We start from the raw sequence: 112670 nt of genomic DNA on the forward strand, positions 1-112670 counted from the left end.
AGAGGCGGGCGTCCACGAAGATGTCCGTGTCCAGCTCGATGATCCCCTGCAGAACGACGATACGGTGTTCGCGATGGCGCACCGAGACACGAACGGCAACGAGGCGTACGACTTCCCCAGCAGTGACGGCAGCGAGGACGGTCCGTACCTCGACGCGAGTGACGAGATCGTGATGGCCGGTATCGACGCCGAACTCGACGACGAGGCGCGGTCGAGCTTCGACGCCCAGACGTCGGGCGGTAACGCGGTCGTCGTCGACGAGATCTACCTGCCGGAGGGCGGGTTCGTGACGATGCACGACTCCTCGCTCGCGGACGGCGCGGTGTTCGACTCCATCAGCGGCACGAGCGCGTACCTCGAACCGGGGATCCACCGCGATGTCGTCGTCCGGCTCGACGACCCGCTAACCGAAGATGACGCGCTCTTCGCGATGGCGCACCAGGACACGAACGGCAACGAGGCGTACGACTTCCCCAGCAGTGACGGCGCCGAGGACGGTCCGTACACGACCGATTCGTCCGACATCGTGATGGACGACGGGAACGTCACCGTCTCCGCGAGCGTGGCGTTCGAGACGGACGGCTCGGACGGGACGGCGGTCACGGTCGACCGAGTGGACCTGAGCCAAGGCGGATTCGTGACGATTCACGACGCCTCGATCGGCGGAGGCGCCGTGTTCGACTCCGTTCGCGGTACCAGCGCGTACCTGGAGGCTGGCCTCCACGAGGACGTGACGATCGAACTCGACGAGCCGCTGACGGACACGGAGCAGCTGGTCGCGATGCCGCACCGTGACACCAACGACAACGAGGCGTACGACTTCGTCGACAGCGAGGGAGGGGCCGACGGTCCCTTCCTGACCGGTGAGGACGCTCCCGTGACGGCCGGAGCGACCGCGCAGGTGACTGCGTCCGTCGGCGCGATCGCGCAGGACACCGACGGCGAGACCGTCGTCGTCGACTCGGTGACGCTCCACAACGGCGGATTCGTGACGGTTCACGACTCCTCGCTCGCGGACGGCGCGGTGTTCGACTCCATCCGCGGCACCAGCACGTACCTCGGGCCGGGAACGCACACCGACGTCGAGATCGCGCTCGACGACCCGCTGAGCGAAGATGACACGGTGTTCGCGATGGCGCACCGCGACACCAACGCCAACCAGGCGTACGACTTCCCCGCCACAGATGGCGACGAAGACGGTCCGTACACCGCCGCGGGCGCGCCGGTGATGTCCGCCGCCGATCTGACCGTCGAAGCGGGTGGGGACGCCGGCGATAGCATGTCGGACGGCGACGGAGCCGACAGCGGGGAGATGAGCGACGACGGTGCAAGCGACGAGGAAGGAAGCGGCGACGAGGCGCCCGGGTTCGGCGCCGTCCTCACGCTCGTCGCGCTGATCGCGGTCGCGCTCGTCGCGCGCCGTCACACCTGAGATCAAGAGTCGTCGAGGACGAGCCGAAGGCAGTTTGAACCCATTATTTATATGGCTCGAATGTTCCGACTGCGAGAAATACGGAACTCAATAGAAGGACGCTCGATCTTTACATCCGATTATACAGGCCTTACAGCCGATTTCCAATAGTATCGTTGATACGATGGTCGCGTTAAGTTTGGCGTGAATTGTGGTAGACGGCGAAGGCTTCGAGCCAATTTTGAGCTGTCTCAAGCGCGACATTGCTGAAACTATTCGCAAACGATGATGTTCGACGTTCTATTTCCCAAAAGACACGTTCGATAGCATTCCGATTTCCATGCCGAATCACTCGGAATCGATAGCCATCTTCAGCGAGGACTGGTCCAAGATAGTCTGCGTCATCGACGAGAAATTCCACGTCATTGAGCCTGTATCGCTGGTGTAGATCGGTCAGAAACCATCGCGTCGTCTGTTTCGTTGTGGTCGGATAGAGGCTCACATGAAGGATTTCGTTGGTATATGGATCAACCGCGCCGTACAGCCAGAACTGCTGGCCGTGGAGGCGGATCATCTTTTCATCAACCGCGAGTTGATCCGCAGAAACCGTCGAGATCGGTTGTAGATCGGCTTTATGAACCCAGTTGTGAATAGCGACATGACTCCGATCAACCCCAAATCTTTCGAGATGCTTACTTACCTCTCTCAGTGACATACCGGCTAAGTGACAGCGGATCCCTACTTCAATCGCCCAGCGCGGCGTTCGATCTCGCTCCACAAACGACAAGTCAATCCACGCGATACCTTCGCTGAGGCGGTCGAATTCTGCCATAGACACTCAGAACTCGTCCGCCCCATCCTCTAACTTAACGCGACCGATACGATAGTACAAAGGTTTATATACTCTAGTGACTTACTATTGGTTAACTAATCGGCGAACCCGGCTCCAGTATTTCTGTCGGGAGTTCGATCGGTGAGAACACCATGACTGAGACACACATACGCGGCTACAACGGCGAGACGGAGCGAGACCGGAGCACAGAGTCGACTGAATCGACGGCTGAGGAGGCGGAATCGACGGAAGAACGGACTACGACTTGTCCGGAATGCGAGGGCAACCTCATAACCGACACGGAACACGGCGAGACGGTCTGTTCCGAGTGCGGGCTCGTCGTCGAACAGGACTCGGTCGACCGCGGGCCGGAGTGGCGCGCCTTCGACTCCAGCGAGCGCGACAGCAAGTCCCGCGTGGGGGCCCCGACGACGAACATGATGCACGACAAGGGGCTCTCGACGAACATCGGCTGGCAGGACAAAGACGCCTACGGGAAGTCGTTGTCTAGTCGTCAGCGCCAGCGGATGCAACGGCTGCGCACCTGGAACGAGCGGTTCCGCACTCGCGACTCCAAAGAGCGGAACCTCAAGCAGGCACTCGGCGAGATAGACCGGATGGCCAGCGCGCTCGGCCTCCCCGACAACGTCCGCGAGACCGCCTCGGTCATCTATCGTCGCGCACTGAGCGAGAATCTCCTGCCGGGGCGCTCCATTGAGGGCGTTGCAACCGCAGCGCTGTACGCCGCCGCCAGACAGGCGGGGAACCCGCGGAGTCTCGACGAGATATCGGCGGTCTCTCGGGTCGACAAGATGGAGCTCACCCGGACGTACCGATACGTGATCCGCGAGCTCAAACTGGAGATTCAGCCCGCAGACCCCGGAAGCTACGTCCCCCGGTTCGTCTCGCGCCTCGGCCTCTCCGAGGAAACACAGCGGGTCGCCCGCGAACTGCTCGACAGTGCCAAACGCGCCGGGATCACCAGCGGGAAATCGCCGGTCGGACTCGCAGCCTCTGCGGTGTACGCGGCTGCACTCCTCTCGAACGAGAAGGTAACCCAGAGCCAGGTGTCGGAGGTTGCCGACATCTCCGAAGTTACCATCCGGAACCGGTACAAGGAACTCCTCGATGCGAGTGAAGGACTGACCGCCTAATTCGCCCGGTCAACACTTCTTCTCAGCCCTCGTACGGGGGACGAGACGTCGGAACCGCCACGTACGTTTTTAACCTGGTAGCGTGTACCATAGACCATGGTGGATGCGTTTATCAGACTCGTCTGTCCGGAGTGCAACAAGGAGTGGCAGGACAACCCCGCGGAACTACAGAGCCTCCGTTCGAACTTCAGCTGTCCCGACTGTCACGCGACACGCCGACTGACGGAGTTCATGCGGACCGAGCGTGACCTCGAAGCCGTCAAACAGTTCCAGTAGCTAGCGGTCGGTCCGTTTCTTCGTCGATCGGGCACGCGCGGCGGCGACGCAATCAGGAACACATCGACACGTGCAATTTTCCGAGTTCGACGGTCGATTGTCCGGGCGAAATTCAAGAACCTTCCCGATCGATAACGCGAAAAGACCCGTCTCCGCCCCGGAAACGGGGAACTCGGGACTATCCATGGTAACGTGACTCAGGATAGTAATATAAGCCTCCGGTAGCAAAGGACTGGTACTCATGAAGAAGCAGGAGCTTATCCACCTTCACGGCCTCCTCGCGGAAGTACGAAAGCAGTGCGAGTTCTGGGACGAGAACATTGACCTTGACGCATATGAAGAACTCGGCGTCAAACCGACATCGATTCACAAGTCGAAGACCGACCACAAAGCCGCTGTTTTTAAGCTGACTGAGGGAATCACCGAGCCGATGGACGAGTCCGAGTCGGAGCCGCTGGCCCCGACCGCAGACTGAGCCTTCATCGCCGCTTGGCGACCGATCGTTACGTTCCTAGTGGCTACGTCGCCGTTCGGAGACTCTCGCATACAGGGTTTCGCATCTCAAACGCGTGAGAGATGGCCGCTGACCCGGTCGCAAGGGGCAGCCACGGGGAATCAATCGCAGGCGTCAGTTTCGGCGTCGTCTTACTCGTCGGAGTCGCCATCGGAGTCGATCGCGTCTCTGTGTGCCGAGTCGCCATCCTCCGCACTGTCTGTCGACGACTGCTTCGCGGAGTCGCCCTCGATCTCCTCGACGCGAAGCACCTCCAGCGGAATGTTCCGAAGCCGCTGACCGATCTCTTTGCGGGCGACGCGGCTCGCGTGTTCTTCGCGGTCGACGTTGAACACGTCCATCCGGAGCTGGAGCGCGACGAGGGCCTCGTCGGCGGCGACAAACGCCGGCAAAAGCTCCTCGCCGCCGGGCGACGTGCGGTTTCCGGTCTCGATCTCGACGTAGTTGAGGTCCGGGTTGAGCATCTCACCCGTCTTCGAGATGGCGATCCGGATCGCTTCGTCGGCGGTCTCCACGTCATACACCGGAACCGCGGCCTCGACGACGACTCGGCAGTCCATCATGAGCCCCAGTACCACGCCAACCGGCATGAAAGTTCGGCCGAGAGGTCGCGCTGTCGAAATGACGCTGCCCCGGGCAAAACCGACTCGCGCCGGGCTACTCCCCGCCCGCGCGGAGGTGGTAGAAGACGTACGTCTGCGCGTAGCCGGCGAACTCCCCGCCGAACTGTTCCCGGATCGCACGCGACGTGTCAGTGTAGTTCCCGCGCTCGCAGTCCGGGTAGTACTCCTCGATCGTCGTCCGGATCCACGTGTCGAGCGGGACCGCCTCAAGGAAGCCGAGCGAGAACAACAGCACGCAGTCAGCAACCTTGTCGCCGACGCCGACGAACTTCGTCAGCGACTCGCGGGCCTCTTCGTACGGGAGGTTCGCCGCCTCTCGCGGATCCGCCTCACCAGATGCGATCATCTCTGCGGTCCGTTGCACGTAGGGAGCGCGGTACCCGAGCGAGAGGTCGCGAAGCTCCGACTCGGTCCGCGACGCGAGCTGGTCCGGCGTCGGAAATGCGCGGTACTCCTCACCGTCGACCGTTACGGCGTCGCCATACGTCTCCCTCAGACGGCGCTGCATCCCGTGAATCCGCGCGACGCGCATCTGTGCCGAGCAAATAAACGATATCAGACACGGAAAGACCGGGTCGCGCGTGAGGCGCATCCCCTCGTACGCGTCGTACGCCCGCTTGAGGAGGGGAAGATCCGGGGTTGCATCGAGAATCGCATCGAGGTCGTCATCGAGCCGGAATAGGTGTTCCAAGAGGGGGACCGCGTCCACCGACGATTCCCAGTGGAGAGTCCCGTCGCGCACGCCGCCCTCCTGTCGCACCCGTATGAGAGCCCGCTCGTCAACGACGCCCGGTATCGGATCGACGACGGTCTCGTACCACGCGTCGCCGCCGTATGCGTGGAGGTCCTCGTAGGTCCTGCCGTCGGCGCGGTTCCAGAGGTAGCTCTGTCCGCTCTCGACGGTCGCTTGAAGATCGAACGGGCCAGCCAGATTCGCGACGTCGATCGCGCCTCGTTCCATTATCGATCCGGTGGCGCCGAAGCCGTATTCGGGTTTCGGTCGGTGAGATCCGATCACGGCGAGCTCGTGGACCGCCATCGAAGACGGGTTTTTGCCCGTTCACCCCGTAAAAGCGGTATGCCGACGTATCGACGGACGACCCGCGTTCCGGCCCCCATCGACGAGGTGTGGGCGTTTCACTCCACGATTGACGGGCTTCGCGAGCTCACGCCCGATTGGATGCACCTCCAAATTGCGGGCGTCGAAGGGCCAGACGGAGAGCCGGATCCGGATGTGCTCACCGAGGGCTCACAGATCCGGATGTCCATACGACCGTTTGGCGTCGGGCCGCGACAGCGGTGGACCTCCCGGATCACCGAGCGAGACCCTCACGACGAGACCGCGCTCGGCGATCGCGCGCACTTTATCGATGAGATGGTTGGCGGCCCGTTCCGAACGTGGGAGCACACGCACGCGTTCTACGCCGACGTGGAGGAGACGCTCTTGGTCGACACCGTCGCGTACCGACTCCCATTCGGTCCGCTCGGGGACGCAGCCGGCCCGTTTGCGAAGGTCGGGTTCGAAGGGATGTTTCAGGACCGACATCGGCGGACAATCTCCCGGTTCGAGTCGTAGATACGGTGCCGTAGCCCCGGCGCCATAAGCCCGACGCAGGAGCCGACGGTGCCACCGCCCGTTCACACGGGATTCACCGCGGTCTCCGCCTCGAAGGAGACCTCGAACACTGCCCCGCTGTCGTTGTGGACATCGACCTCCCAGCCGTGTGCGTCGACGATGCGGTCGACGATGGCGAGTCCGATACCCGAACTGTCAGCGGTCGAAAACCCAGAGTCGAAAAGCGAACCGCGTACGTCGGAGGGAATGCCTGGCCCGTCGTCAGCGATATACATCCCCCCGCCGTCGGCACCGTCGGTTCGAGGGCCGATCTCGATCGCGACGCTCGGGCCGGCGTGGTCGACGGCGTCGCCGGGCTTCGCCCGGCTGCCAGTGGAGGCGTGCTCCACGCTGTTCCGGAAGAGATTCTCGAGCATCTGCTGGAGCCGGGTGGGATCGGCACGCACCCGACCAATCTCGTCGGTAAGCGTCAGGGTCGCGTCGGGCGCGCGGACCGCCTGCCAAGCCTCCTCGACGACGCCGGCCACCGAGGTTGATTCGGTTTTTCCGATCGTGTCCCCGCGTTTCGCCAACATAAGGAGGTTGTCGATGAGCGCTTCCATCCGCGTCACCGCCCGATCCATCGGCTCATATGTCGATAGCGAGATCTCGTTTTCGACCAGATCTAGATATCCTGAAAGCACGTTGAGTGGATTCCTAAGGTCGTGTGAAACGACCGCGCTGAACTGCTCGAGCTGTTCCGTTCGGCGACGGAGTTCCAGCCGTCGGTCGTTGCGCGCGATGGTGTGCGCGATCAGATCGGCGAACGTTCGGTAGAGATCCACCTCCTCATCGGTCCACGCACGCCACGTATCAGTTTCGAAGGACAACACGCCGACCAAATTCCAGTCGGCGACGAGCGGGACGTGGACAGTCGCCGTCGGATAGCTCTCCTCTTCGCCGGAGGCACCGCTCTCGTCCACAGAGTGGTCCGCCAGTTCCGGCGGAACCGACGGCCGGACCACATTCTCGAACATCGAAAGTCGATCGGCGTCTGGGAATCCATCGAGGGAGTGTGATTCGGTGTCGCACCTTTCGGGACACCAGACGTACGCTGGGTCGAACGTCTCTCCCTCTCGGAGATAACAAACGATTCGGTTGAGTTCGGCGTGTTCACCGACGTTCTCCATGGTCCAACAGATCTTCGTGTCGACCTCGTCTGACCGCGTACTCATCAGCGTCGATCCCGAGTCTAACAGAACCTCGCGGAGCTGTTCGGCGTCGTCCGAGCCGAACTGAATCCGTCTCGGCTCCACCGCGTCGAGTAGTCGCTCGACGAGTGGATCCGTGTCAGAGCCCGGTTCGGTTGTCTCCGAGATCGGCTCGGTGACCACGTCGTCTGCACCGACTCGAAGCGCGATACGAAACGACTCAGCGGTCGCTGTCTCGAGAACGACGATGACGGGGACGGGGACGCTCTTAGGCGTCGCCGCGAGTCGGTCAGCGATCGATATATCTGTTGCCGCCTCGGTAGTTGTGACGATACCACAGGCGTCAGCCAGCGGCTGCAGATCGGTGTCTTCGGTCGCCTCCAGCAGCACGTCCGTAGCGGTCGCGCGGTAGTCCGGAGCCCGCGAACCGCTTCACGCCGTCTCGACCGCGCGTGATACACGCGCCTGCACGTCCGAATCGTCTCCGACGTACATCACGGCTGAACGCCGGTGCATACACCGAAATTTCACCGATCGCATTTGAAGCTTAACCCAAAAATATCGGCTTCGAGAACCTCGCGTTACGGTTCAAGGAGCATCAGTCGAAGATATCACGCTCTGCTTTCGGTTGCGGTGAGACCAATACCACCGAGAACGACGGCGCCACCGGCGAGCGTGAACGCCGTGGGAGCCTCCGCGAGGAACACGAACGCGAGAATCGTTGCCCCGACCGGTTCGCCGAGCAACGACACCGATACGACGCTCGATTTGAGGTGCGCGAGCGCCCAGTTGAGCACGGTGTGACCCAACAGCCCCGGTCCGACGGCGAGGCCGACAAAGATCGCCCATTCGCTCGGCGGATACCCGGTTAATGCGTGCCCCTCCGCGAGAACGATCGCGAGGAGTGAGAGGGTACAGACACCGTACACGACCACCACGTAGGGGATCAGCGCGACCCGCTGGCGAATCGATCGTCCAGCGAGCACGTATCCAGCGGCCATGATGGCGCCGAACAGTGCCAGTCCGTTCCCGTAGATCGGTCGCGGTCCGACCAGCACGCCGCCAAGGAGATCGCCGAGCGACATCGCCATCATTCCGGCGACAGCCACCGCGATGCCCACGGTCATCCGAGACGTCACGCGCTCGCGCAACAGGAGCCACGCCCCGAGCGCCACGAACACCGGCTGCGCCTGAACAAGCGTGACGCTCGCAGCGACGCTCGTCCAGTTGAGGCTCTCGAACCACGCAGCGAAGTGCAGCGCGAGCGCGATCCCTGAGAGCGTCGCGAATATGAGGTCTTGGCGAGTGATGCCGGCGAGCTGTGTCCGATAGCGCCAGAGTGCGACGGGGACCAGCGGGAGCGTTGTAAACAGCACCCGATAGAATGCGGCGACCGAACTCGGCGCGTCACTGAGGCGGACGAGAATCGCCCCCCCGCTCACAGCGGTCACCGCAATCACAAGCCCGACCGCCGGTGAGACGCGCAGATTCGTCGACATCCGTTCAATTCTTCAGTTCTAATCCCTCCCAGTTACCGGTTTCGGGACACTCCAGTACGAAATATTGTGAGACTCGACCGGGCAAAGGAGATGCCGACGCCTCCGCACCGATACGTCCGACGGGCCTTTAGAAACGGGAGCCGAACGACCGCGTATGTGTGCAGACACGTTCGGGGTTGGTATCCGCCTCACCGAAGAGGAGTTCCAGTTCGTCGTCGGCGTTCCGTCAGATGTCGACTCCGGTTGGACCGATCCAGAGGAGTTCCAGTCGCTCGTCGCCGAGGCGGTCTGGGAACGACTCGATCGGCAGTCCGTATTCGAGGCCGTCGCCGACCGCTTCCGATCCGGTGAGACGGCGACACTCGGGACGGTAACACTCGATCCCGACGGCACCGTGATCTCATGCGATCTCAGTATTCCCGCTGGAGGAGTTGACAAGGACGATTCTGACGAGTGACGACACCTGTGCCGGTGTTACTCTCCGAGCGGTGCGTCAATTTCGTCGTTTTTGTCGTCCCCGTCAGTTTCAGTCGCTAGCGTCGCCCCGATCGCCCACATACGTGCCGGCTTGTACGCAGTGAGGTCGTATCGCGTCGGGCCAACGGTCTCACTCCATGTGTCTAAGACACCAAGTGTGACCAGTCCTGACAGGGTCGCGCCAAGCGTCCGCGGCGTCGTCCCCGATTCGGAAAGTATCGCGTGAACCTGCTTCGCCTGCGGATAGTTCCGTTCACACAGTTCGACGCCAGTTCGTGCTTCCGCCCAATGATGGCGGACGTAGCCGAACGTCGTCGGATCGTCTCGCCGGAGTCCGTCGAGGGCCGCGTCAACTGAGTGATCGATCCGCTCGACATTGTCGACAGGATCGAACAGTGACGCGACTGACGGCGCCGTCCGTTCCGCGTACGAACAGCCGATCACAACACTTCCATTACAGTCTTCGAGTCGAGTACGTAACCCGTCGGTAAACTCTACCACTGCATCTCGACCACGCTCGGCTAACAGGGGTTCGAGGTCGTCGACAATCACAGTGAATTCGAGATCACGAGCGTCCACAACGTGACCTGCAACCGCATCAAGGATGCGCTCGACGTCGACTGGTGCGCCAAGTACAGTGTAGGCGAGCCGCCGGTCTGGTACGACCTGAGTGGCCATGGCGGCACCACGCGTGAGATCGCTAGCAGAAACGATAGCCTCTCGCTTCGGGAGCGTACCCGTAATTTGCCGCCACCCTCGCCGCCACTCCTCGATTCCCGTTTCGAACAACACCGAGATCACCTGTTCCGAAGCAGCACCGTCACGGACCGGTGGTTGTCCGCGATCGGACACACGTACCGTGAAATGGCGGCCGGACTGCGTCGGAACAGGCATCGTTACATTCCCTTCATCAACAAACCGCATAAACTTATGGGACCACATCTCAATATTGAGAGCCTCTCTGAATGAAACGCGGTTGCGTGTGAAACACAGCACCGCCGCTCTCTATACGTGAAAAAAGCCCACGGACGTAGTGTCCGTGGGCAAAATTACGAGTGGGAGTATACTCCCGTATGAATGGTAGGCGGCGAACCGCGGTTCCCAGAGGATCGCTCACTCCAGTACTTCCCGGTACGCTGGTGGGCTTAACTTCCGTGTTCGGAATGGGTACGGGTGTTGCTCCACCGCTATGGCCGCCTTTACGCCGACTCTCGGAATTGAACCGAGACTCTCTCCACGCTTTCGCGGAGAGAGACGCCTGTGTCGGTGGTTCTTCCGACCGTGTATATGTGCGATCCAGTTACCGCCTGAACTCATACGACCTGTGGTGTCAGTGCCGTATGACTGTGGCTTCGGTCTGTTAGTGCTCGTGGACTCAACACCTCGTTGCCTCGGTGCGTACATCCCGAGTCTATCGAACTCGTCTTCTACGAGTGACCTCATCGGTACTTCTTTTCCATGTGGGTTTCGAGCTTAGATGCGTTCAGCTCTTACCCCGTGTCGCGTGGCTACCCGGCATTGCGTTCTCACACAACCGGTACACCAGTGGCGACCAAACGTAGTTCCTCTCGTACTATACGTTTGTTCACGTCAAGTACCTTGACACCCCCAATAGATAGCAGCCGACCTGTCTCACGACGGTCTAAACCCAGCTCACGACCTCCTTTAATAGGCGAACAACCTCACCCTTGCCCGCTTCTGCACGGGCAGGATGGAGGGAACCGACATCGAGGTAGCAAGCCACCCGGTCGATATGTGCTCTTGCGGGTGACGACTCTGTTATCCCTAAGGTAGCTTTTCTGTCATCTACGGGCCCCATTCCGGAGCCTCGTAGGTTCGCTAGACCACGCTTTCGCGTCAGCGTCACTCGTTGGGAATGACACTGTCAGACCATCTTGTGCTCTTGCGCTCTTCGCCGGATTCCCGACCCGGCTGAGATGATCTTCGGGCGCGCTCGATATCTTTTCGAGCGCGTACCGCCCCAGTCAAACTGCCCGGCTACCGGTGTACTCCTCCCGGAGTGAGAGTCGCAGTCACCGACGGGTAGTATTTCAATGTTGTCTCGGTGGCCCGCTGGCGCGGGTACCTGTGTAATGACTCCTACCTATGCTGCACATCGGCGACCACGTCTCAGCGACAGCCTGCAGTAAAGCTCTATAGGGTCTTCGCTTCCCCTTGGGGGTCTCCAGACTCCGCACTGGAACGTACAGTTCACCGGGTCCAACGTTGGGACAGTGGCGCTCTCGTTTATCCATTCATGCAAGCCGCTACTGAAGCGGCAAGGTACTACGCTACCTTAAGAGGGTCATAGTTACCCCCGCCGTTGACGGGTCCTTCGTCCTCTTGTACGAGGTGTTCAGATACCCGCACTGGGCAGGATTCAGTGACCGTACGAGTCCTTGCGGATTTGCGGTCACCTGTGTTGTTATTAGACAGTCGGAGCGCCCGAGTCACTGCGACCTGCTCCGTCGAGAGCAGGCATCCCTTCTTCCGAAGGTACGGGACTAACTTGCCGAATTCCCTAACGTCGGTTCTCCCGACAGGCCTTGGCTTGCGCTGCCAGAGCACCTGTGTCGGATCTTGGTACGGACATCGTGCTTGTCTTTTCACGGGCCCTATGTACGGCTGACTTGCGCTATCTCGCGTTTCGCTCGCTTCGTGCCGTGACGGCTTCCACGAGTTTCCACGATTTGACCGGGCGAAAGCCCGGCTCAGCGTTCCACACGGCGTCGACGTTTACTGCACGATGGCACTGGAATCTTAACCAGTTTCCCGTTGATGCAGTCGAGTTACGGTGCATCTTAGGACCGGCTGACCCTCGGCTGAGTGGCAGTGCCGAGGAACCCTTGCTCTTCAGGCCGTCGAGGTTCTCACCCGACTATCGCTGCTACTGTGACCAGGATTGTCGTTTCTGAACGGTCCACACGAGTTCTCACCCGTGCTTCCATCCGAACAGAACGCCAACCTACGCGGTTGCCCCTGTCAAGGGCACGGCCAGGTCTCGGTGGTAGATTTGAGCCCCGATCATTTTGGGCGCCTCAAACCTCGGCCGGTAAGCTGTTACGCTTTTCTTAGAGGGTAGCTGCTTCTAAGCTCACCTCCCGGCTGTTTAGGGCTTGAGACCACCTTCGAATCGCACTTAATCTACACTTTGGGACCTTAACCCGGCTCTGGGTTGTTCCCCTCACGGTGCACAGGCTTACCCCGCGCACCGGACTCCCATCGTCTACAACGCCTGCGGGTTTGGAGTTCGACAGGATGGCCGACTCCTCTCGGAGGCGGGTCATCCAATCGGTAGCTCTACCCCGCGGGCTATCTCGGATGAGGTCATGCTTCGACATGTTTCGGTTGGAACCAGCTGTTGCCAGGCTCGATGGGCCTTTCACCCCTATGCACAGATCACGAGAGGATATTGTAGAATACCAACTCTAACGGGCCTCCACGTGGCTTTCGCCACGCTTCACCCTGCCTGTGTATAGATCGCCTGGTTTCGGGTCGCACCCAATTGACTCCCCGCGCTTGAACACGGTGGCCCTCGCACGAATGTGCTGCGGCCGTATCGGTTTCCCTACGCCTTCCCCGGTTCACGGGTTAGACTCGCCAATCAAGTGCACTCCCTGGGTCGTTTTTCAAAACGCACGACACGACGCCGGCTCGACTCTCTTCCTACTGGAGGATCGCTCCTCGGTCGTTTTGAGAATCGCCTTGTACGCCCTGTCGCTCGATCGCCAACTGATTTCAGGCCCTATTGCACCGCCCTTCTCGGGGTGCTTTTCAGCGTTCGCTCACGCTACTTGTTCGCTATCGGTCTCGAGGAGTGTTTAGCCTTCTCAGGGGATGCCTGAGTCGTTCACAGAGGATATCCGACCCCTGCTACTCTGGTATTGACGCCTTCTGTACTGCCTCATCTTACGGGGTTGTCACCCTGTCTCACGCTCCATTCCAGGAGACTTCAGATGAAATGTCGAGAATTGATTGTCAACCCGAACACCACATTGGTCCGAAGACCTTCGGTTTGGGCTGTGTCGCGTTCACTCGCGGTTACTGACGACATCGCTATTGCGTTCTTTTCCTTCCCTTACTGAGATGTTTCAATTCAGGGAGTTCCCTATTGCGCGTGGCAATTGTAAACGGATTCCGATTCGGATATCTCATGTTCTTCCCCTCCATGCGGGTCCCATGAGCTTTTCGCAGCTTGGCACGTCCTTCATCGGCTCTCGAGCCGAGCCATTCACCAGCTGGCACAGTAGCCAGTAGTGTGTCAGTCGATTCAATAAAGAACCGCTGACGGTGTCAAGTGACTAAATGTCACCCGACTGTATATGGTTCACTGACGTTCCACGAACTCGTATGAGTTCAGTGGACGTCTGGATCGCACGTATACACGGTCGTCATTGGATCACGTCCAGGCAGGAGCGTGTCCATCGAACCCTTCCCATCCGCGGTTTCCCGGGATGGTGCATCGGTCGTCGTCTACTCGATCCGAGTCGCGTCTCCCACTTAAGGGGACGGATTCGGACCGAGGCTGACATGGACTCACTGGGATTCGAACCCAGGGCATCCTCCTTGCAAAGGAGGCACTCTACCGCTGAGCTATGAGCCCACCTTCCCACGCGGGAAGGATGTATCTCCGTTTGTGTGAACCGTGGTAGTTCGTCGGTGTCCAGGCCGGCGGATAGTCGGACACAGACCATGCATGAATAGTGACCGTCTGGTGACGGTCGAAAGGTGAGCTCGCCCAGAAGGCGAGTCTCGGGTCGGTGGAGGTGATCCAGCCGCAGATTCCCCTACGGCTACCTTGTTACGACTTAAGCCCCCTTGCGAAGCCCAGATTCGACTCGTGTAACGAGCCTCATCCGGACCTCACTCGGGTGCTTTGACGGGCGGTGTGTGCAAGGAGCAGGGACGTATTCACCGCGCGCTTATGACACGCGATTACTACCGAATCCAGCTTCATGTGGGCGAGTTGCAGCCCACAATCCGAACTACGATCGAGTTTCTGAGATTACCGTCTCCTTTCGGAGTTGGAACCCTTTGTCTCGACCATTGTAGCCCGCGTGTTGCCCAGCGCATTCGGGGCATACTGACCTACCGTTGCCCGTTCCTTCCTCCGTGTTGGCCACGGCGGTCTCCCTACTGTCCCCAGCCACTTCGCAGTGCTGCTGGCAAGTAAGGATGCGGGTCTCGCTCGTTGCCTGACTTAACAGGACGCCTCACGGTACGAGCTGACGGCGGCCATGCACCTCCTCTCTGAAACTCGGATAAGGTCATCAACCTGATCGTCATTATTACAGTCGACGCTGGTGAGATGTCCGGCGTTGAGTCCAATTAAACCGCAGGCTCCTCCGGTTGTAGTGCTCCCCCGCCAATTCCTTTAAGTTTCATCCTTGCGGACGTACTTCCCAGGCGGTCTGTTTAGCGGCTTCCCTACGGCACAGCACCCACTCGTAGTGGGAGCCACACCTAACAGACATTGTTTACGGCCAGGACTACCCGGGTATCTAATCCGGTTCGAGACCCTGGCTTTCGTCCCTCACTGTCGGATCCGTCCTCGCGACGTGCTTTCGCCATCGGTGGTCCGTCCAGGATTACAGGATTTCACTCCTACCCCGGACGTACCCGTCGCGCCTTCCGGTCCCAAGCCACGCAGTTTCTACCGGACGCCCACCCGTTGAGCGGGTGGATTTTCCGATAGACTTGCGCGGCCAGCTACGGACGCTTTAGGCCCAATAAGATCGGCCATCACTCGGGCTGCCGGTATTACCGCGGCGGCTGGCACCGGTCTTGCCCAGCCCTTATTCGTACACCTCCCTACGGTGTACAAAAGCGTAGGCTCTATGCCTACGCACTTGGGATTCCCTTATCGCACTGGCGTGCAGTGTAAAGGTTTCGCGCCTGCTGCGCCCCGTAGGGCCCGGAATATTGTCTCAGATTCCGTCTCCAGGTTCTCACTCTCATGACCCGTACCGATTATTGGCACGGTGGGCCGTTACCCCACCGTCTACCTAATCGGCCGCAGCCACATCCTTCGGCGCCGGAGCTTTTGGCACAATCCTCATTCCAGGTGGATTGTGGTATGCACTATTAACCTCAGTTTCCCGAGGGTATCGTGCTCCGAAGGGTAGTTTGGCCACGTGTTACTGAGCTATTCGCCACGAGTCTGAACTCGTGCGACTAGCATGGCTAAATCGAATCCCAATAGCAATGGCCTCCGGCAGGATCAACCGGAATGTATAACCTCCGAGCCTGATTCCCGGCTCAGAGGGGTGTTGGCGGGTTTTGACTTGCGATAAGTCAAAACACCATTGCATGGTCTATGTGGTGTCCAGTTCACCCAGCGACCTGGATGACACCGAACTACCACGGCTCACATCAGATTTCCTCTTACGCCGGAGCGCAGGGGGCGAAATCCTCATTCGGGTGAGTCGAGTAAATCGACTCTGCGAAACCGGGACGAATTGAACGTCCCGAGTCCGCGGTGCGTTCTTCGCGTTTTAACCGAACGGACTTATACACTTAAGCACGTCGGAACGCTTCGACCGACCGCAGAGCGGTCGGCCGTTGTCCCCCACGACGAGGGACCTTCGCATTCAACACGAATGCCGGGTTGTACTTAACCCCGTCGAACTATCGTCTCCACGTCATGCGTTTTCATTGAGATCAGTTCGCACGAGGAGGCCGAATTTTCGACACACGAAACAGATAGAAGACCCCCCGGACGGTTTGACCGCCGATCCGAAAACCTCGAGAATTATCAAAATACTATCATAGTCTTCGGCAGGATCGCCGCGCGTATCAAACCGAGACCGTGGTCGGTTCACCGGCCCTATCTGTAGGTGATACTTCTCGATTGTCGGTTGGGTGTGCGTTTGCAGAGAGACACTGCGCGGCCAACGATCGAGAGGTCGTTTATACCACGGGCGTTTATAAGGGAGGGGGACACATATAAAAGCGAACGATGACGAACCCTGCAGATTCGATCGAGATCCAGAACGTAGTTGCATCGACGGGGATCGGCCAAGAGCTCGATTTGGAGGCGCTCGCCGAGGACCTTCCGGGCGCTGATTTCAACCCCGACAACTTCCCGGGGCTCGTCTACCGGACCCAGGAACCGAAGGCGGCCGCGCTCATTTTCCGGTCAGGGAAGATCGTCTGCACGGGTGCGAAAAGCATCGATGACGTTCACGAGGCGCTCGGGATCATCTTCGAGAAACTCCGCGGACTGCAGATTCCCGTCGAAGAGGACCCGGAAATCACCGTTCAGAACATCGTCTCGAGCGCCGACCTCGGGCACAACCTTAACCTCAACGCGCTCGCGATCGGGCTTGGACTCGAAGACGTCGAGTACGAGCCGGAGCAGTTCCCGGGTCTCGTGTACCGGATGGACGAACCGGAAGTCGTGATTCTCCTGTTTGGGAGTGGGAAGATCGTCATCACCGGTGGGAAGCGGACCGACGACGCGGAAGAAGCCGTAGAGGAGATCGTCGAACGGATCGAAGGGCTCGGCCTACTAGGATAGCGAAGCACGATCGGATCGCGATCGAATTGTGGTTGAACGAAGGGCAAAGGGTGAAGGGCGACGGACCACAGGCGGTTGAACCGGCGATCGGGCCGAATCGATTCGATACAGTTGCGAGTGCTTTTCAACCAGTTACTGGGAGGCGTCTTCTGTCAGTACTTCTTTGACAACGCTCGGGTCCTCCAACAGCTGGTGTTTTGTGTAGCTCCCTTCCGCGCTTCCCCCGCTGTGTTTCGACTGTTCGATAATGTCGAGGAAAGCGTGCTCCTTGAGAAGGTCACGGACTCGACGGAGAGAGAGGCTGTCAGAGCCCTCCTGTCGGCAGATGTTTTCGTATATTTCGTACACGCGGCTGGTTCGGAACCCATCCTGACGACCGCTCGAAAGCGAGAGCAGCGCGAGCGCCTGAAGGACGTATCGAGAGTGCGGCGTCGAGCCGCGGATGAGTTCACGGAATCGGTCGGTCTCCGCGCGCTCGCGTGCCTGTGTAACGAACTTCTCTTTAACCGTCGGTTCGCCGTTACTCTGTGCGATCTCACCTGCGTACCGAAGGATGTCAATGGCCTTGCGCGCGTCACCGTGTTCGCGCGCGGCGAGCGCGGCAGCGCGCGGGATCGTCGACGGTTCGAGGACATCGTCGTGAAACGCGTCCGCGCGCGCCTGCATAATTTCACGGAGTTGGTTGGCATCGTACGGAGGGAACACAAACTCGCGCTCACAGAGACTCGATTTGACTCGTTCGTCCATGCGGTCCTTGTACTGGATCTTGTTGCTGATACCCACGACTCCAAGCTTGCAGTCGGTGATCTTGCCGGCCTCGCCGGCTCGCGAAAGCTGCATCAAGATCGCGTCGTCGTCGAGTTTGTCGATCTCGTCGAGGATAATGAGGACAACGTCGTAGCGCTGATCGAGGATCCGCCAGAGCCGCTTGTAATACGTCGAGGTGGAGAGACCCTTATCCGGGACGTTGATCCCGGTGGCGTCCGGATCGTTCACCGCGTCGGCGATTGTCTGAACGGCCTGTGTCTCGGTCGTGTCCTGTGCGCAGTCGACGTACGCGAACGTCGCGTTGACGCCTTCCTCGCCCGCGGTTGAAACGAGGCGCTTTGAGACGTACTTTGCGCAGAGCGACTTCCCGGTTCCCGTCTTTCCGTAGATCAGAACGTTACTCGGGCTCTGACCGAAAATCGCCGGATTGACCGCCGTCGCAAGGTCGGCGATCTCGTCGTCGCGGCCGACGATCCGACCCTCTCCGGGGAGATGGCTGATCTCGAGGAGTTCCTTGTTCGCGAAGATCGGGTCCTCCCTAGTGAAGAGGTCGTCCGCTGCGTCCATAGGATCGACACCGGGTTTCCGGTGAAATGCGTTCCGCTTCGACCGTGACGAAACGGCGTTTGAGACACACACCGTGTTTCCGGTGAAATAGGGCGAATGGGGTGGGGAGGGAGGATCGATGGGAAAATATAAAACGGGCCGGGGAAGACTCGACAGCCAAATTCACCGGAAACCCGGTGTCACTGCTCCAAATCGACCACCAATAAAACGGATGGCGCAGAGAGAACAAATCGGGGGGTACAAACACCACAGTATCAGGAGACGCGTATACGATAGAGCACAAGACGCCAATTAGCGCATAATACACGAGAAAGTGGAGAAATACAAAGGAGTGTAGAGAACGAAGAATACAGATACGAGATACGAACCCGAAACGGGAGACCGAATTTCCGGTGAAAGACTAGCCTTCGGCTCCTAATTATCTTATTTCTTGGCTTGACGGACTATACTCAAAACCTGTTTATAATTCTTTCTATGATATAACAGAGATTGAGGCGACGAGTCCGATATCTAAAATCGGAATCTACCACCACAGCCCACCACAGCCCGCCACCACTAGACGCCCACCATCCACTAACCCCATTTCACCGGAAACATGGTGTGTCTCTCAAACAGATAACTCTCGAACAAGTCACCAACGGTCATTCACAACTGTCGCCTACAACCGTCAACAGGCAGCTGTCGACAAACAGGCAGCTGTCGACAGATAACCGCACGAGATGCAAAAAATCGATCGACGAGCCGCGAGGTACCGTGAGTCTGTTTACCCCACCTACCCCACCTACCCCACCTACCCCACCTACCCCACCTACCCTATCCTACCTACCCTAGCCTACCCTACCTGGCTACTCCTGTGCATCAACGACAGCAACGCTGGCCAAGTTGACGATATCTTTTACCTCATCGCCTCGCTGAAGCACGTGGACGGGCTCGTCCATTCCGACCAGCATCGGACCAATGGCCTCTGCGCCACCGAGCCGCTGGAGCAGCTTGTAGCCGATGTTCCCAGCTTCGAGATTCGGGAACACGAGCACGTTCGCGGCCTCGTCGAGCTCTGAGAACTCGTAGGTGTCGTTGAGGATGTCGTCGACGACTGCGGTGTCGGCCTGCATCTCACCGTCGACGGGGAAGTCGACATCCGCGTCATTGTGAAGGATATCGACGGCTTCGCGCGGTTTTCGAGTTCCCACGTTGTCGACGCTGCCGAAGTTGGAGTACGAGAGCATCGCCGCGCGCGGCTCGACGTTAAATCGGCGGGCGAGTTCGGCCGTGTGGCGAGTAACCTCCGCGAGCGTCTCCGCGTCGGGATCCTGATTCACCGTCGTGTCGGCACAGAAAATGACCCGATTCTTGAACGTGAGCATGTAGACACCGGCGACGGTGTCGGTGTCAGCCGCGGAGCCAACGACCTGTAACGGCGGTCGGAGCGCCGACGGGTAGTGGTGGGTGAGTCCCGTGAGCATCGCGTCGACGTCTCCCGACTTCACCATGACGCTCCCGAGGTAGTTCGTGTCTCTCCGGACCAGTTCGTTCGCCTCCCGGCTGGTGATACCCTTCCGTTTGCGAAGTTGGTAAAGCTGATCGCCGTACGCCGACACATCACGGTTTTCCGGGTCGACTATCTCCGGTTGGAACGAGAGCCCGAGTCGATCGGCGGTCCGGGCGATCTCATCGGCGTCTCCGAGCAGGACCGGCTCGGCGATCCCCTGCTCGGAGAGCTGGTAGGCCGCGCGGATCATCTTCTCGTCCGTCCCCTCCGCGAGCGCGATGCGCTTCGGGTCGCTTTTCGCCTTGTTCAACACGACCCGCATCATCTCGCGGGACTTTCCGAGGCGTGCCTCCAGCCGCTCTCGGTACTGTTCGAGATCGATCTCGGTCCGTGCCGACTCAGAATCCATCGCCGCCTTCGCGACGCTCGGAGCGACCTCGAAGAGCACGCGCGGGTCGAGGGGCTTCGGGATTACGTAGTCCGCCCCGAACTGGAGCGGATCGTCGCCGTACGCTTTCACGACAGCGTCCGGTACGTCCTTGCGAGCCAGCTCCGCGAGCGCCTCCGCGGCGGCCCGCTTCATCTCCTCGTTAATCTCCGTCGCGCGCACGTCGAGCGCCCCGCGGAACAGGAACGGGAACCCGAGCACGTTGTTCACCATGTTCGGGTAGTCGGACCGGCCCGTCGCCATGATCACCGTGTCGTCGCGGGCGTCTTTCGCGTCCTCGTAGGTGATCTCCGGATCGGGGTTCGCCATCGCGAAGATGATCGGATCCGACGCCATCGATCGGACCATCTCCTGCGAGACGATTCCGCCGACGGAGAGCCCGACAAACACGTCTGCGTCCTCCATCGCGTCGGCGAGGTCACCCCCCTCCACGTCGCTGGCGAACTGACTCTTGTACTCGTTGACCCCACCGTTCTCGACGCGTTCCTCGGTGATGATGCCGGAGGAGTCGCACATCGTGATGTTCTCCTTCTTTGCACCGAGGGAGACGTAGAACCGGGCCGACGCGATCGCGGACGCGCCCGCACCCGAGAACACGATGTCGATCTCGGAGAGGTCCTTCCCGGAGATCTCCGTCGCGTTCATCAGCGCCGCGCCGGAGATAATTGCGGTCCCGTGCTGGTCGTCGTGGAACACGGGTACGTCCATCTCCTCGCGGAGTCGCTCCTCGATCTTGAAGCACTCGGGCGCCTTGATGTCCTCGAGGTTTACGCCGCCGAAGGTCGGTTCCATCGCCTTCACCGCCTCACAGAACGGGTCGACCTCCTCGATATCGAGCTCGATGTCGAACACGTCGATGTCGGCGAAGCGCTTGAACAGCACACCCTTCCCCTCCATGACGGGCTTCGACGCCGACGCGCCGATGTCGCCGAGACCGAGGACGGCAGACCCGTTCGAGACGACCGCGACGAGGTTTCCCTTCGCCGTGTACTCGAACACCGATTCTGGCTCTGCGGCGATGTCGCGACACGGCGCCGCGACCCCGGGTGAATACGCGAGCGAGAGGTCTCGCTGGGTGTTCGTCGGCTTCGTGGTCTCGATCGCGATCTTCCCCGGCGGCTCCCGTCGGTGATACTCTCTCGCGTCGTCGTCTAGTCCCATGTCTCCTCCAATTCGGTAACGGAGTAAAAAGGTATGTGAACCCGTCGAATACTGATTCGACATTCAACGATCCTAGGTAACTCCCGAGGATTCTTTCGGCGGCCGGATCTGTCGCGGCCGGATGAAATCGGAGCGAGAATCAATCGCGGTCGGTGAATTTCGGATGGATATCCGGATGCAGCAGCGCTAATCCCGAATCAATCCCGCCGAGCGTGGCGACTTCGTACGAAATCAGGTACGACCTGGTAACGAGGCTGATGGGGAGCGTCACCGCCAGCAGCGTTACCACGGCGACGAGCACGACCAACACAACCGTCACAGTTCCGGCGGTCGTGCTCACTAACGCGCCGAGACCACCGAGGAGAACGGCCGCAAGTAGAAGTGCGATCCCGGCGATCCCGGCGACGGCCGAGCCGGCGATCACGAACGCGATCCCCTCGACGATCGCGGTTCCGAGACGGACGAAGAAGTGAACCGCGAGGTAGACGAGTACCTGCGGCCACTCTCCGCTCACCGCGTCCCAGGTCCGGCGCCAGCCAGCGAGCACGCCGATATCCTCGACGATCATCGCCGGGACAACGAACTCGTAGGTGAGCCGGAGCGCGAGCGTCGCGAACAGGACGACCGCGCTCCCGAGGAGCCCTACGACGATTGCGGGGCCGAGCGAAAGCGATCCGACCGCCGCCGCCAACGAGTCGATCGGTTCCCATCCGAGCGGCGCCTCTGCCGCGACGCCGACGAGCGCGGCCAACGCGATCGGTCCGACGGCGATCGACCAGAGGGCCGCGGAGGCGACGAACAGCCCGGCCGCCTGCCGGAGGTGACCGAGGAACGGCCGCCACAGCCGGACCTCGTTCGTCCGGAGCGCGTCGTAAAAGACCAGCCGAAGCGACAGCGAGACCACCGAGAACGCGACCGCGGCGACGACGGTCGCGATCGCGACGGCGACGATCAGCCGATCGGCCGGCATACCGGGGACGAGGTCCGAAACGACGGCGTCGACGGCCTCAGACGGAGTCATCGCTCCCGTATCAGATTCCCAGACCTCAGAGACCCCCGCGAATCCCGCAATTCGGGCGTCGGGAGCGGCGGGAATCGACACGCCGGCGTTCGCGCTTCCGCCCATCAGGAGGACGAGGAAAGCGAGCTTTGCCCAGCGAACCAGGCTAAACGGGAACAGGAATCGACGAGTGGCCTCGACGGCGTCGTCTACCGCGTCGACGGCGTGCCAACTCATAGCTCCCGATTCACCGCGAACCCATATATACTGTGTCAAGGTGATCGATCGGCCTACGGATCGTTCTCCCGATCGTTTTACCGATCGTTCTCCCCGACCAGATCTTCTATCCGGCACGACCCACAGCCCTTTACGCCGAACGCGACGAAGGGCTCGCATGAAGGTCCGCGGCGAACGGGAGTGCCGAGAGTGCGGCGTGCGCTGGTCGTACTATAAGACGGGATCCGTCGAGTGTCCCGACTGTGGATCGCTCAGAAGTGTCGGCGTCGACGACAGGACCGCTCACACCGACGCACCGGCGACTCTCGACCTCAGCGCGCACCGCGCCCGGTTCGGCGACGCACGCGGAACGCTTCCCGAGGAGGGCGTCGACGACCTCAAGGACGACCTCCGCGAGTACGCCCGCAGGCGAGGGTTCATCCGCGGCGGCGAACTGCTTCCGCTTGACGACACATACCTCGCCGCCCGCGAGCTGCTGGAGGCGGTCGATCTGTACGACCGGCTGCGCGACCCCACTGATCGCGACCGAGAGTACCTCCTCGCGCTGCTCGCCGGCGCCGACGACGGCGACCGTCCCGCGACCAAGGCGGTCCCCGACTCCCTCCGCGAGGCGCGCGGGATGGCGGCGGTCCGAGCGGTCGACGAGTACCGGACCGATCTCCTCGCGTTCCTCGACGAGCTTGCTGGGGTCGATACGGTCGAGGCGGTCGGCGAGAGCGAAACCGCGTCCGTCTCCGTCACCGGTGACGATCTACTCGCCCGGATCGACCCCGCTCGGGCGCTCCTCGAACGCCTTCGCGATCGGACAAAACGCGTCGAAGCGCTCACGGGTGACGTCCCCCCGCACGATGCCGATGCCCTCGTCGACGCCGCGAACTCTCTCGGCGAGTACGTTAGAACCGGCGACAAGACCGCGCTTAACCGCGCTCGCGATCGTCTCTCAGATACCTCAGATACTGAGACTAACCATCACTGACATCTCGTCGGAATCACCGCTGATACTCGCGGAGTCACGTTCAACTGCCGGCCCGCAAATCTCGATGCATGCCCTGTTTCGACGTGCACGACCACCGCCACGCGCTGAAACAGCTCAAGGATACGGGTGCGACGAGTCTTTGGGAGAACCGAAAGGACGTGGCCTGTCCGGTGTGTGACGCCCCGTTCGACCGGCTGTTCACCACTCGAGAGACGGGAACCACGTTCCCAGAGAATGACGGCGCGCGCCTCTGTCTCCTCCGTGACGAGGGCGCAGTTCACCTGTTCCGTCACTGATTCTCCTGTCGATTCGTCCTCCGGGTTCCAATCCAGATTCAGTCGTCGACCGCGGGATCCACGCCCGGTGCCGGATCGTCGATATATCGTTCCGTCCACGTCCCGCGCGCGAACCACGCAACGGCGACGGTCGCGCCCAAGATGTTCCCGAGTGCCATCCCCACCCAGATCCCCGTCTCGCCCCAGCCAGCGACGAAGACGAGGTAGGCCACGCTGGCGACTCGTCCGACCCAGAGTGTAAGAATCGAGATCATCATCGCGGTCTTGGTGTTGCCGGCCCCGCGGAACGCCCCGAGGATCACCTGCGAGACCCCGATGAAGGCGAACTCGACGGACCGAATCTGCACGTACTCGACCGCGGACGCGATGGTCGCGGGCGCGTCGGGCACGTCGCCAAGGAAGACGCCGACGATCGGCTCCGTGAACGTCACAGCGACGATCGCGACGAGGAACATCACTCCGGCTCCGGTCGACGCCGCGAGCTTGACCGAGCGCGCAGCGCGGTCTGCCCGGTTCGCACCGAGGTTCTGTCCCACCATCGTGTCGATCGCGCGTCCGAGCCCCATCGCGGGGAGGAAGACGAGCGAGATGAGCCGGTTTCCGAGGCCGTAGGCAGCTACTACCGGGGGTGAGAACGTGACCACCATCGCCGTGAGGGTGATCATCGCGAGCGCGCTGGTCGTCTGCTCGACGCTGGAGGGAAGCCCCAGCCGGAAGATGTCCTCAATGAACCCGCGATCCGGGCGGAGATGGCTCAGGGAGACAGCCGGCCCGAGCCCCGTGGCGAACAGCAGCCAGAGGCCGATCGCGGTGGCGACCCCCCGAGAGAATATCGTCGCCATTGCGGCACCCTCAATTCCGAATCCGGTGAACCCGGTGGCCGCGAACAGGGCCTCCTGAAGGCCGACGGGATCGAGCGCCGCGACGAGCGGCACCGCCGCCAGCCAGCCGAACAAGGGGTTCGCCGAAAACCCGAAGATGAGGAACGGGTCGAGCAGCACGTTCAGGAACACCGAGACGACCATCACCGCCATCGGCGTTCGAGTGTCACCGTACCCGCGCATCAGCGCGGAGAAGACGAAGAACCCGAACATCAGCGGGATGCCGGCGAAGATGACCTCCATGTAATCGGCCGCGAGCGGGATCACCGTCGCCGCCGTATCGGGGTCGCTCGGCAGGATCTCGAGCGCCGGGCGCGTGTAGAAGTATCCGCCGACCCCGATGAGTACCGAGAGTACGGCGACACTGAAGATAGTCTGGCCGGCGACGAGCCCCGCGGACCCGTCCCCGTCGGCGCCGGTGTACTGCGCGACGAGGATCGCGCCCGCGGTCGTGAAGCCACCGGCAACCGCGATGAGCAGGAAGATCAGGGGGAATGCGAGGCTGATCGCGCCGACCGCCTCGGCCGACAGTCGCCCGAGGTACAGCGTGTCGACGACGTTGTACATCACCTGTAACAGTTGGATGACGACGATCGGCCACGCGAGATGGAACAGCGGTCGGATCAGGCTGCCCTCGGTGATCGACTTGTCCGACACTCGGTCGTCGGAAGCGTCTCCGGCGACGCCACTGTTCGTCTCGTCGATCGGTCCGCTGTCATTGTCGCCACCGCCGTCACCGGCATCATCGTCGGCGGAACCGGGGCCGGTACCGCCGAATTCCGAAGGCGACTCCGGCGGGTCCTCGGAGGGCTCGTCGCTCACTGATTTATAAGCGGGCGCCTCGGTCCATCAGGCTTCCGGTTCCTTGGAAGCGCGCGCCACGGGGTGACACGCCCGAAGCGCCCGAGTCACCGATTATCGCCCGACTCGTCTCCGCCGCTAAGGTCGGTCTGGGCAGCGGCGTCCGCTCCCGTCGATGGCTCACTGTCGGTCAGTGTTGCTTCCGCGGCTCCGTCCGGAGATCCATTTCCGCCACGGCCCTCCGAGCCGGGCTTGTCGCCGGCGCGCTCGCCTGCCGGACGACCCGATTCTGGGCCGCCCACACGCGCGATCCCGGAGGTGTCGTCGAAGACGAGGTGTCGGTGCGGATACGCCATCTCAACGTCGGCGTCCGTGACCCGCTCACGGATTCGGGTGTTCACGTCAGACTGCACCTTCGCGAGCTTGTACGGCTTCTTCACCCAGTACCGGAGGCGAAGGAGCACGCCATCGTCCCCGAACTCGTGGAGCCGGCAGTCCGGGCTGGCGACGTAGCGCGCGACCCCGACCCGGATGTCGGGCCCGCCGTCGATCACCGCGTCGCAGTCGCGGGCCGCCCGCTCGATGAGCCGTCGGGCCTCGGAGACGTCGCTCTCGTAGGTGACGAGCACCTCGATCGTCCGCCGGGTCCGCTCGTCCTCGGCGGAGTAGTTGGTCACGTCGCGCTCGCGCATCGTCCCGTTCGGCACGACGAGGAAGGTATTGTCGAGCGTGAATATCTTCGTGTACCGGATCGTGATGTCCTCGACGAACCCGGTTGTCCCGTTCTCTAACTCGATCATGTCGCCGATTTCGAACGGCTGGTCCGCGAGGATGAACACGCCGTTGATGAAGTTCCCGACGAGCGGCGCGAGGATGATCCCGATCACGGCGGAGAAGACGGCGGTCCCCACGAGGAGGTCGGTAAAGCGGAACCCGATCGCCCAGAGACCGACGAGCAGCGAGAGCGTGATCGTCCCGACGCGGACCCCCCTGACGATCGTCTGCGCGACGCTTTGTCTCGACACCCGCCGGGCGACGGGTCGGCCGATGAGCCGCACGAGGAACTTCGAGACGAGGACGCCGACCGCGACCGACAAGCCCACGAGCAGCACTCCCCCGAGGGCGGAGCCCGCGATCCCCCCGAGTACGTCTGCGAAACGCGTGAGCCGCCCCCCGATCGAGACGAGGGCCTCGGGCCGTGCCATAGCCAACCCGCTGTCCCCCATCCGAAAAAACGTTTCTCCCGGCGTCCGAGAGCGCGGTGTTCGCCGGCGATCGACGCCGCGGTGTCCGGGACCGAGAGTCGAACGTTTGGCAAAGCGTTTCGGCAGGAAAGACGCATGTTGGGGTAACCACTAACACACATCCCAGCGAAGTGAGAGTATGTCGGAACATCCACGCGATCGTCCGTCGTTCAGTGTCACACACGATCCCACCCCGAGTGACACGCTCGTCGCCGGGTTCTCGTCGTTCGGGCTCGCCGGACTGACCGCCGTCGACTACCTCGTCAGGAACCTCGATCTCGAACAGACGGGATTCGTCCGAGCCGAAGGACTCCCATCGATCACGCCCTTCATGAAGGGACAACCGCGGCACCCGATCCGGCTGTACTCCGCGGACGACCTCGACATCACCGTGCTCGTGGCTGAGCAGTTCGTCCCGCCCGTCCTCGGCGAGCTGCTCGCGGCGGCGATCCTCGACTGGACGGAGTCGGCGGAGGTCTCGGAGATCGCGGTGCTCTCTGGGGTTCCGATCCCGCACGGACCGGACGCCCACCGCACCTTCTACGTCGCGACGGACGACTACCGCGAGCGACGCCTCGATGACGAGCAAGTCCCGCCGATGGAGTCGGGGTTCCTCGACGGGACGAACGCGTCGCTGCTCGAACAGGGGATCGACTCTCCGCTTGGCGTCGGCGTATTCATCACGCCGGTTCACGCACAGGCACCGGACGCCGACGCCGCGGTGCGGCTCGTAGATACGATCGACGAGACGTACGATCTAGGCGTCGATTCGGAGCCGCTGGCGTCGTTTGCGGCCGACGTCCGCCGACACTACGAGGACCTCGCCGAGCGAATCGAAGAGCGCGAGCCAGACGGGACCTACGATCGGATGTACATGTAGGATCCGGCTCCGAAAACGCGTGCAACTCGACTCATAGTAAAAACCTATATCGGAGGACCGTCTCGTCACGGTCATGACCGACGACCTCCGCGGCACGCTCGATCGCGTCGGGGACCGCTTCAACCTCGGCGAGTACGAGATCGATGCGTACCTCGCCGTGCTGGAACACGGTGAGTTGACGGCGAGCGACATCGCCGACCGAACCGATATCCCGCAGCCGCGCGTGTACGACACCGTTCGGAGTCTTTCGGACCGAGGGCTCGTCGAGCTCCGCGAATCGCGGCCGATGAAGATCGTCGCCGTCGATCCGGACGACGCGTTCGGTGACCTCCAGTCGTCGTTCACGGAGATGGTCGACGAGCTGGAAGCCCGCTACACCGCACCTACCCGCGAGACTGAGGCGGTGTCGCTGGTGAAATCGCGGTCGACGATCCTCCGGTACCTCGAAGAAGTCATCGCGGGCGCCGAGTACGAGCTGGCGCTCTCGCTCACGCCGGGCCTGCTCCGCCGCTTCCGAGACGAACTCGCGGCGAAGGTCCAAGCGGGTGTCAGCGTCGAACTCCTCGTCACGCCGGCGTCTCGGGCGCCGAACCCGGATGAGTTCGATTACCTGGAGGTCTCGACCATCGCCCGCGCGCGCCGGGGGATCACCACGCCGATCCTCGCCGTCGGCGACGGCGAGTACTCGGTGTACGCCACGCAGGACGCGCTCCGCGACGACCGCGAGCGGTACGGCGTCATCTTCAACCGCTCCGCGCTCGGGTTCCTCGTCTCCGGCTTCTTCGGCACCGTGTTGTGGACGACCGCCGAGACGCTCGCCGCCGACGGGGACGCCCGACCGTTCCCGCGCCGCTACGCCTCGATCCGTCGCGCAGTCAAGGACATTCGCGAGTTCGAGGGCGAGACGTTCTACGCGACTGTCGAGGGGCGCGACATCGAGACGGGCGACTCGGTGACGGTGCAGGGGCGCGTCGTCGACCTCGCGTTCGAGGACACCGAAGAGGTGGCGTCGCTGACCGTCGAGACCGCGACCGGTCGGATCGCCATCGGCGGCCGCGTCGCCGCCCTCGAAGACGTCGAGGGCCAGGAGATAGTCATCGGCCGCGACGAACCCCCAGCGCTATAAGCAAATGGCACCGTCGAGGTGGACCGCCGGCGCTGTGATTTTTTAAGTCCCGAGGCTCCCCGACCCGTATGGAGTACACGACGCTGGGCGATACGGGCGCGACCGTCAGCCGACTCGCCCTCGGCTGTATGAGCTTCGGGAGCGAACACGAGTGGATGCTCGACGAGGAGGAGGGCCGGGAGCTGATCGAGCGCGCGATCGATCTGGGTATCACGTTCTTCGACACCGCGAACGTCTACTCGAACGGCGAGAGCGAGGCGATCCTCGGCGACGTGCTCGCCGAGTACGACCGCGACCGGTTCACCGTCGCCACCAAGGTGTACGGCGAGATGGACGAGTCGAACCCGAACTCGGGCGGGCTCTCGCGGAAGGCGATCGAACAGGAGCTGGAGAACAGCCTCGATCGGCTCGGGATGGACACGGTCGACCTGTATCAGATCCACCGGTGGGACTACGACACGCCGATCGAGGAGACGCTGTCCGCGCTCGACGACGCCGTGCGGCGCGGGAAGGTACGGTACCTCGGCGCCTCCTCGATGTGGGCCCACCAGTTCGCCGAGGCGCTGCACACGAGCGACCGGGAGGGATACGAGCGGTTCGTCACCATGCAGAACCTCTACAACCTCGCGTACCGCGAGGAAGAGCGCGAGATGGTTCCCCTCTGTCAGCGGGAGGGAATCGGGATGCTCCCGTGGAGCCCGCTCGGCGCGGGGTACCTCACGCGCCCCTACGAGCAGGACGACGCGACGACCCGCGGGGAACACGAGACGGCGCTCGGGCGTCCGTACCGCGAGGGCGGCGGCGAGGAGATCAACCGCCGGATCGAAGAGTTGGCCGACGAGAAGGACGTGAAGATGGCCCAGATCGCGCTCCGCTGGGTGGCCGGCAAGGAAGTCGTCGACGCGCCTATCGTCGGCACCTCCAGCGTCGAGCACCTCGAAGACGCCGTCGAGGCGCTCGACGTCGATCTCTCGGACTCGGACGTGGAGTGGCTGGAGGAGCCGTACGAGGCGGTCCGCGTCTCCGGTCACGAGTGAGACCCTAGAGAGCCCGGTCACGAGTGAGGAAACGGAGAGTTTCGGCCGCGAGAAACGCTTATAACGCTAGTCACGGGACCGCCTGACCGCACCCCTGTGTCGCCGTAACACACTTAAGAGACCGCTCTGTACCAACACCTAGTGGCATCCCGACAGGGCGGGCCGGGGGACACGGAGTCATCTCGCCCCGGATCGACGGAGCGTCGGACCGCATCCACGACTGCGCCGGCAGAGTCTCGTCAACGGTCCGCGACGAGATCGGACTCTCTCCCGCACGGGACCGACCCCGACGCCCCCCGAAGCCGGTCTCCGACAGCAGGGAAACGCTCCTCGACCCGCCGAACGGCCGAGGATCCCCCTGTCCGCGATCCCGGGCTTTACGCCCTCACCGATCACTTCCGCGAGCGGTTGGAACAGCCCGGACGATACGTCTCGACCCGGACCGTCAGCAACGCGATCCGTCACGGACAGCTCCGCTGGAACCGGACAGACGGCTGGCGCTTCGCCCTCGTCGACGGCGGGATCCGGTTCGTCGTCGTGGTGAGCGACACCGAGACGAACTCCCCGGTTGTCGTCACCGGCTGGACCGAGGTGGCCAACCGCGAGGCGGCCCTCGAAGCCCCCCGCTGGGACCCCGTCGACGTCGACACCATCGCCGTGCGAACGGCGCTAAGCGAATCTGCCTCGACGCCGATCCCCGACCGGATCCGTCCCCGTACCGTGACGCGCCCCTTCGTCGTCGGCGACCACCGACTCGAAACGGAGCCCGGTGAGCCGTTCGTCCGCTGTACGGCCTGTGGTTGCCGGTTCCGGTCGAAGGACGCGATCACTGGCCGCGACTGTCACGGTCGCTCCGGTCAATAGCCGAGGTCGTTCCGGTCTGCACCACCCGGTCGCGGACGCTATCCATTTCCCCCTCGCGGACGCTATCCATTTCCCCCTCGCGGACGCTATCCATTTCCCCCTCGCGACCGAACCAGAGGTAATGACCGACGACTCCGGCGATCCCGCCGCCGGCGATGCTTCCGATTCTGACACCGGCGACGCCCCCGATTCCGCTGCTGGCAACGACTCCAGAGCGGACCCCGATTCTCAGGATAACGACGCCGCCGAAGAGCTCTCGCTCGACCGCTTCCACGAGGCGTTAGAGGCCGAGGAACGACCCGTCGCGACCGCGAGCGAGGTCGCGAGACGGCTCGGTACCACGCAGGCGGCCGCGCGCGACGCCCTCGCTGCGCTCGTCGACCGCGGCGACGTGGACCGGCTTGACGTCGAGAGCGATCCCATCGTCTTCTACCCGACCGACTGGGGCCGGCTGGCGACCCGCGAGCGCGTCGTCGCGTTTCCGAGCCGCCGAGAGATCGTGGTCGACCGCCCGACGCAGTTCACCCGGGCGCGGCTCTCGCAGTTCGCGCACCTCGTCGACACCACCGGCACCGAGCCCGGCACGCGCGGGTACCTTTATCGGATCCGCCAGGAGGACGTGTGGGCCGCGCCGTTCGAGGACGCCGACGGCCTGATCGCGAGCCTCCGCTCGGTGCTTCCTCGCCGGTTCGACCACCTCGAAGACTGGATCCGCGACCAGTGGCGCCGGGCGCACCGCTTCCGGTTATATACCCACGAGGACGGCTACGTCGTCCTGCAGGCCGCCTCCGAGAGCCTGATGGGCAACGTCGCGGACCAGCACCTCGACGACGATCACCTCCGGGCACCCATCTCCGAGACGGAGGCGTGGGTCAACGAGGACGCCGTCGCCGCGGTGAAACGCGCCCTCTACGACGCCGGCTACCCGGTCGAGGACGACCGCGACCTCGACGTGGGCGACCCGGTCGATATCGACCTGACAACCGATCTCCGGTCGTATCAGGAGACGTGGGTCGAGACCTTCCTCGACGCGCGCTCCGGAGTGTACGTCGGCCCGCCGGGGTCCGGCAAGACCGTCGCCGCCATCGCGACCATCGCGGCGATCGGCGGCGAGACGCTGATTCTCGTCCCCTCCCGCGAACTCGCCGGCCAGTGGCGCGAGGAACTGCTCGAACACTCCACGGTCGACCCGGCCGACATCGGACTGTACCACGGCGGCCAAAAGGAGATCCGACCGGTCACGATCGCGACCTACCAGATCGCCGGGATGGACCGCCACAGGGCCTTGTTCGACTCCCGGAAGTGGGGGTTGATCTGCTTCGACGAGGCTCATCATATCACCGCCCCCATATTTTCACGGTCTGCAGAGCTGCAAGCAAAACACCGCCTTGGCCTCTCGGCCACGCCGGTCCGTGAGACCGGCAGCGAAGAGGAGATATACACCCTGATCGGTCGGCCGATCGGTGCCGACTGGGACGAGCTGTTCGAGGCCGGCTTCGTTCAGGAGCCGGAGGTCGAGATTCGGTACGTCCCGTGGCGCGACGAGATGGCCCGCAACGAGTACGCCAGCGCCGACGGGCGGGAGCGACGACGCCTCGCCGCAGAGAACCCCGCGAAGATCGAGGAGATCCGGTACCTGCTCGCCGCTCACCGCGACAAGAAGGCGCTCGTGTTCATCGAATACCTCGATCAGGGCGAGGCGATCGCCGATGCGCTCGGCGTCCCGTTTATAAGCGGCGAGACGCCCCACCACGAGCGGGCGGAGCTGTTCCGGCGATTCCGCGAGGAGGGCACGGAGGGCGGAGAACGCGAGGGAATCGGTGCAGACGGAGACGACGTCGACACCCTCGTCGTCTCCCGTGTCGGTGACGAGGGAATCGATCTCCCGAACGCCGAACTCGCGATCGTCGCCAGCGGGCTCGGCGGCTCGCGCCGGCAGGGCTCTCAACGGGCGGGCCGCACCATGCGACCGACCGGCTCCGCGCTCGTGTACGTCCTCGCGACCCGCGGATCGAGCGAGGAGGAGTTCGCCCAGCGACAGATGCGCCACCTCGCGCGCAAGGGGATCCGGGTTCGGGAGACGAACGTCGCGGAGTGACATCCTCCCCGGCGTGAACGCCGGAACCGCCGCTCCAAGCGTCGAAGGTTTCAACACCCGGTCCGTCGACCTCGCGGTATGGACACGGACGAGTCCCAGAGCGGTACGGATCCGAGCGCGGTCGACGCTCCGACCGTCGCCGAGGCGGTCGTCGACTGCATGCTCGACCGCGGGATCGACGTCGCCTTCGGGATCCCCGGCAAGCAGACGCTCCCGCTGAATCGGGCGCTCGGCGAGCGCGACGCCCGGTTTGTCGTCGCGCGCCACGAGACGGCCGTGACTCATCAGGCGTGGGGATACGCTGAGACGAGCGATCCCGGAGCGATGGCGGCGTCGATCGTCGTCCCCGGCCCCGGCGATATGAACGCGATGAACGGGCTGAAAAACGCCCTGAACGACTGCGTCCCTCTCCTCCACCTCGCGGTCGAGACCGAACGAGAGGTCCGCGGCGGCGACGGGATCCACGAGACGCCGCCCGAGACGTACGACACGGTCGTCAAGGAGAACGTCCTCGTCGACTCGCCGGCCGGTGCGGTCCCCGCCGTCGCCGAGGCGATCCGGGTCGCCCGCGAGCACCCGCAGGGACCCGTCCGCGTCGGGATCCCAAAAGATGTACTCGCGAGCCGGACGCCCCAGCCGGCGATCGGGGACCGAGAGCCGGCCGCGCCGCCGGACCCGCCCGCGGACGCGGTCGATCGCGCGGCCGACCTCCTCGCTGGAGCCGGTTCGCCGGTGATTCTCGCGGGCGGCGGCGTCCGGCGCGCGGGCGCGAGCGACTCGCTCCGCGCGATCGCCGAGCGCCTCGACGCCCCGGTCGTCACGACTTATAAAGGAAAGGGGACGCTTCCCGAGACGCACCCCCTCTCCGCGGGCGTGCTCTGTGGCGGATCGAGCACGGAGCTCCGCGATCTCCTCGCCGACGCGGACCGCGGGCTCGTCGTCGGCTCCGACCTCGACGCGGTCGCGACCGCCTCCTGGTCGGTGTCGCTGCCTGATTCCCTGATTCACGTCACGCTCGACGGCGACGATATCGGCTTCGGCTACGAGGCAGATCTCGGGATCGTCGCGGACGCTGACCGATTCCTGCAGGCGCTCGGGGACCGGCTGGGAGACGAGGAGGAGGAGATGTTGGCCAGTGAGCCGGCGGGCTCGGCTTCGCATCCTGAGTCGCCCGGCGCCGCCCGTGCCGACGCGGTCCGGTCCGCAGACCGAGAGCGATTCGCCGCGCTCGCTGACGAGCGCAGCGCCAACGATCCCCTCCGTTCCGTCGAGGTCCTCCGCGAGGTCCGCGAAGCGCTCCCAGCAGAGGCGGTCGTCACCGCGGACGCCGGCGGGTTCCGGCTGTGGACGCTCGTCTCGTTCCCCGCGGCTGGCCCCTCGCGGTACGTGAATCCGGGATCGTGGGCGACGATGGGGACCGGGCTCCCGTCGGCGATCGGCGCCAAACTCGCGAACCCCGACCGCGACGTGGTCGCCCTCACCGGTGACGGCGGCCTCATGATGTGCGTTCACGAGTTGCACACGCTGGCCGCGGAGGGGATCGACGTGACCGTCGTCGCGTTCACCAACGACGACTACGCGATTATCAGCGAGGAGGCGTCGCGGTCGTACGACCTCCCGGCGGGCGCGTACGGCTGGGCGGAGACCGCGATCGACCTCGTCGCCGTCGCATCCGGGATGGGCGTCCGCGCCGAGCGGGTGACCGATCGAGACGCGGTCGGCGAGGCCCTCACATCGGCGCTGGCCCACGACGGACCGGCTCTGATCGAGGTCGCCACCGATCCGGACGAGCCACAGGCGAGCGAGTGGATGACGCGGGAACGCTGAGTCCGATCTCGCCTCTGTTCACCGACTCGGTTCCTCGCTGCCGATCGGAGCGTGAACCTTAACAACATTCGTTGTGAATTCGGCCCATGACTCACGCGAACGACGTGGCCGTCGGTATCGTCGGTCTCGGCGGGATCGGTCACCACCACGCCGCGAAGCTTGTCGACCGCGGCGCGACCCTCGTCGGCGGGATGGACATCGACGCCGACGCGCGCCGACGGTTCCACGAGGAGTTCGACGTTCACGCCTACGAGGACGAGTCGGACCTCTACGAGGACTGCGACGCCGTCCTGATCACGACGCCGAACCGATTCCACGAGCAGTACGCGGTCTCGGCCCTCGAAGCCGGCCTCGACGTGCTCTTGGAGAAGCCGCTGGCGCACACCGTCGAAAGCGCGGAGCGCATCGCCGAGGCCGCCCGCGACGCTGAGGGGTTCTGCATGATCGGGTTCAACAACCGCTTCGCGGAGCCGGTGCAGGTTCTTAAAGGGTATCAGGAAGAGGGCCGGTTCGGCGAGACGACCCACGTCGAGGCCAACTACGTCCGGCGACGCGGCGTCCCCGGTCGCGGGTCGTGGTTCACGTCTGAGGCCGTCGCCGGCGGCGGCGCGCTCATCGACATCGGCGTCCACGCGATCGATCTCGCGCTCTACTTCCTCGATCACCCCGAGGTCGTCGAGGTGTCCGGCGAGACGCGCTCGGAGTTCGGCGGCCGCGACGACTACACGTTCGTCCACATGTGGGGCGACGACGACGGGCCCGAGGGGTTCGACGTCGAGGACTCCGCGTCGGCATTCATCCGCGGCGCTGACGGCAACACCGTCTCGCTGGAGGTCGCGTGGGCGACGAACCGCCCGACGAACGACGAGTTCGTGATCCGCGGCACGGAGGCGGGCGCGACGTTCGACCGCGGGAGCGACGAGCTCACCCTCCACGAGTCGACCGCCTTCGACGACGACCACCACCACTTCTCGGACGCCGAGATCGAGACGCGCGAGAGCGACAGTCACGCCGCCGAGCAGGTGGCGTTCCTCGACGCGGTCGCCGCGGGCGAGGCGCCCGACATCAACACGATCGACGAGGCGCTGTCGGTCCAGCGCGTCATCGACGCGATCTACCGGTCCTCGGAGCGCGGGGAGGCCGTCCGGCTGGACTGATCGATTCGCGGCGACCGCGATTCGGGCGGCCGCCCGCTATCCGAACCTATTCGGTCCTGCGTTCCCTTTTGCGAGCCAACTCGTGACCCGCGACGCCGGCCCGACGCCGCCCTCCGAACGCATCGTCGCCCTCGACGCCCTCCGCGGGGTCGCCCTGCTCGGCATCCTCCTGATCAACGTCTGGGCGTTCGCGATGCCCGAGACGACGCTGTTTAATCCGACGGTGTACGCCGACACCACCGTTTACGGCGACTTCACGGGGGCGAACTACTGGGCGTGGGCGTTCAGCCACGTGTTCGCACAGAACAAGTTCATCACGCTGTTCTCGGCGCTGTTCGGTGCGGGAATCCTACTGTTCATCGAGAGCAAAGAGGAGAAGGGGCAAGACGCGGTGCGGCTCCACTATCGCCGGACCGCGATTCTCATCGCGATCGGGCTCATGCACGCGTATCTGCTGTGGTACGGCGACATCCTCGTCGCGTACGGGGTGACCGCGCTGGTCGTCGTCGCGTTCCGGAATCTCGAAGCCCGGAAGCTCGCTGGGGTCGGCGTGGTCTTCCTGCTGTTCCTCCCCGTGGTCGAACTGTTCGCCGCGATCACTCTCGGCGGCGACGCGATCGCATCGCAGTGGGCACCGGCGGAAGCCGCGATCGAACAGCAGGTCGCGACGTACCGCGGCGGCTGGCTCGAACAGCTCGACCACCGGGTCCCATCCTCGTTCAGCCGACAGACGACCGGCTACATCAACGGGCCATTCTGGCAGGTCGGTGGCACCATGCTCCTCGGGATGGCGCTGTACCGCTGGGGCGTGTTGACCGGCGAGCGGTCGTCGGCCCTGTACCGCCGGCTCGTTGCGCTCGGTGTTGTCGGCCTCGCGATCACCGTCGCCGGCGTCGTCTACATCGAGGCCAACGACTGGAGCGCCGGCGCCGCGCTGTACTGGCGGCAGTTCATCTACGTCGGCAGCTTCCCCCTCGCCGGCGGCTACCTCGGGATCGTGATGCTGTACGCCCGCCGGCGCCCGGACGGCCCCGTGACTCGCGGCCTCGCCGCGGTCGGGCGGACCGCGTTCACGAACTACCTCCTGCAGACGGTGATCGCGACCACCGTCTTCTACGGCCACGGCCTCGGGCTGTTCGGCTCCGTTACCCGCGTCGAGCAGCTCGGGTTCGTTCTCGTCGTTTGGGTGGTGCAGATCGTTTTGTCAGTCCTGTGGCTGCGATCTTTCCGGTTCGGTCCCGTCGAGTGGATCTGGCGGACGCTTACGTACGGGGAGCGACAGCCGATACGAAACCCGGAGTAGGTGGACGAAAGACGTGTTGGCGAGTTTGACTGGAGTTCTGACGTGACTTCTTACTGAACCCCAGCCGCTCGCTTATAGGTTGTTGACTGAAGATCGACGGTGAACTCCTCCAAAGCCCCAGCCGCGAGGACTCGCGCACCTCGCTGCGGTCCTCAGTCACTCGCGTTGCTCGCTTCCTGCGGTCCTTGCGTCGGTGTGCTTCGTCCTCGCGGCAGGGCGAGAGCAAAGCTCTCGCTTGCAACCGGCGCATAGCGCCGGTAACAGCGAGGCGCTTCGCGCCTCTGGCAGCCGGCGGCAAAGCCACCGGCGACTGCCCCTTTGAGTCCCACCCTGCACCGCAACCGCACCCCATACCTCCCCAGCCTCGCGGCTCGCGCTCTCCGAGCGCTCACCGCGTTCCTCGCACGCGCTCCTCACGCCCGTCGGGCGTTCGCAGGCGCGCGCCACCGCACATGTTTTAAAAAGCGTTCTCGGTTACTCTCCCTCGACGATCGGGTTCGACAGCGTTCCGACGCCCTCGTAGGTGATTTCGACGCGTTCGCCGGGCTCGACGAGCCCCGGGTTCGCCGGGCTCCCGAAGGCGATGCAGTCGCCGGGCTCGAAGGTGAACCGCTTCGAGAGGTACGAGACGATCTCGTGCGGGCCGAACAGCATCAGTTTGGTGTTGGCGTCCTGCCGCTGCTCCCCGCCGACGGTCGTCGAGATATCGAGGCTCGTCGGGTCCACGTCGGTCTCGATCCACGGACCGAGCGGACCGGAGCCGTCGAATGCCTTACGCGCGGTCCGGCCCTGCTGGTCGAGCGCGTCCATGTCGTTCATAATGGTGTACCCGCGGACAATCTCGGGTACGTCCGCGGGCTCGACATCGCGACACCGCTCGTCGATGACGGCGACCAGCTCGCCGGCGTAGGTCAGCTCGTCAGTCCACTCGGGATACCGAATCGGCTCGCCGTGCGCGAGCAGACTCGCAGGCGGCTTGATAAAGAAGTCCGGCTCCTCGGGGCGCTCGTACTCCATCTGATCGAGCGTCTCCGCGTAGTTCCGGCCGACGCAGTAGAGCGCGCCCGGATCGCAGGGCGGCAGGAGCCGTCCGTCGCGGCCGACCTCGTACCGGCCGTCGTCGGCGACGATGACTCCGTCCTCGTAGCGTCCCGAAACCGGTCCGTCCGGCGTGAGCAGGCGAGCGAGTCGCATGTCGACACCTCCCGCGCGGGGCGCCGAAAAGGCGTCGGTGGCCGCAACGGTTCGTCACTCCTCGTTGCGATTGTCCGGCACGCCGATCACGACGCCGGACCGGATCTCCAGTGCGGTCTCGAACTCCGCCCGTTGGTCGCTGCCGCCGGCGCGCTCGACGGCGGCCTCGTGGGCGCGGGCGGCGGCGTCGCGCTCGCGGTCCGAGAGACCGAGTCGGTCTGCGACCCCCTCCCAGTGGTCGGACTCGACGAGGAACGTCTCGCGGTCCGGCTCCGCCGCAATACGCTCGTACCGCCGGCGGTACTCGTCGAGCCGCGGACCGAGGTCGGCCTGCACCCGCGCGAGCAGTTCGGGGAGGCGCTCGGCGGGAACGCTCGCGAGCGCCGCCGTCTTCACGAGAGCCGTTCCTTCGATCGGATACGGACCGGGGGATCCGGAGTCGCCGTCGGTGGAATCGCCGTCGGAGCGATCGTCGCTCGGCGTCTCGTCGTCGGCCATCACCCGCCCGCGCGCATCGCCTTCTGCCGGTACTTCGGGAGCAACTCCGCGAGCGCCTCGGGCTCGCCCGCGAACTCCGCGGTCACCTCCGTGAGCGAGATGGAGCCGGCGGCCTTCACCGTCTCGGCGCTGAGCCCGACTCGCCACCCGTCGCCGTCCACGCGGGTCGCCTCCGCGGGGTCGTCGGTCCCGATGAGTTCGCCGCCGAGATTGACGAGGTAGTGGGCCGCGAGTCGTCGCGAGATCCCCCGGTACGCGACCTCCTCGCGCTCCCAGCCCGCCTCGGCGGGCGGCTGGGTTTCGGACGCGCCATCGACTGACCCGTCGTTCCCGTCCCCGGCGTCGCTCATACTTCGCACCCGCCCGCGACAGGCGGGAACACCGAGAGCCGGTCGCCGTCGTCGAGGGACGTATCGAGCCCGTCGAGGTGGAGCACCTCGCGGCCGTTCTTCAGCACGTTGATCTGCGGGGCGAGGCCGCCGTCGACGATCAGACGACCGTTCATCCCCTCGTACCCCGCCTCAAGCTCTCGTAACACGTCGCCGACGCTCGACCCGTCGGCGAACTCCGCCTCGACGATCTTCCCGCCAGCAGCTTCGCGAAACGTCGCGAAGAACCGCAGTTCCAGTTCCATATGCGTTTATCGGACCGCGGTGGCTTAAAAACGGGCGCCACGTACGCGGGCGGTCCTGGTGTCGTCGCTTATAAATCCGACAGGCGAATCCCGTCCTCAACGAGCCGGAAGTTGCGCTCACGGCCGAGTTCGTCCCCCAGCCACTCGTGTTCGTACAGCTGGCCGATAAGCTCCACGTAGAGGTTCCGCCACGCGATGGCGTAGATCGGCGACTGTCCCCACGCGCGCAGTTCCGGGACGAACTCGTGGTACGTGCTCGCCTGCGCTTCCATGCGCTCGACGGCGTCGGCGACGACCTCGGCCGCCTCGGCGGGCTCCGCACCCGCGATCTCGTCGTTCAGTCGCGACTGAATCCCGGCTATCGCGCGTCGCATGTCCTGCTCGGCGGTGCCGTCCTCCTCGGGCAGCGACTCGACGACGCCCTTCGGCACGCCGAGTTCGATCTCTGGCATACCGATCCGTCCGCCGGCGACGCCCAAAAAACCCGCTTACCCGGCGAGCCACGCACCGGTGGCGTTGCCGACACGCTCGCGCATCGCGGCCGGTTCGGTGGCCACCGGCCGGTCGCCGCGCTGTGGCCCGTACGCGCCGAACCCCGCGTGGTTGACCCCGTCGAGTTCGACGACCCGCGTCTCCGGTGGGAGGTTCGCACGGCTCTCTCGCTCCCGCTCGGCGTCAAGCACCCCGTCGGCCGCGCCAAGCACGGAGAGGACCCGGAGCCCGCTCTCTGAGACGTCGCGGTCGCAGTACGAGGCGTGAAGCACGAGCCCGTTCAGCTCGTCGGCGTTGTCGGCGGCGTACCGACAGGCCATCGCGCCGCCCAGCGAGTGGCCGCCGACCGCCCACGACTCGATCGCTGGGAACGCCTCCCGGGCGCCGTCAGCGCGGTTCGGTCCTAGAACGGCCAGGTTCAGCGGCATGTCGACGATCACGACCGCAACGTCCCGTCCCGCGACCATCTCCGCGGCGGTCGGGACGTAGCTCTCGTGGTTCACCCGGCCACCGGGGTAGTAGACCAGTCCCGTCGTCTCCGCGGTCACCGGGCCGCTCCGGACCACAGTCGCGCCGTCGAGCCGTTCGACGGTCACGTCCTCGGAGGACTCGACCGCGCTGACCGCGGCCTCATCAGGGCCGAGCCCGACCGCGAAGTAGAGCCCCGCACCGCCGGCGACGACCGCGACGACGAGAAGCAGCGCCGCGAGCACGACGCCGACGGTTCGGCGGTCGGGCAACGTCTCGCGACCGAGACTCACGGCGTCGGCGCGGCCTTCTGGAGCGCCGTCTCCGCGACGTTACCGCCGTAGTCGGCCGACCGAAGCACGGAGTCGACGACCAGCCCGAGCAGTTGCGCGCGGGTGGGATCTAGGTCGCGGAGCAGTTCGTCGATGGCGCGCACTCGCTCGTCGATCGCCCGGACACCGGTGCGTGCCTCGTTCGCGAGGCGAGTCGCCTCCTCGCTGTCGTCCGCGAACAGCGCGTCCATCGCGGTGTCGATCACCTCGACCGCGTCGCCATGGAGCTCGTTGACCGCCTCGACAACGTCGTCGGGAAGCGGCTCGTCGATGTTGAGCGTCAGGTGAGCTATCTTGGTCGCGTGGTCCCCGATCCGCTCCAGCTGGCGGGCGCTGGAGTGGTAGTCGAAACACTCCTCGCGGGGGAGGCCGAGTTCCTCGGCCGCCTTCGGCGTCCGGAGGGTCGCCCGGAAGATCCGCGAGACAACGAGCCAGAGGCGGTCGAGGTCGTCGTCCCTCCCGATCACGTCGCGTGCGAGGTCGTGGTCGCGCTCGGAGAGCGCGGCGATGGCGTCTTCGAGCATCGACAGCGAGATCAGGCGCATCCGCGTGACCGCGTTGTGGATCGACAGCTCCGAGGAGTCGAGCAGGTCTTGGACGACCACCCGGTTGCGAGTCTCCTCTAACACCTCCAGCCCGACGAGACCCTGAACCGCTTCGCGAACCGTCGATCGCTGCTCGGTGGTGATCTCGGTGCCTTCGAGTTCGATCACGTCGAATCCGCTGACGTACATCGTCGTCACCGCGCGGGTGAGTGCCTGTCCCGACAGATCGGTGATGTCGATCGTCCCCCGAGTGCGCTCCTCCTCGGAGCGGGGCGTGAGGAACAGCGAGTCGCCGTCGGGGTGGAACTCAATCTCCGTTCCCGCCTCAACGTCATTTTCGGTCGCCCACGTCTTGGGAATCGAGACCGTGTACGTCGAACCGCCGGTGACTTGCACCTTCCTCGTCTCCATGCCTCGATATCTTATTCCATCTCCCTTAAGATTGTCCGAAATATATACACTAGTACAACCGCTCCTCTGGCCCATATGCCCACTTTCAAAGGATCTACTGACTCTGGCACGCTACAGTCAGGGTGTTATATCCTCAATATAAATAATTTATATAGAACTATATAGTCCACTGCGAACAGGTGGCGAAGATCGGATGAAACTGCACGCCTCGGACACACAGCCTTCTACGGCTCGGACACGCAATCTCCTCCAACCCGGACACGCGGTTCGTTCGATGAGGCAACGACACTTGGTGCCGGATCGAATCGGGAGACGCAACCCTGCCGACGCCTCCCACAGTGCCGCGACTTGAGAAGAGTTAAATTGGATGCGGCACAAGCCGAAATTGCGCTCGGTTGGTGTAGTCCGGCCAATCATGTTGGCCTTTCGACAAACGCGGCGCGACGACGCGCCGGTTTGGAAGACAGCCGACGACCAGGGTTCAAATCCCTGACCGAGCACTTCTCACTTCTACGTCGCTAGCGGCCGTACTCGCGACACACTCTCGGCCCACTCTCGACACATCCTTCGACCGTCTCAGAAGGGGAAGAATCACCTCCCTCGGCGACGATCGTCGGGTATGAGCGATCGATCCGACTCCCACGAGGGCGACGCCGACGACGAGGGCGACGCCGACGACCGCCGCTTCGAGACCCGCGCGATCCACGCCGGACAGGAACCCGACCCGGAGACCGGCGCGCTGATGACACCAATTCACGCAAACTCCACGTATAAACAGGACGCGCCGGGCGAGCACCGCGGCTACGAGTACAGTCGAACCGGAAACCCGACTCGAACCGACCTCGAAGCCAACCTCGCCTCGCTGGAATCGGGGAGTCACGCGCGCTGCTTCTCCTCCGGGATGGGCGCAATAAACACCGTCCTCAACCTGCTTGAGGCGGGTGACCACGTCGTCGCCGGCGACGACGTGTACGGCGGGACCCACCGCATCCTCACGCAGGTGTACGAGCAGTACGACTTGGAGACCACCTTCGTCGACACGACCGACCACGACGCGGTCCGGGATGCGATGCGTGAGGAGACGGAGTTAGTGTGGGTCGAGACGCCGACGAACCCCCTGTTGAACGTCAACGACATCGGCGCACTTGCCGATATCGCCCACGAGGCAGATGCGCTCTGCGCGGTCGACAACACGTTTGCGACCCCGTATCTCCAGCGCCCGCTCGAACACGGCGCCGACATCGTCTGCCAGTCGCTGACGAAGTACCTCGGCGGTCACTCCGACACCATCGGCGGGGCGCTCGTCGTCGACGACGCAGAACTGGACGAGCGGCTCGGCTTCTACCAGAACTCGGTGGGCGCGACGCCCGGCCCGTTCGACTCCTTCCTCGTGTTACGCGGGACGAAGACGCTCCCGGTCCGGATGGACCGCCACTGCGAGAACGCGATGGAACTGGCTCAGTGGTTAGAGGACCACGACGACGTGAGCCGCGTCTACTACCCCGGACTAGAGAGCCACCCGGACCACGACCTCGCGGCCGAGCAGATGGACGCCTTCGGCGGGATGCTCTCCTTCGAGTTCGACGGCACCCTCGAACAGGGCTCGACAGTCGTCAGTGAGACGGAAGTGTTCACCCTCGCGGAGTCGCTCGGCGGCGTCGAGAGCCTGATCGAGCAGCCGGCAGCGATGACCCACGCCGCGATCCCCCGCGAGGAGCGGCTCGCAGCCGGGCTCACGGACGGCCTCATTCGAGTGTCGGTGGGGATCGAGCACGTGGACGACATGAAGGCCGACTTCCAGCAGGCGTTCGACGCGGCGCTGGAGTAGTAGACACACACGCCCGACGGACGAATCCGGCACCGGTCGCCGGACGGACATCCTTTATATATGTCGCGCCGAGTCTCCTCGCCATGAGCGACCCAGATATCGTCGTGTTGCGACAGACGATCCACGGCTCGGGCGGCGCGGAGCTGGCCGCGGCGATCCGCGAGCGACTCTCCGACCGATCTGTTGCGCTGGCGCGGACGCCAGCCGAGGAGCGCGAGCTGCTCGAAACAGCCCGGATCGCCGTCGGGCTCGATATCGACGAGGGGCAGTTGGCCGCCGCCGAGAACCTAGAGCTGTTCGCGTGCGTATTCGCCGGGACCGGCCACCTCCCCCGAGACGCGCTCGCGGACCACGGCGTCGCCCTGACGAACGCCTCCGGGGTCCACGGACCGAACATCGCCGAACACGTTCTTGGGTCGATGATCACGCACGCCCGGCAGTGGGCGCGCGCGCACCGCCAGCAGGAGCGCCGGGAGTGGCGGAGCTACGAGACGACCGAGATGTACGGCTCGACCGTCGCCGTTGTCGGGCTCGGCGCGATCGGCTCGGCCATCGTCGACCGGCTGGAGCCGTTCGACGTGGACACGGTCGGCGTCCGGTACTCGCCCGAGAAGGGCGGCCCGACCGACGAGGTGTACGGGTTCGACGCGTTCCACGACGCGATCGCGGACGCCGAGTACGTGGTGCTCGCGTGCCCGCTCACGGAGACGACCCGCGGGCTCGTCGACGCCGAGGCGCTCCGGACGATGCGGGCCGATGCGATCCTCATCAACATCGCGCGCGGACCGATCGTCGACACCGACGCACTCGTCTCCGAACTCCGGAACAACCGCATCCGCGGGGCCGCACTCGACGTGACCGACCCCGAACCACTGCCCGAAGACCACCCGCTGTGGGGGCTCGGTAACGTCACGATCACCCCGCACAACGCCGGCCACACGCCCCACTACTACGAGCGCGTCGCCGACATCCTCGCGGAGAACGTCGGTCGGCTCGACGACGGCGACGACCTGAAAAACCGGGTCCTGTGAGCGGACGGCCGGTGGCGTCGTGATCACTTATAAATGACTGTGCGGTGGCGTCGCCGGCGGTGAGGCTGAGGAGGTGTTCGCCGTCGATCAGCCGTCGCCCATTTATAAGTGAACGGCCGGGCTGTGGCGGCAATAGCGACCGATCCGTCGTCGATCACTTATAAAGAGAAACGACGCACAAAAAGGTCTCTGAGAGACTCAACGAGTACCAAAACCACAGCCTTCCCGTTTAAAAACTGCACCGCGAAAAGCGTGATCGACCGACTGATCGACCTCTAGAGGTCGAACCGGTCGAGCGTCATGACCTTGCTCCACGCGTCGGCGAAGTCATCAACGAACTTCTCCTCGCCGTCGGCGGCACCGTAGACCTCGGAGACGGCACGGAGACGGGAGTTCGAACCGAAGATCAGGTCGAACCGGGTCGCCGTCCAGTCGACCTCACCGGTCTCGTGGTCGCGAAGCTCGAAGACCTCCTCGTCCTCGTCGACGGGCTCCCAATCTCGGTCGAAGTCGAGCAGGTTGACGAAGAAGTCGTTCGTCAGCGTCTCCGGCTCGTTGGTGAACACGCCGTGATCGGAGTTGTCGTAGTTCGCGTCGAGGACGCGCATGCCGCCGACGAGCACCGCCATCTCGGGGACGCTCAGTCGCAGCAGTTCGGCCTTGTCGACCATCTCGTGCTCCGGCTCGTGCGGAAGGTTCTCACCAAGGTAGTTGCGGAAGCCGTCCGCGTCCGGTTCGAGCGCCTCGAAGGACTCCTCGTCGGTCTGGTCCTGTGCGGCGTCGACGCGTCCCGGCTCGAACGGTACCTCGACGTCGTGGCCGGCGTCCGCGGCGGCCTGCTCGACGGCGAGGGTGCCACCGAGAACGATGAGGTCGGCGAGCGACACTCGCGTGTCGTCGTCGCGCAACTCGTTGAACTCGGCCTGAATCTCCTCGTAGGTCTCCAGTACGGACTCCAGCTCCTCGGGATGGTTGACCTCCCAGCTACGCTGGGGTTCGAGGCGGATCCGCGCGCCGTTCGCGCCGCCGCGCTTGTCGCTGTGGCGGAACGTGGACGCGGACGCCCACGCGGTCTTGACCCGGTCGGCGATCGAGAGGTCGAACTCGGTGATTAGCCCTTCGAGCTCGGCGATCTCCGCCTCGCCGATGATATCGTAGTCGGCGTCGGGGAGCGGATCCTGCCAGAGCATGGTCTCCTCGGGGACCTCGGGACCGAGGAACCGCTCCGGCGGGCCCATGTCGCGGTGGATGAGCTTGTACCACGCCTTCGCGAACGACTGCTGGAACTCGTCGGGGTCGTCGCGGAACTCCTCTAAGACCGCTCGGAAGTCGTCGTCGTGTTTCAGCGCCACGTCCGTCGTGAGCATCATCACGTCCTCTTTGTCCGAGGGGTCCTGCACGCCGGGGGCGGCGTCGTCGAGCTCGTCGTTCTTCGTGGTCCACTGCCACGCTCCGCCGGGGCCCCTCTCTGCCTCCCAGTCGTAGCTAAGCAGGTTGTTGACGTAGCTCAGGTCCCATGCGGTCGGCGTGGCGTTCCACGGCCCTTCGATCCCGCTGGTGATCGTGTCGGGGCCTTTCCCCTCGCCGTGTTCGTTGTCCCAGCCGAGCCCCTGCAGATCGATCGGGGCGTCCTCGGGATCCGGTCCGAGGTTGTCGCCGGAGTCGGCGCCGTGGACCTTGCCGAAGGTGTGACCGCCGGCGATGAGTGCGACCGTCTCCTTGTCGTTCATCGCCATGTGGCTGAACGTGTCGCGGATGTTCGCCGCGGACCCTTCCAGATCCGGCTCGCCGTTCGGGCCCTCCGGATTCACGTAGATGAGGCCCATGACGGTGTTGCCGAGTTCCTCGTCGAGGCTCCCTCCCTCGTCGAAACGCTCCGCCGAGCTCGACTCCCATTCGTCTTCGGGGCCCCAGTCGACGGCGTCGTCGGGCTTGAACTCGTCCTCGCGGCCGCCCGCGAAGCCGAACGTCTCGAAGCCCATCGACTCGAGGGCGACGTTCCCAGTGAGAACGATTAGATCCGCCCACGAGAGCTTGCGACCGTACTTCTGTTTGACCGGCCAGAGCAGTCGTCGCGCCTTGTCGAGGTTGACGTTGTCCGGCCAGCTGTTAAGCGGTGGGAGCCGCTGTCGTCCGCCGGCCGCGCCGCCGCGTCCGTCGTGCGTCCGGTACGTACCGGCGCTGTGCCACGCCATCCGGATGAAAAGCGGCCCGTAGGTGCCGTAGTCGGCCGGCCACCAGTCCTGCGATGTCGTCATTACGTCCTCGATATCCGCTTTCACCGCATCGAGGTCGAGCTCCTCGAACGCCGCGGCGTAGTCGAACTCCTCGTCCATCGGCCCGGCGTTGCGGGCGTTCTCGTCGAGGATGTCCAGGTTCAACTGGTTCGGCCACCAATCGGTGTTTCCTTGCATTATTGTGGATGTTGTGGGACTGCGTCGTTCGTAACCGCACCGAAAGCGTCTGCACTGCGGCTCCACCCATCGAAAACGGAAGTTCCGGGGTCAGCCGACGTCGCGGAAATGACCGGCACGACGAGACCGGCAGCACCCGTCTTGGAAGTGGAGTCGTCACGCATTCGGCGTCATCGGCACTTTATCCACCTCGAATAAAAAGCTGGTCACTGTCCGTCGAGGCATTTATTAGTCAAAACATTAGTTTCGAATTCAAAAATATAGTTTAGAAAAACTGAACTCTCTTCGAATCGCTCCGTGTTCGCGGTCTGTCGGCGCCGCTACTCCGCGTCGGTCCGCGAATCGAACTCCCCGCGTCGGATTCCCTCCCGAACCGGGTCGTGTTCGGCGTCCGTCGGCTGCGGCGCGGTGACGAGTGTCGCTTCAAGTCGCTCCTCGTCGCTCGCCCGCACGCCACGCGCGGTTCCGGCGGGCACGACGACGACATCACCGGGTCCGACCGACCGATCCGTCTCGCCCTCTCGAACGACGCCGGAGCCGGAGCGAACGATGATCGCCACGTCGCTGTCGGGCGCGTGAACGGGAATGAACTGTCCCGGCTCGAAGTAGCCACAGACGATCTTCATCCGATCGCTGTGAAACACCTCGCTGGTCGAGAACCGCTCGTCGTCGTAGCTCCGCTCGGCGTCGAAGTCGGTTGCAGGCACGTCACTCACCTCTGTGGGGTGTTTCGGTCGGGAGTCGGTCCACGCCATTCTTCCGGTGTGCAGTCGGGTCGATCACGCTCGGGACTTCTCCTCCCGACAGCGAGTGCGTGTCCCCGAACGTGTTCGGCTCAACACGGATTCAGTTGTGTTCCCACTCTCCGATCGCATGCCCAGACTCGACGTTCGCGAAATTTCGCCGGTGAACCGCCACGAGAAGATACACGAGGAGTTCGAGGGGATGGACCCGGGCGAGACGCTCACGATCGTCAACGACCACGAGCCGAAGCCGCTGTACTACGAGATGGCAGCCGAGGTCCCCACCTTCGACGAGGAGGCCTACGAAGTCCGTCAGGACGCACCCGACGAGTTCGTCGCGGAGTTCCCGAAAAGCGAGGAGTGAGGCGGCGGTAGGACGACGGCGACGGTGCTCCGGATCGAAGCTACGACTCGTCGAGATCGAAGAGCCGACGGATCGCTCGTGTCCGAGCCCGTGCTCGCGTTTTCCCGCTTTGAGGTGCCCGCTCTAGCGCTCGCTCCGGGGCGCCGATCAGTTCCTCGACAAGGGAGGCTCCGAGTTCCCGAACGGTTTCGCGCTGCTCGTCGGTAAGATCGCCGCGCGCTTCGAGCTTCGAGACGGCCGCCTCAAGCTCTTCTCGCTTGATCTTCGCGCTCCGACATCGGAGCCGTTTTTGGAGAGACTCCGGATCGGGGGCCGATTCGGACCGGTCGAGAAGGGATTCGGACCCGTCGGTGCTCATACCCGAGGGTCGGTCGGGGCCGGGGTGCGTGTTCTCCCGAACGTATTCGGGGGTTGAACGGGTGCTACGGACCCTCCCGAACATGTTCTTTCGGAGGCGTCTTCCGTTGGAACCGAGTCGCTCGACGTGATGTCCGATTCCCAGTCGATCTACGCGACCATCGGCGGTCAAGAGGCCGTCGAGGCCGTCGTGTCTGACTTCTACGACCGCGTCTTCGACGATCCCGTCCTCGAACCGTACTTCGAGGGCGTCGACCGCGAGGCGCTGTACGCCCATCAGGTCCAGTTCATCAGCGCGGTCGCCGGCGGGCCGGTCTCGTACGACGGAGCCGACATGCGGGCCGCCCACGAGGGGATGGGGGTTACCGAGGAGGCCTTCGGTCGCGTCGCGACCTATCTCGCTGAGGCGCTCAGAGAGAACGGCGTCGCCGAGGCGAACGTCGAGACGATTCTCGACGAAGTCGGCGCGCTCGAACCCGACGTGGTCGGACAGTAATCGGAACGCCGCCGATCGTCGATCGGCGACGATTCCGACCGGCACGCACACTCAAGTCCCCGCCGCGAGACATGTCGCCATGGACACTGAGCGCTTCCTGTTCGTCTCTGCGGACACCGCGCTGATCACCGACCTCGCGTGGCAGGTCCACCGCGAAGGTCACGACGTGAAGTACTACATCGAGGCCGAAAGCGACCGAGAGATCGGTGAGGGGTTCGTCCCGAAGACGGACGACTGGCGCGCGGAGGTCGAGTGGGCCGACGTCATCATTTTCGACGACATCTGGGTCGGCTCCGACATCGGGACGGGTGCGCTCGCCGAGGAACTCCGCGAGCAGGGGAAAGCCGTCGTGGGCGGGACGCCGAACACCGATCACCTCGAAGAGGATCGGGGCTACGCGATGGAGATTCTCGAAGACCACGGCGTCAACACCGTCGAACACCACATCTTCCACGACTTCGACGCCGGGATCCGACACGTCCAGGAGAACCCCGCCCCGTACGTCATCAAACCGCTCGGCGAGGTCCAAAACGTCAAGCGGCTCCTCTACGTCGGCAACGAGGACGACGGCAGCGACGTCGTCGACGTGCTGAACGCCTACAAGAAGGCGTGGGGCCACCGGATGAAGGGGTTCCAGCTTCAGCGAAAAGTCGAGGGCGTCGAAGTCGCTATCTGCGGCTTTTTCAACGGCAACGAGTTCATTGACCAAGTCAACTTCAACTTCGAGCACAAGAAATTGTTCCCGGGCAACATCGGTCCGTCGACCGGTGAGATGGGAACGTCGATGTTCTGGGCGGGCCAGAACAAGCTGTTCAAAGAGACCTTCGGCAAGCTCGAAGGCTGGCTCGCCAACGAGGGATACGTGGGCAGTATCGATCTGAACTGCATCGTGAACGAGACCGGGATCTACCCGCTAGAGTTCACGCCGCGGTTCGGGTACCCGACGATCGCCTTACAGGAGGAGTCGATCGAGTCGTCGACCGGCGCATTCTTCGCCGATCTCGCGCGCGGTAACGAACCTGAAGTCGACGTTCACAACGGCTACCAGATCGCGGTTCGGATCGTCCTCCCGCCGTTCCCGTTCGACGACGAGAAGACGTACGACGAGAACTCCCGGAACGCGGCCGTGGTCTTCGAGACGGAGAGCCGGGACGGCATCCACCTCGAAGACGCGAAGCGGGTCGACGGCCAGTGGCGCGTCGCCGGCAACAACGGGATGCCCATCGTCGTGACCGGCAAGGGCGACACGATGCAGGCCGCGCGCGAGCAGGCGTACGACCGGATCGACGACATCGTGATGCCCAACATGTACTACCGCGACGATATCGGCGAGCGCTGGATCGACGGCGACGGCGACCGGTTACAGGCGTGGGGGTATCTCGGGCCGTAAACACCGCCAAAGCCCCACCCGGTACCGATCAGATCGCTCCGAGCGACCGGACAAAGGGCACTCCGACCGCGTCGGTGACGCCCCCGAACGGGAGCACCGCCAGCACGAGCACCGCCGACGCCCACGCGATGAATCCGATTACCCCCGCGTGAACCCACGAGGCCCCGTAGCGCGCCCGGATGACCCAGACCCACGCGAGAAGCGGGAGGAAGTCGCCGATCAGCGGGACCCACGAGAGGAAGAGGGCGGTGAGTCCCCAGACGATCGCGCCGACGAGCGCCGTGAACACGGCGTGTCCGTAGTCGCGCGTGCCGGTGACGACCGCGGCGGCGATGAAGATGGCCAGTCCGCCGACGAGCAGGCTGACAGCGAAGGTTATAGCCGATCCGATAAGACTCATGGCGCCCGGTTTCGGGGCGAGGCACTTGGAGCCGTCGCCGTCGCGGCGTCGGGTGATTACCGCTCTCAACGCTCAGAGCCGTTCCCGCACGTCGTCGGCGACCGCCGACAGCGCCGCCTCCGCGGCGGCGACGCGGTCGGAGAGACTACAGAACCCGTGCGCCATCGCGGGGTAGTGACGGTGATCTACCGGGGTCCCCTCGCGCTCGAACCGCTCCGCGAGGGCGACGCCGTCGTCTCGGAGCGGATCGAAGCCGGCGGTGACGACCGTCGCGGGCGGGAGGTCACCCAAATCGTCGGCGCGAAGCGGCACTGCGAAGGGGTTGTACGCGTCGGCCGGACTCCGGAGGTACTGCTCGAAGAACCACCGCATGTCCGCGCAGGTGAGAAGGGGACCGTCGGCGTTCTCGCGGTAGGAATCGGTCTCGAAGTCGTGGCCCGCGATCGGGTACAGCAGGAACTGGCCGGCTGGCTCTACGAACTCGCCGAACTCGCGGGCGTGCAGCGCCGCCGCGAGCGCGAGCGTCCCGCCCGCACTGGTGCCGGAGACGCCGAGCCGGTCGGGGTCGCCGCCGAACGTCGCCGCGTTGCGCGCGACCCACGAGACGGCCGTGGCCGCCTCGTCGACCGCAACGGGGAAAGGGTGCTCTGGGGCGAGCCGGTAGTCAACGGAGACGACGACTGCGTCCGCGCGGGTCGCGAGCTCGCGACACGGACCGTCGATCGAGTCGAGCGTCCCGAGGGTCCACCCGCCGCCGTGGAAGTGGACGAGGGTCCGGGCGGACGGCGTCGATTCGTCGAGGGCTGCCTCCGGCCGGTACACCCGCACTGGCACCTCGCCGTGCGGCCCGTCAAATGCGAGGTCCCGCACCTCGGCGACGGGCGGTTCGGAGTCGCCGGAGAACACCTCGTCTTCGACGCGCCTCGCGGCGTCGACCGAAAGCTCGTGCCACTCCGGGAGCCCGAGCGCCGCGATCTCGTCGACGACGGCGGCGATCTCGGGGTCGAGTTCGTCCGCGCGCATGGCGGACGGAGGCGGTGGCCCTTTGTAAGTCGGTCGGCAACGTTCGCCGATGGACGTCCGGCTGACCTACGAGGACGGGACGATCCGGGTCGTCGCTGGCGACGCCACTGGCAACGGTGCGAACGATGCCGACGGCGACGCTCTGGAGTCGCTCCCGCCGCTCCCCGGCGTCGAGAGCGACCCGCGATCGGGGACCGGGCGCGCCCCGGCCTACCGCTACGCCGCGATCCGACGAGCCTTGGAGGTCGCCGGCGTGAGCGTCGAGGATCACGTGCTGGACGCGAGCGACCGCGCGGGAGCGGCAGCCGGGCTCGACACCGGCCTTTCGACCGACTACGATCTCCGGGAGTACCAGCGTGAGGCGCTCGACGCGTGGCGCGACGCCGGCGACCGCGGCGTGCTCGAACTCCCGACCGGGGCCGGCAAGACCGTGATCGCAATACGCGCGATGGTCGAGCTAGGCGTGCCGACCCTCGTCGTAGTGCCCACGGTCGATCTCCTCAATCAGTGGCAGCGGGAGCTAGAAGCGGAGTTCGACGTACCAATCGGGCGGTTCGGCGGCGGCGAACAGCGCCAAGAGGCGATCACGGTGTCGACGTACGACTCTGCGTACCTGAAAGCCGAGGATATCGGCGACGCCTTCGAGTTCGTCGTCTTCGACGAGGTCCACCACCTCGGCGGCGAGGGGTATCGTGACGTGGCGCGGCTGCTCGCGGCGCCCGCCCGGCTCGGGCTCACCGCCACCTTCGAGCGCCCCGACGACGCGCACGAGACCGTCGCAGAGCTGATCGGCGACCGCGTGTACGCGCTCGACGTGGACGACCTCGCGGGCGACCACCTCGCCTCCTACGACATCCGACGGATCGAGGTGGAGCTGACGCCCGACGAGCGCGAGCGCTACGACGCGAAGCAGGGCACCTTCGTCGAGTACGTCCGGGACGCGGGGATCACGTTCACGAGCGGGAGCGACTATCAGGAACTCGTCAAGCGCTCCGGCAACGACCCGGCCGCGAGGGAGGCGCTCCTCGCGAAACAGGACGCCCGCGAGATCATGATGAACGCGCGCCGGAAGATCGACCGCTTGGAGTCGATCCTCGACCGCCACCGCGACGACCGCGTGATCGTGTTCACCGCCCACACCGACCTCGTCTACCGGCTTTCCGAGCGATTCCTGCTGCCCGCGATCACCGCCGAGACGGGCGCGAAGGAGCGCCGCGAGATTCTGGAGCGCTTCCGCGAGGGGACCTACGGTCGGGTCGTCGCCGCCAACGTCCTCGACGAGGGCGTCGACGTGCCCGACGCGAACGTCGCGGTCGTGCTCTCCGGCTCGGGGAGTGAACGAGAGTTCACCCAGCGGCTCGGGCGGGTGCTCCGTCCCAAAGACGACGGTGGGCGGGCGATCCTCTACGAGGTCGTCAGCACGGAGACCGCGGAGGAGCGGGTGGCGAGCCGGCGGCGGTGAGCAGTGTTACTGGGTGACAATGTCGAACTCGTGGCTGTTTGTCGACAGGAACTGTCAGATATATGTTGAGAGTACGCGATTCGGGTTGACTGAGAGTTTGTTTATAAATCGGAGCGAGGTGTCGCTGTTTGCCATTTATAAACTATTGACGAGTCTGAGGTGACGATCTCTAAAGCCAGCCGGGAGGACGGCGCACGCTCGCTGTGCTCCTCGTTCAGTCGCTGCCGCTCCTTCGCTGCGGTGCTTACATCGCCTGCGCCGTCCTCCCGGCTGCCCCTTTAACTCCCACCCCACCCCGCACAGCACCGCCGGAAGACGATCCTGCTCGCTTCGCTGCGCGGGCTGCGACTTCCGTTCTCCCGCTCGTTGCATCGCCGGCGCTTCGCGCCGGCTGCAAGAGGGACCGCCGGTCCCTCACTGCTCGCGGGACCGCAGCCTCACGCCTCCCCAGCCTCGTCGGCCGGCGCTTTTAAGCGCCGGCCGACTCCCTCGCGCGTGCAACTCGCAGCCTGACGGCTGCTCGTCGGCACGCGCCACCACACCGCTCATTTATAAGCGATCATCAATACTGACCTGCAAGAAGCACTCCTACAATCGATTACCGCTGTTCCGGTGTTGGCCACATACGCGCCGGAACGCGGCAGTCGTCGACTCCCTCGATGGGTCCGGTCCGTTCAGTCGTCGTCCATGTCGAGCGAGCGCTTCTCGCCGAGTTCCTCCTCCAAACTGCCGCGCTCCCAGCTCCGGACGGCGTCGCCCTCGACCTCGGCACGGAGCTTCTCCTCTAAGAGGTTCACCGCGACGCTGTTGGCGCCCTCCGGGATGATCACGTCGGCGTGTTTCTTCGAGGGTTCGATGAACTGCTCGTGCATCGGCTTCACCGTCGAGAGGTACTGGTCGATGACGCCCTCCAAGTCGCGGCCGCGGTCGATCACGTCTCGGCGGATCCGGCGTAAAATTCGGACGTCGGCGTCGGTCTCGACGAACAGTCGGAGGTCCATCATGGCGTTTATTTCCTCGTCGTACAGCGCTAGGATTCCTTCGAGCACGATGACGTCGGTCGGCTCGACCAGGATACGCTCCTCCTTCCGGTTGTGGATCTCGAAGTCGTACTGCGGCATCTGCACCGACTGGCCTTCGAGCAGGGCTTCGAGGTGCTCTCTGAGCAGTTCCCACTCGAACGCCGAGGGGTGGTCGTAGTTGACCGATTGGCGCTCTTCGAAGTCGAGGTGCGAGAGGTCCTCGTAGTAGTTGTCGAGCGGGATGCGGGTGACGCTGTCGCCGAGGTCGCGGGTGACGAGCCGGGAGACGGTCGTCTTCCCCGCGCCACTTCCCCCCGCGATCCCGATCACGAACGAGGGAATGGTCATATCCTTCGCTCGGGCGCCGGAGGGTTTGAAGGCTCCTTTTCGTCGCCGTCGGCGGTGCGGGGCAGTCGCTGAGGAAGCCACCCTCTCGATAACGGTTCCCTACCGCCTGCGTCTCCCCTCCCACCTGCGTCTCCCGTCCCGCCTGCGTCTCCCATCGTTATCACACCGATCGGCAATCTACGCGAGGAACCCGTATAACGATACCGGGGGCACCTTTTAGCCGATCGGGACGGAATCACGTTTCATGCGAACAGACACCACGGCTCGTGACGTGATGCATCGCGAGTTCCTCGGCGTGAGCGAGTCGGACCCGTTACGCGACGCGGCAGCACTTCTGGTCGACGAGGGAACGAACTGCCTCGTCGTCCTCCGGGGTGGCGAACCAGTCGGTCGATTGAGCTGGCGTGACGCCCTCGGTGCGCTCCTTGACGCGGGGGCCGGCGACGAACACGACCTCACAGTCGAGTCGGTCATGGGTCCACCGCTCCCGACGGTGACGCCCGACGACGCGCTGGCCGTGGTCGAGGAGCGGCTCATCGCGGAAGGGGTCGACCGCGTCGTCGCCGTCGAAGACGGCGAGGCGCTTGGCGTCGTCACCGCGAGCGACGTGCTCGCAGTGGGGGCGCCCCGGACCGGAAACGGCGCCCACGACCCCCTCAGCGACGAGGGAGCGACCGGAGATCCCCGGCGCGGAGACGCAGCGATGATGGGATCGGACGGCGGCGTCGACCCTGCCGTGGAGGCGTCCTCAACCGACACGTCCGGCTCGCGGACTCAGGGCGTCTGCGAGAGCTGCGGAGCGCTCGTGCCCGACCTCGTGACCGCGAACGGGCAGGCGGTTTGTCCGGAGTGCCGCGAAGTGTGACTCGGCGGCATCTCGGTATCGCACGCCCGGCTCCGCATCTCCCGGCTCCGAACCCCCCACCGACTCGCCGGTAGGCTCAAACAGCTAGCACGTCGAACACCGAACGAATGGCCGACAGCGACCGCGTGCACGTCACGCCCGCCACCGTCGACGATGTCGACCCAGTCACCGACCTGTGGATCGCGCTCGCCGAGGGGCAGCGGGCGCACGGGTCGACGCTGCTCGCTGAGGAGAACCGCGGATCGGTCCGCGAGTGGGTCGCGCGTTCGGTGGTCACCGCCGAACTACTCGTCGCGCGCGACGGCGCCGATGACCTGATCGGGTTCGTCGGGTTCGCACTCGATCGCGGCGGCTACGAGCGCGACCGGACCCGTGGAGTCGTGAGCAATCTGTTCGTCGTCCCCGAGCGTCGCGACGAGGGAGTCGGCGCCGACCTGCTGGACGCAGCCGAGCGAGCCCTCCGCGAGGCGGGTGCCGAAGCCGTCGCACTGGAGGCACTCGCGGCTAACGATCGCGCCCGCGAGTTCTACGCGGAACAGGGGTACGAGCCACACCGGGTGGAGCTGACGAAGTCGCCGACGGCGGGTGGCCAGGAAGGTGCCGGAAAGAACAGTGGAGACGGCGACGACGACGATCGGGGCACCTGAGCGCGGCACCCCCGGCATCGCGTCACCTTCGCGGAAAGCGACACGCACTCATAGGAGGACCGAGTACGCCCGCCTGCGCCAGGGGAGCATGGGCGGTTCATGCACTCGACTTGTAATCGAGACTTCCGGGGTTCAAATCCCTGCCCTGGCTCTTCTGACGGAACGACCTGGAGTCGAAGAGCCGCGGGAGAGATATAAACCGGTTTCCCACCGGATCGACGCGGTTCGGCACCGGTCGACCTCGGTAACGGCCGGAGTCGCCGGAGTTATGATCCAGCCGCGCGTCGACCGGACGGTATGGAGACCGCTTTCGCGGACTACCTCGACGACTTCACGCGCCGGGACTGGGAGCATCTCGATCCGAAAGCCGTGACGGACCCCGTTCGGGTCGCCATCGTGGGGCTCGGGTGGTTCGCCCGCGAATGGGCGCTCCCGGGGATCGCACGCTCGGCGTTCACCGAGGCCACCGTCGTCACCGACGTTGATGCCGACGCGGTCGAAGCGGTCGCCGCCGAACACGACGTGACCGGCGTGACGCCGGCGGAATTCCGCGCGGGCGCCGTCGTCGATGAGTACGACGCGGTGTACGTTGCGACGCCGAACGCGACCCACTTGGAGTACGTGGCGGCCGCCGCCGAGCAGGGGAAGGCGGTCTTATGCGAGAAGCCTTTGGAGGCGACGCTGGACCGCTCCCGGCGACTCGTCGCGGCGTGTCGAGACGCCGGAGTGCCACTGATGGCCGGATACCGCATGCAGACCGATCCGGCGGTTAGACGCCTTCGAGACCTGCTTGAGGCGGGCGTCGCCGGCGACGTGATCCACGTCCACGCGACGATGTCACAGACGATGCTCGGTGAGCTCGGGAGCGACCACGACCAGTGGCGCCTCGACTCGGAGCTGTCCGGCGGCTGTGCGCTCATGGATCTGGGCGTGTACCCGCTCAACACGATTCGGTTCGTGCTCGGCGCCGACCCCGTGCGCGTGTCGGGACGGACCCGCACGAACCACGAGGCGTTCGCCGATGTCGACGAACACGCCACGTACCGGCTGGAGTTCCCCGGTGGCGTCGACGCGCTGTGTTCGGTGAGCCAGAACGCCCAGCACGCGAGCCGGCTCGAAGTCACCGGAACGGACGCCAGACTGATCCTCGATCCGGCGTTCTACGAGCGGGAGGACCGAGGGTTCGCGGTCGTCCGCGACGGAACCCGCGTCGACGTCGACTTCGACCAAGTTCACCAGATCGAAGAGGAATTCGCGTACTTCGGCCACCAGCTGCTGGCGGAGGAGCCGTTCCATCCGAACGGGACACACGCGCTGGCGGACGTGCGGACGCTCGCCGCCATCTACGAATCCGCCGAGACCGGCCGACCGATCGCCCTCACCGACGACGCGGAGTGAAGGCTCGCCTCACTGCTCGATGCCGTACACCGGATCCGTCCAGTCACGGGCCGGAGTGTCGTACACCGGCCGGTCGCGGTCGCGCTCATCGAGCCGCTGGCGGTCGGCTGCGTCGAGCTCCCAGTCGAGGTCGGCGTTGGCTCGAACGTGTTCCGGCGTCGACGAGCGCGGCAGCGCGACCACGTCGCGGTCGAGCGCCCATCGGAGAATGACCTGAGCGGGGCTTTTGTCGTAGCTCTCGGCGAGTTCGGCAACGACCTCGTCGTCGAACACTTCTGTTCGCGCGAGCGGCGCCGCCGCCTCGATCACGGTGTCGGACTCGTGACAGTAGTCGACGAGGTTCGGGCGCTGGAACCACGGATGGAACTCGATCTGATTGACTGCGATCGGGACCTCGGAGATGTGATTGGCACAGCTCAGTTGATAGGCGCTGAAGTTCGAGACGCCAACGTTGCGAACCAGTCCGCGGTCGTGGAGTTCCGCCATCGCCTGGAGCGACTCTCGCAGCGAGATCGCGGGGTTGGGCCAGTGGATGAGGTACAGATCGAGATAGTCGGTCTCGAGCCGTTCGAGGGACGCTTCACAAGACTGGATCAGCGACTCGTAGCCGAGGTTCTTCGCGAGCACTTTCGAGGTGAGGAACACGTCGTCGCGGTCGTACTCGGCGAGCACCTCGCCGATGGCCTCCTCGTTGTGGTATCCCTCGGCAGTATCGATGTGTGTGTACCCGGACGAAAGCGCCGCACGGACGCTGTCGGCGATTTGGTCGTCGTCGAGCGCGTACGTGCCCAGTCCGAGCGCCGGTAGGGTGTCACCGCTCGGGAGCGTCTGTGTTGGAATGGTCACACGAGGTGGGTTCAACGGTTCACTGATTGAAACTACCGCTTCCGACACCCGTTTTCCGTCGCGCTCGTCGCGGTCACCGTCCCAGAGCGGCACCCGGTCGTCGTCACAGATCGGCGATCGTCCCGTCTGCGCGCGCTTATGAAGAGACCACAAAACGGAGATCCGTTTATATACATCCCCCGCGGATCCGGGGTATGGACCGGACCGACGCCGTACTCCTCGGCGTTTCCGGCGTCGTCGCCGCGCTCGTGCTCGCGGGCGCGCTGTCGGCGGCGGCGCTGTTCGGCTTCGACGAGTCAGTGGCCCGTCCGATCCGGCTGCTCGCCGCCGAGCCGCTCGCGTGGATCGTCATCGCCGCGCTGCTCGTCGCGGTCGTCGGGCACGCGTTCATCGAGTGAGCGGGCAGCGCGGCCGCCCCGGCGATCGAGTCACCCAGATTGCCTCACTCCTCGGCGTCGACCTCGCGGATCGTCCGGACGAGCGCGTCCAGCGCTGTGTCGACCGCCTTCCGTTTCACGGCGCCGCGGTCGCCGTTGAGGACGACCCGCTCCGTGCGAACGAACGACGCCTCGGTCCCCCACGGCGCGGCGTAAGCCACCCCGACGTACACGAGTCCGACCGGCTTCTCCGCGGTGCCGCCGTCCGGCCCGGCGATTCCGGTCGTGGCGACAGCCCACGTCGTGTCGGCGTGGTCGCGCGCACCCGCCGCCATCTGCTCGGCGACCGCCGCGCTCACGGCGCCCTCGGCGTCGAGCGACTCGCGAGACACTCCGAGCAGTTCGCGTTTGGCGTCGTACGCGTAGGTCACGAACCCGCGGTCGAAGTAGGCGCTCGCGCCCGGCACTTCGGTCACACGCGACCCGACGAGTCCCCCTGTCAGCGACTCCGCGGTCGCGAGGGTCTCCCCGCGTTCGGTCAGCAGGTCGCCGAGCGTCTTCTCGATCGGCTCCGACTCGTCGGTCCCGGCGATCTCGTCGGCGCTTCCGGTTCCCTCCTCACTCTCGGTCCCCTTCCCGCTCCCGCTCTCGTCCATGCCCTCGCTGAGTCGTCCACGCCCGTGGGGTTTACGCTCGCCGCGGCGCAAGCGCCGGCATGACCGACTGGGACGACCGCTTCGTGTCCGGGGAGTACCCGCGTGCGCCGGAGCCATCCGCCGTCCTGCGCTCGTACGAGCCCGCGATCCCCGACGGCCGCGCGCTCGACGTGGCCGCCGGTACCGGCCGCAACGCCGTCTACCTCGCGGAGGCTGGCTACGCGGTTGACGCCCTCGACGCCTCCCGCGAGGGGCTCGCCATCGTCCGCGAACGCGCCGCCGAGCGCGATGTCGCTGATCGGGTCGAAACGATTCAGGCCGACGCCTCGACGTACGGCTTCCCGGATGAGACGTACGAGCTGATCACGATGAGCTTTTTCCACACGCTCGACCGGTTCGCCGACCTGATCGAGTCGCTCACTCCCGGTGGGTACCTGTTTGTCGAAGGACACCTGCGGTCGGCCGACGCGACTCCGTCCGGTCCGAGCGACGACCGCTACCGGTTCGCCGCCAACGAACTCCTGCGCGCCGGGCTCGGGCTGACCGTGCTGTACTATGACGAGACGACGGAGGAGCGCCCGGGCGACCACCGACGCGCGACCGCCCGCCTGCTCGCGCGACGGTCGAGCGGCGGGCGACAGACGTACCCACCGAGACCGGACGAGGGTGACGAGAGAGACGAGGCGGGCGCGGAGCGAACGGATGGCTGACGCCGACTCGCCCGGAGCGGTCCTCCGGCGGCTGGTCGCGGAGGCGGTCGGCGTCGACAGCGTCGCCCTCCTCGCCGACGATGTCGATCTCGTCGAGCGTGGGGACGACCCGGGGACGGCGGCCCGGCTCTCCGGAATCGTCGACACGGGCGATACCGTTGTCGGGGTCGTGCCTCGCGCCGATCCCGCCCTTGCACGACGGCTGACGGGTGACAGTGACGGGGACGACGACGGATCGATCGTCGGTGTCGACGACGACAACGTCGACGGCCGAACGCTCCGACTCGTGTTTACTGGACGGGCCGCAGATAGGCTCACCGGCCCCTCGGGGACCGTAATACGGTCGGTCCTCGCCGAGCGAGGGATCGAGGCGTACCGCCACGACGGCGATTCCCCGATCGGACTGCTCCTCGTCGACGACCGAGCCGTGGTCGGCCTCTTTGACGAGAGCGGGCTCGCCGCGCTACTGTGGTCGGACGCCCCCGCAGTCCGGGAGTGGGCGGCGGCGACTTGCCGGCGCTACCTCTCGGCGGCCGAACCGGCGTGAGACGCGCCGCATCGTTTTTGCACGCGCCCCGCGAAGAGGAAGTATGAAGGCGTTACTACTGTTGGTCGCCGGAATCGGCGGACTGATCGAGACGCTCGTTCCGCGGGCGGTCGTCCGCGCGTGGACGAAGGCGCTGTACCGGAACGCCGGGGAAGCCGAGCCCCGCGAGTGGGTGTACGCCGCCACGCGCGCCGAGGGCGCAGTCGTCGTGCTCGCCGCGCTCGTCGGCTTGTACGGTGTCGCGACCGCCGAGGAGGACGAGCCGGAGCGCGTCAAATCGGATCGTGTCGAAACGGATCGTGTCGAAACGGATCGCGTCAACACCAACGACTGAACGGTCGAAACAGTCGACGACCGAACGGCAGACATCGGGATTCCGGAGGGGCCGATGCCCCGAACTCGGTCAGTCGTCGGTCGCGCCGGAGTCTATCGGCTCTTCTTGCTTTTCGGAGCCATTCTCGGCGACTCTTTCACCGTTCAGATACGCTCGATCGGCCTCCGAGCGCTCGCCGGTCCGCAACACGTGGCAGTCACGACACCGCGCCTCGTAGGACTCCTCGGCGCCGACGAGGATCGTCGGATCGTCGACGTGGGCCGGCTCCCCCTCGATGAGGCGCTGGTTCCGGGAGGCGGGCTCGCCGCACTGCGAGCAGATCGCTTGTAGCTTGTCGACGTACTCGGCGGTCGCCATCAGCTCCGGCAGGGGTTCGAACGGCTCGCCGCGGAACGTCTGATCGGTGCCGGAGACGATCACGCGGGTGCCGTTGTCCGCTAAGGCGTTACACACCTCCACCAGCGCGTCCGAGAAGAAATTCGCCTCGTCGATCGCGACGACCTCGGGGAACGGCTCGTCGTCGAGGATTGCAAGCGGGCCGCCACCCTCGTTGTCGACGACGGTCGCCTCCCACTGCCGGCCGTTATGGCTCCCGATCGTCGTCTCGCCGTAGCGGTCGTCAACGGCCGGCTTGTACACCGCGACGGATTGGCCGGCGATCTCAGAGCGCCGGAGCCGCCGGAGCAGCTCCTCTGTTTTCCCCGAGAACATCGATCCAGAAATGACCTCGATCCAGCCGGATCGAGTGATCGCGTGCATGCTCTGACGGGCACGAGCCAGCGACTAAACCGTTTCTCTCCCGGCCGGCTCGCCGCCGATTACGACCCGAGACACGTCGGCCGCGCCGGCGCGCCTGACGATCGCGCGAACGAGGTCGTGCGCGCCGGCAAGGTTGTCGGAGTCGCCGTCGAGCACCAACAGATCGGCATCCGCGCCCAGCTCGATCACGCCGCGGTTCAGCCCCGCGATCGCCGCGCCGTTCACCGTCGCCATCCGCAGGATCTCTCGGGCCGGGAGATCGGAGAGCTTCGCGGCGAACTCCATCTCGCGGAACATCGACGGCGAGTCGAGCATGACGTTGTCGGTGCCGAGCGCGACCGTCGTCCGCTCGGCGAGGTCGCGGATCGGCGGCACGCCGACGTTCGTCACGAGATTCGACCGGGGGCAGACGGCCACGGGCGTCCCGCGGTCGGCGAGCCGCTCGAGGTGGATCGGCTCGGCGTGGACCATGTGGACGAGAAAGTCGGGGTCGAGATCCATCGCGGCGTTGATGTCGTCGGCGTCGCGCTCGCCGGCGTGGATCCCGAACAGCTTGCCCGCCTCGCGAGTCTCCGAGCGCACCGCGTCGAAGTCGGCGTCGCGGGCACCGGAGGCGCCGTACCCGTCAGCGACCGAGAGCACGTCGGGGTCGTCACGACCGAACACGACCGGATCGATCGCGCGCTCGCCGAAGTCGACGCCCTCGCCCGCGACCGCGTCCCGGAGCGCGGCCACGCCCTTGACGCCGCCCTCGCGGAACTCCAGGAACGTGCCGGTCCCGGTCGACTCCATGTACCGGAGGCTCCGCGCCATCGCGGCGACTTTCGCCTCGTGGCTCGCCTCCCGCAGGAGGCGGTGTTTGAGCCCGTCCGGCGGTGCGACCAGCTCGTCGAGCGAGAGGCCCTCGCCGGCCTCCTTGGCGATGGAGTCACCGATGTGGGTGTGGGCGTTGACGAACGCCGGGAGGATCACGTCGTCGGAGTCGACGCTCGTCTCCTCGATCCGGACGATCTCGTCGTCGGCGACGATGACCCGGCCTTCGACCGGCTCGAACTCCGGACCGACCAGAACGGTCCCTTCAAGGTGCATACTCGGCGGTCGCCGGCGCGGGAGTAAAAGGTCACGACAGGGGATCGACTCGGCCGATCACGCCCCGTCTCGGAACTCGTCGAGCGTCGTCGGCATCGCGCCGCGCACCTCCGCGACGAGCCCGTCGGGGTCGAGTCCGAGCACGTCGGCGGCGGCGCGGCCGACGCGATCGGTCGCGGGGTGAGGGGCGTAGACACCGAGGCGCCACTGGTTGCGCTGGGCGGTCCGGAGCGTGGAGACGAGGGGTGACTGCCGCTCTAACCGACGCACCTCGCCGTTGACGGTGACCCGCGCTGTCGACTCCCGCATCGACGGCTCCGGGGGGACATCGAGGATCACGTGCTGACGGGCGACGCCCGCCTCCTCGGCGATCTCGCGTTCCAGCGCACTCTCAGTGTCGTGGTCGGCCTCATGGACACGCTCGGCCACGTCGTCGTACTCGGCCCACACCGCCCGCTTGTACAGGTCGCGCTCGTCGTACCGCCGGGAGAGCTCGGCGGTCTCCGAGCAGCTTCGGATCGCCGCGAGGAAGTCGTGGTCGTCCATCCGGCGAAGCTGGGCCGGGGTCGTCGTGGTCGCGTCGAGTAAGTCGCTCGCCGCCCGCCGAAGCATTGCCTTCGAAATGCGCGCGACGTGGTGGGTGTACACGACCGGGTTCATCAGTGCGCGCGCCAGAAGGAGGCTCTCGGCCGTCTGGACGTTCCCCTCGTCCAAGACGAGTTCGTTGGTGCCGGTGCCCACGTCGACGAACGTCAGCTCCCGGACGAACCGCTCGGTGTCGATGGTGCCGTACGGCACCCCGGTGTGGTAGGCGTCGCGCACGAGGTAGTCCATGCGATCAACGTCGAGCTCGCCCGAGACGAGCCCGCCGTACGGTCCCTCGCCGGCGACGAGCCCGGCGATCTTCTCCGGGTCGAGGTCGTGATCGCGGAGCACCTCGCCGACCGCGCCGGTCGCGAGCACCTCGTCGACGTCGTCGTGGTACTTCCCCGTGCGGCGGTGGGTGAGCGACTCCAGATTGTGGCTGAACGGGCCGTGACCCACGTCGTGGAGCATGGCCGCGGCTTCGATCCGGTCTGCGCGCTTTCCCCCAATCCCGAGGTGGCCGAGCGCGCGGCTGGCGAGGTGGTAGACGCCGAGCGAGTGCTCGAAGCGGGTGTGGTTCGCGGAGGGGTAGACGAGCTGGACCGTGCCGAGCTGTTTGACGTGTCTGAGCCGCTGGACTGCGGGGGTGTCGAGGAGGTCCGCCGCGACACCGTCGATCTCGATGTGGTCGTGGACGGTGTCCTTGACCGTGATCATGCGTCGACGTTCGGCGGCATGGGATAAAAGCGGCGTGCGTCCCCGGAGACGCCCCGACCAACCGGAATTCGCTCTGTTGCCGAAATCTGGAACGGCCGGCACGATTTATACGTGCGGTATCCGAACGGTCGACCATGTACGATGTACTCATCGGGATCGACAACGCGGAGGATAGCCGTGCGATCGCGCAGGCGGAGGCGATCGTGGATCTCCCGACGGTGGATGGCGCGGTGACCGCTCACCTGTGTCACGTGTTCCAGGAGAACCCCGAGGGGGCCTCAGTCCACCAGATATCGGCGGTCCGACGCGCCCGCGAGACCCTCGAAGAAGCCGGCATCAACTGCGTCCACTACGAGGCAAGCGGCGACCCCACAGACGAACTGCTCGCGGCCGCGGACGACATCGACGCGGACGCAATCTGCGTCTCCGGCCGCAAGCGACGCCCGACCGGGAAGGCCGTCTTCGGGAGCGTGACGCAGGACGTGATCTTGGGTGCCGATCGTCCGATCTTCGCGGTCCCGGCGCCGCGAAGCGACTGAGCCGCTACGTCCGCGCGCCGACGCCGCGGAGCCCGAGCACGTCGCGCGCCGCCTCGCCGACCGCGTCGACGTGTTCGGCCGGACAGTAGACGCCGAGCGTCCAGCGGCGGCGCTCGGCGCTGCGCAGGCCCGCCACCAGCTCCGAGGCGTCCTCCAGTCGCTGGGGAACACCGTCGACGACGACGGTCGAGCCGGATTCTTTTAACCCGGGACGGGAGGGCACGTCCACGACGACCTCGTCGCGATCGAGCCCGACCGTCTCGGCGATCTCGCGTTCGGCCGCGCGCTCCTCGGCGTGGCCGGCGTCGACGGTGCCCGCCGGCACATCCGCTAACCCGACCCACACCGCCCGCTTGTAGAGGTCGCGGCGCTCGATCCGTTCTCCGAGCGCGGGGACCGCTTCCCGGAGCGCGACGAGGAGGTCGTGGTCGGCCATCCGGCGGAACGCCCTCACGTCGGTGTCGGTCCGGTCGAGGTAGCGCTCGCAGGCGCGCTCCAACATCGCGCCGGCGACCCGCGAGACGTGGTGGCGGTAGACGACGGCGTTCATCAGCGATCGGGCGACGAGCAGGCTCTCGGCGGTGGGAACGTTCCCCTCGGCGAGCACCAGCGCCGCGTCCTCGGGGTCGCCCGAGCCGGAGCCATTTGCTCCGTCGCCCGCGAGCCGGAGTTCGTTGACGAGCCGGCCGGTGTCGACCGTGCCGTACGGGACCCCGGTGTGGTGGGCGTCGCGCACGAGGTAGTCCATCCGGTCCACGTCGAGTTCGCCCGACACGAGGGCGCCGAGCGCGCCCTCGCCCGCGATCAGGGAGGCGACGCGCTTCGGGTCCAGCCCGCTGCGTTCGAGGACCCGACACACCTCGCGGTCGGTGTCGGTCAGGAGCTACGCGATGTCGTCGTGGTCGCGTCCCGTCGCTCGCCGGATGATCCCCTCGTCTGGTGCCCGTAGGGGGCATGTCCGATGTCGTGGAGGAGCGCCGCCGCGCGGACGTGAGCGGCGGTGTCGTCGTCGATCCCCAACCCGTCTACCGCGCCGCGCGCGAGGTGGTAGACGCCCAGCGAGTGCTCGAAGCGGGTGTGGTTCGCGGAGGGGTACACCAGCCGGACGGTGGACAGCTGTTTGATGTGACGCAGCCGCTGAAAGGCGGGCGTGTCGACCAACTCGGCGGCGAGGTCGCCGAGCCGGACGTGACCGTGGACGCTGTCCTTGATCGCCTTCATCGGTTCACGCGCTCACTCGTCGACGATATCGACGCCGAGCCGCTCTTCGAGCGCGCGGACGACGGAGCCGCCGACGCCGGCGGTCGCGGCCCGACCGTCCTCGACAGCGAACAGGTCGTCCTCGTCGACGTCGAGCTCCTCGGCCAGCTCCTCGACCGTGAGTCCGGCGTCTTGCCGGGCCGCCGCCACGTCGTCGCCGTAGCCGGAGACGAGGTACGGGAGCCGGTCCGACTCGTAGTTGGTGCCGCCTTCCTCCCAGTGTTTGGAGTCGCCGGTCGCGGAGTCGTACATCTTCGCCTGCTTGCGGGCGATTTCCTTCTTCCGGCTCTCCGTCCCGGTTCCGGTCGACTCGGAGCTGGCGCCGCCGGGGCTTCCGCCGGAACTTCCGCCCCGACTCCCACCGGATCCGCCGCGCCCGCCGGGCGCGTTGCCGGCGTCGTCGTGGGGGCGGCAGTCCGAGCAGACGAGGAGCTTCGCCCCGGCGACCGTGGCCCGCTGGAGGTCTGTGGTCTCGCGCCCGCAGAGCTCGCAGGCGTCGCCGTCGTCGCCGCCGCCGCCACCGCCCGTCGAGTACTTCGCCATACCGCGAGTAGTGGACCCCGATCGTTAAAAGGCCGTGGAGGGACACCCGCCGGTCGGGAAGCGGCGACCGTCGTTGCTCACTCCGAAACCGTCGTCTTCACGATGCTCACTGGCGCGGTCGACTGTCGGGAGACGCGCTCGGTGACGGAGCCGAGCATCCGCCGGTAGTTCCCCGATCGGGTCTTCGATCCCATCACCGTGAGGTCGATATCCTCGTCGTTGATGTAGCCGAGAATCTCCTCGTGGGGGACGCCGTACACCAGCTCGGTCACCACGTCGACGCCCGCGTCCGCGGCGTGCGAGGCCACCTCGTCGAGCGCCTCGCGGCCGCGCTCTTCCAGCGTCTCGGAGGCGCCTTCCGATCCGTCAACGAACTCGTCGCCAGAATACGCGTTGACCACGTCGCTGTCGACGACGTACAGCACGTGAAGGGTCGCGCCGTAGCGCTCGGCGGCGTCGATCGCGTGGTCGATGGCTCGGTCGACGCCCTTGCTGCCATCCGTGGGGAGTAGTATCTGATCGTACATGCACGGAGATCCGTCCCATCATCGAATAAATCGGTCGCCGTTTCCCGAACGATTAACATGCTGCCAGCCCCGGACTCGGCCATGACCGACGCCGCGGACCGGCTGTTCGTGAACGGGGAGATACACACGCTTGCGACTCCCGACGAGACCCACGAGGCCGTCGCCGTGCGGGACGGCGCGGTCGTCCGCCTCGGTCGGAGCCACGAGGTGCGGTTCCTCGAAGGCGTCGACACCGAGGTGATCGATCTCGACGGTTGCGTGCTCCTCCCCGGCTTCGTCGACGCGCACACCCACCTGACGACGGTCGGGCGCTACCTTGTCCACGCCGACCTCTCGGTCGCGGACTCGCCGATGGAGGCGGTCGATCTGCTTGCGGAACGGGCGGCAGCGGTCGAGGATGGGAACTCGGACGCGTCGGACGGCGGGTCCGACGACCCCGCAACCGACTGGGTGCTCGGCTACGGCTACGACGAGTCGACGTGGGACGACGACCGCTACCTGACCCGCGAGGACCTCGACCGCGTCTCGACGGAACGTCCCGTCGCGGCCGTCCGCGAGGACATGCACGTCGCCGCGGTCAACGGGGTCGTCCTCGACCGGTTCGCGGACGCTCTCGACTCGGTCCCCGACGAGACGGTGCCGACCGACGACGCGGGCGAGCCGACGGGCGTCCTCCTAGAGAGCGCGATCGATCCGATCTACGAGGCGGTCGAACCGGGGCCGGCGGCGACTCGCGACCTCGTCACCGCTGCGCTCGACGACTGCGCCGCCAAGGGGATCACGGGCTTTCACGACATGGTGCGAAACTCGCACGCTCCGCGCGTCTACCGCGACCTCGACGCCGCCGACGAGCTGACCGCACGTGTCCGGATCAACTACTGGAGCGACCACCTCGACGCGCTGCGGGAGGTCGGCCTGACGACGAACGCCGGAAGCGACATGGCCGAGACGGGCGCGATCAAGTCGTACACCGACGGGAGCTTCGGCGGGCGGACCGCGAGGCTCTCCGAACCGTACGCGGACGCACCGGGCGAGACCGGGCAGTGGGTCGTCGACCCGGACGAACTGGCAGAGACGGTCGCGGACGCGACCGGGGCGGGCTACCAGTTCACCGCCCACGCGATCGGCGACGAGGCGATCGACGCCGTCCTCGACGCCTACGAGGAGGAGTCGCACACCGACCCCGGCGCGGCGCGTCACCGGATCGAACACGTCGAACTCGCAGACGACGCGGCGATCGAGCGGCTCGCGGAGACGGGCGTGGTCGCCAGCGTCCAGCCGAACTTCCTCAAGTGGGCGGGCGCAGACGGGCTTTACGAGGGGCGTCTCGGGCCGGAACGCACCGCCGAGACGAACCGCTACCGCGACATGCTCGACGCGGGAGTTCACCTCGCGTTTGGCTCCGACGGAATGCCGATGGACCCCTTACTCGGCGTCCACCACGCCGTCAACGCGCCGGCCCCTGCCCAGCGGCTCACGGTGACCGAGGCCCTGCGCGCGTACACCCGGGGCGCGGCGTACGCGGGCTTCGACGAGGACCGGCTCGGCACGGTCGAGCCCGGCAAGTGCGCCGATTTCGCCGTCCTCGACGCGTCGCCGTGGGAGGAGTCGGACGCGATCCGCGGGGTCGACGTGGCGATGACGGTCGTCGACGGCGAGGTCGTATACGACGGGCGGTAAGGCGGCTTCCGACCGACCTCCGGGCCGAAACCTCGCAAGCACTGCCAGAAGACAGTAGTTATTAATAATGTAGGTTATATACGGGTATGGCAGAGATCGCCATCGAGTACGCCGCCGGCAGTCGCCTCCGATCGGAAGCGGAGACGGCTCGACGCCTGATCGACTCCTACCTCGGCGACCGCTCCGATGTCGACCGCGTTACGCTCTCGCCCTCCAGCGAGTCCGTGTTCTGCGTCAGCGTCGAGGGCGACCGCATCTGGTGTACGGACCCCCGCGAGTGGATCGACGCCGTGGAGGCGGTGACCGCGGCCCGGAAACGACTATCGGAGCTATCCTAACCGAAGCGATCAGCACAATTCAAGAGAGCGTGTCATAGAATCCGTGTCATACCCTGAGCATCTCACGTCCCGGGTTGTCTCCTCGTTCGCAATTGGTGATTGCGACGATAAGACGGAGGTAGAGTGAGAGATACACCTCCGTTCGTTCGTGGACGCGGCCTCGGGCACGGCCGTGCCCGAGGCCACAGTCCTTGACCGCAGCGTTCGCTGGAGGCGAACACATCGTACCCCAGCAGGAACTCGAAGGACAGGTATTCAAACAGCGGTATTGTCTCGGTTGCCGCGACGTTCAGGAAATTGTCGACCGAAACTGCATCTTGTAGGGCTTGGTTTTTGCTGGACATTATTCCCAGGTACACGAGCTCGTACGTGATGCTTCGTATGGAACGCTCGTAGAGAGAAGCCCTGCGACTCGTTAGAGGATCTCTACCCCGGGTTATCAACTGTATTATCAAAAAAACCCATCCGATATGCTTCGATATGCAGACCGGTACTGAAGATGACGGTATTGAACAAGTAGATGGGGAAAATTCGGTGAATCGGCGGACGTTCGTGCAAGGGGTGGGGATGCTACCGCTCTCCACGTCGCTTCTCGACAATGAGGAGGCTCGACAGCAGTTAGATCTTGGGAATAGCGCGCACGGTAGCGGGCGCACTCGGCGGTTCACGATTCACGCTATCGAGGTCGACATCGTCTACAATCGATTCGGGCTCCACCAGCCCAACGGTGTGATGTACGTGCTGGACGAGAACCTCGACGCAGTGCGCGAGGCGTCCGGCGAAACACCCGACGACGCCTTCTCGCTGGTCGAAAACGAGACAGCGAGCGCGGAACAGCGTGGCAATCCGAACGAAGACGACGGCGAGGTCGACACCTCGCTCATCGAGCCGCTGGTCATTCGGGCGAACGAAGGCGACACGATCCAGATCAGGTTCGTCAATCACCTCGACCGGCAGGCGTCAATCCACCAGACCGCCCTGCCGTACAACGTCCAGACATCCGACGGTATGGCCGTCGGGCTCAACCCCGACACGACTGCAAAACCGGGGGGAACGGTCCAGTACCGCTGGGAGGCCACACATACGGGCACCCACTTCTTTTACGACGGGGCGAATCAGGCGGTCGACAGTGCCAACGAGCCGCCAGAGGAGGCGAACCTGCTATCCCGGGGACTGTTCGGGGCTATCGCGGTCGAACCGCCGGGAGCGACGTGGAGCGACCCTGAGACCGGCGGCGAACTCCACAGTGGTACCAAGGCCGTCATCGACGACCCGAACGGACTCGGAACGACGTATCGCGAGTTCGTTCCCTTCTATCACACGCCTGAGGGAATAGAACCCGAAGTACAGTGGCCGAGCACTGGAGAGGAACAGACGATTCACGCCATCAACTACCGGGCCGACCCTCTGGGACAGCGCGACGACGAGTTCTACAACTCGTGGACGAACGGGGACCCAGGTGGCGGCGACAACGTCTTCCCGGCGTATAAGGGCGATCCCATCAAGTACACATTCGTCGGAGCCTCTCTGGAAGAGAATCACGTCCACCACCTACACCAGCATCGCTGGAAGGAAGTACCGCGCACGGCAGCCGACACCATCGATTCACAGACCATCGGTCTCGGTGATACCTTCGACGCCTATCTCGTCGCCGGACACGGTCCCCAGACGAATCGGCCAGGCCTGAGCTTCTCCGAGGCCTTCGAGGTCGGGGCCGGCTATAACCACGGGTCGGCTGGTGACGTACTCTTCCACTGTCACCTTTTCCCCCATTACGCCGAAGGGATGTGGGCTATCATGCGTATACTCGACAAGGTGCAACCGGGCCTCCAGCCGCTGGCGAACTCCAGCGGACTCATCCAAGAGGGATCCGACGCACCCGGGTATCCCGAGCTCGTCGCCGACGCGATAAAGGAGGTCGAAGGCGTCGACGACCCGATAGGACATCTGGCTCCGAAGCCGCCGCTCTCGTCGGTAAACAACCCGCGCGAACCGACCGACGTGGAGCGCCAAGCGTTCGGTGACGACATCGTCCCCGGAGCACCGTACGCAGATCCCTGCACCGACCCCGAGCCGGAACGGATTCTCGAATACACCATCGCGGTGATGAAGCCCGGGAATCCCAACGGTATCGTCTACAACGACGTCGGGGACCACGACCCTGAGGGTCTGGCGTACGTTCTCGATCGGGTCAGGGTCAAAGCTCCTGACGGTACCGTGCAGAAAGATGTCGACGTTGACGACGCGGAATTGCTCCGAGAAGGCAAATTGAATCCAGAACCGTTGTTCATCCGCGCCAACGTCGGCGACTGTGTGGAGGTCCGCCTTCAGAACGAACTCGTCGAGGAGGAGTTCCATACTTCCGTCCATCCGCACTTCGTCGGCTTCGATCAGTTAGGTTCCGAATCGGTCACGACGGGCTTCAACTACGAGCAGTCAACCGACCCCGGCGATACGATGCAGTACCGCTGGTACGCGGACGAGGAGGGTGCGATCTTCTTCCACGACCACATCGTCGGCGTTTCAGAGGGTATGCACGGGCTGTTTTGTGGCCTCCTCGTCGAGCCCGAGAGGTCGGAGTGGACCGACCCATACTCGGGAGAGCGCATCTTCAGCGGCGCCCAGGCCGTCATCGACCCGCCCGAGGCTGACGCCTTCCGTGAGCAGGCGCTTCACTACCATGACTTCGCCCAGTTGAGAGACCCGGATACCGGTGAGTTCGTCAATCCCGATCGCGAGCACAACCAGAACGCCGGGACAAACGCCATCAACTACCGGAATTCGCCGTTCTACCACCGCGACGACGAAGACCCAGCTTACGTCCACAGTTCGCAGGTCCACGGCGACCCCGAGACGCCGATCCTCGAGGCCTACGAGGGCGACAAGATCCGGTTCCGGCTCTTCCAGGGGTCCTGGGAGGAACAGCACAACTTCGATCTCAGCGGCCTCCGGTTCGACCCGGAAGGGTTCGCCGATCAGGACATGGTCTCGCAGGTCATCGGTACGTCCGAGGCGTTCACATTCACGGTCCGACCCGAAGAGAGCCAGCAGGACTTCAAGCACATCACGAATCCCGACGACCTGCCGGTCCGCGATTACCGCTACGGCTCGAACGTGATCGACGACATGTGGACGGGGATGTGGGGGCTGTCGCGTATCTGGGGGGCCGAGGTCAACCACCTCCAAACACTCCCCGGCCAGGCCGCGCCGAGCGAGTCCATCGCCGAGGCCCAACTCGAGGCGATGGGTCATCCGGCACCCTTCTCCAACTTCGACTGGACCGAGGAAGGCCAGCGAGCGAAACTCCGCTATGCAGAGGGCGAGGACCTGACGCGGCCACCGGACAAGGACGCCCGGCAGAACGGCAACGTCGGGGAGATCCCACCACAGGCACCTGACCCGGGCGACCCGTGCCCAGACGATGCCCCGGTGCGGTCGTTCGACGTGACGGCGTTCCAGGTCGACATCCCGTACAACGACTACGGTGACCACGACGAACACGGCGTCGTCTTCGCACTCGACCGCTACGTCGACGAGATCAAGAACGGCGACCGACCGGTCGAACCCCTGACGCTCCACGCGAACAAGGGTGACTGTATCGAGATCAATCTTACGAACAACCTGCCCAGCGGCCTCGACAACGACCACGCCCACCCAAAGATGCGTATCTCCCAGGAGTGGGACCGGTCGGATCGGATCTCGCTCCATCCGGTGCAGGTAATCAACGACGTGAACGGATCCAACGGGTCGACGGTCGGGTTCAACTACGACACGACCGTCGATCGTGGCGAGACGATTACCTACCGCTGGTACGCTGACGTCGAGGTAGGGACCTCACTCCTATGGGACATGGCGGACGTTCGCAGCACCCGTCATCACGGCGCCTTCGGTCAGCTGGTTATCGAGCCACAGGATTCGGTGACGCTCGATAACCGAACTGGCGAAGTCAGCGTCACGAGTGTGGCATCGATGATCAAGACGGGGAACGGAGACCCCGACTTCCGCGAGAACGCATTGATATTCGCGGACGGACAGTTCGTATTGAATCGAGACGACCCTACGGACTGCGTCGTCCCGCCCGGACCCGACATCGAGAACCCGAACGATCCCTGCAACCAGCTCGGTGACAGCGAAGACCAGGGGTACGGCGGCATCAACTACCGCTCGGAACCGTTCTCGCGCCGTTTCGAACAGAACGACGCCCAACATCTCGTATACAGTTCGCGGGTTCACGGCGATCCCAACACGCCAATCTGGAAGGCAGCCACCGACGACCCCGTCAAGTTCCGGGTGGCCTCGGGGGCTGATAAGGCCCGGGCGGTCGCGTTCCACCTCGCCGAACATCAGTGGCAGCGCTACCAGGGCGTAAACGAGTCACCCGTTATCGGCGTCGACGGGCAACTCAGCCCTGGGAAGGCCCAGACGTTCGACCTGCTCGGTGGGGCTGGCGGGCTGACGGGCGGTAGCGGGAGCGGTGACTACATCTACCAGGAGACGAAGCAGCGCCGCCGGCTCGAAGCGGGGCTGTGGGGCATCTTCCGGGTCCGTCGACAGCCGGATCGGTTTCCCGACGAGGCTATCCAACCGCTGCCTGACAGAGCGGGCGCTGTTCCGCTCGCTGGGCGACCCGGATACGTCGTCCGGACGGGAGACGTGACGGGAAACGGCCAGCGGGATGTCGTCATCGGCGTCACTGGAAGCGATATCGGTGCTACGCAGGCTGGTGCCGTGTACGTATTCACGGACACGAACCCGAGCCAGGTCACCGACCTCTCGGCCGCCGACCTCCAGGTGCCGAGTGAGACCGTTGGAGAGCAGGCTGGCACCGACATCCGTCTTGTTTCGAGGGAGGGCAGTACCCAGAATATCGTCGTGGGTACCGCTAGCGGCGACCAACGGGTTATCGAGGGCGGGCAGCCGTTGCTCGACCTCATCGAATCTCCGCCACCGTCGGAAGTAGCCGAGTTCGTCCGAGGAACGACCAACACGAGAGTGCTGTCGATCGTTCCGTTCGAAATGGCGTCGACGCCGATGGACGGAAACGGTAACAGGAACTGAACCCGTACGGACGGGTCTTACTCGCCCTGCGCTGCTGCGTGCGACTGCACGAACTCCCGGAGAAGTTTGCCCGCTAGCGCCGCCGCCTGCCCGTCGTCGCGGTCGTTCACCTCGACCACGTCGAACCCGTCGGCGGCGGGTGCGACCGCGCGAACGAGGTCGCGAGCCTCTCGCGGGGCGAGTCCGAACGGCTCCATCGTCCCTGTCCCCGGTGCGAATCCGGGGTCGAGGCCGTCGATGTCGACCGAGCAGTACACCGACTCCTTTTCAAACGTGTCCGCGTCGATGCCGTCGATCCACTGCCCGGCATCTTCGGGGGGAACGACCGTCACGTCGGCGTCGGCGGCGCGGTCCCACTCCGCCTCGGAGCCGGTGCGCGCGCCGACGATCACCGCGCGGTCGACGCCGAGGTCGTCGAGGGCGCGCCGAGTGACGCAGGCGTGGCTCAGTGGGTTCCCGTCGTAGGCGTCGCGCAGGTCGAGGTGGGCGTCGCAGACGACGAGCGTGTCGGGGCCGACCGCTTCGACGCCGGCGTGCGTGACGGTGTGCTCGCCGCCGACGAGGAGGGGGACGGCGTCGTCGTAGGTGACGCTTCGCAGTTCGGCAGCGAGGTGGTCAAGATATTCTTTTACGTCGTCCCACGACCGCACGTCGCCGGCGTCGCAGACGCCGAGCGCGGAGAAGTCGCTGTCCGTTCTGCGGTCGTAGTCGTCGTAGGTCTCGGCGAAGCGCCGGATCCGGTCCGGTCCGAATCGGGTGCCCGGCTGAAAAGTGGTCGTGGCGTCTAAGGGAGCGCCGACGACCACGTAGGAAGCAGCGTCGCGGTCTGTCGTCGCTCCGGGGAACATCGGCCTCGATTACCCGACGACCTTGCGCTGGCCCTCGTATTCCAGGTACTCGATGTTGTCGTCGGAGGTGAAGTCCTCACCTTCGGGGATACGCATGGTGAACGTCTCGTAGGTGTCAAGATCCATGACCTGCGCGTCGTCGCCGGAGACGGAGACGACCTGACCCTGCTTCCGCTGGATGATCGGGACCCAAACCTTCGCGTCGACCGGCTGCGAGAGCGAGCGCTTCTTCTCGTCGAAGACACCCTTGCCCTCGACGCGCGCCTTGGCGCTCCCGTGTTTTCCGGGTTTTGCTGTGCTGTAGTGGTTGATCTTGCAGGGAGAGCTGTCCATCATGACGTAACTGCCCTCCTGTAGTTCGCGAACCTGCTTCTGCTCTCGCGGCATGCCCGCTACTTCCGGAGGCGCGGGTATAAACGGTTTGGAACGCCGTCGCGGAGGCTGGGATCGACAGGCCGAGATCGACAGGCCAAGATCGACAGGACGGGATCGACAGGCCGAGATCGGTAGGCGGGAATCGACCGATCGGCGAGCCGATTAAGGGTCCATCTCGTCGACGTACTCCTCGCGCTTGTCGTCGTCAGCGTCCTCGTCCGGGGGAACGAACTGCCCGGTGAGGAGGTAGCTGGCGATGAAGAGGCCGATGAAGCCGACGCCGACCGCGGCGGTCGTCCGGACCACGAACGGGAAGTCGATCCACCAGAGCGCACGGTCGGCGATCATCATCACGACAACCGCGACGAACAGCGCCTTCTGCTCGTCGGTCGGGTCGCGAATGAAGCCGACCACGTCGTCTTTGATATCACTGAAAAACCCCATTTTTAAGCACCTCCTTCCGCGTCGACCTCGCTCGCGCTCTCTCCCTCGATGACGCGACTCACCCGCTGCAGGCCCTCCTCCAACTCTGCGGTCGGGAGCCCGAACCCGATCCGGAAGCGGTCCGGGAAGCCGAACAGCCCGCCGGGCGCGAGCACGACGCTCTCCGTCTCGACGACGGCCCGGCAGAACGCCTCGGCGTCGTCGAACCCATCGGGCACCGTGACGAACCCGTTGACGCCGACCGGGTCGTACCAGTCGAGGTCGTGGCGATCGAGCCAGTCGGCGACGATAGCGCGGTTCGTTTCCGCCAGCTCGCGGTTCTCCTCTAAGATGCGCGGCTCGCGCCGACCGAGGGCCTGCTTCGCGACGTGCTGGCCGAACAGGCTCGGCGAGATGGTGGTGTAGTCCTTCCACCGCCGCGCGCGCTCGACGACCGCCTCGGGGCCGGCGATCCAGCCGAATCGGAGCCCGGCGAGCCCGTACGCTTTGGTGAGACTCGTCGTCGAAATTCCGTGGGCCCCGAAGCTCGCGACCGGCGGCTGCGGCTCCTCGGCGAGCAGGCGGTACACCTCGTCCGAGAGGAGGTACGCGTCGTGGTCGACGGCCACGTCGTAGACCGCCCGCATCGCCGCCTCGTCGTGGTACCGACCGGTGGGGTTGTTCGGGTTGTTCACGACGATCACGGCGGTGTCGTCGCGGGCGGCGTCGGCTATCGTGTCGGGGTCGAGCTCCCACTCCGGCGGCTCTAGTTCGACGCGGGTCACGTCGCCGAACGCCTCGGGGACCGCGTGGAGCGCTTGGTACGTGGGCGTGACGACGACGGCGTGGCTGCCGGAGCCGACCGTCGAGTCGGTCGACGAGTCGACTTCGAGTCCCTCGGCGTCCCCGAGCAGCGAGAGGAACGTAAGGAAGTTCGCCTCCTGCGTCCCGCAGGTGAACAGCACCTCGTCGGCGCTCCGGCCGTACCGCTTGCCGACCGAGTCACGGAAGTCGGGGTCGCCGTTCGTCGGGATGACGTAGTCGAGCCGGCCCGGATCGAGGTCGAACCGGCTCGCGTCCAGTGACCGGATCCCGCTTTCGGCCAACATGATGTCGGCCTCGTGTTCGTACTCGGCGAACCAGCGTTCGAGGCCGAACGGGTCGATGCGCATACCGGACGTGGGAGTGGCGCGAGGTTATGTGCTGCGGTCCCTCGTGGCGGTCTCTGGAGAGGAGCGTCTCCGAAGTAGTGACGAGTACCGACGCCGAGACGCCGCAGACACCGCCATCGCAACGATTTTTGCCGGCGGATGTGACCCCGAATCATGATTCTCAACCGGCGGCGACTGCTGGCTACACTGCTCGTCGCGGTGGCCGCGCTCGCGGCGGTCGTGTTGGCGGAAGTGCTGCGAACCGTCGTCTTCGCGGTCACGGTCGCGTACGTCCTGTACCCGATCTGCCAGTGGCTCGTCGGACGAGGATTGTCCCGCCGGATCGCGTGCGTCGGCACCACCGTCATCGCCTTCGTTGCCGCCGCGATTCTCGTGGTTCCGTTGCTCTACGTGCTGTATCGGCGGCGGGCGGAGCTGATCGAGATCCTCGAGCAGATCCCCGATGTCGTCCCGATCAGCGTGGGTGGGTTCGAGCTGGTCATCGAGATGGTGCCGTACGTGGCGGCCGCCGAGGTGTGGGTTCGACAGGTCGCGCTCGCGCTCGCGGCGGCGGCGCCGCGGCTCGTACTCGAACTCGTCGTGTTCACGTTCCTCGTGTACGGGCTCCTCTATCGACCGGGTTCGGTCGAAGCCGCCGTCTTCGGTGTGGTCCCGGCGGAGTACCACGACATCCCGACGCGGCTCCACGAGCGGACGCGAGAGACGCTGTACTCGATCTACGTCCTGCAGGCGGCGACGGCCGCGGGGACGTCCGTGCTCGCATTCGTGGTGTTTTGGGCCTTAGGGTACGGGTCACCGGTCTTGCTTGCCGTCATCGCCGGCGTCCTCCAGTTCATCCCCATTATCGGCCCGAGCGTGCTCGTCGTCGCACTGGCCGTGGGAGACCTCCTCGTCGAGGAGACCGGGCGGGCGATTGCCGTGCTAGTACTCGGTCTCGTCCTCGTCTCCTTCGTCCCCGACGCGGTGATCCGGACGCAGCTCGCCGACTGGACCGGAAGGATCTCTCCGGGACTGTACTTCGTCGGATTCGTCGGCGGTATCCTCACTCTCGGCGCGGTCGGACTCATCGTCGGTCCCCTCGTCGTGTCGCTGTTGCTCGAAGTGATCGACATGCTCTCCGAGCGCGACGTGCCGCCCGACCGGATCGGGAAAGAAGAGAGGGCGGAGTCGACGGACTGACCGCTCTCGTCGCCCGTTCCACCCGATCCACCGGCACGGCTTTCCCCTGTCCGACCGTGCGTCGCGTATCCGATGTCCTCGACGAATTCTCCCACCGCGCTCGACGACGCTCCGAGTCTCGCGGCGCGGCGGCTCGACGATCTCGCTGATCGCGTGGCGCGTTCGAGTTCCGCGGACGCCGACGGCGACGCGGACGGGCCGGCCGCCGGGACTGACGCGATCGACGTGTTCGCTCCGGCGACCACCGAGCGAATCGGCTCGGTGCCAGCCTGCGAGGCGAGCGACGTCGACGCCGCGGTCGAGCGCGCCCGGGAGGCGCAGGCGGAGTGGGCGGCGACGCCCGCGAGGGAGCGCGCGGCGGTCCTCGACCGGTTCGGCGACCTCGTGCTCGACCGCCATGCAGAGCTGCTCGACCTCCTCCAGCTGGAGACCGGGAAGTCGCGCCGAACCGCGGTCGAAGAGTTGTTCGACGTACCGATGGGATGCGGCTACCTCGCCGAGACAGCGCCCGGCGTCCTCGCCGACGAGCGGCGCGCGGGCGTCGCACCGGGGATGACCACTGCGACCGTCACCTACGATCCGGTCGGCGTCGTCGGCGTGATCTCGCCGTGGAACTACCCGCTGACGCTGTCGATGGCGGACGCGCTCCCCGCGCTGGTCGCGGGCAACGCGGTCGTGCTTAAACCCGACGAGAAGACGCCGTACGGCGCGCTCGCGCTCGGCGAGCTGCTGGAGGTCGCGGGTCTCCCGGACGACCTGTTCCAAGTTGTCACAGGTGACGGACCGACCGTCGGTCCCGCGCTCATCGACGCGGTCGACTACGTCGCGTTCACCGGGAGCACCGAGACCGGCCGGATCGTGGCCGAGCGCGCGGGACGGAACCTCATCGACTGCTCGCTGGAGCTCGGCGGCAACAACCCCCTCATCGTCCTCGACGACACCGACGTCGACGAGGCGGCCCGCGGCGCGGTACAGGCCTGCTTCTCGAACGCTGGGCAGCTCTGTCTGTCGGCGGAGCGAATCTATGTCGTTGAGTCGGCCTACGACGAGTTCGTCGACGCGTTCGTCCGCGAGACGGAACGGCTCACGCTGGGGACCGGTTACGACTACGACGCCGAGGTCGGCTCGCTCATCGACGCCGCCCAGCTCGATCGGGTCCAGAACCACGTCGACGACGCGCGGGAGCGCGGCGCGACCGTGCTGACGGGCGGCCGCGCCCGTCCCAACGTGGCGCCGTACTGCTACGAGCCGACGATCCTGACCGACGTGGAGCCGGATGCGACCGTCGCGTGCGAGGAGACGTTCGGTCCAGTGGTCTCCGTGGCACCCGTTCCAGACGCCGACGCCGCGGTCGCAGCCGCCAACGACTCCCCGTACGGGCTCAACGCGAGCGTGTGGACGCGGGACCGGGATCGGGGCGCCGAAATCGCCCGCGATATCGACTGCGGCACCGTCAACGTCAACGACGCCTTCCTCGCGACGTGGGGCGCCGTCGACGCGCCAATGGGTGGTTTCGGCGACTCCGGGATGGGCCGCCGCCACGGGCCCGAGGGGATCCGGCGGTACGTCGAGTCCCGGACGATCGGGGTCTCGCGCGTCGGTCCCCTCACCTTCCCGGACCGAATCCCGATCGGCTGGTTCGTCCGCGGCGCGTTCGCGGCGCTCTCGCTCGGGCGGCGGGCGAGCCGCGGCGTGCGGCGGCTGAAAGAGCGGATTCGGCTGCGATAGCTCATAAATAATTCTCCGACTGCATATATCTAGAAAGATATTTATACGATAAATTAAACAATTTCGGGACGGGTGTTACCAGTATGCACAGAAGGCGGTTCCTTCGGAGCAGTATCGCCGCGGTCGGCCTCGCAGGGTTCGGATCCACGGTGAGCGCACAGTCGGGCGGCGACTACCGTCCCGGCGGGCCGTGGGCGCCGAACGAGCGCGCGGTCAACTACGAGGCGTATCTCGACAACCAACAGCTCGGCGAGCGCCTCAAGCAGATCGACCGGCGGAGCGACCGGGTCGAACTTGAACAGATCGGCGCCTCGGCCGGCCGTGAGGACCCGATCTGGGAGGTCACGATCGGCGACGGCAACGAGAGCCTCCACCTCATCAACCAGATCCACGGCGACGAGCCCTCCGGCGCCGAGGCCGTCGTGAAGATCCTCAACCGGCTGGCGACCGGCGGCTCCCGGCGGGTCGAGACGATCTTGGACAACCTCACGATCACGATCGTCCCGCGGGTCAACCCGGACGGGGCGAACTTCGTCGGTGACGACGGGCTCGAAACGGATGGGGAGCTCCGGCAGCGCCGGTACAACACCAACACGTGGGAGGAGGGCGACTCCCGGTACATCAACCGCAACTCGTACTTCGCCGGCGACGTGCCGGGATACGACATGAACCGGGGGTTCAGTATCCTCCCCGACTTCGAGCCGGGCGACGAGGACGAAGACTGGTGGGATGTCGTCGAGGAAGCCCCGCAGTTCGGATACCTCAATATCCCGGTCGAGGACGTCCCGGTCGATGTCCGCGACCCGACGGTCGCCGCCGGCGAGAATCCGTACGACGAGCTGTGGTCGATGGGACTCAATCTCAACCCGGAGAACCGGGCAGTGACGGAGTCGTTCCTCGACGCCGACCCCGACTGGGCGATCACTCATCACCACCAAGGCGCGGTCGTGGATCCGGACTCCCCCGATCGGGGGAACGGACCCAAACAGCAGTCGATCATGAGCGTGATGGCGCCGTTCGGTCCCAGATACATCGACCACGATAGGTTCGACTACGCCAGCTACGTCGGCAACGGGAACCCGTACCTCTCTGAGGACGCCCAGACGCGCTCGCTGCAGCTCAATCAGCTGGTCAACGAGCAGGCCCAGCAGTTCGGCAAGGGGAAGTTCAACACGCTCACCCGGTACGGATACGGTCCGCTCTGGGGGTCGTACCTCGACGCGCTGTGTCCGCGGACGGACGCCGCCGGGATGCTCTACGAGGTGTCCCACCAGAGCGACGAGCGCGGCCACAAGGCGATCGGCACGACGGTCAAGATCACCGTCGAGGGGTTCATGGCGACGTTCGAGCGGATCGCCGACGGCTCGATCAGCGAGGTCGACGAACTGGACTACTTCGACATGCCGCTGGCCGAGGGCATCGAGAGTCCGTTCGGCCGATAGACCGGCCTCGATACCACGGTCTCCGAGTGCGAGCGGCCCGTCGGACCTGCGGATTCAAGGCCCGTGCCCACCATGTGACACCATGGCAGGACCGGATCCCGCCGAACTGTGGCGGGTCGTCGACGCGTTCCCCGCAGCGCCCGACGGCGACGACGCCGACCGCATCAACGACGCCGACCGCATCAACGACGCCGACCGCGTCGACGACCTCCTCGACGGCACGTACAGCAGGCTGACCCGCGAGTGGTACCCCGATCTCGTGGAACTGACCGAGACGTTTGCCGACGACGACATCCTCCGGGAGGACGTGCTCGAACACGTCGAAGCGGCGCCGTCGTTCCGGCTTTCCGACGGGGCCGCGCCGCTCCCGGAGAAGCGCCGCGCGCTCGCGGCGGCCGACGAGGCGGCCGACGAGGTGACCGAGATCGCGGGCTGGTACGCGACGCTGCGGTCGATGCTCGACGACGACCCCGACGACCTGACTCGCGTCGAGCGACTGCTCCACGGCTTCGGCTACGTCCTCGCACACGGGCTCTTCCTCGGCGCGTCGTCGCCCGAGCGCGTCGTTCGGCGGCTCCGGCTGGCGTACCGGTCGGTCGGCGTCAGCATCGACGACACCGCCAGCGAGGCCGGCGCCGAGCGGACGACGTTCACCTGTCCGTATCGCGACGTGGGCGCGCGGATCTACGGCGAGAAGTGGGTGTGTCACGAGAAGCTCGATCGCGTCGACGACGGCTACGTGACGTACCTCGCGAAGCGGGGTATCGACTACCAGCGACCCCGGGGCTGCGACGGGAGCGAGGTGTGTTACTCCACCGTCGTGCGCGACGGGCCTGAGCTGTGGTGGCCGAAGACCGCCCCCGCGGCGGTCCGCGCCCACTCGTGACCCGAGATCGTCGAGGGTCGCGGTCGACACCGTCGCGACCGCACTCCGGGGACGAGTCGCCACCGGCGGCCGGCGACGAGCCCGCGGCACACCGGATCCAGCGCGCGTACGCCGTGCGGGCGCGGGTCTATGACTGGTTCGCGCGAGCGACCGCCTCGGTCGGGGGCGTGCGGGCGGGCTGCGTGCGAGCGCTCGACCTCGATCCGGGCGACACGGTCGTCGAATTCGGCTGCGGTCCGGGGGTCAACGTTCCCGCACTACGCGAGGCCGTGGGCCCGACGGGGCACGTCGTCGGCGTCGACATCACCGGCGCGATGCTCGATCGGGCGCGGGGTATGACCGAGCGCCGCGGCTGGGAGAACGTCTCGTTCGTGCAGGCCGACGCCACCGACCCGCCGATCCGCTCGGCAGACGCCGTCCTCGCGACGTTCGTCACCTCCCTGTTCCCGGACCCGTACGCGGCCGTGAGCGGCTGGTGTGAGCTGGCCGATAGCGTCGTCATCGCGGCGTTCGCGCCGCGAGGGAGCCGCCCCGCGAACGCCGCCCTCTCCGCGTTTGCCAGATTGAACGGCCGGCTGTTCGACGCGGGCGGGGGCGACCCGCTCGACCAGCTCGACGCACGGACGGCGGCGGCGCAACGGGCGCTCGCTGACACCGCGGAGACGGTGACGGAGGAGCGGTACCTGTTCGGGACGATCACGATGTGTGCCGGGTACGGGTGCGCGGGTGACCGTTGCGGGTGACGGGCGGATCCCGAGCGGAACGCAACGTTTAGCGCGCCCCCGGACGCAGTGACGGCCATGAGCTTCTTCGAGACACTCGCGGACCGGATCGAAGCGACCGACAGCGTCGTCTCGGTCGGACTCGACCCGGACCCGAATCGCCTCCCCGAATTCCTCGCCAACGCCGACCTACCGCGGTGGGCGTTCAACCGCCGGATCATCGACGCGACCCACGAGCACGCCGCCTGCTACAAGCCGAATGCGGCCTTCTACGAGGACGCCGACGGCTGGCGCGCGTTAGAGGAGACGATCGCGTACGCCCACGGGAAGGACGTGCCGGTCCTCTTAGACGCCAAGCGCGCCGACATCGGCAACACGACCCGGCAGTACGCCGCCGCGCTCGACCGCGCCGACGCGATCACTGTGAACCCGTACCTCGGTCGCGACTCCCTCCAACCGTTCCTCGACCGGGAGGAGAAGGGCGTGTTCGTCCTCTGTCGCACCTCGAACCCGGGCGGGAGCGACCTGCAGGACCTCGAACTCGCCTCCGGCGAGCCCCTCTACGAGCGCGTCGCGGCGCTCGCGGACGTGTGGAACGGCAACGACAACGTCGGTCTGGTCGTGGGTGCGACCGCGCCCGAGGAGCTGGCCGAGGTCCGCGAGATCGTCCCCGAGATTCCCTTCCTCGTTCCCGGCGTCGGCGCGCAGGGCGGCGACGCGGAGGCCGCGGTCGAACACGGGCTCGCCGACCGCCCGGACGCCGCCGTCGACGTGGGGCTCGTCAACTCCTCGCGCGGGATCATCTTCGCCGGGGAAGAGTCGAGCCGCCCGGACGACGAGGCGACGTACTTCGGCGCCGCCGGCGACGCGGCGAAGCGACTCAAAAAGCGGCTGAATCAGTACCGGTAGCGAATCCGACTCACTGCGTCTGCCCCTGCGCGCACGCCGTGCAGATATCGGCGTCGTCGTCCCAGTGGTCCTCACAGACGGCGCGGCCGCATCGCGGACACGTGTGGCTCGCCGGCGCCGCCTCGCAGACGTGACAGAGTCCGGTGACGCTCATGGACCCGCTTGGGTCGGGTCGCTTATGAGTGTCGGGGGCGACCCCCGCGTATGCGCCAGTTCGTCGTCATCGGCCACGACGTGCCCACCGATCCGGACGCGATCTCGCTGTCGGACATCCCCGGTGCGGGCCGGCTCGACCTCCTCTGCCGGTGTGTCGCCGCCGGCGTGTTCCTCTCGCACGGGATCCGCGAGCGCGTCCGAGTCCACCTCGTCGTCGCCGACGAGTTTACGGTCACCTTCGACGCCGACAGCCTCCGGCACCTCCACCCCGACGAGCGCAACGTCGCCGCGCGGATCCGGGACGCGCTCGACGCGCAGGACGACGCCATCGGGCACATGCCCGCCGACGTTTCGCCCGGCGTCGAACTCCGGCGGATGGGACTGGAAGCGACCCTCGACCGGGTGCTCGACACTCCCGGTACCTCCAGCGCGTCTGCCGACCCAACCCTTGTCCAGCTTCACGAGGACGGCGATCCCCTCGTCGACGCCGCGCCGCCGACCGACCCCGTGTTCGTGCTCTCCGACCACAACGATTTCGCCCCCGCCGAGCGCGACCTGCTCGCGGACCGTGCGGAGCGCCGCGTACGCGTCGGTCCCGAGCTACTCCATGCCGACCACACCGTCTCTGTCGTCCACAACTGGCTCGACACCGATGGCTACGAGTCCTACTGACGACCGGCGCACGACGACCGCGCCCGCGACTGACGACCGGTTCGCGGTCCCGCTCCGGGGCGTCGCCGTCGACCCCGAGACGCGCTGTGCCCACTGGGACGACCCCGTCGACGTGGTCGCGCTCCGGTTCGGTTGCTGTGAGGCGTATTACCCCTGTGACGCGTGCCACGACGCCGCGACCGACCACGAGGCCGAGCCGTGGCCCCGTGACCGGTTCGACGAGCCGGCGGTGCTGTGCGGCGTTTGCGGGGCGACGCTCACCGCCCGCGAGTACCTCGACGGCGACGGAAAGGCGCAACGTGCCTCTGGCAGCGAGGGACAGAGTCCCTCGGGCAACCGGGCTTCGCCCGGTGACAGCCAGGGGAAGCCCGACGACGACGCCTGTCCCCGGTGTGACGCCGCGTTCAACCCCGGCTGCCGGGCGCATCGCGACCGGTACTTCGAGGCGTGAGGCGGGGGATCGGGGCCGGTTCTCGTTGGGATCGATCCCCGATCGCCCCCGACTTTCGGAAAGGTTAAAAGAACGAACGGCCTTCCTGAAAATGCGGGCCGGTGGGGTAGCTTGGTATCCTTCGGCCTTCGGGTGGCCGTAACCACGATTCAAATTCGTGCCGGCCCACTTCTCCCGCATCCGTTTTCAATCTGAGCAGCGACGTCCTTCGGGTGGCCGTAACCACGTCCCCGCGAGCGAAGCGAGCGGGGGACGACGAGTCGCACGCCCGGGAAGCGACCGCAGGGAGCGACCCGGAACGTCTCGTCTGTATTCAAATTCGTGCCGGCCCACTTCTCCCGCACTTTCAACCGGTTAGCGACAGCCCTCGTCAGCTTCAATCGGTGTTCGAGAACGACTGATCGCGAAGAGATCGGCGTCTTCGCGACCTCTGCGAGATGGCGACGAAGACGAACTCGCTCGTCGGCCGGCTGACGGCGATCGAACTGCCGGCCGTGGACGACGTGGCTGACGGCTTGGAGAACCACCTCCGGACGGTCGAAAGTGTCGAGAAGCTCAACGAGGAACTGGTGATCAGCTACGCGATCGTCAACGACGGCGATGCGAAGCACAAGCGAGAGCAGATCGAGACCGACCTGATCGGGGCGCACTGGCTGGTGACTGAAGCAGCGCCGTGGGACCAGTTCTAAACGGTTTTGACGGCTAAGCAGTTTGACGAACTTCCTATATAGAAATCATAGAGACGAACCTAGCCTACCAAAACAATCTGAAAGAGGAGCTGTCTATACTTGCGACTGCTCCGTCTCTTCTTTCGCCTCCTGGATAACCTCGTCTCCGACGATATCTGAGCCTGGGCGATCCTTGTCAGATTCTGCAATCCCCAAGATGGTCTGAATCCGTGGCTTGAAACCCGGGTCTAGTTTACTCAATCCGCGTTTGAGTCCGCCTGCGACCTCTTTCCCGCCTTCTGTTAACCAGAATATGTGAATTCGATCATCCTTGTCCAGTTCGGTGAGATCTAGATCATCCAGTGACTGCATAATCTCCGTGAAGCCCGGATCAGTCGGGCCCCACCGCTCCCTCGTGAATCCCCAGTCTTCCTCTTCAAGTGCGTTTACTCGATACTTGTAGAGGACTTTTTGGTACTTTAGTTCCCCATCTATCTCCCCATCAAACTCATCAAGCATGAGCAGATGGGGATGGTTCTTCGCTTCTTCGTCTTTCATTATGTATACCTCCCGAGAGATGCTTGGATTCGGTGACGAGTCAGCTGCCCCGTCTTGGGGAACTCATCCAATAAACTCTTATCAGATGACGTACAAATTATCTGCTCGTCACACGATTCGATGAACTCCAGTAGATTCACTCTACCTTCGGCATCGAGATTCGAGAACGGTTCGTCGCAAACGATAGTTGACCATTCAGTCGTATCTGACTCCCGCACAAAACGGTTGTACGCAACCGCAAAGGAGATATTCATAAATGTGATTTCTGCGTCACTCAAGTCTCCTGCTCGGTCATACTTTCTGGGTCCTTCAGCTCCAGGGATCTCGATATCGCCATCCTGCATCATCTGGATCTCCAGTCCGATTTCGCCAGCCATTTTCTCGAAGATCTCCTGCCACTCCTCTGAGAACTCCTCAATCTCTGCATTGATGCTGTCTTCTCGCATTTCTTCCACCTCGTCTTTAGCCTCCTCCAGCCGTTCTTCAGAGGACTCTAGTTCGGCTTCTAACTCCTCAATCTTATTTTCTTGCTCCGAGATCACTTCCTCGATTTCGTCAATACTCGACTGATAGCGTTCCAGTTCCTCCTCGATTTCCTCAACGATAGCGGAGAAGTCGTAGTCATTATTCCGAATGACCCTTTCAATTCGGCCGTCGACATCACTCAGTGCCGGTTGTTCCTCACGGATCTCTGCGATCTCTTTGTCGACACTTTCTAACTCTGAGTCAATCTCCTCCAGTTCCTCTTCAATCTCCTCTAACTCTTCTTCCGACCGGCTGATCTTCTCATCGATGTCTGCCTTGATTTCGTCACTGCGATCTTTCACAGCACAGAACGGGCAGCGAGACCGACTCAGTCGATTCTCGGCTAACTCCGTATCGACGTGTCCACTACAGGCGGGACAGACGAAGTCATTTACAGCTTCGGCGATTATCCCGTTCCTCTCTGACTCCCGATACCGTTCCCATTGTCTCTTTTCTTTTCTCTTACTCCTCTGTTTGCGTTGTAAGAAATCCTGCTTCTGGGAAGCTTCCGAGAGATCTTGTTGGAGTTCTTCGTTCGTCTCAATTGTCTCGATGATTTCCTCAAGTTCTCCAGACTCGGCAAGAGACTGAATCCGCTCGTATTTTTCCAGTTGGTTTTCGTCGCTACGGAGATTACTATCTCGCTCCTGTTTATCCTCCTCTCTTCGACGTAGAGTCTGCTTGATCTCTGCAATCCTCTCTTCAAGCTGATCAATCTCTTGATCGGTCTCTTCTATGCTCTCCTGAGTGCCTTGATCGACTGCCGACCTAATGTGATCCAGTCGGGCGTCTTCCGACAGTCGCGAAATCGGCATTTGTTCGATGTGCGAGTGTACGAAGTGGTTTTTGATAACTTGTGAACTGGAGACCTCAGTGGATGGATCTTCAGCTAACCAGTCCGCGAGTGCTTCTTGTGCTTCCTCCTCACTTTTCTCGATATCACCCCTTCTAAACTGAGCGCCCAGCTTACCTCGGCGGAATTCCGTTCCGTCACTGAAGTGTAGGGATACGTTGTTGTTCCGACCGGTGGACAGCTCAATGGTTTCCCTCGAACCAAGGAGATTGTACAGAATCGCGTTGAAAGTGAGCGTTTTTCCTGTTCGGTTGCCCCCCTGTATTAGTAGGTTCTCACCTTCGATGTTTGTGTGTTCAAACCCCCCGTACTCTTCTTTTGCAAATTCGCGAGAATGAATTTTCGTGATAGTCATCTATTCTAACATCACTGGAGCCATTTGAATAGTCCTTTTGATTTTCATAAAAGAAGAGAGACATAATATGAGGATGGATAGTAGAGAGAGGGCAAAAAGCCCGAGACTCATTAGTCGACCAGTTATCAGATACGCGTGAATTCCGAAGACTACGGAAGCAAGCAATCCAGAATAGAATAGACAAGTATATCGAAATACTTGACCATCAAACTTGTCAAGATCTTCTCTGTTTCCTTTATATTTATCAATAAAATTCTCTTGACTGTTCTTTTTCTCCATATCTCTTTTCACCTGAAGAATAATAGGAAACGAGAGAAAGGAAATCGCTGGCTTGCTAAGCAGTTCCAGAATGAGCATAAATAGAAATCCGGTAACTGCTGCGCTAAACACTAGCTCACTTCTAGCTAGGTCAGGAAGCCAGTAGCTCGCAGTGCCATATGTAAGAATAGTTGTAATGACCCCTCCTGGTCCAGTTTGAGTAATTATCCGAATTAAAGACATATTACGAGATTCTATGCCAATCAACTTATGCTTGATTATGGAACCGACTCCTGTAATCACTATTCTTTCACAGTGGTTCGTACTAGAAAACCACCTGCGGAAGAAGGAGCGCGCCGAGGAATTCGATGCCAATGTCGAGCAGACGGACCGGCTTATCGACGAGATCGTCTACGAACTCTACAGGCTGATCGAGGAAGTCTGATTACGTATCGTCTTCAGATTTCTGTTCTCGCGGGAAGCGGGCGGATGAGGTTACGTCGACGTAGCCGGCGAGGTAGCCGACGACGCGGATCGTGATCGACCAGTGGTCGTCGAGGTCGCCGCGATCGTCAGTAGCGACCCAGCCGGCCTTCGCGAGGACGCGGAGGCGAGTCCAGACGAGACGACCACCGAGGTGGAGGTCATGAACGGTCTGCCACCACGACGAGATCGACACCTCACAACTACGACTTTGACAAGCTTCAAGTCCACCGCTGGCCGGGTGTAACACGAATGCAACTCTTCGCCTCGGCGTCGGATCGGCGGCGGGGGATCCTCGCCGTCGTCGCCGTCGGGCTCGCGTTCGTCGCCCTCTACCTCTTCGTCCGCGAGTACGCGAGTTTCATCACGGACACCGAGGCCTTGCGGCTGTGGCTCCAGCAGTTCGGCGTCCTCGCTCCGCTCGTGTTCATCGCCATTCAGGCGCTTCAGGTCATCGTCGCGCCGATCCCCGGACAGGTCGTCGCGCTCGTTGCGGGCTACCTCTTCGGTCCGTTCTGGGGCACCGTCTACAGTATCACGGGCGTCCTCATCGGGAGCGCGATCGCGTTCTCGCTCGCGAAGCGGTACGGCCGGTCGTTCGTCGAAGACATCCTCCACGAGGACGTGGTCACCCGCTTCGACGAATTCGTCGACACCGTCGGCGTTCCGGGATTGTTCGCGTTCGTTATCATCCCCGGCCTCCCCGACGACGCGATCTGCTTTTTAAGTGGACTCACGAAGTGGAAGCTCCCCACCTTCATCGCCGTGATCAGCGTCGGTCGACTGCCGGCGTACGTGTTCACGGTCTACGCCGGCGGCAGGATCGCCGACGGACGGTTCCTCTCCGGACTCGCGATCATCCTCCTCATCGTCCTCGCGTCGGTGGTCGGCTACTACAAACAGGAGACGGTTAGGGACCTCGTCGCCCGCATCGAGCCGCGACTCCCTTTTAAATAGCTCGACGCGTCATGGCGGCCCCCGACGGGTCATCCCCACGTCCACTGTCGGTCGAGGACGAAGCGGTAGAGCCCGCTGAGGAAGATGGCTATCGCGTTGGCGACGAGGTACATGATCTCTCCCCACTCCACGAGCGCGTAGAGGACGCCGAGCTGGATCGGGATCGCCGTCCCGCGGACCAAGTTGGTCTTGAGTAGGCCGCGGAGGTACTCGGTCGTGCCGGTGTTCTGACTCGCTTGGAACGTCCACGCGTTGTTGAGCACGTACGAGAGGACGATCGTGATCTCGATCGCGATCGTCGCACCGAGCAGGTAGTTCACCCCGGCCATATCGACGAACAGCCACAACAGACTCATCTGTATCCCCGCGGTGAACGCGCCGACGATGACGAACCGGCGCATCTGGACGGCGAACGGTCCGCTAACGAGGTTGCGGAGGGCCGACCGGATCATCACCGATAGCCGAGCGCTTCGAGGCGGGCCTCGAGGTGCTCGTCGACCTCCTCGTCCTCGCCGTCGTCGGCCGCCTCCGCGTCCGTCTGTCTGTCGCGAAGTTCGGCGACGTGGTCCGCGACGATCGGCGCGAACCGCTCGACGACCGCGAGCGCCTCGTCGGACGGGTCCGCCGACAGATCCTCCTGCTGAGTCGGGTCCGAGGGTCGGTGGTACAGCTCCGTCTCCGCCGTGTCCGCGTTCTCGATGTACGTCCACTCGGCGTCGCGGACGCTCACGAGGAGGTCGCCGTCGGAAAGCGATCGCGGGATCGGCTGTTCGGTCACCTCCTCTCCCCGAACGGTGACCGAGACGACGGGCTCCTGATCCGGCGACTCGCCGCCACTGACCGCCGGTTCGAGGGATTCGCCGCGCCACTCCGGCGGCGATTCGACGTCGAGCAGGTCGGCGACGGTCGGCGGAATCGCGTCGAGCCCGACGTGTTCGGACACGCGGCGACCGCCGTCCTCGCCGGGGACGTTCACGATGAGCGGCACGTGGATCAGCTCGTCGTACAGCTTCGGGTAGTGCGCGAGGTGGCCGTGTTCCTGGAACTCCTCGCCGTGGTCGCCGGCGACGACGATCGCGGTCTCGTCGGCGATCCCGGCCGCCTCAAGCGTGTCGAGCAGGCGCCCGACGCTGGCGTCGACCTGTCGCACCGTGGCCTGGTAGAGGGTTCGGAGGTCGCCGAGGGTCCGCTCGCCGACCTCCCAGCCGAGGCTCGTGCGCGTGTGGGCGTGGAGCATCCGGTGGGTGCCGATCAGCCCGTCGGAGACCTCGCGGATGTACCGCGGGGCGGGGACGTACGGGGTGTGGGTGTCCATGTAGTGGACCCACAGGAAGAACGGCTCGTCGGTGTCGTCGACAAACTCGGTCGCGGAGTCCTCGACGTCGAACATCCGCGAGGCGTCGAGGAAGGGACGATCGTCGCTCTCGCCCCGGAGCTTGGAGCCGAGACGGCGGAACGGCGACGTGGCGAGTTGGATCCACGCCTCGACCGTCGGGTGGGCCGCGAGGTACCGACTGTACCGGCTCGATCCCACGCTCGTGACGAACGGCTCGAACTCGTCGAACCCCTCGGGATACCCCCAGTGAGAGGTGAGGAAGCCGTTGGCGGCGTTGAAGCCGCCGGTCGCGATTCCGGCCTCGGAGAGCACCGACGCGAGCGTGCGAGCGCCCGTCACACCGATGTCGCCGTTTCGGGCGAAGACGGGCTCGGAGGCGAGGATCGAGGGGAACGAGAAGGGCGTCCAGTTGCCGGTCGCGAACGACCGATCGAAGACGGTTCCGTCGGCGGCGAGATCCGAGAGCACCGGGGAATATCGATCGTTGTCGTAGGGACCGATCGCGTCCGCCCGGAGCGAATCGATCGTGACGAGGAGGACGTTTGATACCGCTCCGTCCGATGTTGAGGTCGAGTCCGTCGAATCCGAACCGGTTGAATCTGAATCGGTTGAATCTGAATCGGTTGAATCCGACGACGTTGGGTTCGATACCGCTGTGTCCGAGGTCGACGTGTCCGATACCATATTATGCGAGAGCAGGTTCTGACGCCGCCGAATCGCGAGTCGGGCCGACCGATCGAGCCGGATCCCGGTCCCGGAGGGAACGGAGCGCAAACGTCCCTCGAGTCAAGGTGCCAGCGAGGACTCCCCGGCTCGTCGGGTCGACCGTCAGAATCACTAGTATACCTGACAGCGGTCTGCCAGCGGCTTGAGGATTTCGGTTCAGGAGACGACGCCGAACGCACGGACGCTCTCGACGGAACGTAGCTATTTGGCGCTCGCGGACCGATAGGGACGTATGAGCGACGCGTCGAGCGAGACGAGCCGCGGAGAAGAGCCGGCCGGCGCCCGATTCCTCGGGGTCGAGGCGCTCGACGAGACCGTGCCACCGGACGAGATTCCCGAGGAGGTGCCGGGGAAATCGCGGGTGGTCGATGTCGGCGACGTCCGGCTCCACGTCGTCGAGGCCGGACCCGAAGACGGGAAGCTGCTGGTGTTGCTCCACGGCTTCCCGGAGTTCTGGTACGGCTGGCACGAGACGATCGTGTCACTTGCCAACGCGGGCTACCGCGTCGTCGTCCCCGACCAGCGTGGCTACAACCTCTCCGAGAAACCGTCCGCAGTGAGCGACTACCGTATCGACGCGCTGGCGCGAGACGTGGTCGGCCTGATCGACGCGTACGACCGCGAGACCGCCGCCGTGGCCGGCCACGACTGGGGCGCGGCGGTGGGGTGGTGGCTCGCGCTTCACCACGCCGACCGCGTCTCGGAGTTCGTCGCGGTCAACGTGCCGCATCCGACCGTCTTCGAGCGCGCGCTCCGGACTTCGTGGGACCAGCGGCTCAAGAGCTGGTACGTGCTCGCGTTCCAGCTCCCGAAGCTCCCCGAGGCGGTCGCTAGCGCCGGGAACTGGCGCCTCGCCGTGCGGGGGCTTCGGGAGTCGAGCGATCCGGGGACGTTCAGCGGCGAAGACTTCAGACGCTACCGTCGCGCGTGGAACCGCGAGGGCGCGTTCGAGGCGATGGTGAACTGGTACCGGGCGATCGTCCGCGACCGTCCGACGCCGGCGACGGAGACGGTCGAGGTCCCGACGCTCGTGATCTGGGGCGCGAAGGACCGCTTCCTTTCCACGCGACTGGCCGGCGAGAGCGTCGACCGCTGCGCTGACGGCCGACTCCTCATCCTCGACACGGCGACCCACTGGGTCGTCCACGAGGAGCCGCACCGGGTCGCCAAGGCGATCGCCGACCACGCCGACCCGCTTCCCCCGGGCGCGCGGGAGTAGTCCGCCAAACGACTTTTATATCGACGCCGGCGACGACAGGGTATGACGATCGATCGATACGCGGACGCCGTCGACGGGCTCGCACCCGACGCCGGGGAGGTCGAGACGGCGGAACTGGCCGTCACCGACGACGTGCTCGTCAAGGCGTTCGCGCTCGGGCCGGGCGCAACCGTCGAGCCGCACGAGCACGGCGACGCCACCAACGTTTTCCACGTCCTCGAAGGCGAGCCGACCCTCATTCGCGGGGACAACGAGGAGTCGCTCGCGGCGCCCGCGGTCGTGTTGAACGAGCGCGGAACCGTCCACGGCGCTCGGAACGACACCGACGAGCGCGCCGTCATCACCGCCAGCCTCTGCCCGCTCCCCTGATGGACGGCGAGATCGACCCCGACGAGCTGGCGGCGCTGCTCGACGACGAGGAGACCGAGACCGTCGACGCAGACGACACCGACCTCCGGATCGTCGACATCCGCGATCGCCGCGCGTTCGACCGCGGGCACATTCCCGACAGCGAGTGCATTCCCTTCCCGGAGCTGACGACCCGTATCGCGGAACTGGAGGGCGCCGCTCGGATCGTCACCGTCTGCCCCCACGGGGTCGCCAGCCGGCAGGCGGCCCAGCTCATCGGAAGCTACGCAGGGACCCAAAATGTGCGCGTCGACAGCCTCCGCGGCGGCATCGAGGCGTGGGAGCGTGACGTGGGCGCGTTGGTCCCGACAGCGGCAGACGGAGCCGACGGCGGAACGGACCCGACCCCAGACGCCGACGAAGGCCCGGACGCCCCCTTTTAAATTCCCTCTCTCACCCAGTTACGTCCCCCGCCGACCGCGACGCGCGAGCGCCGCACTGGCGACGATTACCGAGACGAGGGCGACCGCAGGACCGAACCCGGGCGCGCCGTCGGCCGAGAGCGGCCTCTCGCTTTCGACGGCCACCGTCGTCGACGCCTCGTCGACGGGGCCGACGACGCGTACGGTCACATTCTTGGATCTGCCGACGCCGAGCGGTCCCGCGCCGCCGTCAAACGTGACCTCGCGTTCGATCGTCGTCTCCGTGCCGGCGTCCAGCCGCACCGGTACGGTCGCGACCGTCCCACTGCCGACTCGGAACTCGATCTCCCCGCCCGCGGGAACGCTCGCGTCGTTGCCGACGGTCGCGGTCGCGACGACCGACTCGCCGGCGGGCACGCGGTCGCGGTCGGTCGAGACCCCCCGGACGAGCGGCCGCGCGGGCTCGGAGACGGTGACAGTCAGGCGCTCGCTGCCGATCCGGACCTCGTACTCCCCCGTGGATCCGAAGCGGTGCTCGAAGCGCTCGATCGTCTCGGCGCCGGCGTCGAGCGCCCCGGACCGGTTCGCGACCGGCTCGCCGTCGACCGAGAGCGACAGGTCGTAGCTCCCGGTCGCGCCGCCCGTGTTGGACGCGACGACCGCCGCTTCGAGCGACTCGCCGACGACAAGCTCGACGGGGTCGCGGGCGACGGTCCGGTTCCGGTACTCGCCGGTCGCTCTGACTCCGTCGTCTGCGAGTCCGTACCCCACCTGTGCGGGAGTCTCGCCGAACGCTGCCGCGTGGGTGTCCCGATCCCACGTCTCAGTGGTCGCCCGCGTCGTCGTGAGGCGCTCGGCTTCGTCGCGGATCTCGGCCGCGGTCGCGTCGTCGGCGCCCTCGGCGGCCGCCGCCTCGACCGTGTCGAGGAGACGGTCGTTGGTGACCGGTTCGTCGGCCTCGTTCAACTCGCGGAGGACCGTCGCGAGCGACGCGGCACCGTCGGTCGCGGCCCGGAGCCGGCGGTCGATCTCGCCGGCGACGAGCGCACCCTTCGTGTAGTCGGCGTGTCCGTCCCACGTGGTCGGGTTGGAAAGCACCGCCGAGGCGTCGGGCTCGCGCTCGCCGCGAGCCAGCGTGCGCTCGAACGCGTCGAAGTCGGCAGCGCCGCGGTCGAGCGCGAACAGCGCGGCGTAGTGGGTCGCGCTCGCCTCCGTGATCCACTGGCCGCTCGCCTCGGTGCGGTACGCCTGCCGGGTGTGTACGTACTCGTGGGTCCAGACGTCCGCGGCCGTGCCGGCGGGTTCCCCGTCCCGAACCCACAGGTCCGCGTCGCCGGTCTGGAGCCCGCGAACGGCCCACGACACTTCACCCGTGGGGGCGACGAACGCGACCACCGTTTCGTCGCGGGCGCCGACCTGCAGCGCGGTCGACGCGTTCTCGAAGGCACCGAACACCTCGTCGGGCGAGGCGACCGGATCCGCTGCATCGGGGACGATCAGCCGGTACTGTTGGCCTGCGGCCTCTCGAACGTGCTCCTCGTGTGGCCCGAGGAACGCCATCGACTGCGAGGCGACGCCCTCGCCCGCGGCGACCGTCTCACGGTCGAGCCGGACCTGCCCCCTCGTACTGCCCGGTGTACGACCACGCGGCGCCGACGCGGGGGGTTCTGACGAGCGCCCACTCGCCCGCGTCGACGAAGCGGTAGGCGCCGTCGGCCGCAAGCGGTCCCTCTTCCTCAATCGTGTCGTTCGCGTCGATGGCGTAGGTAAGCGAGGGGTCGGCGGTATCGCCGTCCCACTCCCAGACCGATTCGTCGGGCCCGGCGTCGTCGGCCGGAACGAACCCGTCGGCCTCGATGTCGGCGTCACCGTCGGCGGCACTGAGCAGCGTCACTTCGAGCTCCGTGACGCGGTCGGGGATCTCCGCCCGGGTCGTAACGCCGACCGTCCCGCGCTCGTCGGTCTGGGCCAGTTCGTTTCGCAGCCGGATCACGTCGGCGTCGTCTCCGGCGGTCTGTGCCGCCGGCCCCGGATCGCCCTGAGAGTGCCCCGAGAACGACTCGACGGCGGGGTTCGTCTCGCCGTCGACGACCGCGCTGTCGACGTGGTCCACGTGCTCCGCGCCGACCGCAACCGGTGCGATCAGGGTGGCCGCCAACGCGACGATCAGGAGCGCGACGACGGCTCGAACGCCCGGGGACGATTCCGCCCGTGTCATGCGTGTCGTAGTGTGCGCGGCGGATTAAGGGCTGTTAGTGAGTTTGTTGACACGAATTGCCAGCTGACGAGACGAGTCGGCGCGTTGAGGACAGAAGCAGGACGGCCGCCTCAGATCGCGCGGATCCGCGTCATCCAGAAGTCATGGAACGCGTCGTCGAGCGCGTTTCGCGGCTTCCCGGTCGCGTCGGAGACATCGGTGATGTCGGCGTGCTCTCTGACCTCGCCCAGCACGCTTCGCTCACCGACGACGATCGTCCGATCGATCGGGGCATTGGCGTCGAGATCCGCCAGCGCTGCGGTCGCCTTCTTCAGGTGCTCGTCGATCTGTCCCTCGCGGCGGCGCTCGAACCGGCCCTGCGAGAAGCCGCCCTTCGAGTGCGCCTCCTTCACGTCGGAGGTGAACCCCTCGAACGCGACCCGCTCGTCGCCCTCGTAAACACCGAGCGCGAAGGTGTCCGACCGGACGAGCGCGAAGGCGAATCGTCCGGTCGGGCGGAACCACGACTCGTCGAGTCGGAACCGGTCGCTCCACCGGTCGAACGGTGCCGGCTCGATCGGGGGCGTTAGCGCCGCGCTCACGGCGCCGGTGTCGTCGGCGATGACGACTGCGGGAGCGGCTCGTCGGACGAGACGGGTTCGGTCGCCGAACCACTCCGCGACGCTCGACGGTACCGCGTCGTCGTCCGGAACGAAGGCGGTGAGAAGCCCTTCGGGGTCGTCGCTCTCGACGGCGCGGAAACGCCCGAGTGCATCGGCCAGTCGTGGATCGTGAAGATCGCTGACGCGCCGAAACTCGACCGATTCCTCCGCGCCTTCGGTGCGGTCGAGGCGCTCCTCCAGCGACTCGATCCGGTGTTCGAGTTCGTTGACGCGCTCCTCGGCGCGCTGGCGGTCGGCGACCGCGTCGGACCGGCGCTGCTCTTCGGCCTCGGCGCGGCGTTCGAGGTGGCGTTTCTCCTCTTCCAACTCCTCGATCCGCTCTTTCAGCCCGGCGCGTCCGAGCAGCCTGTCGATCATACCGAATCCGCGACCCCCGGCGACCTAAAAGGTGCGTCTACGGCGGCGGCGTGAGCGCTATCGCTTATAAATGACGAGCGGTGGCGCGCGCCTGCGAGCGGCCGCCCTTGGCGGCCGCGAGGAGCGCGTGCGAGGGAGTCGGCCACTCGAAGCGAAGCGGAGAGTGGCCGACGAGGCTGGGGAGGCGTGAGGTGCGGTGCATTGCGGTCGGGTGGGACTCAAAGGGGCAGCCGTGAGGAGCGCGGAGGCGTTCACGAGAGCAGAGCTCTCGTGAGCCAATCAGAACGCTTCGCGTTCTGATGACGACGCAAGCACCGAAGGAACGAGCAACGCGAGTGACGAGGAGCACAGCGAGCGTGCGCGCTCCTCACGGCAGCGAGGCGCGAAGCGCCTCTGGCAGCCGGCGGCGAAGCCGCCGGCGACTGGGGCTTTGGAGGTGTTCACCGTCGATCCGTCGGCAACCGCTTATAAGCGATCGGCTGAGGCTTTGGAGGTGTTCGCCGAGTTAGCAGCCGCGTATAAGCGATCGTCAAGAACGTCGACTCCGAACATACCCAAGTCAACACCCGAGTATTACGGAGAATCGAGGAGAAAGCCTCGCGCTTTAGCGCGGGGATGAATCCGACATTACCCTCCACAGTCCACCATTCGATGGCACGACTGGATATTCCACGCTGCGCCAATACACACCTTCAAGTAATTTTGTCTACATAGGTTACGTATGGCGAAACAGGTCGTTACCCGCACCTACACTGCTTCCATACGGAACCAGTCTCGGGTGCAAGACGACCTTGATTCGCTCGGGTTCGCCGCCTCAAAACTCTGGAACGTCGGACGGTGGACGTGCAGTCGGATCTGGGATAAAATCGATCACATTCCCACCCACAACGAACTCACCACGTACCTCAAAAACCACGAACGCTATGATGACCTGCATTCTCAGTCAAGTCAGCGAGTCCTTCAAGAACTCGCTGAAGCGTTCAACGGCTGGTACGGCAACCGACAAAACGGAGATACGAAAGCGAACCCGCCCGGCTACCGCAAACACGGCGACGAGCACCCGCGCTCAACAGTCACCTTCAAGCAGAAAGGCTTCAAACTCGACACTCAGTACGACCGAGTTCGACTCTCAAAAGGATCGAACCTGAAAGAGTATTGGTCGGACTTCGTACTGTGCAAGTACCAAACTCGCCCCGATGTTGACCTCTCCACCGTGGAGAACGTCCAACAAGTCAAGATTGTATGGACGGGTGACGAGTGGGAACTACACTTCGTCTGTAAGGTCGAAATAGACGTGGATGAAGCCCCCGGTGAGAAGACGGTGGGTGTTGATCTCGGTATCAACAACTTCGCCGCACTCGCCTACGAAGACGGTCACAGCGAGCTGTACCCGCTTAACTGCTTGAAACAGGACGACTACTACTTCAGCAAGCTGATTGCTCGGTGTGACAACTCGGACTCCGAGCAGGCCACCCGGCTGAACCAGAAGAAGTCGGCCCGCCGAACCCACTACTTCCACACCCTCTCCAAGCATATCGTCCAGCGGTGTGTTGACGAGGAAATTGGAACTATCGTGGTGGGCGATCTCTCCGGCATCCGTGAGGATGAGGAGAACGGCGAGTCAAAGAACTGGGGCAAGCACGGTAATCTTGATTTGCACTCGTGGGCGTTCGACCGGTTCACCGGCCTCCTCGAATACAAAGCCGAGATGGAAGGCATCACGTTCGAGCAAGTGTCTGAGCGGGATACCTCGAAGTCGTGTTCGTGCTGTGGCCGGAAGCATGAAGCCAACCGTGTTGAACGCGGGCTGTATGTCTGCGATGAGTGCGGCACAGTGGCGAACGCAGATGTGAACGGCGCTGAGAACATTCGGCAGAAAGTATCTCCGAGTTCACCGAATCTCTCGGTGAATAGGAGTAACGGCTGGTTGGCACAGCCATCGACGTTGTTGTTTGACAAGGAAACTGGTGCGTTCGCACCGCAAGAACAGGTAACGTCGTAAACCACAATATCCCAACTCAGCGGTGCAGTGCCGTGGGAATCCTCGCGCTTCAGCGCGGGGAGGATGTCAAGCGTTCGCGAACGGCTCCCAGCCCTCCCACCGCAACAGGGTCTCGGCACGATCTGCGTCCGCCAACAGCACGTTCCGCCGGTCCGGGAGGGTGTCGTCCGCGATTTCGTGGGGAATCGCGAGCGTCCCGCTCGGCACGTCATCATCGCCGCTGACCGGGATGTGGCCGCCGCCAACCTTCATCACGAGAGGGGCGTCGAGTCGCTCAACTCCCTCGCCGTCAGCGTATAGCTGCTCGTTGACGTGCTCGTGGTCGACCCGCTGGATGACGGCCCGCTCGCCGCCGTGGGGTTCCACGTACAGTTCCCCTAGGTAGTAGCCGCTGGAGAATCGCTCGAACATACTGTGCATGGTAATATCTGTCATGGACACGCATAAGTGTTTCTCGGAGGTGATCGGTCGTGGTAATCACGCGAGATGGTGACCGTCGACCTCACTCCGAAAATGCGCTCTCACCTGCGACAGTTCGCCTCGCCGCCCGGTCTCACTCCTCGTCCGAGCGCCGCGCGACCTCGTGGCGCCCGAATCCGTACCGTAGCCGGTTCGCGAGCCGCCGCGAGAAGCGCCCCTCGTTCCGGGAGTCGAACCGCTCCGCGAGCGCCTGATAGATGATCGGGACCGGGACCTCCTGTTCGAGCGCCTCCCGAACCGTCCACGTCCCGGTGGACCCGCCGGCGACGTGGTCGGCGACGTCGCCCAGATCCGACCCTTCCTCGTGGAACGCCTCCTCGCACAGTTCGAGGAGCCACGACCGGATCACGGCACCGTTGTTCCACGTGCGCGCGACCGACTCCATATCGAGGTCGTAGCGCCCCTCGGTGAGCAGCTCGAACCCCTCGCCGTACGCCTGCATCAGCGCGTACTCGACGCCGTTGTGGACCATCTTCACGTAGTGGCCCGACCCCGACTCACCCATGCGGTCGTGGCCGGCCGGCCCGGTCGCCACCGCGTCGAAGATCGGTACGAGCGCCTCGTAGGCCCACTCAGGGCCGCCGATCATGAGCGAGAAGCCCTCCTCGGCGCTGGCGGGACCGCCCGACGTGCCGCAGTCGAGGTAGGCGGCGTCCGTCTCCTCGGCGCGCCGGACCGACTCCTGAAACTTCGAGTTCCCGCCGTCGACGACCACGTCGTCGGCGTCGAGGTGGGGCTCCAGATCCGCGAGCGTGGCGTCGACCGGCTCGCCGGCGGGCACCATGAGCCAGATGCGCTTGCCGTCTTCGTCGCTGTCGTCCAGCCGATCGCAGAGGTCCGCGACCGAGTCCGCGGCGGTCGCACCCGCCTCCGCTGCGGTCGCCGTCGCCTCCGCCGAGAGGTCGAACGCGACCACGTCATGGCCCGCGTCGAGCGAGCGATTCACCACGATCTGCCCCATCCGGCCGAGTCCGATGACGCCGAGTTCCATGCGCGAGGGGTGGCGACCGGCCGCCGTAGTGGTTCCGGTTCGGGGCTCGCTCCGGCGCTCCACCGCTTCGGCACTCTGGCGCTGGCGCCTGACGAAGGACGCCCCAACGACTTTGCTCGCGGCGTACGTGTGGTACCCATGATCGGTACTTCCCAAGCAGCGTAATCAGCTGAATTGAATCGCTAAATTAACCACAAGAAAGTGTCTGGATCTGGATGTGTTCACCATACCTGATCCAGACGAGTACCTTTCGGCGTCGGATGTCAAAGACGTAGCGGAAGAGGTCATTACGCCACTCCCGTTGCCGGGTGTCGAGGGGAGCCCCCTCGACCCCGGCGACATCTGGCTCGTCGTCATCCTAGCCTGCACTAACCAGAACTCGATTTGGGACACCTGCAACGATACCGAGGGAACGCCGTGTGACGACACTGTCTTGAGGTGGCTCCACACACTCAACCGTCAGTGGCTTGAGGTCGTTGCCAACCTTCTGCTCGCACGGCTCGCCATGACGATTTTCGACCCTGACCGGTCGAGAACCGTCTCCATCGACTTCATCGACAATCCCTACCACGGCGAGCACCATGCTGAGAAAGGCGAACTCTGTTCGATGGCTCCTAAGGACGGGACTACGACCTGCCACCGCTACTGCACGGCGTACGTCGTCTCGAACGGGAAGCCGGTGACGCTGGCGATGACTTACGTCCGCAGTGACGAAGATGAGGCTGACGCGGTCGAGCGCGTGCTCGCCCGCGTCGAAAACTATCCCTTCGAGATCGATCTCTTGCTTGCCGACAGCGGATTCTACAACGAGCGCGTCATCCGCCGCGCTCGTGATATCGCCCCAACGGTCGTTCACGTGCCCAAGAAGGGCGAGCGCATGAAGGACAAACTCGAAACTCACAAGTCGTACATGACGACCTATCGCATGTACAAGGACAGCGAGCGGGAACTGCGCTTCCCGCTCGCGGTCGCTGTCTCCTACCAGAACGGAGATCGAGGCAAGCACGGCGAGGTCGTTCGTGGCTACGTGGCGTGTGGCGTTACTGATCGCTCAGCGAAGCAGGTCGAACACCGCTACAGGAAGCGTTCAGGCATCGAAACGACCTATCGCTTACTTCGGCAAGCACGCGGGATCACGACGACGCGTGATCCCGTCGTGCGGTTTGCCATCATGTTGGTCGCGGCATTGCTGGAGAACCTGTGGCTGGTGCTACGGTGGGCGGTCGTCGCCCGCCCACGGCGGGGCGGGCGCGACCTGCCCGAGGAGTTCACGTTCAAGACGTTCTGTGACTGGATTCGTCATGAGCTGGAAGAGGAGTTACGCCGCCGGTGGAAGATCAAAGCGAACGGGGTTGGAGTGCCAGCATCACAGGCAACGGCCGCGGGCTGACCGGGGTCAGCCCACGGCCTGTCAGTTGGCGGTGAGCGACAGCTTTCGGCAGATACCGTCGAAATCCGGGTAACATCGTCTGTCCAAAGCGGTGAATTGGAACTTCCTCGATCTACTTCGTGGGAGCAGCCGAGACTGACCGTCAAATTATACAGAAAGTGACTATTTTGTGGCGTTCAGGCAGCACCCTCTCGACTCGTTCGGGAAGTAACGATGATACGTGTTACCGAGAGCGACCTCGACTGGACTGACACGGAGCGCGGGGAGACCCGGTTTCGCCGAAAGCAACTCGCGGAGGCCGCCGACGGCGACCGCATCGGGTGCAGCCTCTACGAGCTTCCGGCCGGCGCGAAATCGTGGCCGTACCACTATCACACCGCCAACGAGGAGGCGATATACGTGCTGTCAGGAAGCGCTACCCTGCGACACGACGGAGAGACGGTCCGGATCGAAGCCGGAGACTACGTCGCGTTCCCGGCGGACGAGTCCGGCGCCCACCGCGTCGTCAACGAGGGTGACGATTCGGTCAGATACCTCGCGATGTCGACGATGACCGAGCCGGACGTGACGGTGTATCCCGACTCGGAGACGTTCGGCGTGTTCGTCGGATCGCCGCCGGGCGGTCGCGAGGAGCGATCGCTGTCGGGATACTATCAGATCGACGACACCGTCGACTACTGGGAGCTGTAGCCGGCCGACCGAATCCTCACGGAGCGCCGCCGTCGTTCGTCGCCTCGGCCTCAACCTCCCGCTCGCCGAGGTGCGCCCGAAGCGCGTCGACGTCTTTGTTTCCCGCGCCGGTGTTCAAGAGGACGACCGTGTCGTCGGGACCGAACTCCCCCGACTCCGCCAGCGCGAACGCCCCCGAGACGCAGGCCGCGCAGGTCGCGCCGACCTCCAGCCCCTCCGCCCGAGCGACTTCGATCGCGGCGTCGAGGATCTCGCGGTCGGTCGTCGCCACCGCGCCACCCTCAGACTCCCGGATCGCGTCGAGGATGAGCGGGCTCGCTCCCGGGTCCGGGATCGCGATCCCGTTGCAGGCCGTGTCGACCTCGTCGTCGGGAACCGGCTCGTGGCGGTCGGCTCCCGCCTCGTATGCGTCGACGACGGGTGCACAGCCCGCCGCCTGCGCGGCGTACATCGGGACGAGTTCGTCGGTCCATCCCAACTCCCGAACCTCGTGGGCGGCCTTGTGCATCCCCACGAGGCCGACGCCCCCGCCGGTGGGGTAGACGACGCCGTCGGGCGCCTCCCAGTCGAGCTGTTCGAGCAGCTCTAACGCCATCGTCTTCTTTCCCTCGTGGCGGTACGGCGTCACGAACGTCTTTGCCGAGTACCAGTCGGGGTGTGCGTCCATCGCGTCGGCGTACGCCCGCCCGGCGTCGCCGATCTGCGAGTTGCCGTCGATCGGATCCGTCACGGTGAGATCGGCGCCGTGGACCTCGGTCATCGCCTTTTGGGTGAACCCCGCCCGCGACGGGAGGTACACGTGCGCGTCCAGATCCGCACGGGCCGCGTACGCGGCCGCTGCCTGTCCCGCGTTGCCGGCGCTGTTCAGCGCGATGTCGGCGGCGCCGTGCTGGCGCGCGGCCGTCATCGCGAGCGACTGCCCTCGGTCTTTGAACGTTCCCGTCGGGTTCGCGCCCTCGTCTTTTAGGAGGACCCGTCCCACACCCATCGCGTCCGCGAGCGCCGGACACTCGACGAGCGGTGTCGCGCCCTCACCGAGCGACACCGCCGCCTCCGGCGCGAACGGCAGCAGCTCCCCGTACCGCCACATCGACTCGAACGGGCGTTCCGCGAGGTCCTCGGGTGAGAGGTCGACTCGATCGAGGTCGTACGCCGGGTCGAGGATCCCGCCGCAGTCGGGACACTGATGCGTCGCGGTCTCCGGATCGAACGTCCCGCCGCAGCCGACACACGAGAGCCCTGTGAACGCGTCTGTCGTTTCCATGAGTCTCGATCACACGCCCCCAACTTCGGTCCATCGGTACCGGGACCCGATTCCGGCTTTGGGATCGGATCCCGGGATCGAGTTCCGGTTCTGGCGACTGGCTACTCCACCGACCGCGAACATCGATCGACCGCCGCGGTCCTTTATAAACCCGAAACGAATGAAGGGGCAACGAGAGGGTCCGGCGGGTCCTCTCTCCACGTATGACCCGACTAACGTTGCGGCTCGACTTCCCGAGCGGCTCGTGGCTCGGTGACGTGTCTCGGGCTCGACCCGACGCGACCCTCCGCACGACCGAGACCGTCGCCGCCGTCGAGGGAGACGTGACCGCGCTTACCGTCACCGGCACCGACCGCGCGGAGACGGTGGAGGCGCTGCGCGCCCACGACCGCGTGGATCGGATCGACATCGTCGATCGGACCGGTCCCGCGACGAGGGTCCGAGTCGTCGCACCCGCGCCGCCGCCGCACGTCGCGGCCGCGCGAGAGGTCGGGATACCGATCGAGGATCCGGTTGCGGTGACGGACGGGCGCGCGACGCTCGACATCGTCGATGACCGCTCCCGGCTCACCGCCTTCGGGCGACGGCTCACGGCCGAGGGCGTCACTGTGGGGATCGAGGCGAGCGACGCCGACGAGGAGCCGATCCTCACCGACGCCCAGCGCGACCTCGTTCTCGCCGCCGTCGCCGCCGGGTACTACGACACTCCGCGAGAGTGTACGCTCACGGACCTCGCCAAGGCGCGCGGCCTCGCGAAGTCGACGTGCAGCGAGACGCTCCACCGGGCAGAGGGCCGGGTGTTGCGACGGTTCGTGGCGGGCGAGTTCGACGACGAGGACAGCGAGACAAGCGTCGGGAAAGGGATCGGTGACGAGTCAGAGCGGGAGCCCGACCGGGATGGCCACCACAGAACCGTGACGGCGCTTGGCACTTAAAAAGGCGTGCGTGTTTCTGGCTCAAATATCCGTAGCGACAGCGACGATCACTTATAAATAATCGACTCTCCGCACCGATTCACGAACTTCCGTTATCGATCAAGAGACAGTCTTCAGCGATCCGCTGTTTCGGACAAAACGAAGTCGGCGAGAAGCGAACCAGCTACTCCCCGTCCAGCGCCTGCCACGAGAGCCGCGGGTCTCGCGCGGCGCTCACCTGATCGATCCGGCTCGCAGCCGTGCGGTTCGGGGCCGCACCGAGCGCCTCGTCCGAGTCAGCGTACGCGAGGTTAAACGCCTCCGCGAGGTCGTCGAGCGACGACTGCCCCTCGATCTCGGTCGGCTCGGTCAACATCGCTTCCGGCACCATCTCCGGCCACTTCGTCGTCGGCGGATGGACGCCGAAGTCGAGCATGCGCTTGGCGACGTCGGCGGCGTCGCGGTCGCCGGCGGTCGCCGCGAACTCGTGGTGGAAGGGGCCGTACGGCACGTCGAGGTCGATCCGCTCGGCGAGGTAGTTCGCGTTGAGTACCGCCTTCGCGGCCGCGTCCGCGAGCCCCTCGTCGCCGAGGCGAGCGATGTACGCGTACGTCTTTATCAGGACGAGCCAGTTGCCCGTGAATCCGTGAACCTTCCCGATCGTGTTGTCCGGCTCGAACGGCTCGTAGCCGCTCCCTTCGTCCGCCTCCCGGACTCGCGGGGAGGGGAGGAACTCGGCCAGCTCGTCGACGACGCCGACCGGGCCAGCGCCCGGACCGCCGCCGCCGTGCGGGGTCGCGAACGTCTTGTGGACGTTGTAGTGCATCACGTCGAACCCCATGTCGCCGGGGCGACCGCGGCCGAGCAGGGCGTTGAGGTTCGCGCCGTCGTAGTAGAGGAGTCCGCCCGCGTCGTGCACGATGTCGGCGATCTCCGCGATGTCGCGCTCGAAGAGCCCGACCGTGTTCGGGTTGGTCAGCATGAGCGCGGCGGTGTCGTCGCCGACGGCCGCCTCAAGCGCCTCGACGTCGACTCGCCCGTCGTCGCCGGATGGGAGTTCGACCACGTCGTAGCCCGCCAACGCGGCGGTCGCGAAGTTCGTCCCGTGCGCGGAGGCGGGGATCACGACCTCGGACCGGTCGTTGCCGTGGTGCTCGTGGTACGCCTTCGCGACCGCGATACCGGTGAACTCGCCGGCGGCGCCCGCGGGCGGCTGGAGCGTGACGGCGTCCATCCCGCCGATCTCGCCGAGGTACTCCTGGAGCCGGTACTGCAGTTCGAGGTTCCCCTGCGCGGCCCGCGCCGAGCGGTCCGGGTGGATCGCCGCGTTCGGGTCGACAGCCACGTCCTCGGTGAACTTCGGGTTGTACTTCATCGTACAGCTCCCGAGCGGGTACGGTCCCGAGTCGATCGCCCAGGTCATCTGCGAGAGCCGGGTGTAGTGACGGGCGATCTCCGGCTCGGAGGGGGCCGGCAGGGTGAGTTCCTCGCGCGTCAGCTCGTCGGGAAGCGGCGACGACTCACGTACGTCGACGGTCGTCTCATCCTTCTCCGAGAGCAGCGGCTCGTGAACGTCCTCGTCCGAGCGCGCGTAGTCAGCCTGATCGTGGATCACTCAGATCACCTCCTCGAAAGCGGCGACGAGACCGTCGGTTCGATCCGCGTTCAGGTCGGTGACACACACCTGCAGCAGGTGTTCGTCGATCGCGTGGACCGCGAACCCCTCGGTCTCTAAGTCTCCCGCGATAGCTGCCGCGGGCTGGTCGACGCGCACGGCGAACTCCCGGACGTGGTGGCGGTCGTGGACCGGTGCGGCCGCGCCGCTGAGATCGTCGATCCGGTCGGCGAGCGCGGCCGCCTCCCCCACGCAGTCGTTCGCGAGGTCGACGAGCCCGTCGGGGCCGAGCGTCGCCGCGTGGATCGCGGCGCGGAGCGCGACCCACGCCTGATTCGTGCAGATGTTCGAGGTCGCACGCTCCTTCCGGATGTGCTGTTCACGCGTCTGGAGCGTGAGCGTGAACGCGCGGTCGCCCGCGGCGTCCTCGCCGGCGCCGACGAGCCGCCCCGGCACCTGCCGGAGGAACTCGTCGCTGCAGGCGAAGATTCCGAGCCCCATCCCGTAGGCGGTCGGGAGCCCGAGCGCGCCCGCCTCACCGACGACCACGTCGGCGCCGACGCTCGCCGGCTCTTGGAGCACCGACAGCGAAACCGGGTCCGACCCGAGCGTGAACAGCGCGTCGGCGTCGGCCGCGAGGCCACCGATCGTGGCCAGTCGCTCCTCAATACAACCGCGAACGGTGGGGTTCTCGGCGTACACCATGACCACGTCGTCGCCGGCGCGGTCGGCGAGCGCGTCGACATCGGCGTTCCCGTCGGCCATCGGGTACGACTCGACGGTCAGGTCAGCACCCGCACAGTAGTTTTCGAGCACCGCGCGCTTCCCCTCGCGGAGGTGTTCGGGGACGAGGACCGCGTCGCCGGACGTTGAGCGGACGCGATCGGCCAGTGTTGCCGCCTCACCGAGCGCAGTGGCGGCGTCGTACATCGAGCAGTTCGCGATCGGGAGCCCGGTGAGCTCCACGAGCATCGACTGGTACTCGAACAGCGCCTGCAAGAATCCCTGTGAGATCTCCGGCTGGTACTGGGTGTAGCTCGTGAGGAACTCGGCGCGGTCCGCGAGGTGGTCGACGACGCTCGGCACGTAGTGGCCGTAGTGGCCCCGCCCGAGGAACTCGACGATGTCGTCGTTGCGCGCGAATATTTGCGAACACTCCGCGCGGATCTCGCGCTCCGAGCGCGACTCGATCCCGAAATCACCGTCGAACGCGACGGCGTTCGGGATGTCGAACAGCGCCTCCTCGTCGTCGACACCGATCGCCGAGAGCATCGCCGATGTCTCGGCATCGGTATGGGGCGCGTACGGCGTGCCGCTAGTCCCGCTCATCGGTGTGTTCCGCCCTGTTCGTGGTCGTTCTCGCGTTCGTTCACGGGTCGTTGATCGAACGGTGACGTGGGGTCGAAAGGTGACGTGGTCATGGTCGTGTGTCTGCTGTGGAGATCCGTCCGGGGTCGCTGTCGGGAGTTTCGGCCTCCCGCCAATTCGGGGGTAGTCAAGCGATCTGGTCGTCGTACTCGTCGGCGTCGAGCAGCCCCTCGGCGTCGCCGCCCTCGACGGGCTCGACTTCGAGCAGCCACCCGTCCCCGTACGGATCCTCGTTGACGAGCTCCGGGCGATCGAACAGCTCCTCGTTGACGGCGACGACCTCGCCGGACACCGGTGCGTACAGGTCCGAAACGGCCTTGATCGACTCGACGACGCCGAACGCCTCGCCGGCGGTGATCTCGTCGCCGGCCTCGGGCAGTTCGACGAACACCACGTCGCCGAGCTCGTCTTGCGCGAAGTCAGAGACGCCGATCCGAACGGTGTCGCCGCCGGTCGTCACCCACTCGTGCGATTCCAGGTACCGTCTGTCGTCGGGAACTTCGAAGCTCATTGGTCAGGGTCGTCGCGGTCTGTTCGCTCTCCGGCGTGCGAGCGCTTCACGCCGCCGGTGTCGGATCCGACCCGTCGGCTGGTTACGGGCGGGATCCGAGGTCGAAGCGCGGTCCACGACACGTGTACGTCACCCTTCTGACGACGAGGAAATAAAAGGTATGTTCGCGGCGGTCTTCCGGCCGTCTCACGTCCACCGGTCGAGCCCGGTCTGAACCTGCGACTCCGCGATGCGTTCGAACCCGCGTTCGACCTCGTCGGCGGCGACGCCCCACTCGTCGACGACGTACTCGCGGGCGGCGTCCACGTCGGGGTTCACCGCCGTGTCCACGTCCACGTCCGTCGCTGGCGGGTCCATGAACAGCTCGCGGATCGCCTCGGCGTTCGGGATCTCGACGCCCCGCGCGTCGAGGACGCCCCACAGGTCGCCGTGCTCTCGCACCGCTTTTACCGCCGTCTTCGGCCCGATCCCGCGGACGCCCTCGTTGAAGTCGGTGCCACAGAGCATCGCGGCGTCGACGAGCCCCTGTCGGTCGAAGCCGAGGTCGTCGAGCGTCGCCGCCAGATCCATCAGCTCCGGATCGCCCTTGCTCGTGAGCTGGCGGAGCGTCGTCGGCGCACCGAAAAGCAGCGTGTCGTAGTCCTCGCTGCCGGCGTGGTCGACGGTTCCGGTCGCCGCCATGTGCGCGCACTGCGCCTCGCCTTCGGCCGGCGCCTCGACGATCGGCACGTCGAGCAGCCGGAGCAGCTCCCGAGTCGTCTCCTGAATCGTGTCGGTGAGCCGCTGCGTGCGGGCCTCCAGTCGCGCGGCCTCGACCGCATCGCCGCGCTCCTTGGCGGCCACCCGGCGCTCTTCCGCCTGTTCGCGCTTCTCGCGGCGGTCGGCGACCTCGTCGGCTTTTAGCTCGGTCACCGCCCCGTCGAACACCATCACGGGAATGAGGTCATGTTCGAAGAACTTCGGGAGCCCCTGGACGATCCCAATCAGGTTGGCAACCTCGACGCCGTCGGTGGTGGTGTACGTCTCGTCAGCCGTCCACTTCACCGTCGTCGTGAGGTACCGGTACAGCCAGTTGTGCGCGTCGACGGCGACGACGCTTCCCTCGATCTCCGCAAAGGAGATGTCGCGAATCGCTGCGAGGTCGCGCAAGTCCGCGTTTCCCATTACCCGTCCGATCGCCTCCCGGTGTATTAAACGGTTGAGACGGCTCGCGGGTCAGTCGGTCGATTCCTCGCCGCCGTCGGGCTGGCCCATCGGGGTCGATTCCGGATCAGGCGCTCTTCCGGGGAGCCAGTCACCGATATTGGTGGCGACGTAGTCTCGGCCGCCGAGACCGAATGCGATACCGATGGCGAGAGCAATACCGGCGGCCAGCCCCCACGCCGCGGCCTGTGCAAACGTATTGAGGATCTGAACATCGACACCCATCGTACCCAGTCCGATGACGGTTACAACGAAGTAGAGGAAGACGCGCAACCCATCGGCGAACACGTCGGTGTAGCTAGTCTCCGTGACCGTCTCCGTGTGTGCGGCGATATCGGCAACGAAGTCCGCGAGAACGAAGCCGATAACGATGATGAGCACGCCGGCGATGAACGCCGGAAGGTACGACACGGCGGCTGCGATCCACTCCGACAGGAGTTCGACGTCGAGCGCGTCCGCCGCCGTGAGTATCGCCAGCGCGTACACGAAGTACCCCGCGGCGCGACCGAGACTCCGTGATATCGCCCTTTCGCTCCCACCGAGAGCCCCGCCAAGCGGCGTGTTCATCACGAGCCGATCCACTTCGGTCCGGTCAACAATGCGTCGGACGGCTCCCGCGACGAGGCGACCGATGATCCATCCGACGAGCAGGATGACTACTGCGCCGATGAGTCGGGGCAGGAAGGCGATGATATCCGCTATGCTCTCTTGTAGATACCTCGGTTCGCCTGGAACGTCGATCTGAAGCATGAGTGGGTCTGTGAATCCCATGATATCCATTATTGAAATGTGGACTAATTGTTATTATCGTCTTATTTTGCAAGCCTCGATGCCTACTCTCACACATCAGGATAAATATTATATTTCATTGAAGTATGACCGGCGTACCATCTCGTTCGCGTCAGACGATTGTTCAAGTACGTCGGTCTCTGTTGAGATTTCGATGGACCCGTCAAGACACGGCGCGTATCGTCCGAACTTTGGCACGGTCCTCGCCGTCGATGCACCGTCGATGTTCCTCGTCCCACGGCGGACTCCGTCCGCCCCGATACCGGTGATGTGGGACCGTAGTGTGGTGTTTATCTGTCTCGGCCGATTACGACAGACATCGAATGGTTTCCCCGTTCGACGTGCTCGGATTAGACGACGACGCGGACGAGGCCGACGTCGAGCGGGCCTACCGCGAGCGGGTGAAAGAGGCCCACCCGGACCAGGGCGGGACCGTCGAAGAGTTCCAGCTCGTCAGGCGCGCCTATCGCGAACTCGGCGAGCGGGACCGAAACGGCGACGCCGACGACGAGACCGATCCCGCCGACATCGATCTGACCGACGAGGCTGGCGAGGTCGACGCGGTGCAGCCGGTCCGTGTCGAGTTTCTCGACTACGAGGCGATCGACGACTACGGGTGGTCGCTCGACGACGACGACCTATTTCGGAAGGCGTCGCACGCCGACCTCGACCCCGCGGCCCACGGTCGTCTGCTCGTCCACCCCGACGAGAGCCTGCTAGAGGCGGCCGAGCGGAGCGGCTTCGGCTGGCCGTTCTCCTGTCGTGGCGGTGCGTGCGCGAACTGCGCCGTCTTCCTCGTGGAAGGGGAGCTGTCGCAACCGGCCGACCACATCATGCCCGAGGAGCTGGCGGAGCGCGGGTTCCGGCTCTCCTGTAACGGCTATCCGGTGAGCGACGAGCTGAAGGTCGTCTTTAACGTCAAGCAGCTCGCCGAACTCGACGATCTCATTCTCCCGCCGGGACCGTTCACCCGACGGTGACACCGGGTCGGCCGGGCTTTTGGACCGCTCTCAGAACGCCTCGGCGACGGCCGCGACGATCGCGTCCTCGACCGCGTCACGCTCGCCGGAGAGGAACTCGATTTTCCCCTCGCGGAGGCCAGCGGTGGTGACGTCGGCGCCGGGCGCCAGCTCGGCGGTGCGCTCGGCCACGTCGCGGACGGACACGTCTGCGGTCGTCCGGAGGTATAGCTCGTCCATACCGATTCCGACCGTCGCGTACGCCTCGCCGTTCGCGTTCCGGCGGTGGAGGTCGTCGAGCAGGAGCGGCGTCGGCGGGAAGTCGTAGCGATGGGTGTAGCCGTCGGTGTCGAGAACGGCGAACTCGACGCCGTCGACCGCCTCGGTGACGACGTTCTCGGTCGCGGTTTTGATTTCCGTCTCCAGCTTCTCGCGGAACTGCTCGGAGACGTGGGCCGCGAGGTTGCCGCTGTCCTCGAAGAGGAGATCAGCGACGAGTTCGCGTTTGTCCTGATACGACTGATAGTACGCCTCTAAGGCGACCGCCTCGCGGAGCTCCGCGACGCGCTCGGCGTCATAGCCCGCATCGCGGGCGAGTTCGACGTAGCGGTCGGGGGTCTCCGCCCAGTAGCTCACCGCGGGCAGGTGCCGGAGGTCCGTTCGAACTTCGTCGTTGACCGCGGAGGCCAGCGAGGCGACGAGCGCGCCCGTCGAGAGGTCGGCGTCGACCCCGTCGATCTCGGGCGAGACGAGCGTGTCGACGGCCTCGCGCGTCTCGGGATCGGCGACCTCGGCGTCGACGACGACCGCGTTGACGCCGTAGACGGACAGCAGGTCGATCCCGTCTGCAGACTCAGTTGTGGAGCCGGTGCCGACGAGCAGGAACAGCGGGAGCTGCTCGTCGTGACGGTCGCGGTCCTGCAGCATGCGGGTCGCGTCGTTCGTCGCCGCGTCCATCCCGTACACCGGGTCGTCGAGCGGCCGGCGGGTGAAGTAGTGGTACTCCGCGTCGCTTTTCGCGTGTTCCTCGCGGATCAGCGGAAGAACGGCGCGCTCGACCGCGGCACCGGCGACGTAGCCGTCGGCGGTGGCCGGGTGGCGCACGACGATCGGCCGCGATTCGAGAACCGCGCGGCGGATCGCCTCCGCGGCGTCGAGCAGCCCGTCTGCGAGCTCTGCGACCGTCTCGTCGCCCGCGAGCGGCTGGAGCCCCTCCGGACGGGCCTCGGCGGTGAGCGCCTCGGCGAGTCGACGGCGGACGGTCTCGGCCTCCTCGCCCTCCAAGAGGACGAGCGCCTCGGACTCGACCTGCACGTCGCCCCGGTGGCTCTCGACCTCACCGTCGATCCGCACCGCGTCGCCGATCTCGATGTCCGGGTACGCGCGGACACCTGGCTCGACGAACGCGGCCACGTCGACGACACCCGT

At 65.1% G+C, this 112670-nt stretch carries 104 protein-coding genes, 4 tRNA genes, 3 rRNA genes and 5 pseudogenes (2 of these 116 only partly in view); 56 read left to right on the forward strand and 60 right to left on the reverse strand.

Features of this window, described 5'->3' with window-relative positions; all coding sequences use genetic code 11:
• Positions 1-1432, forward strand: the 3' portion of a protein-coding gene (locus tag HLAC_RS07475; protein WP_015910240.1) for a DUF7282 domain-containing protein. Its footprint begins 599 nt before the window's first position; only the last 1432 of its 2031 coding nucleotides appear in the window; its start codon lies off the left edge, out of view; it ends in the stop codon at positions 1430-1432.
• A 172-nt stretch (positions 1433-1604) separates the two neighbouring features.
• Here HLAC_RS07475 and HLAC_RS17780 read toward each other — a convergent pair whose 3' ends face one another.
• The gene (locus HLAC_RS17780; protein WP_012660235.1) at positions 1605-2243 is read right to left on the reverse strand and encodes an IS6 family transposase; all 639 of its coding nucleotides are present in this window, start codon (positions 2241-2243) and stop codon (positions 1605-1607) included.
• Between the two features lie 152 nt (positions 2244-2395).
• Here HLAC_RS17780 and HLAC_RS07480 point away from each other — a divergent pair, with 152 nt between their 5' ends.
• The 3 genes from HLAC_RS07480 to HLAC_RS07490 all read left to right on the forward strand — a co-directional run bounded on the left by HLAC_RS07480 (position 2396) and on the right by HLAC_RS07490 (position 4148).
• Positions 2396-3397 (forward strand): transcription initiation factor IIB, encoded by a 1002-nt coding sequence (locus tag HLAC_RS07480; RefSeq protein WP_015910241.1) that lies wholly within the window; start codon positions 2396-2398, stop codon positions 3395-3397.
• Between the two features lie 96 nt (positions 3398-3493).
• On the forward strand, positions 3494-3673 hold the full coding sequence (locus tag HLAC_RS07485; protein WP_015910242.1) for a DUF7836 family putative zinc-binding protein: 180 nt from the start codon (positions 3494-3496) through the stop codon (positions 3671-3673).
• Between the two features lie 241 nt (positions 3674-3914).
• Positions 3915-4148, forward strand: a complete 234-nt coding sequence (locus HLAC_RS07490) for a UPF0058 family protein (protein WP_015910243.1) — start codon at positions 3915-3917, stop codon at positions 4146-4148.
• Positions 4149-4318: 170 nt separating this feature from the next.
• On the opposite strand, the gene HLAC_RS07495 is transcribed toward HLAC_RS07490, so the two are convergent.
• Positions 4319-4747, reverse strand: a complete 429-nt coding sequence (locus tag HLAC_RS07495) for a DUF555 domain-containing protein (protein ID WP_049933696.1) — start codon at positions 4745-4747, stop codon at positions 4319-4321.
• Positions 4748-4844: 97 nt separating this feature from the next.
• Entirely contained in the window at positions 4845-5771 is a 927-nt protein-coding gene (locus tag HLAC_RS07500) for a DNA-3-methyladenine glycosylase family protein (protein WP_015910245.1), read from the reverse strand.
• A 117-nt stretch (positions 5772-5888) separates the two neighbouring features.
• Here HLAC_RS07500 and HLAC_RS07505 point away from each other — a divergent pair, with 117 nt between their 5' ends.
• Positions 5889-6386: an SRPBCC family protein gene (locus HLAC_RS07505; RefSeq protein WP_015910246.1), complete on the forward strand. Its 498-nt coding sequence runs from the start codon at positions 5889-5891 to the stop codon at positions 6384-6386.
• A 62-nt stretch (positions 6387-6448) separates the two neighbouring features.
• Here HLAC_RS07505 and HLAC_RS07510 read toward each other — a convergent pair.
• Both HLAC_RS07510 and HLAC_RS07515 read right to left on the reverse strand, forming a co-directional pair.
• A pseudogene (locus HLAC_RS07510) lies at positions 6449-8092 on the reverse strand (ATP-binding response regulator).
• 95 nt (positions 8093-8187) lie between these two features.
• Positions 8188-9075 (reverse strand): DMT family transporter, encoded by an 888-nt coding sequence (locus HLAC_RS07515; protein ID WP_015910248.1) that lies wholly within the window; start codon positions 9073-9075, stop codon positions 8188-8190.
• A 154-nt stretch (positions 9076-9229) separates the two neighbouring features.
• Between HLAC_RS07515 and HLAC_RS07520 the strand changes: the two genes are divergently transcribed.
• Complete coding sequence (locus HLAC_RS07520) at positions 9230-9532, forward strand: DUF8124 family protein (protein ID WP_015910249.1); 303 nt, start codon at positions 9230-9232, stop codon at positions 9530-9532.
• A 17-nt stretch (positions 9533-9549) separates the two neighbouring features.
• On the opposite strand, the gene HLAC_RS07525 is transcribed toward HLAC_RS07520, so the two are convergent.
• The 5 genes from HLAC_RS07525 to HLAC_RS07545 all read right to left on the reverse strand — a co-directional run bounded on the left by HLAC_RS07525 (position 9550) and on the right by HLAC_RS07545 (position 15783).
• On the reverse strand, positions 9550-10494 hold the full coding sequence (locus tag HLAC_RS07525; RefSeq protein ID WP_422652233.1) for a DUF7504 family protein: 945 nt from the start codon (positions 10492-10494) through the stop codon (positions 9550-9552).
• A 137-nt stretch (positions 10495-10631) separates the two neighbouring features.
• Positions 10632-10753: ribosomal RNA gene (gene rrf, locus HLAC_RS07530) — 5S ribosomal RNA — on the reverse strand.
• A gap of 138 nt (positions 10754-10891) precedes the next feature.
• Positions 10892-13811 (reverse strand): 23S ribosomal RNA (locus HLAC_RS07535).
• 272 nt (positions 13812-14083) lie between these two features.
• Positions 14084-14155, reverse strand: a tRNA-Ala gene (locus HLAC_RS07540).
• Positions 14156-14313: 158 nt separating this feature from the next.
• A 16S ribosomal RNA gene (locus HLAC_RS07545) occupies positions 14314-15783 on the reverse strand.
• Together the 16S, 23S and 5S rRNA genes with 1 tRNA gene alongside form the textbook arrangement of a ribosomal RNA operon.
• Positions 15784-16510: 727 nt before the next feature.
• Between HLAC_RS07545 and HLAC_RS07550 the strand changes: the two genes are divergently transcribed.
• Positions 16511-17071 carry a TATA-box-binding protein gene (locus HLAC_RS07550; RefSeq protein WP_015910251.1) on the forward strand — a complete coding sequence of 187 codons (561 nt, stop codon included), beginning with the start codon at positions 16511-16513 and terminating at the stop codon, positions 17069-17071.
• Positions 17072-17203: 132 nt separating this feature from the next.
• On the opposite strand, the gene HLAC_RS07555 is transcribed toward HLAC_RS07550, so the two are convergent.
• The 3 genes from HLAC_RS07555 to HLAC_RS07565 form a co-directional block, all read right to left on the reverse strand.
• Positions 17204-18406 (reverse strand): Cdc6/Cdc18 family protein, encoded by a 1203-nt coding sequence (locus tag HLAC_RS07555; protein WP_015910252.1) that lies wholly within the window; start codon positions 18404-18406, stop codon positions 17204-17206.
• 845 nt (positions 18407-19251) lie between these two features.
• Positions 19252-21504 (reverse strand): NADP-dependent malic enzyme, encoded by a 2253-nt coding sequence (locus HLAC_RS07560; RefSeq protein WP_015910253.1) that lies wholly within the window; start codon positions 21502-21504, stop codon positions 19252-19254.
• A gap of 139 nt (positions 21505-21643) precedes the next feature.
• The gene (locus HLAC_RS07565; protein WP_015910254.1) at positions 21644-22741 is read right to left on the reverse strand and encodes a DUF7544 domain-containing protein; all 1098 of its coding nucleotides are present in this window, start codon (positions 22739-22741) and stop codon (positions 21644-21646) included.
• Between the two features lie 157 nt (positions 22742-22898).
• On the opposite strand from HLAC_RS07565, the gene HLAC_RS07570 reads away from it, so the two are divergent.
• Both HLAC_RS07570 and HLAC_RS07575 read left to right on the forward strand, forming a co-directional pair.
• Positions 22899-23717 (forward strand): DUF7117 family protein, encoded by an 819-nt coding sequence (locus tag HLAC_RS07570; protein ID WP_015910255.1) that lies wholly within the window; start codon positions 22899-22901, stop codon positions 23715-23717.
• A 68-nt stretch (positions 23718-23785) separates the two neighbouring features.
• On the forward strand, positions 23786-24013 hold the full coding sequence (locus HLAC_RS07575; protein ID WP_015910256.1) for a DUF7385 family protein: 228 nt from the start codon (positions 23786-23788) through the stop codon (positions 24011-24013).
• 38 nt (positions 24014-24051) lie between these two features.
• Here the strand turns inward: HLAC_RS07575 and HLAC_RS07580 are convergent, their stop codons facing one another.
• Positions 24052-25716 (reverse strand): MATE family efflux transporter, encoded by a 1665-nt coding sequence (locus HLAC_RS07580; RefSeq protein ID WP_015910257.1) that lies wholly within the window; start codon positions 25714-25716, stop codon positions 24052-24054.
• An 86-nt stretch (positions 25717-25802) separates the two neighbouring features.
• The gene (locus HLAC_RS07585; RefSeq protein WP_015910258.1) at positions 25803-26921 is read right to left on the reverse strand and encodes a mechanosensitive ion channel family protein; all 1119 of its coding nucleotides are present in this window, start codon (positions 26919-26921) and stop codon (positions 25803-25805) included.
• Positions 26922-27078: 157 nt separating this feature from the next.
• Here HLAC_RS07585 and HLAC_RS07590 point away from each other — a divergent pair, with 157 nt between their 5' ends.
• From HLAC_RS07590 to HLAC_RS07625, 8 genes are all read left to right on the forward strand, one after another.
• The gene (locus HLAC_RS07590; RefSeq protein ID WP_015910259.1) at positions 27079-27819 is read left to right on the forward strand and encodes a proteasome assembly chaperone family protein; all 741 of its coding nucleotides are present in this window, start codon (positions 27079-27081) and stop codon (positions 27817-27819) included.
• A 73-nt stretch (positions 27820-27892) separates the two neighbouring features.
• Positions 27893-28945 carry an HTH-type sugar sensing transcriptional regulator TrmB gene (gene trmB, locus HLAC_RS07595; RefSeq protein WP_015910260.1) on the forward strand — a complete coding sequence of 351 codons (1053 nt, stop codon included), beginning with the start codon at positions 27893-27895 and terminating at the stop codon, positions 28943-28945.
• A gap of 68 nt (positions 28946-29013) precedes the next feature.
• Positions 29014-29982 (forward strand): aldo/keto reductase, encoded by a 969-nt coding sequence (locus tag HLAC_RS07600; protein ID WP_015910261.1) that lies wholly within the window; start codon positions 29014-29016, stop codon positions 29980-29982.
• A gap of 141 nt (positions 29983-30123) precedes the next feature.
• On the forward strand, positions 30124-30846 hold the full coding sequence (locus HLAC_RS07605) for a hypothetical protein (RefSeq protein WP_015910262.1): 723 nt from the start codon (positions 30124-30126) through the stop codon (positions 30844-30846).
• Positions 30847-30967: 121 nt separating this feature from the next.
• Positions 30968-32944, forward strand: a complete 1977-nt coding sequence (locus HLAC_RS07610; protein WP_015910263.1) for a DEAD/DEAH box helicase — start codon at positions 30968-30970, stop codon at positions 32942-32944.
• Positions 32945-33022: 78 nt separating this feature from the next.
• Positions 33023-34771: a thiamine pyrophosphate-binding protein gene (locus HLAC_RS07615; protein WP_015910264.1), complete on the forward strand. Its 1749-nt coding sequence runs from the start codon at positions 33023-33025 to the stop codon at positions 34769-34771.
• Between the two features lie 86 nt (positions 34772-34857).
• Positions 34858-35928 carry a Gfo/Idh/MocA family protein gene (locus HLAC_RS07620; protein ID WP_015910265.1) on the forward strand — a complete coding sequence of 357 codons (1071 nt, stop codon included), beginning with the start codon at positions 34858-34860 and terminating at the stop codon, positions 35926-35928.
• 82 nt (positions 35929-36010) lie between these two features.
• A complete protein-coding gene (locus HLAC_RS07625) occupies positions 36011-37231 on the forward strand; it encodes a DUF418 domain-containing protein (RefSeq protein WP_015910266.1) in 1221 nt (406 codons plus the stop codon).
• 474 nt (positions 37232-37705) lie between these two features.
• On the opposite strand, the gene HLAC_RS07630 is transcribed toward HLAC_RS07625, so the two are convergent.
• From HLAC_RS07630 to HLAC_RS07660, 7 genes are all read right to left on the reverse strand, one after another.
• Entirely contained in the window at positions 37706-38425 is a 720-nt protein-coding gene (locus HLAC_RS07630; protein WP_015910267.1) for a fumarylacetoacetate hydrolase family protein, read from the reverse strand.
• Between the two features lie 54 nt (positions 38426-38479).
• On the reverse strand, positions 38480-38923 hold the full coding sequence (locus HLAC_RS07635; protein ID WP_015910268.1) for a DUF8048 family protein: 444 nt from the start codon (positions 38921-38923) through the stop codon (positions 38480-38482).
• On the reverse strand, positions 38923-39273 hold the full coding sequence (locus tag HLAC_RS07640) for a MoaD-like domain-containing protein (RefSeq protein ID WP_015910269.1): 351 nt from the start codon (positions 39271-39273) through the stop codon (positions 38923-38925). The genes HLAC_RS07635 and HLAC_RS07640 overlap by 1 nt, the downstream gene beginning before the upstream one ends.
• Complete coding sequence (locus tag HLAC_RS07645; protein WP_015910270.1) at positions 39270-39557, reverse strand: ubiquitin-like small modifier protein 1; 288 nt, start codon at positions 39555-39557, stop codon at positions 39270-39272. Before HLAC_RS07645 ends, HLAC_RS07640 begins: the two co-directional genes overlap by 4 nt.
• 68 nt (positions 39558-39625) lie before the next feature.
• Positions 39626-40009 (reverse strand): DUF7971 family protein, encoded by a 384-nt coding sequence (locus tag HLAC_RS07650; RefSeq protein WP_015910271.1) that lies wholly within the window; start codon positions 40007-40009, stop codon positions 39626-39628.
• Positions 40010-40045: 36 nt separating this feature from the next.
• Positions 40046-40810, reverse strand: a complete 765-nt coding sequence (locus HLAC_RS07655) for an alpha/beta hydrolase (protein WP_015910272.1) — start codon at positions 40808-40810, stop codon at positions 40046-40048.
• On the reverse strand, positions 40807-41805 hold the full coding sequence (locus tag HLAC_RS07660) for a phosphate signaling complex PhoU family protein (protein WP_015910273.1): 999 nt from the start codon (positions 41803-41805) through the stop codon (positions 40807-40809). The genes HLAC_RS07655 and HLAC_RS07660 overlap by 4 nt, the downstream gene beginning before the upstream one ends.
• A 389-nt stretch (positions 41806-42194) precedes the next feature.
• Between HLAC_RS07660 and HLAC_RS07665 the strand changes: the two genes are divergently transcribed.
• From HLAC_RS07665 to HLAC_RS07675, 3 genes are all read left to right on the forward strand, one after another.
• Positions 42195-42305: transfer RNA gene (locus tag HLAC_RS07665), tRNA-Glu, on the forward strand.
• A gap of 119 nt (positions 42306-42424) precedes the next feature.
• Positions 42425-43633 (forward strand): cystathionine gamma-synthase, encoded by a 1209-nt coding sequence (locus HLAC_RS07670; protein WP_015910274.1) that lies wholly within the window; start codon positions 42425-42427, stop codon positions 43631-43633.
• An 83-nt stretch (positions 43634-43716) separates the two neighbouring features.
• Positions 43717-44664, forward strand: coding sequence for a D-2-hydroxyacid dehydrogenase (locus tag HLAC_RS07675; protein ID WP_015910275.1), 948 nt, complete (start codon positions 43717-43719; stop codon positions 44662-44664).
• A 275-nt stretch (positions 44665-44939) separates the two neighbouring features.
• On the opposite strand, the gene katG is transcribed toward HLAC_RS07675, so the two are convergent.
• The gene (katG, locus tag HLAC_RS07680; RefSeq protein WP_015910276.1) at positions 44940-47078 is read right to left on the reverse strand and encodes a catalase/peroxidase HPI; all 2139 of its coding nucleotides are present in this window, start codon (positions 47076-47078) and stop codon (positions 44940-44942) included.
• 320 nt (positions 47079-47398) lie between these two features.
• On the reverse strand, positions 47399-47785 hold the full coding sequence (locus HLAC_RS07685; RefSeq protein WP_049933699.1) for a cupin domain-containing protein: 387 nt from the start codon (positions 47783-47785) through the stop codon (positions 47399-47401).
• Between the two features lie 166 nt (positions 47786-47951).
• On the opposite strand from HLAC_RS07685, the gene HLAC_RS07690 reads away from it, so the two are divergent.
• Positions 47952-48185, forward strand: coding sequence for a DUF2249 domain-containing protein (locus HLAC_RS07690; protein ID WP_015910278.1), 234 nt, complete (start codon positions 47952-47954; stop codon positions 48183-48185).
• Between the two features lie 40 nt (positions 48186-48225).
• Here HLAC_RS07690 and HLAC_RS07695 read toward each other — a convergent pair whose 3' ends face one another.
• Positions 48226-48543, reverse strand: coding sequence for a glutamyl-tRNA reductase (locus HLAC_RS07695; RefSeq protein ID WP_049933400.1), 318 nt, complete (start codon positions 48541-48543; stop codon positions 48226-48228).
• 129 nt (positions 48544-48672) lie between these two features.
• On the opposite strand from HLAC_RS07695, the gene HLAC_RS07700 reads away from it, so the two are divergent.
• Both HLAC_RS07700 and HLAC_RS07705 read left to right on the forward strand, forming a co-directional pair.
• Positions 48673-49038 (forward strand): group I truncated hemoglobin, encoded by a 366-nt coding sequence (locus HLAC_RS07700; protein ID WP_015910279.1) that lies wholly within the window; start codon positions 48673-48675, stop codon positions 49036-49038.
• A 79-nt stretch (positions 49039-49117) separates the two neighbouring features.
• Positions 49118-50428, forward strand: coding sequence for a phosphoribosylglycinamide synthetase C domain-containing protein (locus HLAC_RS07705; RefSeq protein WP_015910280.1), 1311 nt, complete (start codon positions 49118-49120; stop codon positions 50426-50428).
• A 28-nt stretch (positions 50429-50456) separates the two neighbouring features.
• Here HLAC_RS07705 and HLAC_RS07710 read toward each other — a convergent pair whose 3' ends face one another.
• Both HLAC_RS07710 and HLAC_RS07715 read right to left on the reverse strand, forming a co-directional pair.
• Complete coding sequence (locus HLAC_RS07710; RefSeq protein WP_015910281.1) at positions 50457-50828, reverse strand: hypothetical protein; 372 nt, start codon at positions 50826-50828, stop codon at positions 50457-50459.
• 72 nt (positions 50829-50900) lie between these two features.
• The gene (locus HLAC_RS07715) at positions 50901-51851 is read right to left on the reverse strand and encodes an alpha/beta hydrolase (RefSeq protein ID WP_015910282.1); all 951 of its coding nucleotides are present in this window, start codon (positions 51849-51851) and stop codon (positions 50901-50903) included.
• A 49-nt stretch (positions 51852-51900) separates the two neighbouring features.
• On the opposite strand from HLAC_RS07715, the gene HLAC_RS07720 reads away from it, so the two are divergent.
• Complete coding sequence (locus tag HLAC_RS07720; protein ID WP_015910283.1) at positions 51901-53313, forward strand: DEAD/DEAH box helicase family protein; 1413 nt, start codon at positions 51901-51903, stop codon at positions 53311-53313.
• A 674-nt stretch (positions 53314-53987) separates the two neighbouring features.
• Here HLAC_RS07720 and udk read toward each other — a convergent pair.
• A complete protein-coding gene (gene udk, locus HLAC_RS07725) occupies positions 53988-54683 on the reverse strand; it encodes a uridine kinase (protein ID WP_015910284.1) in 696 nt (231 codons plus the stop codon).
• A gap of 244 nt (positions 54684-54927) precedes the next feature.
• Between udk and HLAC_RS07730 the strand changes: the two genes are divergently transcribed.
• The 4 genes from HLAC_RS07730 (at position 54928) to gfo6 (ending at position 57593) form a co-directional block, all read left to right on the forward strand.
• Positions 54928-55548, forward strand: a complete 621-nt coding sequence (locus HLAC_RS07730; protein ID WP_015910285.1) for a CBS domain-containing protein — start codon at positions 54928-54930, stop codon at positions 55546-55548.
• A 107-nt stretch (positions 55549-55655) separates the two neighbouring features.
• Positions 55656-56195: a GNAT family N-acetyltransferase gene (locus HLAC_RS07735; RefSeq protein WP_015910286.1), complete on the forward strand. Its 540-nt coding sequence runs from the start codon at positions 55656-55658 to the stop codon at positions 56193-56195.
• Positions 56196-56272: 77 nt separating this feature from the next.
• Positions 56273-56346 (forward strand) — tRNA-Thr (locus HLAC_RS07740).
• A gap of 146 nt (positions 56347-56492) precedes the next feature.
• Positions 56493-57593 carry a D-xylose 1-dehydrogenase Gfo6 gene (gene gfo6 / locus HLAC_RS07745; RefSeq protein ID WP_015910287.1) on the forward strand — a complete coding sequence of 367 codons (1101 nt, stop codon included), beginning with the start codon at positions 56493-56495 and terminating at the stop codon, positions 57591-57593.
• Positions 57594-57602: 9 nt separating this feature from the next.
• Here gfo6 and HLAC_RS07750 read toward each other — a convergent pair whose 3' ends face one another.
• On the reverse strand, positions 57603-58439 hold the full coding sequence (locus HLAC_RS07750; protein ID WP_049933403.1) for an aldo/keto reductase: 837 nt from the start codon (positions 58437-58439) through the stop codon (positions 57603-57605).
• Between the two features lie 194 nt (positions 58440-58633).
• Here HLAC_RS07750 and HLAC_RS07755 point away from each other — a divergent pair, with 194 nt between their 5' ends.
• Positions 58634-58837, forward strand: coding sequence for a hypothetical protein (locus tag HLAC_RS07755; RefSeq protein WP_015910289.1), 204 nt, complete (start codon positions 58634-58636; stop codon positions 58835-58837).
• Positions 58838-58881: 44 nt separating this feature from the next.
• On the opposite strand, the gene HLAC_RS07760 is transcribed toward HLAC_RS07755, so the two are convergent.
• Entirely contained in the window at positions 58882-59472 is a 591-nt protein-coding gene (locus HLAC_RS07760) for a CinA family protein (RefSeq protein ID WP_015910290.1), read from the reverse strand.
• Positions 59473-59531: 59 nt separating this feature from the next.
• Here HLAC_RS07760 and HLAC_RS07765 point away from each other — a divergent pair, with 59 nt between their 5' ends.
• Genes HLAC_RS07765 through HLAC_RS07775 form a run of 3 tightly spaced genes read left to right on the forward strand, consistent with a single transcriptional unit; the run spans position 59532 to position 61063 of the window.
• A complete protein-coding gene (locus tag HLAC_RS07765; RefSeq protein WP_015910291.1) occupies positions 59532-60182 on the forward strand; it encodes a class I SAM-dependent methyltransferase in 651 nt (216 codons plus the stop codon).
• Positions 60175-60729 (forward strand): transcriptional regulator FilR1 domain-containing protein, encoded by a 555-nt coding sequence (locus tag HLAC_RS07770; RefSeq protein ID WP_015910292.1) that lies wholly within the window; start codon positions 60175-60177, stop codon positions 60727-60729. The genes HLAC_RS07765 and HLAC_RS07770 overlap by 8 nt, the downstream gene beginning before the upstream one ends.
• A gap of 43 nt (positions 60730-60772) precedes the next feature.
• A complete protein-coding gene (locus HLAC_RS07775) occupies positions 60773-61063 on the forward strand; it encodes a hypothetical protein (protein WP_015910293.1) in 291 nt (96 codons plus the stop codon).
• Between the two features lie 69 nt (positions 61064-61132).
• Here the strand turns inward: HLAC_RS07775 and HLAC_RS07780 are convergent, their stop codons facing one another.
• From HLAC_RS07780 to HLAC_RS07790, 3 genes are read right to left on the reverse strand one after another with little or no spacing between them, the layout of a single operon-like run.
• Entirely contained in the window at positions 61133-61822 is a 690-nt protein-coding gene (locus HLAC_RS07780) for a thymidine kinase (RefSeq protein ID WP_015910294.1), read from the reverse strand.
• A gap of 24 nt (positions 61823-61846) precedes the next feature.
• Positions 61847-62911, reverse strand: coding sequence for an amidohydrolase family protein (locus HLAC_RS07785; RefSeq protein WP_015910295.1), 1065 nt, complete (start codon positions 62909-62911; stop codon positions 61847-61849).
• A 57-nt stretch (positions 62912-62968) separates the two neighbouring features.
• On the reverse strand, positions 62969-64213 hold the full coding sequence (locus HLAC_RS07790) for an HD domain-containing protein (protein WP_015910296.1): 1245 nt from the start codon (positions 64211-64213) through the stop codon (positions 62969-62971).
• A 134-nt stretch (positions 64214-64347) separates the two neighbouring features.
• On the opposite strand from HLAC_RS07790, the gene HLAC_RS07795 reads away from it, so the two are divergent.
• Positions 64348-64752, forward strand: a complete 405-nt coding sequence (locus HLAC_RS07795) for a universal stress protein (protein ID WP_015910297.1) — start codon at positions 64348-64350, stop codon at positions 64750-64752.
• 4 nt (positions 64753-64756) lie between these two features.
• On the opposite strand, the pseudogene HLAC_RS07800 reads toward HLAC_RS07795, so the two are convergent.
• The 3 genes and pseudogenes from HLAC_RS07800 to HLAC_RS07810 form a co-directional block, all read right to left on the reverse strand.
• A pseudogene (locus HLAC_RS07800) lies at positions 64757-65973 on the reverse strand (HD domain-containing protein).
• Between the two features lie 12 nt (positions 65974-65985).
• Positions 65986-66555: a helix-turn-helix domain-containing protein gene (locus HLAC_RS07805; RefSeq protein ID WP_015910298.1), complete on the reverse strand. Its 570-nt coding sequence runs from the start codon at positions 66553-66555 to the stop codon at positions 65986-65988.
• A 77-nt stretch (positions 66556-66632) separates the two neighbouring features.
• Complete coding sequence (locus HLAC_RS07810; protein WP_015910299.1) at positions 66633-67082, reverse strand: universal stress protein; 450 nt, start codon at positions 67080-67082, stop codon at positions 66633-66635.
• Positions 67083-67163: 81 nt separating this feature from the next.
• Here HLAC_RS07810 and HLAC_RS07815 point away from each other — a divergent pair, with 81 nt between their 5' ends.
• The gene (locus tag HLAC_RS07815) at positions 67164-68762 is read left to right on the forward strand and encodes an amidohydrolase (RefSeq protein ID WP_049933405.1); all 1599 of its coding nucleotides are present in this window, start codon (positions 67164-67166) and stop codon (positions 68760-68762) included.
• 86 nt (positions 68763-68848) lie between these two features.
• Positions 68849-69100: a SelT/SelW/SelH family protein gene (locus HLAC_RS07820; RefSeq protein WP_015910301.1), complete on the forward strand. Its 252-nt coding sequence runs from the start codon at positions 68849-68851 to the stop codon at positions 69098-69100.
• A 46-nt stretch (positions 69101-69146) separates the two neighbouring features.
• On the opposite strand, the pseudogene HLAC_RS18750 reads toward HLAC_RS07820, so the two are convergent.
• Both HLAC_RS18750 and HLAC_RS19960 read right to left on the reverse strand, forming a co-directional pair.
• Positions 69147-69305: pseudogene (locus HLAC_RS18750) on the reverse strand (IS5/IS1182 family transposase); the annotation flags it as partial.
• Positions 69301-69444: pseudogene (locus HLAC_RS19960) on the reverse strand (IS5/IS1182 family transposase); the annotation flags it as partial. The pseudogenes HLAC_RS18750 and HLAC_RS19960, both read right to left, overlap by 5 nt.
• Before the next feature lie 136 nt (positions 69445-69580).
• Between HLAC_RS19960 and HLAC_RS07825 the strand changes: the two are divergent.
• On the forward strand, positions 69581-74158 hold the full coding sequence (locus tag HLAC_RS07825) for a multicopper oxidase domain-containing protein (RefSeq protein WP_015910302.1): 4578 nt from the start codon (positions 69581-69583) through the stop codon (positions 74156-74158).
• A gap of 17 nt (positions 74159-74175) precedes the next feature.
• Here HLAC_RS07825 and speB read toward each other — a convergent pair whose 3' ends face one another.
• From speB to HLAC_RS07845, 4 genes are all read right to left on the reverse strand, one after another.
• A complete protein-coding gene (speB, locus tag HLAC_RS07830; protein WP_015910303.1) occupies positions 74176-75006 on the reverse strand; it encodes an agmatinase in 831 nt (276 codons plus the stop codon).
• Between the two features lie 9 nt (positions 75007-75015).
• Positions 75016-75393 (reverse strand): translation initiation factor IF-5A, encoded by a 378-nt coding sequence (locus tag HLAC_RS07835; protein ID WP_015910304.1) that lies wholly within the window; start codon positions 75391-75393, stop codon positions 75016-75018.
• Between the two features lie 150 nt (positions 75394-75543).
• Entirely contained in the window at positions 75544-75825 is a 282-nt protein-coding gene (locus tag HLAC_RS07840) for a hypothetical protein (RefSeq protein ID WP_015910305.1), read from the reverse strand.
• 2 nt (positions 75826-75827) lie between these two features.
• On the reverse strand, positions 75828-76976 hold the full coding sequence (locus HLAC_RS07845; protein ID WP_015910306.1) for an aminotransferase class I/II-fold pyridoxal phosphate-dependent enzyme: 1149 nt from the start codon (positions 76974-76976) through the stop codon (positions 75828-75830).
• Positions 76977-77129: 153 nt separating this feature from the next.
• Here HLAC_RS07845 and HLAC_RS07850 point away from each other — a divergent pair, with 153 nt between their 5' ends.
• From HLAC_RS07850 to pyrF, 6 genes are all read left to right on the forward strand, one after another.
• Positions 77130-78155: an AI-2E family transporter gene (locus tag HLAC_RS07850; protein WP_015910307.1), complete on the forward strand. Its 1026-nt coding sequence runs from the start codon at positions 77130-77132 to the stop codon at positions 78153-78155.
• A 72-nt stretch (positions 78156-78227) separates the two neighbouring features.
• Positions 78228-79883: a succinic semialdehyde dehydrogenase gene (locus HLAC_RS07855; protein ID WP_015910308.1), complete on the forward strand. Its 1656-nt coding sequence runs from the start codon at positions 78228-78230 to the stop codon at positions 79881-79883.
• A gap of 83 nt (positions 79884-79966) precedes the next feature.
• A complete protein-coding gene (locus tag HLAC_RS07860; RefSeq protein ID WP_015910309.1) occupies positions 79967-81325 on the forward strand; it encodes a M14 family zinc carboxypeptidase in 1359 nt (452 codons plus the stop codon).
• A gap of 82 nt (positions 81326-81407) precedes the next feature.
• On the forward strand, positions 81408-82211 hold the full coding sequence (locus HLAC_RS07865) for a hypothetical protein (RefSeq protein ID WP_015910310.1): 804 nt from the start codon (positions 81408-81410) through the stop codon (positions 82209-82211).
• Positions 82169-82954: a class I SAM-dependent methyltransferase gene (locus HLAC_RS07870; RefSeq protein WP_049933701.1), complete on the forward strand. Its 786-nt coding sequence runs from the start codon at positions 82169-82171 to the stop codon at positions 82952-82954. Before HLAC_RS07865 ends, HLAC_RS07870 begins: the two co-directional genes overlap by 43 nt.
• 57 nt (positions 82955-83011) lie before the next feature.
• The gene (pyrF, locus tag HLAC_RS07875) at positions 83012-83842 is read left to right on the forward strand and encodes an orotidine-5'-phosphate decarboxylase (RefSeq protein ID WP_015910312.1); all 831 of its coding nucleotides are present in this window, start codon (positions 83012-83014) and stop codon (positions 83840-83842) included.
• A 10-nt stretch (positions 83843-83852) separates the two neighbouring features.
• Here the strand turns inward: pyrF and HLAC_RS18755 are convergent, their stop codons facing one another.
• On the reverse strand, positions 83853-83996 hold the full coding sequence (locus HLAC_RS18755; protein ID WP_015910313.1) for a hypothetical protein: 144 nt from the start codon (positions 83994-83996) through the stop codon (positions 83853-83855).
• Positions 83997-84046: 50 nt separating this feature from the next.
• Here HLAC_RS18755 and trmY point away from each other — a divergent pair, with 50 nt between their 5' ends.
• The 4 genes from trmY to HLAC_RS19530 all read left to right on the forward strand — a co-directional run bounded on the left by trmY (position 84047) and on the right by HLAC_RS19530 (position 85810).
• Positions 84047-84670, forward strand: a complete 624-nt coding sequence (gene trmY / locus HLAC_RS07880) for a tRNA (pseudouridine(54)-N(1))-methyltransferase TrmY (RefSeq protein WP_015910314.1) — start codon at positions 84047-84049, stop codon at positions 84668-84670.
• A complete protein-coding gene (locus tag HLAC_RS07885; RefSeq protein ID WP_015910315.1) occupies positions 84651-85121 on the forward strand; it encodes a CHY zinc finger protein in 471 nt (156 codons plus the stop codon). The genes trmY and HLAC_RS07885 overlap by 20 nt, the downstream gene beginning before the upstream one ends.
• Positions 85122-85216: 95 nt before the next feature.
• Positions 85217-85289 (forward strand) — tRNA-Pro (locus tag HLAC_RS07890).
• 269 nt (positions 85290-85558) lie between these two features.
• Positions 85559-85810: a hypothetical protein gene (locus tag HLAC_RS19530; RefSeq protein WP_015910316.1), complete on the forward strand. Its 252-nt coding sequence runs from the start codon at positions 85559-85561 to the stop codon at positions 85808-85810.
• A 93-nt stretch (positions 85811-85903) separates the two neighbouring features.
• On the opposite strand, the gene HLAC_RS07900 is transcribed toward HLAC_RS19530, so the two are convergent.
• On the reverse strand, positions 85904-86347 hold the full coding sequence (locus HLAC_RS07900; protein ID WP_015910317.1) for a hypothetical protein: 444 nt from the start codon (positions 86345-86347) through the stop codon (positions 85904-85906).
• A complete protein-coding gene (locus HLAC_RS07905; protein WP_015910318.1) occupies positions 86347-88080 on the reverse strand; it encodes an AAA family ATPase in 1734 nt (577 codons plus the stop codon). Before HLAC_RS07905 ends, HLAC_RS07900 begins: the two co-directional genes overlap by 1 nt.
• 538 nt (positions 88081-88618) lie before the next feature.
• Between HLAC_RS07905 and HLAC_RS07910 the strand changes: the two genes are divergently transcribed.
• A complete protein-coding gene (locus HLAC_RS07910; protein WP_088901237.1) occupies positions 88619-88783 on the forward strand; it encodes a restriction endonuclease in 165 nt (54 codons plus the stop codon).
• Here HLAC_RS07910 and HLAC_RS07915 read toward each other — a convergent pair whose 3' ends face one another.
• Positions 88784-89017, reverse strand: a complete 234-nt coding sequence (locus HLAC_RS07915; protein WP_015910320.1) for a hypothetical protein — start codon at positions 89015-89017, stop codon at positions 88784-88786. It lies immediately after the preceding gene.
• 56 nt (positions 89018-89073) lie between these two features.
• Between HLAC_RS07915 and HLAC_RS07920 the strand changes: the two genes are divergently transcribed.
• Positions 89074-89778 carry a TVP38/TMEM64 family protein gene (locus HLAC_RS07920; protein ID WP_015910321.1) on the forward strand — a complete coding sequence of 235 codons (705 nt, stop codon included), beginning with the start codon at positions 89074-89076 and terminating at the stop codon, positions 89776-89778.
• 29 nt (positions 89779-89807) lie between these two features.
• Here the strand turns inward: HLAC_RS07920 and HLAC_RS07925 are convergent, their stop codons facing one another.
• On the reverse strand, positions 89808-90230 hold the full coding sequence (locus HLAC_RS07925; protein WP_015910322.1) for a GtrA family protein: 423 nt from the start codon (positions 90228-90230) through the stop codon (positions 89808-89810).
• Positions 90230-91798, reverse strand: coding sequence for a sulfatase (locus tag HLAC_RS07930; RefSeq protein ID WP_015910323.1), 1569 nt, complete (start codon positions 91796-91798; stop codon positions 90230-90232). The genes HLAC_RS07925 and HLAC_RS07930 overlap by 1 nt, the downstream gene beginning before the upstream one ends.
• 274 nt (positions 91799-92072) lie before the next feature.
• On the opposite strand from HLAC_RS07930, the gene HLAC_RS07935 reads away from it, so the two are divergent.
• The 3 genes and pseudogenes from HLAC_RS07935 (at position 92073) to HLAC_RS07945 (ending at position 93850) form a co-directional block, all read left to right on the forward strand.
• On the forward strand, positions 92073-93059 hold the full coding sequence (locus HLAC_RS07935) for an alpha/beta fold hydrolase (protein WP_015910324.1): 987 nt from the start codon (positions 92073-92075) through the stop codon (positions 93057-93059).
• Between the two features lie 42 nt (positions 93060-93101).
• Positions 93102-93341: pseudogene (locus HLAC_RS07940) on the forward strand (cupin domain-containing protein); the annotation flags it as partial.
• Positions 93342-93427: 86 nt separating this feature from the next.
• Positions 93428-93850, forward strand: coding sequence for a rhodanese-like domain-containing protein (locus tag HLAC_RS07945; RefSeq protein WP_015910326.1), 423 nt, complete (start codon positions 93428-93430; stop codon positions 93848-93850).
• Between the two features lie 18 nt (positions 93851-93868).
• Here HLAC_RS07945 and HLAC_RS07950 read toward each other — a convergent pair whose 3' ends face one another.
• The 3 genes from HLAC_RS07950 to HLAC_RS07955 all read right to left on the reverse strand — a co-directional run bounded on the left by HLAC_RS07950 (position 93869) and on the right by HLAC_RS07955 (position 97066).
• On the reverse strand, positions 93869-95389 hold the full coding sequence (locus HLAC_RS07950) for a hypothetical protein (protein ID WP_241211129.1): 1521 nt from the start codon (positions 95387-95389) through the stop codon (positions 93869-93871).
• 37 nt (positions 95390-95426) lie between these two features.
• Complete coding sequence (locus HLAC_RS19535; RefSeq protein WP_241211130.1) at positions 95427-96047, reverse strand: hypothetical protein; 621 nt, start codon at positions 96045-96047, stop codon at positions 95427-95429.
• A gap of 110 nt (positions 96048-96157) precedes the next feature.
• Complete coding sequence (locus HLAC_RS07955) at positions 96158-97066, reverse strand: Vms1/Ankzf1 family peptidyl-tRNA hydrolase (protein ID WP_015910327.1); 909 nt, start codon at positions 97064-97066, stop codon at positions 96158-96160.
• 721 nt (positions 97067-97787) lie between these two features.
• On the opposite strand from HLAC_RS07955, the gene HLAC_RS07960 reads away from it, so the two are divergent.
• Complete coding sequence (locus HLAC_RS07960; RefSeq protein ID WP_015910328.1) at positions 97788-99068, forward strand: RNA-guided endonuclease InsQ/TnpB family protein; 1281 nt, start codon at positions 97788-97790, stop codon at positions 99066-99068.
• A 66-nt stretch (positions 99069-99134) separates the two neighbouring features.
• Here HLAC_RS07960 and HLAC_RS07965 read toward each other — a convergent pair whose 3' ends face one another.
• Positions 99135-99479 (reverse strand): DUF5802 family protein, encoded by a 345-nt coding sequence (locus HLAC_RS07965; RefSeq protein ID WP_049933703.1) that lies wholly within the window; start codon positions 99477-99479, stop codon positions 99135-99137.
• A 142-nt stretch (positions 99480-99621) separates the two neighbouring features.
• The gene (locus HLAC_RS07970) at positions 99622-100539 is read right to left on the reverse strand and encodes a decarboxylating 6-phosphogluconate dehydrogenase (protein ID WP_015910330.1); all 918 of its coding nucleotides are present in this window, start codon (positions 100537-100539) and stop codon (positions 99622-99624) included.
• Between the two features lie 217 nt (positions 100540-100756).
• Here HLAC_RS07970 and HLAC_RS07975 point away from each other — a divergent pair, with 217 nt between their 5' ends.
• Both HLAC_RS07975 and HLAC_RS07980 read left to right on the forward strand, forming a co-directional pair.
• The gene (locus tag HLAC_RS07975; protein WP_012659234.1) at positions 100757-101929 is read left to right on the forward strand and encodes an ISH3-like element ISHla8 family transposase; all 1173 of its coding nucleotides are present in this window, start codon (positions 100757-100759) and stop codon (positions 101927-101929) included.
• Between the two features lie 213 nt (positions 101930-102142).
• A complete protein-coding gene (locus HLAC_RS07980) occupies positions 102143-102619 on the forward strand; it encodes a cupin domain-containing protein (RefSeq protein WP_015910331.1) in 477 nt (158 codons plus the stop codon).
• Between the two features lie 16 nt (positions 102620-102635).
• Here HLAC_RS07980 and HLAC_RS07985 read toward each other — a convergent pair whose 3' ends face one another.
• Positions 102636-103883 (reverse strand): threonine synthase, encoded by a 1248-nt coding sequence (locus HLAC_RS07985; protein ID WP_015910332.1) that lies wholly within the window; start codon positions 103881-103883, stop codon positions 102636-102638.
• Between the two features lie 203 nt (positions 103884-104086).
• Here HLAC_RS07985 and HLAC_RS07990 point away from each other — a divergent pair, with 203 nt between their 5' ends.
• Positions 104087-104818, forward strand: coding sequence for a helix-turn-helix domain-containing protein (locus tag HLAC_RS07990; protein ID WP_015910333.1), 732 nt, complete (start codon positions 104087-104089; stop codon positions 104816-104818).
• Between the two features lie 163 nt (positions 104819-104981).
• Here HLAC_RS07990 and gcvPB read toward each other — a convergent pair whose 3' ends face one another.
• The 5 genes from gcvPB to HLAC_RS08015 form a co-directional block, all read right to left on the reverse strand.
• On the reverse strand, positions 104982-106412 hold the full coding sequence (gene gcvPB, locus HLAC_RS07995; RefSeq protein ID WP_015910334.1) for an aminomethyl-transferring glycine dehydrogenase subunit GcvPB: 1431 nt from the start codon (positions 106410-106412) through the stop codon (positions 104982-104984).
• A complete protein-coding gene (gene gcvPA, locus HLAC_RS08000; protein ID WP_015910335.1) occupies positions 106413-107741 on the reverse strand; it encodes an aminomethyl-transferring glycine dehydrogenase subunit GcvPA in 1329 nt (442 codons plus the stop codon). It lies immediately after the preceding gene.
• Between the two features lie 166 nt (positions 107742-107907).
• Positions 107908-108291, reverse strand: a complete 384-nt coding sequence (gene gcvH / locus HLAC_RS08005; protein WP_015910336.1) for a glycine cleavage system protein GcvH — start codon at positions 108289-108291, stop codon at positions 107908-107910.
• Between the two features lie 186 nt (positions 108292-108477).
• Positions 108478-109455, reverse strand: a complete 978-nt coding sequence (fen, locus tag HLAC_RS08010) for a flap endonuclease-1 (RefSeq protein ID WP_015910337.1) — start codon at positions 109453-109455, stop codon at positions 108478-108480.
• Positions 109456-109506: 51 nt separating this feature from the next.
• Positions 109507-110265, reverse strand: coding sequence for a mechanosensitive ion channel family protein (locus HLAC_RS08015; protein WP_049933704.1), 759 nt, complete (start codon positions 110263-110265; stop codon positions 109507-109509).
• Between the two features lie 341 nt (positions 110266-110606).
• Between HLAC_RS08015 and fer the strand changes: the two genes are divergently transcribed.
• Positions 110607-111263: a ferredoxin Fer gene (gene fer / locus HLAC_RS08020; protein ID WP_015910339.1), complete on the forward strand. Its 657-nt coding sequence runs from the start codon at positions 110607-110609 to the stop codon at positions 111261-111263.
• A gap of 30 nt (positions 111264-111293) precedes the next feature.
• On the opposite strand, the gene HLAC_RS08025 is transcribed toward fer, so the two are convergent.
• Positions 111294-112670, reverse strand: the 3' portion of a protein-coding gene (locus tag HLAC_RS08025) for a DHH family phosphoesterase (RefSeq protein ID WP_015910340.1). 801 nt of this gene lie beyond the right edge of the window; only the last 1377 of its 2178 coding nucleotides appear in the window; its start codon lies beyond the right edge, outside the window; the stop codon is at positions 111294-111296.

Source organism: Halorubrum lacusprofundi ATCC 49239, from assembly GCF_000022205.1.
GTDB classification, from domain to species: Archaea; Halobacteriota; Halobacteria; order Halobacteriales; family Haloferacaceae; genus Halorubrum; species Halorubrum lacusprofundi.

What these genes read in the sequence shown, in the direction of transcription:
- HLAC_RS07700 (WP_015910279.1), top strand. Translation starts at nt 48,673, where the DNA reads ATGTCCGATTCCCAGTCGATCTACGCGACCATCGGCGGTCAAGAGGCC.
- HLAC_RS07980 (WP_015910331.1), top strand. Translation starts at nt 102,143, where the DNA reads ATGATACGTGTTACCGAGAGCGACCTCGACTGGACTGACACGGAGCGC.
- HLAC_RS07770 (WP_015910292.1), top strand. Translation starts at nt 60,175, where the DNA reads ATGGCTGACGCCGACTCGCCCGGAGCGGTCCTCCGGCGGCTGGTCGCG.
- HLAC_RS07815 (WP_049933405.1), top strand. Translation starts at nt 67,164, where the DNA reads ATGACCGACGCCGCGGACCGGCTGTTCGTGAACGGGGAGATACACACG.
- HLAC_RS07835 (WP_015910304.1), bottom strand. Translation starts at nt 75,393, where the DNA reads ATGCCGCGAGAGCAGAAGCAGGTTCGCGAACTACAGGAGGGCAGTTAC.
- HLAC_RS07805 (WP_015910298.1), bottom strand. Translation starts at nt 66,555, where the DNA reads ATGGCGAAGTACTCGACGGGCGGTGGCGGCGGCGGCGACGACGGCGAC.
- HLAC_RS07610 (WP_015910263.1), top strand. Translation starts at nt 30,968, where the DNA reads ATGACCGACGACTCCGGCGATCCCGCCGCCGGCGATGCTTCCGATTCT.
- HLAC_RS07935 (WP_015910324.1), top strand. Translation starts at nt 92,073, where the DNA reads ATGAGCGACGCGTCGAGCGAGACGAGCCGCGGAGAAGAGCCGGCCGGC.
- HLAC_RS07795 (WP_015910297.1), top strand. Translation starts at nt 64,348, where the DNA reads ATGTACGATGTACTCATCGGGATCGACAACGCGGAGGATAGCCGTGCG.
- HLAC_RS07790 (WP_015910296.1), bottom strand. Translation starts at nt 64,213, where the DNA reads ATGATCACGGTCAAGGACACCGTCCACGACCACATCGAGATCGACGGT.
- HLAC_RS07885 (WP_015910315.1), top strand. Translation starts at nt 84,651, where the DNA reads ATGGCTACGAGTCCTACTGACGACCGGCGCACGACGACCGCGCCCGCG.
- HLAC_RS07990 (WP_015910333.1), top strand. Translation starts at nt 104,087, where the DNA reads ATGACCCGACTAACGTTGCGGCTCGACTTCCCGAGCGGCTCGTGGCTC.
- HLAC_RS07500 (WP_015910245.1), bottom strand. Translation starts at nt 5,771, where the DNA reads ATGGAACGAGGCGCGATCGACGTCGCGAATCTGGCTGGCCCGTTCGAT.
- gcvH (WP_015910336.1), bottom strand. Translation starts at nt 108,291, where the DNA reads ATGAGCTTCGAAGTTCCCGACGACAGACGGTACCTGGAATCGCACGAG.
- HLAC_RS07560 (WP_015910253.1), bottom strand. Translation starts at nt 21,504, where the DNA reads ATGGGACTAGACGACGACGCGAGAGAGTATCACCGACGGGAGCCGCCG.
- HLAC_RS19535 (WP_241211130.1), bottom strand. Translation starts at nt 96,047, where the DNA reads ATGACACGGGCGGAATCGTCCCCGGGCGTTCGAGCCGTCGTCGCGCTC.
- HLAC_RS07555 (WP_015910252.1), bottom strand. Translation starts at nt 18,406, where the DNA reads ATGGACGCAGCGGACGACCTCTTCACTAGGGAGGACCCGATCTTCGCG.
- HLAC_RS07615 (WP_015910264.1), top strand. Translation starts at nt 33,023, where the DNA reads ATGGACACGGACGAGTCCCAGAGCGGTACGGATCCGAGCGCGGTCGAC.
- HLAC_RS07525 (WP_422652233.1), bottom strand. Translation starts at nt 10,494, where the DNA reads ATGTGGTCCCATAAGTTTATGCGGTTTGTTGATGAAGGGAATGTAACG.
- gfo6 (WP_015910287.1), top strand. Translation starts at nt 56,493, where the DNA reads ATGGAGACCGCTTTCGCGGACTACCTCGACGACTTCACGCGCCGGGAC.
- HLAC_RS07970 (WP_015910330.1), bottom strand. Translation starts at nt 100,539, where the DNA reads ATGGAACTCGGCGTCATCGGACTCGGCCGGATGGGGCAGATCGTGGTG.
- trmY (WP_015910314.1), top strand. Translation starts at nt 84,047, where the DNA reads ATGCGCCAGTTCGTCGTCATCGGCCACGACGTGCCCACCGATCCGGAC.
- HLAC_RS07735 (WP_015910286.1), top strand. Translation starts at nt 55,656, where the DNA reads ATGGCCGACAGCGACCGCGTGCACGTCACGCCCGCCACCGTCGACGAT.
- HLAC_RS07900 (WP_015910317.1), bottom strand. Translation starts at nt 86,347, where the DNA reads ATGAAAGACGAAGAAGCGAAGAACCATCCCCATCTGCTCATGCTTGAT.
- HLAC_RS07630 (WP_015910267.1), bottom strand. Translation starts at nt 38,425, where the DNA reads ATGCGACTCGCTCGCCTGCTCACGCCGGACGGACCGGTTTCGGGACGC.
- HLAC_RS07660 (WP_015910273.1), bottom strand. Translation starts at nt 41,805, where the DNA reads ATGGAGACGAGGAAGGTGCAAGTCACCGGCGGTTCGACGTACACGGTC.
- gcvPA (WP_015910335.1), bottom strand. Translation starts at nt 107,741, where the DNA reads ATGAGCGGGACTAGCGGCACGCCGTACGCGCCCCATACCGATGCCGAG.
- HLAC_RS07505 (WP_015910246.1), top strand. Translation starts at nt 5,889, where the DNA reads ATGCCGACGTATCGACGGACGACCCGCGTTCCGGCCCCCATCGACGAG.
- HLAC_RS07780 (WP_015910294.1), bottom strand. Translation starts at nt 61,822, where the DNA reads ATGCACGCGATCACTCGATCCGGCTGGATCGAGGTCATTTCTGGATCG.
- HLAC_RS08015 (WP_049933704.1), bottom strand. Translation starts at nt 110,265, where the DNA reads ATGGGATTCACAGACCCACTCATGCTTCAGATCGACGTTCCAGGCGAA.
- speB (WP_015910303.1), bottom strand. Translation starts at nt 75,006, where the DNA reads ATGTTCCCCGGAGCGACGACAGACCGCGACGCTGCTTCCTACGTGGTC.
- HLAC_RS19530 (WP_015910316.1), top strand. Translation starts at nt 85,559, where the DNA reads ATGGCGACGAAGACGAACTCGCTCGTCGGCCGGCTGACGGCGATCGAA.
- HLAC_RS07675 (WP_015910275.1), top strand. Translation starts at nt 43,717, where the DNA reads ATGAGCGACCCAGATATCGTCGTGTTGCGACAGACGATCCACGGCTCG.
- HLAC_RS07515 (WP_015910248.1), bottom strand. Translation starts at nt 9,075, where the DNA reads ATGTCGACGAATCTGCGCGTCTCACCGGCGGTCGGGCTTGTGATTGCG.
- HLAC_RS07650 (WP_015910271.1), bottom strand. Translation starts at nt 40,009, where the DNA reads ATGCCAGAGATCGAACTCGGCGTGCCGAAGGGCGTCGTCGAGTCGCTG.
- HLAC_RS07840 (WP_015910305.1), bottom strand. Translation starts at nt 75,825, where the DNA reads ATGGGGTTTTTCAGTGATATCAAAGACGACGTGGTCGGCTTCATTCGC.
- udk (WP_015910284.1), bottom strand. Translation starts at nt 54,683, where the DNA reads ATGACCATTCCCTCGTTCGTGATCGGGATCGCGGGGGGAAGTGGCGCG.
- katG (WP_015910276.1), bottom strand. Translation starts at nt 47,078, where the DNA reads ATGCAAGGAAACACCGATTGGTGGCCGAACCAGTTGAACCTGGACATC.
- HLAC_RS07930 (WP_015910323.1), bottom strand. Translation starts at nt 91,798, where the DNA reads ATGGTATCGGACACGTCGACCTCGGACACAGCGGTATCGAACCCAACG.
- HLAC_RS07590 (WP_015910259.1), top strand. Translation starts at nt 27,079, where the DNA reads ATGTCGGAACATCCACGCGATCGTCCGTCGTTCAGTGTCACACACGAT.
- HLAC_RS07715 (WP_015910282.1), bottom strand. Translation starts at nt 51,851, where the DNA reads ATGCGCGCGGACGAACTCGACCCCGAGATCGCCGCCGTCGTCGACGAG.
- HLAC_RS07775 (WP_015910293.1), top strand. Translation starts at nt 60,773, where the DNA reads ATGAAGGCGTTACTACTGTTGGTCGCCGGAATCGGCGGACTGATCGAG.
- HLAC_RS07845 (WP_015910306.1), bottom strand. Translation starts at nt 76,976, where the DNA reads ATGCGCATCGACCCGTTCGGCCTCGAACGCTGGTTCGCCGAGTACGAA.
- HLAC_RS07670 (WP_015910274.1), top strand. Translation starts at nt 42,425, where the DNA reads ATGAGCGATCGATCCGACTCCCACGAGGGCGACGCCGACGACGAGGGC.
- HLAC_RS07825 (WP_015910302.1), top strand. Translation starts at nt 69,581, where the DNA reads ATGCAGACCGGTACTGAAGATGACGGTATTGAACAAGTAGATGGGGAA.
- HLAC_RS07920 (WP_015910321.1), top strand. Translation starts at nt 89,074, where the DNA reads ATGCAACTCTTCGCCTCGGCGTCGGATCGGCGGCGGGGGATCCTCGCC.
- HLAC_RS07820 (WP_015910301.1), top strand. Translation starts at nt 68,849, where the DNA reads ATGGCAGAGATCGCCATCGAGTACGCCGCCGGCAGTCGCCTCCGATCG.
- HLAC_RS07690 (WP_015910278.1), top strand. Translation starts at nt 47,952, where the DNA reads ATGCCCAGACTCGACGTTCGCGAAATTTCGCCGGTGAACCGCCACGAG.
- HLAC_RS07925 (WP_015910322.1), bottom strand. Translation starts at nt 90,230, where the DNA reads ATGATCCGGTCGGCCCTCCGCAACCTCGTTAGCGGACCGTTCGCCGTC.
- HLAC_RS07865 (WP_015910310.1), top strand. Translation starts at nt 81,408, where the DNA reads ATGGCAGGACCGGATCCCGCCGAACTGTGGCGGGTCGTCGACGCGTTC.
- HLAC_RS07785 (WP_015910295.1), bottom strand. Translation starts at nt 62,911, where the DNA reads ATGCACCTTGAAGGGACCGTTCTGGTCGGTCCGGAGTTCGAGCCGGTC.
- HLAC_RS07985 (WP_015910332.1), bottom strand. Translation starts at nt 103,883, where the DNA reads ATGGAAACGACAGACGCGTTCACAGGGCTCTCGTGTGTCGGCTGCGGC.
- HLAC_RS07960 (WP_015910328.1), top strand. Translation starts at nt 97,788, where the DNA reads ATGGCGAAACAGGTCGTTACCCGCACCTACACTGCTTCCATACGGAAC.
- HLAC_RS07760 (WP_015910290.1), bottom strand. Translation starts at nt 59,472, where the DNA reads ATGGACGAGAGCGGGAGCGGGAAGGGGACCGAGAGTGAGGAGGGAACC.
- HLAC_RS07695 (WP_049933400.1), bottom strand. Translation starts at nt 48,543, where the DNA reads ATGAGCACCGACGGGTCCGAATCCCTTCTCGACCGGTCCGAATCGGCC.
- HLAC_RS07520 (WP_015910249.1), top strand. Translation starts at nt 9,230, where the DNA reads ATGTGTGCAGACACGTTCGGGGTTGGTATCCGCCTCACCGAAGAGGAG.
- HLAC_RS07495 (WP_049933696.1), bottom strand. Translation starts at nt 4,747, where the DNA reads ATGGACTGCCGAGTCGTCGTCGAGGCCGCGGTTCCGGTGTATGACGTG.
- trmB (WP_015910260.1), top strand. Translation starts at nt 27,893, where the DNA reads ATGACCGACGACCTCCGCGGCACGCTCGATCGCGTCGGGGACCGCTTC.
- HLAC_RS07480 (WP_015910241.1), top strand. Translation starts at nt 2,396, where the DNA reads ATGACTGAGACACACATACGCGGCTACAACGGCGAGACGGAGCGAGAC.
- HLAC_RS07600 (WP_015910261.1), top strand. Translation starts at nt 29,014, where the DNA reads ATGGAGTACACGACGCTGGGCGATACGGGCGCGACCGTCAGCCGACTC.
- HLAC_RS07620 (WP_015910265.1), top strand. Translation starts at nt 34,858, where the DNA reads ATGACTCACGCGAACGACGTGGCCGTCGGTATCGTCGGTCTCGGCGGG.
- HLAC_RS07810 (WP_015910299.1), bottom strand. Translation starts at nt 67,082, where the DNA reads ATGTACGATCAGATACTACTCCCCACGGATGGCAGCAAGGGCGTCGAC.
- HLAC_RS07965 (WP_049933703.1), bottom strand. Translation starts at nt 99,479, where the DNA reads ATGTTCGAGCGATTCTCCAGCGGCTACTACCTAGGGGAACTGTACGTG.
- HLAC_RS07550 (WP_015910251.1), top strand. Translation starts at nt 16,511, where the DNA reads ATGACGAACCCTGCAGATTCGATCGAGATCCAGAACGTAGTTGCATCG.
- HLAC_RS07640 (WP_015910269.1), bottom strand. Translation starts at nt 39,273, where the DNA reads ATGAGCGACGCCGGGGACGGGAACGACGGGTCAGTCGATGGCGCGTCC.
- HLAC_RS07565 (WP_015910254.1), bottom strand. Translation starts at nt 22,741, where the DNA reads ATGAGTTGGCACGCCGTCGACGCGGTAGACGACGCCGTCGAGGCCACT.
- HLAC_RS17780 (WP_012660235.1), bottom strand. Translation starts at nt 2,243, where the DNA reads ATGGCAGAATTCGACCGCCTCAGCGAAGGTATCGCGTGGATTGACTTG.
- HLAC_RS07950 (WP_241211129.1), bottom strand. Translation starts at nt 95,389, where the DNA reads ATGGCGTTCCTCGGGCCACACGAGGAGCACGTTCGAGAGGCCGCAGGC.
- HLAC_RS07720 (WP_015910283.1), top strand. Translation starts at nt 51,901, where the DNA reads ATGGACGTCCGGCTGACCTACGAGGACGGGACGATCCGGGTCGTCGCT.
- HLAC_RS07850 (WP_015910307.1), top strand. Translation starts at nt 77,130, where the DNA reads ATGATTCTCAACCGGCGGCGACTGCTGGCTACACTGCTCGTCGCGGTG.
- HLAC_RS07955 (WP_015910327.1), bottom strand. Translation starts at nt 97,066, where the DNA reads ATGATCGACAGGCTGCTCGGACGCGCCGGGCTGAAAGAGCGGATCGAG.
- pyrF (WP_015910312.1), top strand. Translation starts at nt 83,012, where the DNA reads ATGAGCTTCTTCGAGACACTCGCGGACCGGATCGAAGCGACCGACAGC.
- HLAC_RS07905 (WP_015910318.1), bottom strand. Translation starts at nt 88,080, where the DNA reads ATGACTATCACGAAAATTCATTCTCGCGAATTTGCAAAAGAAGAGTAC.
- HLAC_RS07730 (WP_015910285.1), top strand. Translation starts at nt 54,928, where the DNA reads ATGCGAACAGACACCACGGCTCGTGACGTGATGCATCGCGAGTTCCTC.
- HLAC_RS07945 (WP_015910326.1), top strand. Translation starts at nt 93,428, where the DNA reads ATGGACGGCGAGATCGACCCCGACGAGCTGGCGGCGCTGCTCGACGAC.
- HLAC_RS07755 (WP_015910289.1), top strand. Translation starts at nt 58,634, where the DNA reads ATGGACCGGACCGACGCCGTACTCCTCGGCGTTTCCGGCGTCGTCGCC.
- HLAC_RS07570 (WP_015910255.1), top strand. Translation starts at nt 22,899, where the DNA reads ATGAAGGTCCGCGGCGAACGGGAGTGCCGAGAGTGCGGCGTGCGCTGG.
- HLAC_RS07575 (WP_015910256.1), top strand. Translation starts at nt 23,786, where the DNA reads ATGCCCTGTTTCGACGTGCACGACCACCGCCACGCGCTGAAACAGCTC.
- HLAC_RS07910 (WP_088901237.1), top strand. Translation starts at nt 88,619, where the DNA reads ATGGAACCGACTCCTGTAATCACTATTCTTTCACAGTGGTTCGTACTA.
- fen (WP_015910337.1), bottom strand. Translation starts at nt 109,455, where the DNA reads ATGGGAAACGCGGACTTGCGCGACCTCGCAGCGATTCGCGACATCTCC.
- HLAC_RS07490 (WP_015910243.1), top strand. Translation starts at nt 3,915, where the DNA reads ATGAAGAAGCAGGAGCTTATCCACCTTCACGGCCTCCTCGCGGAAGTA.
- HLAC_RS07710 (WP_015910281.1), bottom strand. Translation starts at nt 50,828, where the DNA reads ATGAGTCTTATCGGATCGGCTATAACCTTCGCTGTCAGCCTGCTCGTC.
- HLAC_RS18755 (WP_015910313.1), bottom strand. Translation starts at nt 83,996, where the DNA reads ATGAGCGTCACCGGACTCTGTCACGTCTGCGAGGCGGCGCCGGCGAGC.
- HLAC_RS07765 (WP_015910291.1), top strand. Translation starts at nt 59,532, where the DNA reads ATGACCGACTGGGACGACCGCTTCGTGTCCGGGGAGTACCCGCGTGCG.
- HLAC_RS07705 (WP_015910280.1), top strand. Translation starts at nt 49,118, where the DNA reads ATGGACACTGAGCGCTTCCTGTTCGTCTCTGCGGACACCGCGCTGATC.
- fer (WP_015910339.1), top strand. Translation starts at nt 110,607, where the DNA reads ATGGTTTCCCCGTTCGACGTGCTCGGATTAGACGACGACGCGGACGAG.
- HLAC_RS07635 (WP_015910268.1), bottom strand. Translation starts at nt 38,923, where the DNA reads ATGGCCGACGACGAGACGCCGAGCGACGATCGCTCCGACGGCGATTCC.
- HLAC_RS07485 (WP_015910242.1), top strand. Translation starts at nt 3,494, where the DNA reads ATGGTGGATGCGTTTATCAGACTCGTCTGTCCGGAGTGCAACAAGGAG.
- HLAC_RS07585 (WP_015910258.1), bottom strand. Translation starts at nt 26,921, where the DNA reads ATGGGGGACAGCGGGTTGGCTATGGCACGGCCCGAGGCCCTCGTCTCG.
- HLAC_RS07645 (WP_015910270.1), bottom strand. Translation starts at nt 39,557, where the DNA reads ATGGAACTGGAACTGCGGTTCTTCGCGACGTTTCGCGAAGCTGCTGGC.
- HLAC_RS07855 (WP_015910308.1), top strand. Translation starts at nt 78,228, where the DNA reads ATGTCCTCGACGAATTCTCCCACCGCGCTCGACGACGCTCCGAGTCTC.
- HLAC_RS07860 (WP_015910309.1), top strand. Translation starts at nt 79,967, where the DNA reads ATGCACAGAAGGCGGTTCCTTCGGAGCAGTATCGCCGCGGTCGGCCTC.